Source organism: Barnesiella sp. WM24 (assembly GCF_004570975.1).
Taxonomy (GTDB): domain Bacteria; phylum Bacteroidota; class Bacteroidia; order Bacteroidales; family Muribaculaceae; genus Muribaculum.
In genome coordinates this window covers 1-115,343 of record NZ_SPPC01000001.1, presented here as the reverse complement: position 1 = coordinate 115,343, position 115,343 = coordinate 1, and the positions used below count along the sequence as shown (strand labels likewise).

General features: G+C 48.6%; 104 protein-coding genes and 1 pseudogene (1 of these 105 running past the window's edge). 46 read left to right on the top strand and 59 right to left on the bottom strand.

Annotated elements, in window-relative coordinates; all coding sequences use genetic code 11:
• From E4T81_RS00520 to E4T81_RS00475, 10 genes are all read right to left on the bottom strand, one after another.
• On the bottom strand, window positions 1-130 hold the 5' portion of the coding sequence (locus tag E4T81_RS00520; protein ID WP_135040487.1) for a DNA cytosine methyltransferase. It extends 959 nt beyond the left edge of the window; only the first 130 of its 1,089 coding nucleotides appear in the window; the start codon lies at window positions 128-130; its stop codon lies beyond the left edge, outside the window.
• Window positions 127-345, bottom strand: coding sequence for a helix-turn-helix transcriptional regulator (locus tag E4T81_RS00515; protein ID WP_209308137.1), 219 nt, complete (start codon window positions 343-345; stop codon window positions 127-129). Before E4T81_RS00515 ends, E4T81_RS00520 begins: the two co-directional genes overlap by 4 nt.
• A gap of 165 nt (window positions 346-510) precedes the next feature.
• On the bottom strand, window positions 511-1,014 hold the full coding sequence (locus E4T81_RS00510) for a hypothetical protein (RefSeq protein WP_135040485.1): 504 nt from the start codon (window positions 1,012-1,014) through the stop codon (window positions 511-513).
• Window positions 1,011-1,691 (bottom strand): hypothetical protein, encoded by a 681-nt coding sequence (locus tag E4T81_RS00505; protein ID WP_135040484.1) that lies wholly within the window; start codon window positions 1,689-1,691, stop codon window positions 1,011-1,013. The genes E4T81_RS00510 and E4T81_RS00505 overlap by 4 nt, the downstream gene beginning before the upstream one ends.
• Window positions 1,692-1,708: 17 nt before the next feature.
• Window positions 1,709-2,683: a relaxase/mobilization nuclease domain-containing protein gene (locus E4T81_RS00500; RefSeq protein WP_135040482.1), complete on the bottom strand. Its 975-nt coding sequence runs from the start codon at window positions 2,681-2,683 to the stop codon at window positions 1,709-1,711.
• On the bottom strand, window positions 2,664-3,029 hold the full coding sequence (gene mobC / locus E4T81_RS00495; protein ID WP_135040480.1) for a plasmid mobilization relaxosome protein MobC: 366 nt from the start codon (window positions 3,027-3,029) through the stop codon (window positions 2,664-2,666). The genes E4T81_RS00500 and mobC overlap by 20 nt, the downstream gene beginning before the upstream one ends.
• A gap of 185 nt (window positions 3,030-3,214) precedes the next feature.
• Window positions 3,215-3,625, bottom strand: a complete 411-nt coding sequence (locus E4T81_RS00490) for a DUF3408 domain-containing protein (RefSeq protein ID WP_135040478.1) — start codon at window positions 3,623-3,625, stop codon at window positions 3,215-3,217.
• 1 nt (window position 3,626) lies between these two features.
• The gene (locus E4T81_RS00485; RefSeq protein ID WP_135040476.1) at window positions 3,627-4,412 is read right to left on the bottom strand and encodes a DUF6371 domain-containing protein; all 786 of its coding nucleotides are present in this window, start codon (window positions 4,410-4,412) and stop codon (window positions 3,627-3,629) included.
• Window positions 4,399-5,838: a DUF3987 domain-containing protein gene (locus E4T81_RS00480; RefSeq protein ID WP_135040474.1), complete on the bottom strand. Its 1,440-nt coding sequence runs from the start codon at window positions 5,836-5,838 to the stop codon at window positions 4,399-4,401. The genes E4T81_RS00485 and E4T81_RS00480 overlap by 14 nt, the downstream gene beginning before the upstream one ends.
• A 4-nt stretch (window positions 5,839-5,842) precedes the next feature.
• On the bottom strand, window positions 5,843-6,229 hold the full coding sequence (locus E4T81_RS00475; protein WP_135040472.1) for an AlpA family transcriptional regulator: 387 nt from the start codon (window positions 6,227-6,229) through the stop codon (window positions 5,843-5,845).
• Between the two features lie 447 nt (window positions 6,230-6,676).
• Here E4T81_RS00475 and E4T81_RS00470 point away from each other — a divergent pair, with 447 nt between their 5' ends.
• On the top strand, window positions 6,677-7,267 hold the full coding sequence (locus tag E4T81_RS00470; protein ID WP_135040470.1) for a hypothetical protein: 591 nt from the start codon (window positions 6,677-6,679) through the stop codon (window positions 7,265-7,267).
• Between the two features lie 158 nt (window positions 7,268-7,425).
• Here E4T81_RS00470 and E4T81_RS00465 read toward each other — a convergent pair whose 3' ends face one another.
• The 14 genes from E4T81_RS00465 to bla all read right to left on the bottom strand — a co-directional run bounded on the left by E4T81_RS00465 (window position 7,426) and on the right by bla (window position 20,904).
• On the bottom strand, window positions 7,426-8,736 hold the full coding sequence (locus E4T81_RS00465; RefSeq protein ID WP_135040468.1) for a hypothetical protein: 1,311 nt from the start codon (window positions 8,734-8,736) through the stop codon (window positions 7,426-7,428).
• Between the two features lie 170 nt (window positions 8,737-8,906).
• Window positions 8,907-9,572, bottom strand: coding sequence for a CatB-related O-acetyltransferase (locus E4T81_RS00460; RefSeq protein ID WP_135040466.1), 666 nt, complete (start codon window positions 9,570-9,572; stop codon window positions 8,907-8,909).
• A gap of 165 nt (window positions 9,573-9,737) precedes the next feature.
• A complete protein-coding gene (locus E4T81_RS00455; protein ID WP_135040464.1) occupies window positions 9,738-10,049 on the bottom strand; it encodes a helix-turn-helix domain-containing protein in 312 nt (103 codons plus the stop codon).
• Window positions 10,042-10,386, bottom strand: a complete 345-nt coding sequence (locus E4T81_RS00450; RefSeq protein WP_135040462.1) for a type II toxin-antitoxin system RelE/ParE family toxin — start codon at window positions 10,384-10,386, stop codon at window positions 10,042-10,044. Before E4T81_RS00450 ends, E4T81_RS00455 begins: the two co-directional genes overlap by 8 nt.
• 215 nt (window positions 10,387-10,601) lie before the next feature.
• On the bottom strand, window positions 10,602-11,708 hold the full coding sequence (locus E4T81_RS00445) for a site-specific integrase (RefSeq protein ID WP_135040460.1): 1,107 nt from the start codon (window positions 11,706-11,708) through the stop codon (window positions 10,602-10,604).
• Window positions 11,709-11,776: 68 nt separating this feature from the next.
• Window positions 11,777-12,670 (bottom strand): helix-turn-helix domain-containing protein, encoded by an 894-nt coding sequence (locus E4T81_RS00440; protein ID WP_135040458.1) that lies wholly within the window; start codon window positions 12,668-12,670, stop codon window positions 11,777-11,779.
• 248 nt (window positions 12,671-12,918) lie between these two features.
• On the bottom strand, window positions 12,919-14,304 hold the full coding sequence (mnmE, locus tag E4T81_RS00435) for a tRNA uridine-5-carboxymethylaminomethyl(34) synthesis GTPase MnmE (protein ID WP_135040456.1): 1,386 nt from the start codon (window positions 14,302-14,304) through the stop codon (window positions 12,919-12,921).
• Window positions 14,305-14,424: 120 nt separating this feature from the next.
• Window positions 14,425-15,507, bottom strand: coding sequence for a hypothetical protein (locus tag E4T81_RS00430; protein WP_135040449.1), 1,083 nt, complete (start codon window positions 15,505-15,507; stop codon window positions 14,425-14,427).
• A 35-nt stretch (window positions 15,508-15,542) separates the two neighbouring features.
• Entirely contained in the window at window positions 15,543-15,872 is a 330-nt protein-coding gene (locus tag E4T81_RS00425) for a transcriptional regulator (protein ID WP_135040447.1), read from the bottom strand.
• Window positions 15,869-16,426, bottom strand: a complete 558-nt coding sequence (locus E4T81_RS00420; RefSeq protein WP_135040445.1) for a hypothetical protein — start codon at window positions 16,424-16,426, stop codon at window positions 15,869-15,871. The genes E4T81_RS00425 and E4T81_RS00420 overlap by 4 nt, the downstream gene beginning before the upstream one ends.
• Window positions 16,427-16,565: 139 nt before the next feature.
• Window positions 16,566-16,931, bottom strand: a complete 366-nt coding sequence (locus E4T81_RS00415) for a DUF2141 domain-containing protein (RefSeq protein WP_135040443.1) — start codon at window positions 16,929-16,931, stop codon at window positions 16,566-16,568.
• Window positions 16,928-19,012, bottom strand: a complete 2,085-nt coding sequence (locus tag E4T81_RS00410; RefSeq protein ID WP_135040441.1) for an outer membrane beta-barrel protein — start codon at window positions 19,010-19,012, stop codon at window positions 16,928-16,930. Before E4T81_RS00410 ends, E4T81_RS00415 begins: the two co-directional genes overlap by 4 nt.
• Window positions 19,013-19,390: 378 nt before the next feature.
• A complete protein-coding gene (purN, locus tag E4T81_RS00405) occupies window positions 19,391-19,957 on the bottom strand; it encodes a phosphoribosylglycinamide formyltransferase (RefSeq protein ID WP_135040439.1) in 567 nt (188 codons plus the stop codon).
• 53 nt (window positions 19,958-20,010) lie between these two features.
• Window positions 20,011-20,904 (bottom strand): class A beta-lactamase, encoded by an 894-nt coding sequence (bla, locus tag E4T81_RS00400; RefSeq protein ID WP_135040437.1) that lies wholly within the window; start codon window positions 20,902-20,904, stop codon window positions 20,011-20,013.
• A gap of 290 nt (window positions 20,905-21,194) precedes the next feature.
• Here bla and E4T81_RS00395 point away from each other — a divergent pair, with 290 nt between their 5' ends.
• From E4T81_RS00395 to E4T81_RS00370, 6 genes are all read left to right on the top strand, one after another.
• Window positions 21,195-21,776, top strand: a complete 582-nt coding sequence (locus E4T81_RS00395; protein ID WP_135040435.1) for a DUF177 domain-containing protein — start codon at window positions 21,195-21,197, stop codon at window positions 21,774-21,776.
• Window positions 21,777-21,792: 16 nt separating this feature from the next.
• A complete protein-coding gene (gene rpmF / locus E4T81_RS00390; RefSeq protein ID WP_135040433.1) occupies window positions 21,793-21,978 on the top strand; it encodes a 50S ribosomal protein L32 in 186 nt (61 codons plus the stop codon).
• Window positions 21,979-22,092: 114 nt separating this feature from the next.
• Window positions 22,093-23,076 (top strand): beta-ketoacyl-ACP synthase III, encoded by a 984-nt coding sequence (locus tag E4T81_RS00385; RefSeq protein WP_135040431.1) that lies wholly within the window; start codon window positions 22,093-22,095, stop codon window positions 23,074-23,076.
• 105 nt (window positions 23,077-23,181) lie between these two features.
• Entirely contained in the window at window positions 23,182-23,658 is a 477-nt protein-coding gene (cdd, locus tag E4T81_RS00380) for a cytidine deaminase (protein WP_135040429.1), read from the top strand.
• Between the two features lie 156 nt (window positions 23,659-23,814).
• Window positions 23,815-26,625 (top strand): TonB-dependent receptor, encoded by a 2,811-nt coding sequence (locus E4T81_RS00375; protein ID WP_135040427.1) that lies wholly within the window; start codon window positions 23,815-23,817, stop codon window positions 26,623-26,625.
• Between the two features lie 168 nt (window positions 26,626-26,793).
• On the top strand, window positions 26,794-27,915 hold the full coding sequence (locus tag E4T81_RS00370) for an AI-2E family transporter (RefSeq protein WP_135040425.1): 1,122 nt from the start codon (window positions 26,794-26,796) through the stop codon (window positions 27,913-27,915).
• Window positions 27,916-27,949: 34 nt separating this feature from the next.
• Here the strand turns inward: E4T81_RS00370 and aroB are convergent, their stop codons facing one another.
• From aroB to E4T81_RS00350, 4 genes are read right to left on the bottom strand one after another with little or no spacing between them, the layout of a single operon-like run.
• Window positions 27,950-29,014: a 3-dehydroquinate synthase gene (aroB, locus tag E4T81_RS00365; protein WP_135040423.1), complete on the bottom strand. Its 1,065-nt coding sequence runs from the start codon at window positions 29,012-29,014 to the stop codon at window positions 27,950-27,952.
• Between the two features lie 18 nt (window positions 29,015-29,032).
• Window positions 29,033-29,773, bottom strand: coding sequence for an HAD family phosphatase (locus E4T81_RS00360; RefSeq protein ID WP_135040421.1), 741 nt, complete (start codon window positions 29,771-29,773; stop codon window positions 29,033-29,035).
• Window positions 29,770-33,207 carry a hypothetical protein gene (locus E4T81_RS00355; RefSeq protein WP_135040419.1) on the bottom strand — a complete coding sequence of 1,146 codons (3,438 nt, stop codon included), beginning with the start codon at window positions 33,205-33,207 and terminating at the stop codon, window positions 29,770-29,772. Before E4T81_RS00355 ends, E4T81_RS00360 begins: the two co-directional genes overlap by 4 nt.
• Window positions 33,204-33,947: a DUF5715 family protein gene (locus tag E4T81_RS00350; RefSeq protein WP_135040417.1), complete on the bottom strand. Its 744-nt coding sequence runs from the start codon at window positions 33,945-33,947 to the stop codon at window positions 33,204-33,206. Before E4T81_RS00350 ends, E4T81_RS00355 begins: the two co-directional genes overlap by 4 nt.
• A 476-nt stretch (window positions 33,948-34,423) precedes the next feature.
• Between E4T81_RS00350 and E4T81_RS00345 the strand changes: the two are divergent.
• The 7 genes and pseudogenes from E4T81_RS00345 to E4T81_RS00315 all read left to right on the top strand — a co-directional run.
• Window positions 34,424-35,083: pseudogene (locus tag E4T81_RS00345) on the top strand (succinate dehydrogenase cytochrome b subunit); the annotation flags it as partial.
• A 329-nt stretch (window positions 35,084-35,412) separates the two neighbouring features.
• Window positions 35,413-37,392 carry a fumarate reductase/succinate dehydrogenase flavoprotein subunit gene (locus E4T81_RS00340; protein WP_135040857.1) on the top strand — a complete coding sequence of 660 codons (1,980 nt, stop codon included), beginning with the start codon at window positions 35,413-35,415 and terminating at the stop codon, window positions 37,390-37,392.
• A gap of 31 nt (window positions 37,393-37,423) precedes the next feature.
• Window positions 37,424-38,173, top strand: a complete 750-nt coding sequence (locus E4T81_RS00335; protein WP_135040413.1) for a succinate dehydrogenase/fumarate reductase iron-sulfur subunit — start codon at window positions 37,424-37,426, stop codon at window positions 38,171-38,173.
• A 224-nt stretch (window positions 38,174-38,397) separates the two neighbouring features.
• Window positions 38,398-39,348: a YitT family protein gene (locus E4T81_RS00330; RefSeq protein ID WP_135040411.1), complete on the top strand. Its 951-nt coding sequence runs from the start codon at window positions 38,398-38,400 to the stop codon at window positions 39,346-39,348.
• Between the two features lie 159 nt (window positions 39,349-39,507).
• Window positions 39,508-40,695, top strand: a complete 1,188-nt coding sequence (locus E4T81_RS00325; RefSeq protein ID WP_135040408.1) for a pyridoxal phosphate-dependent aminotransferase family protein — start codon at window positions 39,508-39,510, stop codon at window positions 40,693-40,695.
• A gap of 268 nt (window positions 40,696-40,963) precedes the next feature.
• Window positions 40,964-41,422: a Fur family transcriptional regulator gene (locus E4T81_RS00320; protein WP_135040405.1), complete on the top strand. Its 459-nt coding sequence runs from the start codon at window positions 40,964-40,966 to the stop codon at window positions 41,420-41,422.
• 34 nt (window positions 41,423-41,456) lie between these two features.
• Entirely contained in the window at window positions 41,457-42,008 is a 552-nt protein-coding gene (locus E4T81_RS00315; RefSeq protein ID WP_135040403.1) for an NADH peroxidase, read from the top strand.
• A 170-nt stretch (window positions 42,009-42,178) separates the two neighbouring features.
• On the opposite strand, the gene rpsO is transcribed toward E4T81_RS00315, so the two are convergent.
• The 3 genes from rpsO to E4T81_RS00300 all read right to left on the bottom strand — a co-directional run bounded on the left by rpsO (window position 42,179) and on the right by E4T81_RS00300 (window position 43,694).
• A complete protein-coding gene (gene rpsO / locus E4T81_RS00310; RefSeq protein WP_135040401.1) occupies window positions 42,179-42,454 on the bottom strand; it encodes a 30S ribosomal protein S15 in 276 nt (91 codons plus the stop codon).
• A gap of 85 nt (window positions 42,455-42,539) precedes the next feature.
• Entirely contained in the window at window positions 42,540-42,872 is a 333-nt protein-coding gene (locus E4T81_RS00305; RefSeq protein ID WP_135040399.1) for a DNA-directed RNA polymerase subunit omega, read from the bottom strand.
• Window positions 42,873-42,884: 12 nt separating this feature from the next.
• Window positions 42,885-43,694, bottom strand: coding sequence for an outer membrane protein assembly factor BamD (locus E4T81_RS00300; protein WP_135040397.1), 810 nt, complete (start codon window positions 43,692-43,694; stop codon window positions 42,885-42,887).
• A gap of 214 nt (window positions 43,695-43,908) precedes the next feature.
• Between E4T81_RS00300 and E4T81_RS00295 the strand changes: the two genes are divergently transcribed.
• The 6 genes from E4T81_RS00295 to E4T81_RS00270 all read left to right on the top strand — a co-directional run bounded on the left by E4T81_RS00295 (window position 43,909) and on the right by E4T81_RS00270 (window position 50,674).
• On the top strand, window positions 43,909-44,547 hold the full coding sequence (locus E4T81_RS00295) for a PASTA domain-containing protein (protein ID WP_135040395.1): 639 nt from the start codon (window positions 43,909-43,911) through the stop codon (window positions 44,545-44,547).
• A 32-nt stretch (window positions 44,548-44,579) separates the two neighbouring features.
• The gene (locus E4T81_RS00290) at window positions 44,580-45,653 is read left to right on the top strand and encodes an RluA family pseudouridine synthase (RefSeq protein ID WP_135040856.1); all 1,074 of its coding nucleotides are present in this window, start codon (window positions 44,580-44,582) and stop codon (window positions 45,651-45,653) included.
• 69 nt (window positions 45,654-45,722) lie between these two features.
• Window positions 45,723-46,901 (top strand): acyltransferase, encoded by a 1,179-nt coding sequence (locus E4T81_RS00285; RefSeq protein ID WP_135040393.1) that lies wholly within the window; start codon window positions 45,723-45,725, stop codon window positions 46,899-46,901.
• A gap of 59 nt (window positions 46,902-46,960) precedes the next feature.
• Window positions 46,961-48,133 carry a metallophosphoesterase gene (locus E4T81_RS00280; RefSeq protein WP_167761551.1) on the top strand — a complete coding sequence of 391 codons (1,173 nt, stop codon included), beginning with the start codon at window positions 46,961-46,963 and terminating at the stop codon, window positions 48,131-48,133.
• Between the two features lie 28 nt (window positions 48,134-48,161).
• Window positions 48,162-50,303, top strand: coding sequence for a Tex family protein (locus tag E4T81_RS00275; RefSeq protein ID WP_135040389.1), 2,142 nt, complete (start codon window positions 48,162-48,164; stop codon window positions 50,301-50,303).
• Entirely contained in the window at window positions 50,300-50,674 is a 375-nt protein-coding gene (locus tag E4T81_RS00270; protein ID WP_135040387.1) for a 2-amino-4-hydroxy-6-hydroxymethyldihydropteridine diphosphokinase, read from the top strand. Before E4T81_RS00275 ends, E4T81_RS00270 begins: the two co-directional genes overlap by 4 nt.
• 2 nt (window positions 50,675-50,676) lie before the next feature.
• Here E4T81_RS00270 and E4T81_RS00265 read toward each other — a convergent pair whose 3' ends face one another.
• The 4 genes from E4T81_RS00265 to tilS all read right to left on the bottom strand — a co-directional run bounded on the left by E4T81_RS00265 (window position 50,677) and on the right by tilS (window position 54,875).
• Window positions 50,677-51,165 carry a nucleoside deaminase gene (locus E4T81_RS00265; RefSeq protein WP_135040385.1) on the bottom strand — a complete coding sequence of 163 codons (489 nt, stop codon included), beginning with the start codon at window positions 51,163-51,165 and terminating at the stop codon, window positions 50,677-50,679.
• A gap of 29 nt (window positions 51,166-51,194) precedes the next feature.
• Complete coding sequence (locus E4T81_RS00260) at window positions 51,195-51,797, bottom strand: glucosaminidase domain-containing protein (RefSeq protein WP_135040383.1); 603 nt, start codon at window positions 51,795-51,797, stop codon at window positions 51,195-51,197.
• Complete coding sequence (locus E4T81_RS00255) at window positions 51,797-53,452, bottom strand: AMP-binding protein (protein ID WP_135040381.1); 1,656 nt, start codon at window positions 53,450-53,452, stop codon at window positions 51,797-51,799. Before E4T81_RS00255 ends, E4T81_RS00260 begins: the two co-directional genes overlap by 1 nt.
• An 88-nt stretch (window positions 53,453-53,540) precedes the next feature.
• Window positions 53,541-54,875 carry a tRNA lysidine(34) synthetase TilS gene (gene tilS, locus E4T81_RS00250; protein WP_167761549.1) on the bottom strand — a complete coding sequence of 445 codons (1,335 nt, stop codon included), beginning with the start codon at window positions 54,873-54,875 and terminating at the stop codon, window positions 53,541-53,543.
• Between the two features lie 70 nt (window positions 54,876-54,945).
• On the opposite strand from tilS, the gene pheS reads away from it, so the two are divergent.
• From pheS to E4T81_RS00230, 4 genes are read left to right on the top strand one after another with little or no spacing between them, the layout of a single operon-like run.
• Window positions 54,946-55,965, top strand: a complete 1,020-nt coding sequence (pheS, locus tag E4T81_RS00245; RefSeq protein ID WP_135040376.1) for a phenylalanine--tRNA ligase subunit alpha — start codon at window positions 54,946-54,948, stop codon at window positions 55,963-55,965.
• A gap of 3 nt (window positions 55,966-55,968) precedes the next feature.
• On the top strand, window positions 55,969-56,616 hold the full coding sequence (gene nth, locus E4T81_RS00240; RefSeq protein ID WP_135040374.1) for an endonuclease III: 648 nt from the start codon (window positions 55,969-55,971) through the stop codon (window positions 56,614-56,616).
• A 12-nt stretch (window positions 56,617-56,628) separates the two neighbouring features.
• The gene (locus E4T81_RS00235; RefSeq protein WP_135040372.1) at window positions 56,629-57,261 is read left to right on the top strand and encodes a trimeric intracellular cation channel family protein; all 633 of its coding nucleotides are present in this window, start codon (window positions 56,629-56,631) and stop codon (window positions 57,259-57,261) included.
• A gap of 12 nt (window positions 57,262-57,273) precedes the next feature.
• Window positions 57,274-57,711, top strand: coding sequence for a GtrA family protein (locus E4T81_RS00230; RefSeq protein ID WP_135040370.1), 438 nt, complete (start codon window positions 57,274-57,276; stop codon window positions 57,709-57,711).
• Here the strand turns inward: E4T81_RS00230 and E4T81_RS00225 are convergent.
• From E4T81_RS00225 to E4T81_RS00210, 4 genes are all read right to left on the bottom strand, one after another.
• Window positions 57,698-58,903 (bottom strand): dicarboxylate/amino acid:cation symporter, encoded by a 1,206-nt coding sequence (locus E4T81_RS00225; protein WP_135040368.1) that lies wholly within the window; start codon window positions 58,901-58,903, stop codon window positions 57,698-57,700. The two genes, E4T81_RS00230 and E4T81_RS00225, sit on opposite strands and share 14 nt — an antisense overlap.
• A 31-nt stretch (window positions 58,904-58,934) precedes the next feature.
• A complete protein-coding gene (gene gltA / locus E4T81_RS00220; protein WP_135040366.1) occupies window positions 58,935-60,416 on the bottom strand; it encodes an NADPH-dependent glutamate synthase in 1,482 nt (493 codons plus the stop codon).
• 27 nt (window positions 60,417-60,443) lie between these two features.
• A complete protein-coding gene (locus E4T81_RS00215) occupies window positions 60,444-61,226 on the bottom strand; it encodes a sulfide/dihydroorotate dehydrogenase-like FAD/NAD-binding protein (RefSeq protein ID WP_135040364.1) in 783 nt (260 codons plus the stop codon).
• Between the two features lie 156 nt (window positions 61,227-61,382).
• Window positions 61,383-61,973: a sigma-70 family RNA polymerase sigma factor gene (locus E4T81_RS00210; RefSeq protein ID WP_135040362.1), complete on the bottom strand. Its 591-nt coding sequence runs from the start codon at window positions 61,971-61,973 to the stop codon at window positions 61,383-61,385.
• A 298-nt stretch (window positions 61,974-62,271) separates the two neighbouring features.
• Here E4T81_RS00210 and E4T81_RS15535 point away from each other — a divergent pair, with 298 nt between their 5' ends.
• Window positions 62,272-62,442: a hypothetical protein gene (locus E4T81_RS15535; protein WP_167761541.1), complete on the top strand. Its 171-nt coding sequence runs from the start codon at window positions 62,272-62,274 to the stop codon at window positions 62,440-62,442.
• Window positions 62,443-62,454: 12 nt separating this feature from the next.
• Here E4T81_RS15535 and E4T81_RS00205 read toward each other — a convergent pair whose 3' ends face one another.
• On the bottom strand, window positions 62,455-63,438 hold the full coding sequence (locus E4T81_RS00205; protein ID WP_135040360.1) for a hypothetical protein: 984 nt from the start codon (window positions 63,436-63,438) through the stop codon (window positions 62,455-62,457).
• A gap of 168 nt (window positions 63,439-63,606) precedes the next feature.
• Between E4T81_RS00205 and E4T81_RS00200 the strand changes: the two genes are divergently transcribed.
• From E4T81_RS00200 to E4T81_RS00180, 5 genes are all read left to right on the top strand, one after another.
• Window positions 63,607-64,737, top strand: coding sequence for an N-acetylmuramoyl-L-alanine amidase (locus tag E4T81_RS00200; protein WP_135040358.1), 1,131 nt, complete (start codon window positions 63,607-63,609; stop codon window positions 64,735-64,737).
• 32 nt (window positions 64,738-64,769) lie between these two features.
• Entirely contained in the window at window positions 64,770-65,669 is a 900-nt protein-coding gene (locus E4T81_RS00195) for an MlaD family protein (RefSeq protein WP_135040356.1), read from the top strand.
• Window positions 65,670-66,018: 349 nt separating this feature from the next.
• Window positions 66,019-67,401 (top strand): chromosomal replication initiator protein DnaA, encoded by a 1,383-nt coding sequence (gene dnaA, locus E4T81_RS00190; protein ID WP_135040354.1) that lies wholly within the window; start codon window positions 66,019-66,021, stop codon window positions 67,399-67,401.
• A gap of 77 nt (window positions 67,402-67,478) precedes the next feature.
• Window positions 67,479-67,769: a hypothetical protein gene (locus E4T81_RS00185; protein ID WP_135040352.1), complete on the top strand. Its 291-nt coding sequence runs from the start codon at window positions 67,479-67,481 to the stop codon at window positions 67,767-67,769.
• Between the two features lie 127 nt (window positions 67,770-67,896).
• Complete coding sequence (locus tag E4T81_RS00180; RefSeq protein WP_135040350.1) at window positions 67,897-70,707, top strand: pitrilysin family protein; 2,811 nt, start codon at window positions 67,897-67,899, stop codon at window positions 70,705-70,707.
• An 82-nt stretch (window positions 70,708-70,789) separates the two neighbouring features.
• On the opposite strand, the gene E4T81_RS00175 is transcribed toward E4T81_RS00180, so the two are convergent.
• Complete coding sequence (locus E4T81_RS00175; protein ID WP_135040348.1) at window positions 70,790-71,545, bottom strand: nitroreductase family protein; 756 nt, start codon at window positions 71,543-71,545, stop codon at window positions 70,790-70,792.
• A 91-nt stretch (window positions 71,546-71,636) separates the two neighbouring features.
• Here E4T81_RS00175 and E4T81_RS00170 point away from each other — a divergent pair, with 91 nt between their 5' ends.
• The 6 genes from E4T81_RS00170 to E4T81_RS00145 all read left to right on the top strand — a co-directional run bounded on the left by E4T81_RS00170 (window position 71,637) and on the right by E4T81_RS00145 (window position 80,873).
• On the top strand, window positions 71,637-74,180 hold the full coding sequence (locus E4T81_RS00170; RefSeq protein WP_135040346.1) for an adenosylcobalamin-dependent ribonucleoside-diphosphate reductase: 2,544 nt from the start codon (window positions 71,637-71,639) through the stop codon (window positions 74,178-74,180).
• A gap of 228 nt (window positions 74,181-74,408) precedes the next feature.
• Complete coding sequence (locus tag E4T81_RS00165) at window positions 74,409-77,087, top strand: 4-alpha-glucanotransferase (RefSeq protein WP_135040344.1); 2,679 nt, start codon at window positions 74,409-74,411, stop codon at window positions 77,085-77,087.
• Between the two features lie 238 nt (window positions 77,088-77,325).
• Window positions 77,326-77,928, top strand: a complete 603-nt coding sequence (locus tag E4T81_RS00160; RefSeq protein WP_135040342.1) for a chromate transporter — start codon at window positions 77,326-77,328, stop codon at window positions 77,926-77,928.
• Entirely contained in the window at window positions 77,925-78,452 is a 528-nt protein-coding gene (locus E4T81_RS00155) for a chromate transporter (protein WP_135040340.1), read from the top strand. The genes E4T81_RS00160 and E4T81_RS00155 overlap by 4 nt, the downstream gene beginning before the upstream one ends.
• A gap of 1 nt (window position 78,453) precedes the next feature.
• On the top strand, window positions 78,454-79,737 hold the full coding sequence (locus tag E4T81_RS00150) for a folylpolyglutamate synthase/dihydrofolate synthase family protein (RefSeq protein ID WP_135040338.1): 1,284 nt from the start codon (window positions 78,454-78,456) through the stop codon (window positions 79,735-79,737).
• 74 nt (window positions 79,738-79,811) lie between these two features.
• Complete coding sequence (locus E4T81_RS00145; RefSeq protein WP_135040336.1) at window positions 79,812-80,873, top strand: glycosyltransferase family 9 protein; 1,062 nt, start codon at window positions 79,812-79,814, stop codon at window positions 80,871-80,873.
• Window positions 80,874-80,929: 56 nt separating this feature from the next.
• On the opposite strand, the gene E4T81_RS00140 is transcribed toward E4T81_RS00145, so the two are convergent.
• A complete protein-coding gene (locus E4T81_RS00140) occupies window positions 80,930-81,709 on the bottom strand; it encodes a DUF5672 family protein (protein ID WP_135040334.1) in 780 nt (259 codons plus the stop codon).
• Between the two features lie 897 nt (window positions 81,710-82,606).
• Window positions 82,607-83,671, bottom strand: coding sequence for a glycosyltransferase family 1 protein (locus E4T81_RS00135; RefSeq protein WP_135040332.1), 1,065 nt, complete (start codon window positions 83,669-83,671; stop codon window positions 82,607-82,609).
• Between the two features lie 1,081 nt (window positions 83,672-84,752).
• Between E4T81_RS00135 and uxuA the strand changes: the two genes are divergently transcribed.
• From uxuA to E4T81_RS00100, 7 genes are all read left to right on the top strand, one after another.
• Window positions 84,753-85,913, top strand: coding sequence for a mannonate dehydratase (gene uxuA, locus E4T81_RS00130; RefSeq protein WP_135040330.1), 1,161 nt, complete (start codon window positions 84,753-84,755; stop codon window positions 85,911-85,913).
• Between the two features lie 7 nt (window positions 85,914-85,920).
• Entirely contained in the window at window positions 85,921-86,733 is an 813-nt protein-coding gene (locus E4T81_RS00125; protein ID WP_135040328.1) for an SDR family oxidoreductase, read from the top strand.
• A gap of 70 nt (window positions 86,734-86,803) precedes the next feature.
• Window positions 86,804-87,001 (top strand): YtxH domain-containing protein, encoded by a 198-nt coding sequence (locus E4T81_RS00120; RefSeq protein WP_135040326.1) that lies wholly within the window; start codon window positions 86,804-86,806, stop codon window positions 86,999-87,001.
• A gap of 26 nt (window positions 87,002-87,027) precedes the next feature.
• On the top strand, window positions 87,028-87,228 hold the full coding sequence (locus E4T81_RS00115; RefSeq protein ID WP_135040324.1) for a YtxH domain-containing protein: 201 nt from the start codon (window positions 87,028-87,030) through the stop codon (window positions 87,226-87,228).
• A 111-nt stretch (window positions 87,229-87,339) separates the two neighbouring features.
• Window positions 87,340-87,720: a phage holin family protein gene (locus tag E4T81_RS00110; RefSeq protein WP_135040322.1), complete on the top strand. Its 381-nt coding sequence runs from the start codon at window positions 87,340-87,342 to the stop codon at window positions 87,718-87,720.
• Window positions 87,721-87,722: 2 nt separating this feature from the next.
• Window positions 87,723-88,010: a hypothetical protein gene (locus tag E4T81_RS00105; protein ID WP_135040320.1), complete on the top strand. Its 288-nt coding sequence runs from the start codon at window positions 87,723-87,725 to the stop codon at window positions 88,008-88,010.
• Window positions 88,011-88,057: 47 nt separating this feature from the next.
• On the top strand, window positions 88,058-89,134 hold the full coding sequence (locus E4T81_RS00100; RefSeq protein ID WP_135040318.1) for a hypothetical protein: 1,077 nt from the start codon (window positions 88,058-88,060) through the stop codon (window positions 89,132-89,134).
• Here the strand turns inward: E4T81_RS00100 and uvrA are convergent.
• On the bottom strand, window positions 89,129-91,915 hold the full coding sequence (uvrA, locus tag E4T81_RS00095) for an excinuclease ABC subunit UvrA (protein ID WP_135040316.1): 2,787 nt from the start codon (window positions 91,913-91,915) through the stop codon (window positions 89,129-89,131). The two genes, E4T81_RS00100 and uvrA, sit on opposite strands and share 6 nt — an antisense overlap.
• 155 nt (window positions 91,916-92,070) lie before the next feature.
• Here uvrA and E4T81_RS00090 point away from each other — a divergent pair, with 155 nt between their 5' ends.
• From E4T81_RS00090 to E4T81_RS00080, 3 genes are read left to right on the top strand one after another with little or no spacing between them, the layout of a single operon-like run.
• On the top strand, window positions 92,071-92,640 hold the full coding sequence (locus tag E4T81_RS00090; RefSeq protein ID WP_135040314.1) for an L-threonylcarbamoyladenylate synthase: 570 nt from the start codon (window positions 92,071-92,073) through the stop codon (window positions 92,638-92,640).
• Window positions 92,637-94,049, top strand: a complete 1,413-nt coding sequence (locus tag E4T81_RS00085; RefSeq protein WP_135040312.1) for a sugar transferase — start codon at window positions 92,637-92,639, stop codon at window positions 94,047-94,049. The genes E4T81_RS00090 and E4T81_RS00085 overlap by 4 nt, the downstream gene beginning before the upstream one ends.
• Window positions 94,049-95,848, top strand: coding sequence for a chloride channel protein (locus tag E4T81_RS00080; RefSeq protein ID WP_135040310.1), 1,800 nt, complete (start codon window positions 94,049-94,051; stop codon window positions 95,846-95,848). Before E4T81_RS00085 ends, E4T81_RS00080 begins: the two co-directional genes overlap by 1 nt.
• A gap of 15 nt (window positions 95,849-95,863) precedes the next feature.
• Here E4T81_RS00080 and E4T81_RS00075 read toward each other — a convergent pair whose 3' ends face one another.
• The 15 genes from E4T81_RS00075 to E4T81_RS00005 form a co-directional block, all read right to left on the bottom strand.
• Window positions 95,864-97,354 (bottom strand): hypothetical protein, encoded by a 1,491-nt coding sequence (locus tag E4T81_RS00075; RefSeq protein WP_135040308.1) that lies wholly within the window; start codon window positions 97,352-97,354, stop codon window positions 95,864-95,866.
• An 80-nt stretch (window positions 97,355-97,434) separates the two neighbouring features.
• Window positions 97,435-98,070 carry a hypothetical protein gene (locus E4T81_RS00070; RefSeq protein ID WP_135040306.1) on the bottom strand — a complete coding sequence of 212 codons (636 nt, stop codon included), beginning with the start codon at window positions 98,068-98,070 and terminating at the stop codon, window positions 97,435-97,437.
• Between the two features lie 33 nt (window positions 98,071-98,103).
• Window positions 98,104-98,973 carry a DUF4384 domain-containing protein gene (locus E4T81_RS00065; protein WP_135040304.1) on the bottom strand — a complete coding sequence of 290 codons (870 nt, stop codon included), beginning with the start codon at window positions 98,971-98,973 and terminating at the stop codon, window positions 98,104-98,106.
• A gap of 2 nt (window positions 98,974-98,975) precedes the next feature.
• A complete protein-coding gene (locus E4T81_RS00060; protein WP_135040302.1) occupies window positions 98,976-101,633 on the bottom strand; it encodes a caspase family protein in 2,658 nt (885 codons plus the stop codon).
• 42 nt (window positions 101,634-101,675) lie between these two features.
• Window positions 101,676-103,784 (bottom strand): YncE family protein, encoded by a 2,109-nt coding sequence (locus E4T81_RS00055; protein ID WP_135040300.1) that lies wholly within the window; start codon window positions 103,782-103,784, stop codon window positions 101,676-101,678.
• 40 nt (window positions 103,785-103,824) lie between these two features.
• Entirely contained in the window at window positions 103,825-104,667 is an 843-nt protein-coding gene (locus E4T81_RS00050) for a hypothetical protein (protein WP_135040298.1), read from the bottom strand.
• Complete coding sequence (locus tag E4T81_RS00045) at window positions 104,664-105,752, bottom strand: CHASE2 domain-containing protein (protein WP_135040297.1); 1,089 nt, start codon at window positions 105,750-105,752, stop codon at window positions 104,664-104,666. The genes E4T81_RS00050 and E4T81_RS00045 overlap by 4 nt, the downstream gene beginning before the upstream one ends.
• Before the next feature lie 227 nt (window positions 105,753-105,979).
• On the bottom strand, window positions 105,980-107,041 hold the full coding sequence (gene leuB / locus E4T81_RS00040; RefSeq protein ID WP_135040295.1) for a 3-isopropylmalate dehydrogenase: 1,062 nt from the start codon (window positions 107,039-107,041) through the stop codon (window positions 105,980-105,982).
• A gap of 12 nt (window positions 107,042-107,053) precedes the next feature.
• Window positions 107,054-107,650, bottom strand: a complete 597-nt coding sequence (leuD, locus tag E4T81_RS00035) for a 3-isopropylmalate dehydratase small subunit (RefSeq protein WP_135040293.1) — start codon at window positions 107,648-107,650, stop codon at window positions 107,054-107,056.
• A 3-nt stretch (window positions 107,651-107,653) separates the two neighbouring features.
• Window positions 107,654-109,051, bottom strand: a complete 1,398-nt coding sequence (leuC, locus tag E4T81_RS00030; protein WP_135040291.1) for a 3-isopropylmalate dehydratase large subunit — start codon at window positions 109,049-109,051, stop codon at window positions 107,654-107,656.
• Between the two features lie 27 nt (window positions 109,052-109,078).
• Complete coding sequence (locus E4T81_RS00025; protein WP_135040289.1) at window positions 109,079-110,575, bottom strand: 2-isopropylmalate synthase; 1,497 nt, start codon at window positions 110,573-110,575, stop codon at window positions 109,079-109,081.
• Window positions 110,576-110,726: 151 nt separating this feature from the next.
• Window positions 110,727-112,040 (bottom strand): ABC transporter permease, encoded by a 1,314-nt coding sequence (locus E4T81_RS00020; protein ID WP_135040287.1) that lies wholly within the window; start codon window positions 112,038-112,040, stop codon window positions 110,727-110,729.
• On the bottom strand, window positions 112,027-112,947 hold the full coding sequence (locus E4T81_RS00015; protein WP_135040284.1) for an ABC transporter ATP-binding protein: 921 nt from the start codon (window positions 112,945-112,947) through the stop codon (window positions 112,027-112,029). Before E4T81_RS00015 ends, E4T81_RS00020 begins: the two co-directional genes overlap by 14 nt.
• A 4-nt stretch (window positions 112,948-112,951) precedes the next feature.
• Complete coding sequence (gene prmA, locus E4T81_RS00010; protein ID WP_135040282.1) at window positions 112,952-113,794, bottom strand: 50S ribosomal protein L11 methyltransferase; 843 nt, start codon at window positions 113,792-113,794, stop codon at window positions 112,952-112,954.
• 120 nt (window positions 113,795-113,914) lie between these two features.
• Window positions 113,915-115,213 (bottom strand): hypothetical protein, encoded by a 1,299-nt coding sequence (locus tag E4T81_RS00005; RefSeq protein WP_135040280.1) that lies wholly within the window; start codon window positions 115,211-115,213, stop codon window positions 113,915-113,917.
• Window positions 115,214-115,343 lie beyond the last annotated feature (130 nt).

Sequence of the window (115,343 nt, the reverse complement as noted above, 5' to 3'; positions counted from 1 at the left end):
GATTTCTTTCATAGGTTCTAACAGCGCTCCGGTTTATTTCTATAGCATGTGAAATAGTTATTCCAGCCATCTCAGCTCCAAGACTAAGACCGCCAGCACCCGCAAAAATATCAATTCCTATTCTTTTCATTTTGTTGGGCATAATAATTCTCTCACATCAACATCTAAGAAGTGAGCTATTTCTTGAAGTTGATTAACGGAAGGCTGAACTTTGTTGTTACACCAACGAGAAACTGTTGTCTCGTTCTTTCCAACTGCTTCACAAAGCCGTTTAGCCGAAACCTGTTTCTCTGCTAAAACAGCCTTAATTCTATTTACTGGTATTGGTTTAACTTCGTTACTCATCTTGTTACAACTTCTTGTAATATGATGCAAAGTTAGTAATTTTTTTTCACATATACAATAGTTTATACTGAACACGTGCCTTCTTGATGATTAATAACCAGTTGTTTAATATGAATTGGCCCCGACAAGAGGAAAATTTCTTGTCGGGGCGAGGGGGGGTAGAGATTAGTAGAGGTGAACGCAGGTTATGTCGGCGGTTTTGACGTCATATGGTGTGTCATAGTGCTCTTTCGAGAAGGCAATGGCGAGGTGTTGGATGCGGTGTTTGATGCCGAGTCGCTTAAGGAAGATAATGAAGTTGCCAAGGTGTTCGATGAGGTAGTCATCTCCTTTGTCGGTTTTGACGTAACCCAATAGGATTACGTTGTCGGGGAGATTGTACGTGCCGTTAGCACGGGTCAGAATGACGACTGCTGTTGAGAATGTCGGGTCGTCAGAGGTGAGGCTGATACCGTTACTGTACTCCTGATAGGTCATCGCAGAGGGTTCTGTTCCGAAGTTGTCGGCGAGATATTTCTCTACTTCGGCGAGTGCAGCTTTCAGACGTTGGTCTGAAACTGATGGCTGCTGTGTTGTGGGTTCGGTCTGTTTTTCTTCGTGGAGTGCCTTGTGGCAGAAGAAGGTTTTCACACGAGAGAGGAGTTGGTTGAGGTTGTTGGATGCTTTCATTTTCTGTTGGATTTGGGGTTTGTTTGTGAATTGAGTTCGTTGATTTTTTCTTCGAGACGGTGTTTCTGTTCGAGTGCGCGGGCGGTCTCATGGACTCGCTCTTCGTAGGCTCGCACTTCCGATTCGATGATTTTCACTTTGTCGGGGTCGCGAAACCAACTTTCGATACTGTCCAGACCGGCCGAGTTGACACCGTTGTGCATCATGATGTAATGATACTTGATGTCGGAGATACGGGCCTTTTCGATGCGCGACTCCTGCCAGATAGTGGCAGCTCCGAAGAAGATGAAGGTGAATACCGAAATGAACATTGCGAGGTAGACTTGCCATGATTCCTTGGCGATACGGATTGTCTTTTCAATCTTCTGTACCGGTGGATTGACGGTGAAGTTGTCAAGCTTATTGGTGATTTCGGTCTTAAGGTCGTCAACTGAAGAAGTCAGATTGCTGCCGATTTCGCTGACCGTCTGCGTCTGGGTTTCGATGGATGTCTGCATCTTATCGACTTTCTCGATGACGGCTGACGTTATGGTGGTACCCATATTATTCAGGTCGTCGGCGGTGGCGCAGTTGAGTTGCGACTCCTTGATCTCGGTACAAGTACCGTTGATTGTGCTGAGGTCATCAGCGATGTTTTGGAGAATATTCTCCGAGAATTTTTCAGGATTTTCTTTCATGTTTTTCAGTTTTGAAATTACACACTTCTGCCTCTTTTTCTCTTTTGGCGGCGTTTCATCTCATTGATGAAAGCCTCCTCTTCCGGGTCATAGGCAGGTCCGACTTGGAAGAGACCACCGAGTGCATTGCCGAGTCCTTCGACAATATCGGCTCCGGCTTCGATGATTTTTGCAGCGGTACTCGATTCCTGTTTAGGCTGCTGCCGCATCGGTTTGGGCGAGGGCGATGCCGGCTGGGACTGGCGGGTTTTGTTCCGGTCAAGTGTCTTGCAGATGACATCGTAGGAGCATCTGCCGTTGCGGTCAACCTGTGATGCTTTGAATTTTTGCCCGTCCTTAAAGTAGGAAAGACCATCGACTTCGGTAGAGCCACGTCGGAATTTTTTCCTTACGGTGATACCTTTTTGTGCGAGTTCGCGCTGAAAAGTAGTCCAGTCCTTTGCCAATCTTTTGGCGGCTTGAACGGCGAGATAAATCTCCTGTCGGATTTTCGGCCGTCCTTTCAAACTTTGGGTTTTTACATTGTCTTTGTTCTCGCCGTAGGTCAGACCATACTTCCTTTTCATCTCGTCGCAGATCTCGTTGTTGCGATAATATTCGAAATTGTCGCTTACACATTTGCCGTCATTATCCACCCGATTATAGACGATGTGGCAGTGCGGATGTTCCTTGTCAAGATGCCGGACAATGATAAACTGGGTGTTTTTTATCCCCATTTTATCCATATATTCCAGCGCGAGTTTCACCATAAAATCATCGTCCATGCGTTCTGCATCTTTCGGAGAATAGGACAAAGAGATGTGTCCGCACCAGTGCTGAACCCTGCGGTTGAGATGTCGCTGACATTCAAAACCGTCGATAATATCTTTCGGCGTGTCGGTCAGCAGACCCTCGGAATAGAGCAGACGCGCCTCTTTGTTTTTCTCTTTCAGCGCGAGAGCATACTCCACGCAGCCGGAAAAACAGCTTCCTTTAGTTATGCCTCCAATCATAAGACAGTCTTGTATAAAGCGTTTTTATCTCCTTGCTCATACCTTTAAGAGACCACTCCACGAGTTTGAAACCCGCTTCGTTGGCTTTCTTTGCAAGCTGATTCAGATTATTTGCCATGCTCCCGATCTGACGCAGAATCGCCATATCATCGGGTGTGGCTACTGCTGTAACCTTGGCGTTGAGCAGAGCGTGGCGCCAGAAGTCAGACATCTTTCTGCCGGATTTTCGACAGTTTTCCTGCACGGTCTTATACTGTTCTTCATTGAGCCTGACACTGACAACGTATGACTTGCCAGACTTCTCGGTTGCTCCCGAAGGAGCTCTCTTTCTTCTTGTGAATGTCATTGTCTTGGGATTTTGAGATTCGACATTGTGACCATCGGGAACGGACTCCAGCCGCCCGGTAACGGAGGATGCAAGGTCGGAAATGTTTACATTGCCACTACCTTGCTATCCTCCTATTCCTTACAGAATATCCGGATACCGGCGTTGCCGATGGCTTCGCCATTTTCACTGCCTTGGGGCAGTGGTCAGAACGATTTACTGATTAAGGTGAACCAGCCTTCATAGTTGGCAGCGTTATTGTCGAGATGCTCATTGATGATGTGCTCGACAAAGTTGCTGACGCTGTAGCCGGGGCCGCCGAAGAATCGGGCAGTGCGTTCGACACGGTCAAACGTGTCGTTGCTGATTGCTACCTGATGCTTGTTGTCCTTGCCGAGTTTAATCGGGGCAAAGAAAGCGGTGCGGTAATCTTCGAGTTCGCTCTTGCGCTGCTTGGCAGTGGGGCGGTTTGACTTGGGCTGAGCGGCTTCGCTCTGTTCAGCGATGGGCTGAACTTCGGGGGTGGTAGGATTTTCCATAGTTTCAGAGAAAATTGAATTGTTAGACATACCAGTCATTTCGGATGACAGAGGATTGGAGATTTTTGATTGTGCCATTTCATTCAGATTTTAGTGAGCTTTCGTTCGATTTGTATTCTTCGATGCCTACGAGTTCCAGATGTAGCGCGTCAACGAGTTGTCGCAATGCCGGATTACGTTGCATCATTTGTTCAAGTATGCCGTGTGGAGTTTGCTCGGCGATTAAGAAGTCGGCAATGTCGAGACCTTGTTCACGCTGCTCATCTGTAGCCATCTGTTCAAGCGATTCAAACAGAGTTGCCTTTATTCCCGAATCATCGAATAGCGTCAGTTTCTTGCGCCAATCGTCAGTAGCGTTAAGGTCGGGCACCAGCATCACCTCTCTGCCTCGGAGTGCTTGGATGGCCTCGCGGTTGAGACAACTGCACTTGCCGCCTGTGGCGAACCACAGATATTGCGGAAGGTAATGAGTTGCGAGTATTGCCGTCTTCTCACTCTCCACAATGGCAACCGGCTTGTCGCGGATATATGGGAGCAGATGCTCACCGAAGAAACATTGGGTTAACTTAAAGTCGGGCAATCTCAACACCGAGTGTATCCAGTTGATGTGGGGGTACGGTTCCTGCACACGATGTCCGGTCAATCGGTCATACAGCATAATCTTACCACCACGGACATTGCCGTCAGCCGAGATTTGCCAGAACACCGTGGCACCTTGCCAATGCTTTGATGTGCCTACGCGATACATCTCCATCAATCGCCGTGCTTCATTACTTCCAATTATCGCCGCCACGAAAGCGAAGAGATTGTTGTGGTCGTAGCCACGCATGGTGGCCGCCACCATTGAATCATCAATCCTGCTCATCGGCAGTAACTTTGTTAGCGGAGTAACACGACAGCTTCTTATACCACCCTTGGCGTACGCGACGGAACAGGGTGTTGAGATTGCGAGTGAGGAACATATTGAAAGTATGGTCTTTCATCCCGAACCGCTCAGCTATACGGATGCCGTCGGCGGTCGAAAATTCCTCAGTGAGATGCTCATAGACTGTGCGGTGCAGTTCATTCAGTTTCTCCTCGCTGATACAGGTGAGTACGCTGAGTGCGTTACCTCGGAAGTATTCAGCCAATTCTATCGCTCCCGCCACGTCATCATCTTCGATGTCCGAGGGGCGCGGTTCTTCCTCGCTGACAGCCCAGCGAACCATCCGGAGTATCAGGCAGAACCGAAGCACATAGATTTCGAGCTTGCAAAAGAAACTGACCACATTGTCGCTCATCTCATTGTCGCATAGCGCGGCGTTCTCATGTTGCCACTCATAGAGTCTGCGTTTGGCATCCGCAGTGAACCGCATGACAGTGGGTATTGGCTCCTTCTCCTCGTTGACCACATACTCCACTGAAAGAAGACGGTTGAGTATGCGCTCCCATTCACGGTCGAGATCGTCGCGCACTTCATCTTCGTTCCATCTCGGTTTGCCGTTGCTCTTGGTCATCGCAAAGAGTATGCGGTCAATGAAACCGTTGGCTGCTCTCTCACCGTTGGCAAGTTCGGTGAGCAGTCGTTTCTGGATTGTTCCGACCACCGAAATGAACGGACGCTTGATGAAGATGGAGTTCTGACAATTCTTGCGGTCAGACATTGTAGTGCTGCCGTTGAAAGCCGAAAGCCAGAATTGTTCTTCCGAGCCGGTGTTGTAGCGGGTGAAGTTCTTGAACCATGCCGACAACTCATCAACCCAAAGGCATAAGCCACGGGGATTATGGGAGTGAATGGCACTCAGACCCTCCTGCGTCACGTCCGACACGAGGTATCGCAGACGCTTAGGCTCTTTCGGGAATTCATCCAGTCCGGCACTGATGCGTTCCTTACGACTCATAGCCACAGCCTGCTGATACTCGCAATGTTTTTTCTGAAACTCCTGATTGTTTTTCCAGTCGGCATTGACAAGCGGTCGCATCACGAATGTAAGCGGGTGCGAGTTCTTGCTTCGCAAGCGGCAAGCCGATAAGCAATCTCCGGGACGTCCGACAATCGCTATATACACGATTGCCGATTCCTGCCAGTTGCGTTTCACTTCGATTCGGTGGGTATTGCCGATTGCCACGGATATGGCGGTAATCATAGCCGATGCCGTGTAGTCAATCGGAAATCCGCAGGTGGTGTTGAGTTCGAGGATAATCCGTTGCATCTTGGCGGGGAACACCTGCACCGGGAAATCACTGTCGGATGTCTTGGCGTGATTCATCAACGCGCTGATCACAGAGTCCGGAGTAATATTCTTTTCCATAGGCTCAGAAATTATAGCCCCCGCGGGGACGGCGTTTCATACCGGCTGTGATAGCCGCTGCGGTTTCGGCAAGGGAAGGAGCGGCGGAGTGTTTACGGCCGCCCTCAATCCATGCGTATATTTCATCCTCATAAAAATAGAGGAGCTTGCCGCGCTTGTAGCTCGGAATGGGGTCATTCGGAGCCTTGACCGCGCGGTAGAGGGTAGAAAGTGACTTGCCTATTATCTGGCAAGCCTCTTTCGCATACACGAGTCTGCGTGAGGGCTTGGTCTGTTTTGAGTGGCTGGCGATGCCTGCCTTTTCAAGCAGGTCAAGCACTCGGTCAAGTTTCTCGGAGAGACCGCTTACCACATGTGGCAGCTGGTCGAAAGTTGGTGTTGATGTTTCCATACTTACTTTGGGTTTGGGGTTTCGTTTGAAATTCTAACGCAAAGTAAAAGAGTGAGTTGGGGGTTATCAACTTAACCAGTCTCACTACCTCAAAATAACCGTATAACAAGTGTTAACCCACTGAAAAACAGAATCAAAAAGATGGAATTATTTGTATGGTGAAAATGTGGGAAAAGGAGTGGTTCTCCGGTTATTTTTGGCTAATCACATAATGAGGAAGAAAGCCATACTTGATGATATAGATAAGGTGCCAAAAATGTCGGTACAACGTACTTCCTATTAAATTTTAGAAGAAAGCTATGCAGATTTCATAACTGTGTTCCCATTGAAATTGACACGAATTGACACGAAGTTAATCTCGCAATGTAGATTGTTTTCAAATAATAGTTTATGTTCCAAAGAAAAATCTTAATTTTGTAAACTAAAACAACCACAAAAAAATAGGCAATGAAAAAAGTATTACTGCTATTTATGCTGATTTTTTCAGTAACGTGCTCTTTTGCACAAACTGAGGAGGAAGTCTCAAAAAAGATTTCTTCTTATGAGCAGTTCACATCTAAAACTGGAACTTTAATTCGTTATACCGAATTTGACCTTCCAGATATCGTTAAGGGAAGTTGGAAATCGTATGCTATGACTGCCAATCTCCGAAAGGTTACTATTGGCGATAATGTCCGTTGGTATCTTCATATTGAAAAAGAGAGATATCAGCGGTCGAACATAAGCGTGTATATTCCTCAAAGTGATCTAGAGGAATTATTACGAGCTGTCGATCAATTGGAAGTTATCTATGGTGAACTTTCAAATATAGGGGAGGCAACATATGTAGAAGAAAAATTTGAAACCAATGATGATTTAAGAATTGGTTTCTATATTGATAGAAAAGTCAAGAAAAATGGAGAAGAAGAGATTACTAAGAAATGGTTCTTGAACTTAGACTATCGTTTGTATGGTGGTACAAAATTTTTCGATTCATCAGCTGAATTGAAAAATTGTTTCTCTACCGCTCTTGAAGCTATAAGTAATTATTCTAGATAAATATATCTTTTCGCAAACCTTACACAGGCCATAAACTCGCTGATAATTTCGGCAAATTATGGTTTTTGGGCGGATGCGGAGAAATAGAACTAATGATAAAAGCGAATAACTCCGGCAGTTGCCATTGTTATTCGCTTTTGCGTTGAGATTGAGCTTGTTTATGCTCTGTTGAGTATGTCGAGGTTGATGTTGCCGTAACGCTGGAAGTGCTTGAAAAGTTTATCCATCTGGTCGTTGGTATGGATGGGAATTCGTTCCTTGTTGGTTTTCCTTTCCCGAAGCTTCTGCTCGATAGTACGGATGTGGGTGTTCTCGAAGGGCTTTTCAAATACTTTCTTCACGAATCGGGCGATAACACCGCCTTGCAGACGAAGGAACTTGCCAACATTATATCCGAGATGTTTCAGATCCTCCTTAGTCAGATGGTTGCTCCTGAGATTGACGGGCGTGAATGGTGGCATTGCGTTGACCGTCCATATCTTTGCATTGTGGTGTAGTTTTTGCAACTCGTCCGCTTCGAGATAGGGTTGCATCATGAAGGTGATATAGGCGCAGATAAATTCTATCTGGGCGAGACTGAATTTCATATCTTCCTCTGCGAGTTCGGCATGTGCTGCGTTACACTGTTCATGTTGCAGTAGCAGTTGCTTCTGAATTTCAGAATGTTGCTTGTCTGATTTCAGAGCTTGAAGAGCGGCTTCAATCTGGTCGGAATAATAGACATCGCCATTCGCGTCGATGTACGCCTCTTCTTCCCATTCCTCTATACGGATTTTGCCATCGTCCTGCTTGATACAGTTCTCCTTTGCGGTCTTAGTAAAGCAACCGATTGAGTCATCGCTCTTTGGATATGCCCGGACACGATAGATGCCTAATTCGAGTTCTTTCTTGATATGCCTGGGCTGAAGACTAACCCATTCCTTGTATAGAGTGTCTGACTCCAACACTTCTTCAAGTCCATGACCGCCGATATAATCCTCAAAATAAGGATATTCGCCACGAGCTTCATTTCGTTCTTGAAGGCTGCTATACTCAGTGATATTGTCTTCAAGGTTATCGAAAACGACATCATCAATATCTATAGCACCGACTTTTATGCGAGTACCATCTTCGAGTGTCAGATATTCAGCATCCTCCTCGATTTCTTCATTGGAATCCGTTGGGAAAGTGACCTCAGGACAATTCTCAGCCACACCCCCCTGCACAGGAGCCGAATATTCCATCATAGCAGGCTCTGGTTCTTCTACAGAGGGTATTGCAATCTGTTCGCCAGTGGTAGTCTCGGCAATAGCCATGACTTCACGGCGGCGAAAAAGAGATTGAAGGCGGTTGAACATGTCTTCGATTACCGATTGAAAACCGCAATAAAGACCGATTGAGAGGAAAAAGAAAACGGCAAAGAGTACATTGCCGGTAAATTGGTCAGTGCCGAAACGGTGAATGGCAGCGTGGCGACCAAGTAAAGCCATGATGCCACATCCAGCAACAACGGCACTCCAGATAAAAATTTTGTCCCGGGTAGGGGAAGCATAGCTCCTCGTGCGCTGGGGCGTATTTCTCATATAAAACAGTGAATTAAATTTTACGTCTTTATAGACAATTTAACTCACTGTTTTGTTCACTCAGGTCAGGCTGCAATTTAATTGTTTTGAGCACGGAGATATTCTTCTATTTCAATTTTTGCCTGAGCGATATTAGGATTGGAGAGTATCGGAATCAATATATCAACCTCTTCAATGGGACGGTTCCACCATTGTAGACGCTCCAGCAAGTCTATCATTTCATCGTCAAATCTGCGGCGTATGACTTTTGCCGGATTGCCGACGGCTATCGAAAAAGGCGGAATGTCTGAGGCAACCGTGGCATTTGTGCCAATTATAGCTCCGTTGCCAATATGTACGCCGGGCATGATTGTCACATTCTGCCCGATCCATACATCATTGCCGATGACAGTGTCACCTTTGATGGGCAATTCATCCATTACAGGTGCAATCGCACCACCCCAATCTCCTCCCATTATGTAGAAAGGATAGGTGGTGGCGCAATCCATCCGATGGTTGGCACCGTTCATGACAAAGGTAACCCCCTTGGCAATTGCGCAGAAGTTCCCGATTATCAACCTGTCACCTATGAATTCATAGAAATGCGTGACGTGCTCCTCAAATCTGTCAGCTCCGTCGATATCATCGTAATATGTATAATCGCCGATAATGATTCTTGGATTCTTCACCACATTCTTTATGTAGCAAAGGCTCGGAATCGCAGGGTTAGGAAATGCCTTGTCTTTGTCAGGATATATTTTCATGGTTATTGAAGTCTTTATGAATTAAGAATAATTAGATTGTCAGCTGATTGACACCGAGAGCGTCTAAAATCTATGATCGAACAGTTGAGCTGTCATTTTCATAACTCAATAGTTTTATCGATCATACTATTCAGACTGTTTTACAATGATTAATATCATCCGATTTTACAGGATTGTCAGAGATACACGTCTTCCGAGACCCTCGAAGATTCGGAAGAGGGTATTGAGCTGAACATCGGCTTTGCCGTTTTCAAGACGGGAGATATAGGTTTTCTTTGTGCCGATACGCTCTGCAAGCTGTTCCTGCGTCAGTCCCGCTTTAAGACGTTCTGCTTTAAGCGTCTCAGCCAGACAAAAGGCGGCTGCATCGGCATCAAATTGTTCTCGCTCCGGGGATCCGGGGCTACCGTATTCTGCATCAAGAAGCTCGTCGAATGTACGCGCGTTCATGATGGCTTCTTTCTTTGCTTTATCCATTATCTTTATCGTTAAAGCATTCTTTCATTAATTTTTTAGCTCGTTCGATTTGCTGCTTGGGAGTCTTCTGCGTTTTCTTCTGAAAACCATTGAAAAGAATTACAAGAGAACCTTCGTCAAAGCAACAGAAGATGCGGAATATGTTATTCCCGACTTCAACACGGATTTCATATAACCCGTCGGCATCTTCCATATTCTTCAGAATGGTCTTTGGAACTCTATACACAGTCTTGACTACGTTGATGCAGTAGTTTATTTTGCGTCTTACCGCGTCATTCTGTGCCACGTAGAACACCTTGAAGTAGTCTTTGTATAGTTTTATGGTTCTATTCGCCATATCTTATTATGTAACCGCAAAGTTAACTAAAAAGTTTACTTTGGCAAAATTATTTATGAGTTTATTTCAGAGAGATTGAGTTGGCGGCATCACAGATTATGATGATTCTAAACAAATCGGTGTTTTTGGGGTGATTTATTTGGTGTTTTTGGGGCGATTTGTTTGGTGTTTTTGGGGCGATTCGCTTTTATTATTTGGGATATTTCACTTGGAAGTTATTTCAGAGAGATTGAATTGGCGGCATCGCGCTTCTTTTTGTTCACGACTTCGGCGTAGATCTGAGTGGTGGCAACGTTTTTATGCGTAAGCATTTTGCTGACAGTATAGATGTCGGTGCCGTTGGTAATCAGGAGCGTAGCGTATGTGTGGCGAAGACCGTGAAAGGTGATTTTCTTTTTGATGCCGGCATCTTTGAGCCATTTCTTGAACGGCTCCCGGGTGTGTGCTCGGCTCAGTCCTTTGAATACCATGCCCCGACCTTGTTCACCGCAGTAAGATAAGGCTTCATCGCTCAATGGCAATGTCGCCTGAGTCTTGGTCTTTTGGGTGCGGATGCGCATACAGTAGCCGCCATCTGGCGACAGTTCGATGTTCTCCCAACGGAGCTGGAGAATATCGCTGATGCGAAGTCCTGTCATACAGGCGAAGAGTGATGCACGTTTTAGTACATCGACTTTGCATGGCGTGGCAGCCAGTTTCTTAACCTCCTCGATTTCGAGATAGTTGATTTTCGGTTCTTCCCAGTCGATGCGATCCAGATAGTCATTGATATTTTCCCGAAGCCAGCCTTCCTTGTAAGCCAGTTTTAACAATGCTCGGAAGGTGGACCAGTATCCGGCTGCTGAGTTGCGCGAGATAATATTGCCGGTCTGCTTTACCCGAATTTTAAGAATGTATGTGCGGAAGTCGTTGCACAGGCCGATGGTCACGTCTTTCATCAAACATCTGCCATTGCAGAAGTCCTTGAAATGTTTATAAACGATTTCCCATTTCTGATATTTCTCCTTTGTCTTGCCCTCGAAGTATTCAAGGAAGTCCGCCTGCTTCTTGGTACGGTCGAGGAATCCAAACTCCTCATTGATGATTGCCAGTTCACGGGTGGCACGGATGCCACGAGCTTTGAGCATGATTTCCTCGTTGTAGTCAAGCTCGAACTTGTCTTTAGGATTACCGATGAGATACAGACCGAGAAACTCTCGGCGCGACATCTTTTTGATGTGCGGATTCCAGATGGGTGGGTAGTAGTCGAGATAGAGCGACAGTTTGCCGCTGCGCAGTTTTTCTTTTCGCAGGGTCACTTTGGTGATGGTTGCAGATTCCATATTTCTTTGTTTTAGATTTATAATGTGTAAGGGAAAGAGGTGGTTGCCCGGTGAGAAAAATCACCGGATTATAACTCAATCTTTGGGTTGAATAGTTCGTATAACTCCTTGGCGTTCAGTTTGACATACTTGCCGCAACGGAGCTTGGTTATCTTGTATGTTTTGACATAGTGATACAGTTGGTCACGGGTCAATGAGTATTTATCCATGGCATCAGCCACCGAAATAAACTCTACATCCTCGGCCGACTTGGCACCTTTAGCCACATCAAAGTGATATTTGGAGTAATAGACCTTCGGACCCTCCTTGCGCTTCGGAATACCGATTTTCGACACCAGCGTATATATCGCCGATAACGTCATTCCATACTTTGATTGAATATCCTCGACAGAATACCACTCCGTAATTACCGGATTCTCTTTTCTCACAGAGAAAAGCCGGTCGATATGACTTTTGCTGAAATATGCCTTACCGCGAAGGATTGTCTTAGGCACATTGTTTTCGGCAACGACCTTGTATATCCATGAATCCTTGACTCCGAACTTCTCACGAATTTCTGCGCGAGTATAGAACTCATTTATAGTTTTCTTTTCATTGGTTTCTCTTTTTGTATATGGAGAACCATCAAGCATTTTGTCTATACTCTCACGTTTGATAAGTGTCAGGCGAGAACTGAGTTTGGCTGCAACAAGATCGCCGCGATAAATCAGTTTATAAATACCCTGTCGAGTCATGCCTAAGACTTTCGCTGTTTCCGCGACTGTCAGATAATCTTTCTCCTTAATAGCAGATGTCGTCGCTGGCACAGTTGAGTTTGCCAGTTGAATCTTCTGCTGTCTCATTCGCTCCTTATAGGAGCGCTCCGCACATCGCTTCGAGCAGAAGCGAGTGACGGTAGTCTGAGCGGTGAATTGTTTGCCACACCACTCGCAAATTTTCTCAATTCTAATGTTGCTACTCATCTCATTTGTGGAGATTTCTCCGTTGTTTGTAAATGTTCGTAAACCATTGACAACCATTGTCAACTTTCTCCACCACCTTGCTGACGCTTGGGGTGAAATGAGTCGCTGTCGTACAAAATCCGTACAAAATAGTGCATAAAAACGCCTAACACTGACAGTTATCAGCATTAGGCGTTCTTGTAAGATTTAAGTTTTATCGTTCAGTAGCAGTCAATTGCCATCAATACAAGGCGTTGATAATCAACCAATTACTTTCCGATGCAGAAGCGGGAGAAGATGGTGGCGAGGATGTCGGTGGTTGTGACGGCGCCGGTGATGGTGCCGAGGTGATGGAGTGTTTCGCGTACGTCTTGAGCGATGAAGTCGCCTGAGATGCCGGCGTCAAGACCTTCTTTGATTCTTTTGATTGAGCCGAGTGCATTTGTGAGGGCTTCATAGTGACGGGAGTTTGTGACAAGGATTTCTCCTTGCCATGAGTTTACGCCTGAAGCTTCCACAAGGGTTTGAGTCAGTGAGTCTATTCCTTCTCCTGTTGCTGCCGAGATGTTAAGGATGACGATGTTGTCGCGTTGACATCCGATCGAGTCAAGGTCGACGCCCGGTGTTGATAAGTCACATTTATTGAGCGCTACGATGAGTTGTTGGCTTTCTGTGAGGCGAGAACTTATCCGTTGCCAGGTGTCTCGGAGTGTTTCTTGGTCGGTCGCAGGGTCTATGACCCATACTACGATGGCTGCGTTGCCAATTTGTTTCACGGTTCGGTCTATGCCAAGTGACTCCACCACATCGCTGGTGTCGCGAAGTCCTGCCGTGTCAATAAGTCTGAACAGTACGCCTTCGATTTCTATCCGGTCTTCGATTATGTCGCGGGTGGTTCCGTGTATATCGCTGACGATTGCCCTGTCATCGCCGAGCAGACGGTTGAGCAGTGTCGATTTTCCGGCATTTGTGGCGCCTACGATTGCTACCGGCACTCCGTCTTTGAGTGCCGCTCCGGTGGAAAATGAGGTTGCAAGGCGCGACACGACGTCGTGAATCTCGCAGGTAAGTGATTTTAATGTCTCTCGGGATGCAAATTCCACATCTTCTTCCGAGAAGTCAAGTTCAAGTTCAAGAAGTGACGCCAGGTCAATCAATTGTTGGCGCAGCGATTCAAGCTGTCGGGAGAAGTCGCCTCTCATCTGGCTTATTGCCATGCGGTGGGCCGCACGAGATGACGATGCTATCACATCGGCTACTGCCTCGGCTTCGGCGAGGTCAAGTTTGCCTGAGGCAAAGGCCCGACGGGTAAACTCTCCCGGCTCAGCAATGCGACAGCCCTGACGCACAAGCAGCTGCACTACTTCTCTCTGAATCCATGTCGAGCCATGTACCGAGAGCTCTACCACATCTTCGCCTGTGAATGAAGCAGGGGCACAGAATACCGTGGCTACAGCCTGGTCTATAGTCTCGCCATGCTCATCCACTATGGTGCCAAGATGGGCTGTGTGACCGGTGACATTTTCAAGCCTTTTCCCTTGCCACACGCGGTCAACAATCCGGCATGCCTGATTTCCGCTGACGCGTATTACGGCAATTCCGCCGATGCCCGGAGCGGTGGATACCGCACATATAGTGTCATCTATTAGTGTCATGTTATGCTATTGTTGTTTGTCAGGATGCAAAATTACGGAAAATCCCGTTCAAAAGATGGCTCCCGACAATAAATTAATTATCGGGATGCTGCGGTTTTGTTTTTCGGTTCAACGAGCTTTCTATTGGATTTTTGACATCAGTTGATTCATTGCGTTTTCATATTGTTGCCTGATGCTGCCGGTTTTTATTTTGCCCTGGTCAAATAATCTGATAATAAAGTCGTTTAGTGATTCAGTCGCTTTTTTATCGGGAAGGTTGACATAAATTATAGGAGCCAAAACAAGGCTTCCGTCGACATATTCCTTAAATTCATTATATACGCTTTGGTCATCTCGAAGTCTGATTTTGCGGGAGATAAATGCCTCTGACGCGACTACAAATGCTTCATTGCCTCCCTCATTATGTTGTCTGGCTATATTTTCATGTTCACGGTAAAATTCATCGGCTTCAATCTCCTCGAGTCTTTTCATTAATTCTTCTGAGATTGACAGCCTGTGAAGATTTTCGTGGATATAGACTTTTATAAAATCAAGCCGGAATTTTTTCTCCAGTTCAGGGTCGAGCAGATGTGGAGTGCAGCATAATGACTCGTCAGACAGGTTAAACGCATTGTCGATATTCATGACATAGGTGGAGGAATGGGTAGGAGGGAGAATCTCCGGTCCTGAAAACTCGGTCATTGCCTCATGAATGACATTAAGTGTCTCTTCCGACACGGGATAGGAATTTATATATCGGTCAAGCAGGGGTTTGACCTCTTTTTTCCAATAACTTGAGTAGCCGGCTTGGTTTAAGGCTGAAATACAATAAGCAAGTTCGTGCTGCAATCCCGCGATATTGTTTATCCACTTCTCGTCGGAATGGATGATGGAATCATTATCGGGTATATTCATGAAGAATGTGACACACGAATCCGTATTGTTTTTATCTCCATGAAATCTGGAATAGAAATTACACAGGTTGGACGCCCTCGCGTTTTCGTTTATTCTCATCAGCTGTTCGGTGAAAGCTGTGTCGGAGGCGAGGGCGGTGAATTGCGCTACATCCTTTATTTGGTCAAAATTTTGTAGCGACGCAATCATGTCAAGGCTCACGGATGTAGCAAAGAGGCTGATGTCATGCTTGTCCGCGTGCCCCTGTGCCGTTGATGTCAGAGAGCATGACGCTATCAACGGTGCTATTATCGAAAGAATGGTTTTCATCACTTATAGATAGTCAGTCCATCATGACATTATGGTCAACATGGCTGTAGTCCGGGTTGGGAATCGGCTGTTGTATTGTCCAGAGCCGGACGGATGTATTGGCTTAAAGCCGCCACATATTCATGAAACGCAGTTTTTCCGGTTTCAGTCATTCGACACACTGTTCGCGGGCGTTTACCTTGAAATGTCTTTTCTGTCATTATGTAGCCGGCTTCCTCAAGTTTTGTAATCTGCACACTCAGATTACCCATTGTCGCTTCGGTCTTTTGCTTCAGATACATAAAGTCGGCTTCGTCCATGCTCATCAGGATTGAGAGTATGGACAGTCGCAGTTGGGAGTGGATAATCGGATTTAGTTCTGTCATAAGCTTTTTAGGTCATGTCTCATTTTGAATCCCGGCACAATCATCATTACCGCGATTGCCGCCACAAAAGCAGGAATCTGGTCGGTTCCTGTGATAAAACACATTATCACGCAAGTGATGAATCCTGGCATCGAGCTGTATTTCAAAAAAGGGTAACCGATTACTGCTCCTGACACAAAAGAGCCAATGGAGAGCAGCAACAGTATAAAAAATAAAGTATTTATCTGAAAGAAAAATGAAGCGACCGAAAATGTGATAAGCAGCACTGACAGCATCCACCATATGCTTCGCAGCGAAGTCGAGATGCCTGTTTTGATAAGCTTGGAGCGCGGGCTGAACATCTTCGTCAGCGGGATGCCGATTACCGGTATAAGAAACCAGTAAAAATAGCAATTCTCATTTCCGGCTACTGTCTTCAGCAGATACACAAGTAAAGCTACTGCGACAGTCGTTGCGCCCCAGGTAAGGAAGGGGACATAAGATTGCTCAAGCACGCTCCGTCGCGTGTCGGAAATCATGCGTCCTATTATGTCAAGGCTTTCTTCCGGTTTCATTGTATTACGTTGATACATGCAAAGATAATGAAATAAGTTGAAAAAATAAATATGTTTAGCCGTGCCATGATGATTCTTAATCCATGGCACGGCTTGCATAAGACCCCGCCACGGCATTAACCGATCGTGGGGACGGCATCTAATATTCTGTCAGCTTAAATGAATGATTGGTAATGCCCTCCTTTGGCGTGAACTCTGTGCGCAACGCCGGTTCCGCAGGATAGCCGATGTCAGAAAAATCAAGCCTGCCGTTGCCGTTAAGGTCCTGGAACGCTTTTACCGACAGCTTCTTTCCTATGTAATCACTAAGGTCGATGTTGACTGTGATGTCGCCTTCATCGACAGCAAGGGCTTCTTTGAGAATATCTCTTTTACCTGAAGTAACCGATACATACAGCGTGCCCTCGGAGTAGGGGATGTCTTCAAATGCCAATGTGCAGTCGTGTTGCGCTTTGGATGTCAGTGCCGCCGAGGCAAGCGCGATTGAGATAACGAGTTTTTTCATTTTACCTGATTGTTTATTGTTTCATATGAGTTGATGTTTTCAAGCCGTTTCTTCCGGGAGAGATGCTTCTTGCCCTTATGCATGTTCAAGGTGACTCCGACCCAAAGGAGCTGATGTGACCCCAAGGCATTATATTGCCTTTCATAACCGGCTGTAGAGCTAAGACAGGTTGTGCGTATCGCTATATTGCCTATTGGATTTACTATCCCGGCAGAGAATGTGGCGTTGCGGCAGGTATAGCCTACGCCTATGTTGAACAGATTGTTGTCGGTTGATTCGATGGTTTCACCCCACAGGCGGTTGTAAGCGTTGTTGTATTTGAGCATTATCCACCATTTGCCTGTCATGAACATGAGCTGGGCATTGACAAACGGCTGTGAATACCTGTGCAGGTAATTGATGCCGCTGCTTACAGCCGAATGCCAGCCGCCCTCAAGTGACATGGAGAGATGATTGGTAAACAGGGGCATCCTTACCGCACCCTTGATTTCAAAATCATTGTTATATCCGTCGTTGAAATATGATTTTACGATACATCCGTCAATATGGCTTTTCGCTTCCATTGCCGGGTTATGGCAGTAGCGGTCACGTAAAGAAATGCTTGCTGCAATCTCGTTGAAGCGGGTGTGAAACTCAATCCGTGACTCATGGCGTTGAAACGGTCGAAGACTTAGGTTGCCCTCGGTCCATTGATATGTGTCAATCTGTTGCCTTGCGGGGTTGAGGCAGTTTATGGAGGGTGCCACTGTAAAGGTGTTGAGTGAGAGTGACAGGGTTCCCCATGAAAATGGTGAGACACTGAGGCTGAAACGCGGATTGACGAGCGCTTTTTTATATTTGACAGGCTGTCGTAATGAGTGTAAGGTCACTTCGGCGCCTGTTGTATATTGCACGTCGTTTATCGTCTGCGACCACTCGGCGAAAATGGAGTTTATGGATTCTGTTTCCCTGATTATAAAGGCGTAACCTGATTGTGTCGCTTTTATCCATCCGTTAAGGCTCCTGAATCCGGCTGACAATTGTCCGCATCCGGCATTACTCTCCCACGCACATTCCGCGAGCAGGTGTGTTCCGCTTGTCGATATGTCTGACGTAAGGCTTATCTCGGGAGATTCATATGTGCGGCGGTTTTTCCCGTTGATGACTGTCGGGACGATGTTGATAAAAATCTTATTGTTCCGGTTGATTCTGTAGTGGGCATATAGGTCGAGGTCTCCCTGATTGCTTTTGATGGGGGATGTCTCGCGCTCCCGGCATGTTGACGATGCCGAGCCGGTGACTGTCGTGATGTGTCCCGCGGAGACATATTTGTCATCGCGTAAGGATAGGCGTAACTGCATGTTCAGCATCATGCGGTCTCCATCAGCGTAGGAATATCGGAGTGAGGTGTGGTGGGTTGCCATGCGGTTGGGGCTTTTTATGCCCGTCTCGATGCGTGATACTGTGGAGCCGTCGGCAAGTTTTAACCACTCCTTGTTGTCGCGGTGGCAGTCCATATCCCACATCGGGTTGGAATTATAGTCGACAGCCCATTCGCTTCGCCCGATATTGTAATTGACTGCACATGCATAGTTGCCCCATCCGCGGTTGAGCGATTGGAGCAGGTTCAGCATAATGCCATAGCCTGATTGTTTGCGTCTGACGGTTATATCTATAACAGCATCGGCATTTCCATACCTTCGTCCCGGATTTGTGATATAATCTATTCTTATTATATCTTTTGACGCGATTGACGCGATGTCGGTGTTAGTCGCCGGTCTGCCGTTGATTCTCAGTGACAGTGTTTTCCCTCCGAGGAGAGCGATGTTGCCCGATGCCGGGTTGACGCTGAGTCCTGTCAGCTGTAATCCTGCAAGCAGCTGTATCCCGCCGGTCATTGTTGCTTTCATCTCCTTGGTCGGGAAAAATGAAGTCTTGTTGCCGTAATATTCTGTCTCGGGGGCAGTGACTACGATCTCTTGTAGATTTTTGACAGTAGTGAGTGAGTCGGCGGAGAGTTCCTGTGCCGACGTGCTCGTGCCGGTTGTAAGAATCGCTGCTGCCGCAGGAATGAATAAAAGCAGATTTGTCTCGAGGTTCATAAGTATGGATAAAACTAAACTTGTGCAAATATAATATATTTATTTTATAAACCAATTAAGGATTATAAACTTTTGCGGTTATGATGTTTTTTTGGGTGTTGAAGTGTCGAGGCAAGAAGCCTGAATCTGCTGATGTGGTGAAATTGCCTGTCTGCAATACGTGTGCTCTTTTATACAGATAGCCTATAAAAAGCAATTCCCCGCTTTGTCGGCGGGGAATTCTTTGGTTGGATAGTTAATGTGTTTATGCAAGGCTTGATTTTATGCAAATTTAAATGCTTTGATATTTCTATGCAAATATTTTCAAACAAAGATGTCGCTTATTAAACTTTTTGCAAATAAATGGATAAAAATTGTCAAGACTACCCGCTCTCCTGCCTATCGTAAGAGGGTCTCGGCTATTACCTTCGGATAATATAGGTATTCAAGGGCATGTACTTTTTCTGCTACTTCATCGGGTCCGTCATCGGGAGAAATTGCCGTTTTCGCCTGAAAGATGATCTCTCCCTCGTCATAATGCTCGGTTACGTAATGGATGGTTATGCCGGTTTCGGCTTCTCCTGCCGCCACTACCGCTTCATGGACATGCCTGCCATACATGCCTTTCCCGCCATATTTAGGGAGCAATGCCGGATGAATGTTTATGATGAGATTATTGTAGCGCTTTATCAAGAATGTGGGTATCGGGAGCAGAAATCCGGCAAGGATTACCGCGTTGATGTCATGTCGGTCCATCAGGTGACATAGTTTGTCTGGGTCGTTTATCTCATCGCGTGACAATACAGCTACAGGGACGTTGAGCTGCCCGGCGCGTTGCACGACCTTGGCCGATTGACGGTTTGACACGACAAGGGCCACCTCTCCATCGCAATCGCGTGAATTGAAATATTTGATTATGTTTTCGGCATTTGAGCCGTCGCCTGACGCGAAAATAGCAAGTTTCATCGGCTTGTAGTAATTTAAAGCGGGTTTTATGATGGTTTTACTGCTGTGATTTATTAAGGCAAGGATTTGTAGACCAGCTCTGAAATCTCGGCAATCATTTTTTCGGTCTCAGCCATGTCATACGCTGAATCTTTGATAAACACAGCGATAGAGTAGGTGTTGCCGTCAGGGAGATATACGACTCCGGCATCGTTGATTCCGATTATGCGCCCCAGGCTGTTGGTGTCACCTGTTCCTGTCTTGTGTCCGATTATGGCATCGGATGATTTTAGCGGTGCTGGGAGTCGGTTGGCTCCGGTGGTGCATGATGTCATAATCTCGCCTATAACCCTGTGGGTGTTTAACCCGTTTCTCTCTATTTCACGATAAAACCGGTCAAACAGCCGTGCCATCGCTATCGGAGTCGAGCTGTTAAGATAGCATAGGCTCAGGTCCTTGTGCATCTCGTCTTCTGTCGATATGATATGGATGTCATTATATCCCATGCTTTTCATCAGGCTGTCGGCTGCCTGAGTGCCACCGATTAGTCGGAACAGAATGTCACACGCATTGTTGTCGCTGAGCTGCAGCGTGTATTCAAGGAGCTCGTTGATGGTAACCGTCAGGTCGGAAATCCCATACTTGTCTCTTAGCGGACTCCATGTGTCAATCTTTAATTCCGTTGCCTTGACCGCTACCGTGTCGCCAAGACCTATGTCGTGACGTTTGCAATAATCGGCGACAGCAAGCGCCTGCGGGAATTTGTACACGCTTAACATCGGGAAATCTTTATCTCCATTGACTGCGACCGTATCGTTGCCGTTTATGATTACGGCAATCCCTATTGTGGCATCTTTTCCTGAGACATATTCCGACAGTCGGTGCTCCATGAGGGTTTTCTCCGACACGGCTGCTGCCGGAAAAGAATACATTAATATTATTGTCAATAAAAGAAGAAATCTATTCATAAGATTGACTAAATTCTTATTTGTGGATTGCAAAAATACCAAAACGGCATGAATTTTCACTAATTTCGCGACATATTATTTGAATTGGCGCGGATAGAGTAAGGATGTGCGCTTTCCGGAGCTTCAGATTGTGTTTGGCTGCGGAAGGGGTGAAATCGCCCTGTATAAAGCAGGGCAGATGCGTTGTAGGAGCAGGTTGCGGCATCAGAAGAATTAAATTTTTGGACAAAAGTTGCTTAATTCAAGGATAATGTATAACTTTGCGGCGGTTTTTCAACAAAAAATTCATCGTGGGAAAGTTTTCAGCATTTAAGCTCCCCTTAAAGACATTGCCTGTCGGAAGTCATGACTTTGACTATCATCTTGACAAGCAATTTTTCGTCGACATGGAAAGCGCCGATATACGCGACGCCAATCTCGACGTGCATGTCAACGTCATCTATAAGGATGACATGTATGAGCTTACGATCACGGTCAAGGGCGAAATCACCCTTATCTGTGACCGCTGTCTTGATGAGCTGCAATGGCCTGTCGACACATCCTATCATATATATGTGAAGTATGGTCCCGACTATTGCGATGACTCTGATGAACTTCTTGAGATTCCGGAGAGCGATCAGTATCTTAACATCGCGTACATGATTTATGACACTGTTGCTCTTACCATACCTATCAAGCATGTGCATCCGCTTGGAAAATGCAACCGCGCGATGAGCTCGCTGCTGAAGAAGCATCGTGCACCCGGCGCGATGAGCGAAGAGGATGAAGGCATGGTCGAGGATATGATGGAGGAAATCGATGAGGTCGATGACAGCGATGCACCTACCGATCCGCGGTGGGATGAATTGAAGAAACTGACAGATAACAATTAATAAAAACATAGTACAAATGGCACATCCTAAACGTAGACAATCGAAGACTCGTACTGCAAAGCGCAGAACTCACGACAAGGCAGTTGAACCCACATTGGCAATCTGCCCTCACTGTGGCTCATGGCATGTATACCATTGTGTATGCCCCGAGTGTGGCTACTACCGTGGTAAACTCGCTATCGAAAAGCCTGCTGCTGTCTAAGCATAGAAGGTCACTCTCTGCCTCTTATTCGATTAAGACTTCACTCCCCGGGCTATTCTGATATGCCCGGGAGATGATGTTTTTATTCATTTGCAACAAGAATAAGTAATAACTATGCTATACCCAAGAATTGCAGGTGTTGCAGCGTATGTCCCCGATGACATACTTGACAATGACATGTTGTCAAAGATGGTGGACACTAACGACGAGTGGATTACCACCCGTGTAGGTATAAAGCAACGTCGTATCCTTCATAAAGAAGGTGCCGGGTCATCTTATCTCGGCATAAAGGCGGTCAACAGCCTGCTTGAGTCAACCGGAACAAATCCGGAAGACGTGGACTTGCTGATATGCGCCACATCCAACCCTGATTATCGCTTCCCCTCGACGGGCTCTGTGATTGCTCATGAGTGTAACCTGACTCATGCCTATGCTTACGACATCCAGGCGGCTTGTGCCGGATTTCTCGTGGCTCTTCAGGACGCCTCTGCCTACATTCGCTCAGGCATGTATAAAAAAATCGTGGTCGTTGCCGCTGAGAAGATGTCGTCAATGACCAATTACAAGGACCGTGCTACCTGTCCGCTTTTTGGTGATGCAGCCGGTTGTATGCTGATTGAGCCGAGTGAAGAGAAGGTAGGTGTAATCGACGGTGTGTTCCACATTGACGGTACCGGTCTGCCTCACCTCGTGATGAAGGCCGGCGGCTCTGTAAAGCCTGCCACTCATGAGACAGTCGATGCTGACGAACATTATATCTATCAGGAGGGCAGGGCTGTCTATAAGCATGCAGTGACCGACATGCTCACATCATCGATTGATGTGGCTACCCGCAACGGACTGACAATGGAAGATGTGGACTGGCTTGTGCCTCATCAGGCCAACCTCCGTATAATCGAGGCTGTATCGGAACGCGCCGGTATCAGCCATGACAAGGTGCTTGTCAATATCGAGCATTACGGCAACACTTCCGCAGCTTCAATCCCGCTATGTATAAATGAATACAAGGATAAGCTGAAGAAAGGCGACAAGATGATTCTGACGGCATTTGGCGCCGGATTCACATGGGGCGCGCTCTATGTGATCTGGGATCTCTAATCAAGAAAATTCTTCTTAATAACTCTATAAAACCGGGAAATGTCATTTGACGTTTCCCGGTTTTATTTTATATTTGCAGTGACGATAACCATAAATTAAGATTCTATGAAGGAGCTGAATATTATAACCCCAGTATTGTCGGTAGGATATGACGAACTTTCCGAGAGCGACCGTCGCCTTGTCGATGCCGCCCGTGGCATGACCCGGAAGTCGTACGCGCCATATAGCCTTTTCAGCGTAGGCGCTGCTGTGCTTCTTGATAACGGGGAGATAGTGACCGGGTCCAATCAGGAAAATGCCGCTTATCCATCAGGTATATGTGCCGAGCGCACAGCTGCGTTCTATGCCAATGCCAATTATCCCGATGCAAGATTCACTGCGATTGCCATTGCCGCGCGTGACACTTCGGGAGAAGAGGTCGCCGAGCCTATATCTCCTTGCGGTGCTTGCCGCCAGGTGCTGGCAGAGTATGAGCAGCTTGCCTCTCGTGATGTAAAGGTGATTCTTGCCGGACGCGGTAACATCTATGTCCTTCCGTCGGTCAAGTCGCTGCTGCCCTTGGCTTTTACCTCGTTTGAGTGAGCGTCATGCCGCCTTGTCATGCCATGACGCTTGTGAAAGGCGGTTGAATTTTTTTTGAAAAAAAGATGAGTGTAAATTAAACCTTTATTTAGTTAGTAAGTCAAAGTGATTGTGAATTAATTATAACTGACGATCAAATAATAACTTACTACACCAATGGGTTTGAATCTCAAAAAGTGCCTGACGGCATTCTCTGCTGTAATTTTAGGTTGCGCCTCACTTGTTGCCGCAAATGTAAGGGGTACGGTGACCGATGAAAATGGCGACCCTCTTATAGAGGCGACAGTCAGGCTGCTTTCCGCAAGGGACAGTGCGTTTGTAAAGGGTACTACAACTGATGTTAATGGTAAATTTTCTCTAAGGGACATAAAGGCAGGCTCCTATATTGTACAGACAAGTTATATCGGTTATGATAATGCGACTGTCAACACAAAGGTCGCCGACAAAAACGTGACGGTTCCGGTGAAGATGAAGGAGTCGTCAATCATGTTGAAAGAGGCGGTTGTGACAGGAGTGAAGACTGAGATTGTGGCAAAGGAAGACACTCTCGAATATAATGCCGGCTCCTACAAGACACAGCCCAATGCCGTCATGGAGGACCTTCTGAAGAAGCTCCCCGGTGTTGAGGTCGACTCTGACGGTAAAATCAAGGCGGGAGGCAAGGAAGTGACAAAAATCCTTGTGGACGGCAAGGAGTTTTTCTCTGACGACCCTAAGGTGGCGTCTAAGAATCTTCCGGCAAATATGATTGACAAGCTGCAGGTCGTTGACCGCAAGAGCGACCTTGCGCGACTTACAGGCGTAGATGACGGAGAAGAGGAGACCGTGATTAACCTTACGGTGAAGAAAGGTATGAAAAACGGATGGTTTGGCGTTGTCAATGGCGGATATGGCACTGATGACCGTTATGCCGCTGATTTCAATGTCAACAGGTTCTGGAATGATAACCAGATTACATTTCTCGGTAATTTCAACAATATAAACCAGCTTGGCTTTACTGACAGTAACGGCAGCCGTTTCCGCCGGTTCGGTGGCAATAACGGTATCAACACCTCTCAGTCATTTGGTGTGAATTTCAATGTAGGCAAAGGCGACGAGTCGTTTCGTGTCGGCGGTGACCTGCTTTATAGCCACACCGACCAGGACACCCGCACATCGCAGGAACGCCAGTATCTGTTTACTGACTCCACCTCTTATCTGAGCAGCCGCTCCGGAAGCCGCGACAAGGGTCATAACATCCGCGGTGATTTCCGGGTGAAGTGGAAAATGGATACTCTTACCACACTTGAGTTTAGACCGCGATTCTCTTTGAATTATAATAAGTCGGTCAGCGCCGACTCTTCCCGCACATTTGCCGGCGACCTTGCCCGTTCACTGGTGACAAGGAGTATCAATACCGGCAGCTCTGACGGAAACTCTTATGAATTTGGTGGTGAACTATGGTTTAATCATAACTTCAAGTCTCATCCCGGAAGGTCATTCTCAATTGCTGTAGACTACAGCATGAGCAATGTCAAGGAGAAGGATTTCAGCTATTCCTACAACCGCTTTTATCTGCTCAAAAATATACTTGGCAATGACAGTCTTGATGTATATGACCAGTTTACCGACAATCATACATGGAGCAACCGTGTAGGCGGACGCCTTACCTGGACCGAGCCTATCGGTGATGTCAAAAACGGAAGGTTCATCGAGATAAGCTATCGCATGAGTTACCGCTGGAACAATGCCGACAAGATGGTCTATGACCATCCGGTGACTTTCCCCGACGGAGGTTATGACCCGGTTGTGGATTATCTGCAAAACGTGTTTAACGATGAGCTCAGCAACCGTTTCCGCAATGACTTCTTCACGCAGCGCATGCAGGTAGGATTCCGTCAGGTCAGGAGGGATTATACACTTAATGTCGGTATGGCGTTTGTCCCGTCCATGTCAAAGAGCAAGGACCTTATCAACAGTGCCCGTGACATTGCCACGCGCTGGGTGTTCAACGTGTCGCCTTATCTGCGCTTCCGCTATAAGTTTAACAAGACCCGCAATATGAATGTCGACTACCGCGGCAATGCGAGCGAACCGTCGATGACGCAGTTGCAGCCCGTCGCCGACATGAGCAATCCTCTTCGTATCGTGGTCGGTAATCCGGAATTGAAGCCTTCGTTCAATCACAATGTAAGGGTGCGTTTCAGCGACTTTAATGTGGACGCTCAGCGTTCGATTATGGCAATGGCAAATGTCGGCATCACTCAAAACAGCATTGTGTCAAATACTCAGTTTAACCGTGAGACGGGCGGTCAGCTGACTACATATGAAAATGTCAACGGCAACTGGAATGCCAATCTCTTCAGCATGATTTCATTCCCGCTGCGCAATAAAAACTGGCAGTTTAACGGAAACCTTTTTGCCCGCTATAGCCAGGCTATCGGTTTCAACAACGGAGAGCGTAACCGAAGCGGCTCTTTCAATATCGGTCCGTCGGTGTCGCTTGCGTTCCGTCCCGAGAACTGGGAATTTGAACTTCGTCCTTATTTCAACCTCCAGGAGACCCATAATTCGCTACAGACAGCGGCAAACCGCTCCGTGCAGACTTACGGCGGCATGTTCAATGCCGGATGGTATGCGCCTTTCGGACTTGTCATCAATACTGACCTGAGCTTCACCGGCACTAACGGTTACTCGGCAGGCTATGACCAGAACCAGTGGATGTGGAATGCGTCAATCGCCTATCAGTTCCTGAAAGGCAAGGAGGCTACAGTGGCGATTAAAGGCTATGACCTGCTGCAGCAGCGCAAGAGCATCATGCGTAATGTGACCGCCAACTATATCGACGATACAAGCTATAACTCGCTTACCCGCTACTTCATGATAACATTCTCTTATCGCTTCAATACATTCGGGGCCGGCAACCAGCCTACCGACCGCAATTCCCGTCGTGGACCGGGCGGACCCGGCGGTCGCCCTCCGAGGTGATAAAGCGGTGATCCTTCATCGGAAAAGATTGCACTATACTCATATATATTTTCTATTCCACACTTGAAAATTGAGCCACATGCCTGTGATTAGGTCTGTGGCTCAAAACTTTTTACCCCGTAATGTTATTATAATATAAATGATGTCAATTCATCAGGTATTAACATTATGCTGATATCCCGTCGCCCCTATACATTTGACCGGGTAGTGCGTTTGGTCATCTCGCTTGCCGTAATCGCCGGTTTTGTGTGGCTTGTCAACATCCTGAAGGATGTATTGCTGCCATTCTGTCTGGCGTGTCTGCTCGCCTATATGCTTGAGCCTGCTGTCGAGTTCAACCGTAAGCTGCTTCATTTTAAACGGCGCATAGTCCCGGTGTTCATCACCCTGTTGGAAGTGACGCTTCTTGTAGGGCTGCTGTGCTACTTCTTTGTGCCGTCGGTGCTTGACGAGATTCATCAGATGTCGGAGCTTATCAACAAGTATTCCGACAAGGATATTACCTCGCGGCTTATCCCGAAGGCGCTTCATGAGTATGTAAGCGTTCATTTCGACATCGATGACCTGACCCGTTACTTCGACGGGCAGCACATGATGACAATACTTGACCGGGGCACTTCGTTTATCTCGCGTTCTGTGGGAGTGCTGATGCATGCGGTCGAGTGGCTGCTGACATTCATTTATGTGATTTTTATCCTGATTGACTACCCGCAGCTGATGAGAGGATTCCGGCTGCTTGTGCCTCCGCGCTTCCGTCCGGTAGCCTATAAGGTGGGCGACGACATAAAAGACAGCATGAACAAGTATTTCCGCGGACAGGCGCTTATAGCCCTCTGCGCCGCGGTGTTCTACTGCATAGGTTTCTCGATAGTGGGCATCCCGCTCGCGATAGTGCTCGGTATCCTTGTCGGCATTCTTTACCTGATTCCTTACTTCCAGTATGTCACGCTTATACCCGTTGCGGCTGTATGCTTCATCGACTCGCTCGGTGGGGCTGTAGGCTTCTTTCCGGAGTTTGGGAAATGTCTGCTTGTGTATGTTGTCAGTCAGTGTATATGTGACTATATCCTTACACCGAGGATTATGGGAAAGGCACTGGGCCTTAACCCGGCTATAATCCTGCTGTCGCTTTCAGTGTGGGGTACGTTGCTCGGACTCATAGGCATGATAATCGCCCTCCCGCTGACAACACTCCTCATCTCCTACTATGAGCAATATGTCATCAACCGCGCCCCGGCTTCTGTTGAAGAAAAGAACGTCGGCGGCGACATGACCTTGAATAATAGCTGAGCCTGTCCTCAGTATCAGAATGTCGCCGGTCTCGCTATTGGTGGGTGAGGTCGCGGAATATGTCGAGAGCGGTTTTGATTTCGTCTTCCGACGCGGTGCAGTCGATGTGTATTTCGCCTATGCCGCCGAGAAGGGTGAAGTTAATGTCGGAGTCGACATTTTTTTTGTCGTGATGCATAAGCTCAAGCAGTTCGGGATAATCTTCGCAGGTTATCGGGAATGAGCCGTAATTTTCGTAGATATAAGCGGCAAATCGCTGTAGCTCTGCCGACGGGAATCCGGTTTTCATGTGGCTCAGCACGAGTTCTGTCACGCAACCCCATGCCACGGCAAAGCCGTGGGGGACGGGCGATTCACGGCGCATGGCGAGGCTTTCAAACGCGTGTCCTATTGTGTGCCCGAGATTTAGCGCCCTGCGTATGCCATGTTCATGCGGGTCTTCTTCGACAATACGGCGTTTTACCATGACCGACTCTTTCAGAAGGTCAAGAAGGCGCGCGGGGTCGGCGTCTTCTATGCGATAGCCGAGCAAACGGTCATAGTTGTCGCGATTGTCGATGAGGCCATGTTTCAGCATTTCAGCATATCCTGAGTGGAGTTCTTCTACCGGCAAGGTGGAGAGATAGCAGGTCGAGATGATTACGGCATCGGCCTCGTTGAACACTCCGATTTCATTTTTTAGTCCATTGAAATTTATGCCTGTCTTGCCGCCTACCGCAGCGTCGACGGCAGAGAGCAGGGTGGTGGGGATATTGATGAAGCGTATGCCACGCTTGAATGTCGAGGCGGCAAATCCGCCCATGTCGGTGACCATTCCGCCTCCGAGGTTTATCATCAGTGACTTGCGGTTGGCTCCGCCTTCCTGTAGTGCTGTCCAGATGTCGGCAAGCGAGGTGAGGTTCTTATTGACATCTCCGGGCTTGACCGTGATGATTTTTGCTCCCGAAAGGGTTGATGACTTGTCGAGAAGCAGCGGCAACACGTGGCGGCGTGTGTTCTCATCGACAATGATAAATGTGAGTGGATGCCCGGCATCGGTTATCAGTTTGTCAAGAGCTTCGGCTACTTCGTTGGTAAACAGTAAGTCCTGATGTTTCATAGCGTGAGTGTGGATTAGTTAGATTGACATATTGAACGGATTTATAAGTTTGCCGATGTTGTCGGCGAGTGCCTCCATAGAAGGGTAGACTATATCGGCTCCGGCATCAAGGAGAGCCTGTTCCGGAATGGGTCCGGTAGTCACTCCGATCGTAAATGCACCTGAGGCTGCTCCCGCCATGACGCCAAGCGGCGCGTTGTCAATGGCGATGCTGTTTTCGGCATTGACCCCTGCAAGTTGCATGCCTTTCAGAAATGGTTCGGGATGAGGCTTCCCCTTGGTGACATCATGCCCGGTCACACGCATCCCTTCAGGGAATGCACCCGGATAGTCTTTGTCAAGGCGGCTGAGGAGAGTGTTTTGTCCGGAGCCTGTCACGAGCACGGTGGTGAGCCTGCGGTCAAGCAGCTCCTTTACCATCCGTTGCGCTCCCGGCATAGGCGCTACAGGAGGCATTTCGCTAAACAATACGGTCTTGCGGCGGTAAAGCTCCTTTGCCTCTTCAGGCGATGCATCGTGACCATAGGCGCGGCGGAATATTATGTTGATGGTGTCGACACCGGTTCTTCCTTCATACATGAAAAATTCGTCATGGTCGCAGTCGATGCCGAGCTCGGAAATCATGCGATACCATGCGTCGGCATGGTGTCCCATCGAGTCATATAGAGTGCCGTCCATGTCAATGAGCGCGGCGGCAGGAGCGAAGCTCATAAGCCCGTTGCGCTCCATATAGTTTATTATAGCTTGCTGTTCAGTCATTTCTTCTTCTTTTTCTTGTCTTTATTCTCGTCGGTGGCTGCGGCCGGTTCCGGTTGTGGTGGTGCCGGAAGCAGTCCTTGATTGATAAACATTACCGAGTCTTCGTGAGAGATGGTGTCGCCCCTCTCGTCAAAGCTGACAGTCTCGGGCCGCTTTTCCGGCTTGATTGCACCAAGACGGGCGTTGCGTGCCCCGCGACGGAACACATTGTCAATCTCTTTGAGCAGGTTGATGCGCGTGGTGTCGACAATAGCTATTGTCTCGCCGGCTTTGTCGGGCTTATATTTGGACTTTCCAAGGTGCACTTTCATCTTGTCGGCATTGCCCGACAGGTTTATGCCGAATTTAAACGGTATCGGAGATTTCAGCACCGATACGTGATACTTGAAATTCATGGCGAGGTCGTTGGAGCCCATTACCGCAAGTCTGTAACGGTCGAAGTCAAATACAAACGGGAAAAGCTCAAGTCTTGAATCCTCGACAAGCATCTCGACATTCATGTGGGGTATGACGTTGGTCTTCTTGTCTTTGAACATCAGCCACTTTGAAATGGTGCGGAATGTCTCCGCGTCAAGCAGCACCAGGTCTTTGCCTTCAAGTTTCACTGCGGCATTGAGCGACGGCAGGTCGATGTCCATCATCGAGTCTATGCGAGCTGTCGCAGCAACGTCGGCGTTTATTCGCCCTTCAAATGATTGGAGCAGTGGCATCAGGGAGTCCACCGCCGGCATCATGCCGATAAATTCCTTTATATGGATGTCGTTCAGTTCAAGTCCAAATCCGAAGCGCATGTCTTTTTTAGTAGGCGCGGTGTAAAGGGCGGTGAATTTGGCGTCGCCGATACCCGACTTTGCCGACAGCTCGCGTAGATTCACCGCTCCGTCCTTGACAAAGAGTTCACCGGCAAAATCTGACATATACATGTCGGAGTATATGATATTGTTGGCGTTCATCTGTATTTCGGCATCGATATTTACAGGTACAAGCAGCGCAGCCGTCATCCCTTCGGCGGCAACAGAGTCGGCGAGGTTGTCAAGCTCCTTTTCCGAGTCGACAGCCGCAAGCTTGACAGAGCCGTCCTTGATTTTTTCTGCAAATGCCGCTCCGTTATATGAAGCCTGTACAAGTTCGTTTACATTAATGGTGTCGCTCTTGACGGTGAGGCTCACTTTTAACGGGCGTCCCGAGGTAAGTGCGCGTCTCATGTTGCGTATGTCGCCGTTAATGGTGAAGTCGGAACTGCCAGCCTGATATTTCAAGCCGTTCAGGACAACGCTGTCGGTCGAAAATTTCATGTCGACATTGCTCAGCCGGTTGCGCACGGGGAAGTAGGGCGTGAACATTCTGCCACGCTCCGCTGTGACCGAACCAGACACATCCCATTTGCGTAGCAGTCTTTTGGTGGCATTGTCGACGCCGAAGTCGACCACGTCATATTGCGACATGGCTTCCTGCGACCGTCGGGGCATCATCCCGCGCATAATTCCAATTACGGAGTCGGGTGAGGCTCCCGGATGAAGGGCGGCTATGGAGTCGTAGCGCTGTTTGAGCCTCCGGTTAATCGGCTTTACGGGTCGCATGTGGGCTGTGAGGTTGACATTGCCTTTCCTCAATATAAGGCGGTTCATCGAGTCGGCATAGGCGATGAATCCTATTCCGGCGCCGAGATTCATGAGCGGCAGTCTTGCCTGTTGCTCAAAGCGGCGTAATGACGAGGTGACATACAGGTCGCGTGCGTAGACGCGTGTCGAGTCGGGGTCGGAGTAGCGCAGACGGGCTATTCTTATTGTTCCGCCTATCGGGTTTATCGCTGTAGTATCGGCCGACGATGCTTTGTTGGAACATCCGATTCCTCCTTTCAGGTCGCGTAAGTTGACCTTGATGCCCTCGATGTCCATAGCAAGGGTGTCGATGCTGAGTGATGCGGTGAGCAGGGAGTCGACACGGATTTTGTCATTGACAAACCCCTCGTTTGTGCCAAGTTTGAAGCATCCTTTGCGCGTATAAAGCTCTACGCCAAGCTCTGCCGATGATAATCCGAAATCTGACAGGTCAAGGTCACCGTTGAGCTGTAGCTTGTGAAACTGCTTGGGAGTCAGATTGCTCAATCTAAATCTTGCGTCAGTGTCAAGTTGCAATTTACCTTTGACCGAACCCGGGATTATCGACAGCAGCGACTTTGGAAGCCGTGCAAAATTTACATCGGCATTGACATGCCCTTTTATCGCGGGGTCGCTCAGTAATGACGTCACGTCGCCTGTTGCCTTAACGTTAACGCCGTCGCCGCCGACCGATAGCTCTGATAGCTTGACGACAGACGCGTCAGGATTGTCGCCGTTGACAGCGGCTTCGGCAGTAAGCCTGATGTGATTAAATTCATATCCCTCGTAAGTCGCGCTGCACTGTGGCACGGTAACCGTCGCGTCAATCCACGGCAGTCCCTTGCTGTCAAGCGGATAGCTACGGGTGAGAGTCATGGCTATGTCGGCAGCCATGTCGGTGGATATACCGGGCATTGCCGGACGCCATTGCTCCGGCAGCATGCCGATTGTCTCCAGTATAGGCATCCGGTCAATGTTGACGTTCAATTCATCGACAGTGACCGCTGTCCCTAAAGAGATTGCTGCGTTTATGACCGCGTTGACCGGATTTATGGCTAAAGTGAAGTCTTTAAAAATAAATCTGTCGTTAGGGTGATGTTCCCACTCTATTTTTCCGTCGACAGCAAGACTCAGTGAGTCGATACTTACGTCGGGCGGTAGCAGCGCTGCAATCGAGCTGTTCAGTTGCAATCGGTAGGCAGGGTTTTCCGACGAAATAACATCTGACCGCAACAGGGTGACCCCTATATCGATGCTGTCGGCGACTGAAACATATCTTAACGGCAGGGAGTCGGTTATTGTAAACCTGTTGATGGATATGTCGGGAAACGCCGACGACTCTTTTTCCTCTTCTTTGCCCGGGGCTACGATATTATAGTTTGCCGTGGCGCTATCATAAGCCACTGCATTTACGCTTGAGCCGGAAAGCTCGACATCGTGCAGGCTTATTTTACCGCCAAGAAGGGCAAGTACATTGATGCCACCGCGGAAATGTCCTATATCGGCAAGCGTGTCGGCATATACGGGCAGCTTCTCCCGGCTTTCATGAGGCAATGACTTGAAAGCGTTGCTTTTCACTGTCAGGGAATCGAGGTCTATATATAATGTGGGAAATGTCTTCCAGAAGGTAAGCTCAGCACGTGACAGCGACACTTCCGCGTCAAGACTCTTGTTGGCTATGTCGGTCACGATGGGCGTGAGCCTCTGCGGCGTGAGTATCCACACCGCAATAGAGATGACAGCTATCAGGATTGCCGCAACTATGCCGATGGCATATGCCACACACCTGACTATTTTCAAGGGCATACTTTTTTGCTTTTTTTCTTCACTCATGATTGATGCTCTTTAGGCTTTCTTGCCGTTATGTGAAAGCAACCTTGCTTACGTTCATATTTTATAAAGCATTTTTCTTCGTCACGAATCTGCTTCAGCACTTCCCCAAGCAGATTTTTCAGGTCTTCCTGTGTGCGTGGCACAGTCACTGAGTCGCAGATAAACTTGGCATAGCTTATGTCAAAAGTGGTGCCATACCTGTGGGCTGACTCCTGTGTCGCGTTTATGTTGCGTCGACGCAGCTTTTTTACCGCGCCTTCCGTGCGTAACACACTTGTCACTTTCAGCCTGTAGTCGCCACCGCCTCTGGCTTCAAGGGAGTCGTTGAACCGCTTCCCGATCTCTTTTAGCAGGTCGGCGGCTTCCGGGATGAGATAAGGCACAGAGTGGGTGAGATTGTCTACATAATATTCCCGGCAGCTTTCTATGCGTTTTACATTGCGCTTTACTTTCCACGCTTTCGCCGCTCCGTCGATAGGGTCGATGCCGATAGCTTTTGCCTCGGCGAGATGGATGTGGTTACTGTCGTTGAACACACGTGCAAGCGATCCTCCGATAGGGTTGATTTTCATTTTTATGCAGCCACCGTCGGGCATCGAGTCAAAGTGAGAGAAGTAATCAGTGTTTTCTGCCGTTGCTGTCTCGATGGCTTCAGCCGCATCGGTGCGCGAGCAGCTGCATCCTTCGATTGACATAATCACGGGAGCTAAAACGAGCATGCAAGCAAAGATTGATTTCATCAATAAAAATGTGTAATATATAAATTAAGGTGTAAAATTAATGAATTGTCGGCTAACGGCAAAAAAACAGACGGCATTACTTATCTCAAGCTCTGCCGTCCTTCCATTCATGAGAAATCTATCTACTATTATATGATGGATTCTGTAGAATGTTCAGAATTTAATAAAGTGAGTTGTATCAACATTTGGTTTGTATAATTTCATGACGCAAGTATAGTGATTTTGATTTTATTTGCATAATAAAAAGCGGCGAAATTTCAAAAAGATGTTGTAAAACATATTTTTCTCGCGAGCGCCTTTGCGTGACTTTTGTCGGGTTGGGACCGTTACAGGCCTCTGAAAAAAAATCTAATATGCCGGTTATGGAAAAATTTCCTTAATCCTTGTGGCAGTAAGCAAAAAGTCTTAAATTTGCATGGTGAACAATAGCTACAATAAAATTCATTAATATATTAATTTCTAATTTCAAAACTACTATGTGGTTAACAAGCTCATCTATAGGGCGTAAATTGGTCATGGCCATCACAGGTGCATGCCTCGTCCTATTCGTTACTTTTCACTGCTTGATGAACGCGGTAGCAATCGTGTATCCGTCGGCTTACAACGTGATATGCGAGTTTCTCGGAGCCAACTGGTATGCGCTGGTTGCTTCTCTGGGTCTTGCCGCGCTTTTCATCGTGCACATTATCTATGCTGTTTGGCTGACTTTGCAGAACCGCAAGGCACGTGGTAACGACCGTTACAATGTGTCAAAGAAGCCCGCGACAGTAGAGTGGTCGTCTCAAAACATGCTCGTGCTCGGAATTGTGATTCTTGCATTCCTTGTCGTACACATGATTCAGTTCTGGGCAAAGATGCAGCTTCAGGAAATCCGTGGCGTAGAGAGCGTGCTTCCTCCCTCGATGGGTACCCTGTTCATTCAGGAGGCGTTCTCTTGTGTATGGACTCCGATTGTCTACATCATCGGTTTCATTGCTTTGTGGTTTCACATGAACCATGGCTTCTGGTCAATGTTCCAGTCAGCAGGATGGAATAACATCACCTGGCTTCCGCGCCTTAAATCCATCGCTTGCTGGTGGACTTCGATTGTGGTGTTGCTCTTCATCGCGCAGGCTATCGTGTTTACCGTAAACGCCAACAACGATTTCTACAAAAAGGACGCTACACTCCGCGACCAGTATAAGGAAGTGATGGGCGATGCAGTAGGTATTCCCGTTGACCGCTTCAAATATGACGAGTTCTCTTCTACCGTACGTGAGCACAACTCTCAGCTCAAGGCTCTCCTCGGCGAGCCTCAGCAGGCTATGCAGATGGGTGTCACCGAAGAGTGGCTTAACAACGAGATTGCACGCTTCGAGCCTGTAGTCAGCCTGCTTGACTATCTTGAAGGTACACCTGCGGAAACTAATGTTCAACCTGAAAATTAATTTGCGATATGGATTTAACTAAAGAAAACGTAAAAGTGATGAATCCGGCTGATTCCAAAATCCCGGAAGGTCCTATCGCTGAGAAATGGACCAACTACAAGGCTCACCAGAAGCTTGTAAACCCTGCCAACAAGCGTCGTCTTGACATTATTGTTGTAGGTACAGGTCTTGCAGGTGCGTCGGCTGCGTCATCTCTTGCCGAGATGGGTTTCAATGTACTTAACTTCTGCATTCAGGACTCTCCCCGTCGCGCTCACTCGATTGCAGCGCAGGGTGGTATTAACGCGGCAAAGAATTACCAGAATGACGGTGACTCTGTATATCGTTTGTTCTATGACACTGTTAAGGGTGGTGACTATCGTGCCCGCGAGGCAAATGTCTACCGTCTTGCCGAGGTGTCTAACAATATAATTGACCAGTGTGTGGCTCAGGGCGTTCCCTTCGCTCGCGAATACGGAGGTCTGCTTGCCAACCGTTCATTCGGTGGCGCACAGGTGTCTCGTACTTTCTATGCAAAGGGTCAGACCGGTCAGCAGCTCCTTCTCGGCGCTTACTCTTCTCTCAACCGCCAGATTAACCTCGGAAAGGTGAAGAGCTACAACCGCTATGAGATGCATGACGTGGTTATGATTGACGGAAGAGCACGCGGTATTATCGCCAAAAATCTTGTGACCGGTAAGTTTGAGCGCTTCGCCGCCCACGCTGTGGTTATCGCCACCGGTGGATATGGAAACGCTTACTTCCTGTCGACCAACGCTATGGGATGTAACTGTAGCGCGGCTATGGCTTGCTACCGCAAGGGCGCATATTTCGCTAATCCCGCTTACGTACAGATTCACCCCACCTGTATCCCCGTGCATGGCGACCAGCAGTCAAAGCTTACCCTCATGTCAGAGTCGCTTCGTAACGACGGTCGTATCTGGGTTCCCAAGAAGCTTGAGGATGCAAAGAAGCTTCAGTCGGGTGAAATCAAGGGCTCTGACATCCCCGAAGAAGACCGCGACTACTATCTTGAGCGTCGTTATCCGGCATTCGGTAATCTCGTGCCCCGTGACGTTGCTTCACGTGCTGCCAAGGAGCGTTGCGACAAGGGGTTTGGCGTGAACAACACCGGTCTTGCCGTGTTCCTTGACTTCAGCGATGCAATCAACCGTCTTGGAATCGACACAGTGCGTCAGCGCTATGGCAACCTCTTTGACATGTATGAAGAAATCACCGACGTCAACCCCGGAGAGGTGGGTCGTGAAATCAACGGCGAGGTTTATTACAACCCGATGATGATTTTCCCCGCTATCCACTACACTATGGGTGGTATCTGGGTAGACTACGAGCTTCAGACTTCACTGAAGGGTCTTTTCGCAATTGGTGAATGTAACTTCTCTGACCACGGTGCCAACCGTCTTGGTGCGTCTGCGCTCATGCAGGGTCTTGCCGACGGTTACTTCGTGCTTCCCTATACAATCCAGAACTATCTCTCTGACCAGATTACAGTGCCCCGTTTCTCTACCGACACTCCGGAATTTGACGAGGCTGAGAAGAAGTGTGTTGAGGCTCAGGAAAACTTCCTGAAGATTCAGGGTAAACGCTCTGTTGACTCAATCCACAAGGAACTCGGTCACATCATGTGGGAGTATGTAGGTATGGGTCGCACCAAGGAAGGTCTTACCACCGCACTTGAGAAGCTCAAAAACCTCCGCAAGGAATTCCAGACCAATCTTTATGTGCCCGGTACAGCCGACGGCATGAACATCGAGCTTGACAAGGCATTCCGTCTTAATGACTTTATCACTATGGGCGAGCTCGTTGCTTACGATGCTCTTAACCGTAACGAAAGCTGCGGCGGTCACTTCCGCGAAGAATATCAGACTGAGGAAGGCGAGGCTAAGCGCGATGACCAGAATTACTTCTACGTATCGTGCTGGGACTATCAGGGAAGCGACGACAAGGCTCCGGAACTTATCAAAGAGCCGCTTCACTATGAGGCTATCAAGGTTCAGACCCGTAACTATAAGTCGTAATTTTTCACATCACTAAGAAAAGTAAACTCAAATGGCAAATATAACTGTTCAACTTAAGGTGTGGCGTCAAGCCGGACCGAAGGAAAAAGGCGAGTTCAAGACTTATACGGTTGAGACTGATACCGATACCTCTTTCCTTGAAACTCTTGACATACTCAATGAGCAACTCGTGGCTAATCACGAGGAGCCGGTAGCCTTCGACCATGACTGTCGTGAGGGTATCTGCGGTATGTGTTCTCTTTACATCAACGGACATCCCCACGGTCCCGCTACCGGAGCCACTACATGTCAGCTCTACATGCGTCGCTTCCAGGATGGCGAGGTAATCACGGTTGAGCCTTGGCGTTCGGCTGCGTTCCCCGTAATCAAGGACCTTATGGTAGACCGCAACGCGTTTGACAAGATTCAGCAGGCAGGCGGTTACGTGTCGTTTAATTGTGGAGGCGCACAGGATGCCAACAGTCTTCCTATCTCTAAGATTAATGCTGACCTCGCGATGGATGCAGCTACCTGCATCGGCTGCGGTGCGTGTGTGGCAGCTTGTAAGAACGGCTCGGCAATGCTCTTTGTCTCTGCAAAGGTAAGCCAGTTTGCTCTCCTTCCCCAGGGTCAGGTAGAGCGTGCGCGTCGTGCCCGTGCTATGGTGAAGAAGATGGATGAACTCGGATTCGGTAACTGTACCAATACAGGTGCATGTGCGGCAGAATGTCCGAAAAACATCTCTCTGAGCAACATAGCCCGTCTTAACCGCGAGTTTATCAAGGCAAAGATTAAAGACTGATATCTATATCTATAGGATAATACAATGGCGTGTGGGCGATATGACCCGCACGCCATTGTCGTTTTTTGCCGGAAATGTGTGTTCCGGGGATTGTTCCGGGGATTCCCAGGGATTCCCGGGGATTGCGGCGCGATGTGTATTTTTTTGTTAATTTTATTTTGTGTATTATGGCGATTGACGTAATTTTGTACCAATAATAAATTAATATAAGCTATCATCAGGCAATGAAATTTTCACCTAACAGTATCTGGCTGTCTACCAGGGATTATGTCATAATCGTTTTGGGACTTCTTATATACGCGTTCGGCTTCTGTGCGTTTGTGCTCCCTGAAAAAGTGGTTATCGGCGGTCTTGTGGGTCTCGGCTCGATTGTTTACTTCCTTACCGGAATTCCTGTTGCTATAACCTCTTACGGATGTAACCTTGCCCTTCTTGCTATCGCCTATAAAGTTGTCGGCAAGCAGTTTGTCATACGTACTATATTCGGTGCTACGGTTATCAACCTTTTTATAGGTATCATGCAGCCTATGTTTCCGGAACCGCTCATTGCGCAGCAGACTTTCATGAACATAATCATTGGCGCTATGATGTGTGGTGTCGGCATCGGACTGGCATTTACCCATAACGGCTCTACCGGCGGCACAGACATTATCGCTGCGATGGTGTCGAAACACAGTAACGTGTCAATCGGGCGCATGATGATTTATTGTGACTTTATCATTATCTCGTCAAGCTTCCTGATATTCCACCAGATTGATAATGTGGTATATGGTCTTGTGGTTACTTTTCTTGCCTCTTTTATGGCTGACCAGATTATTAACACCACTCGCCAGGCTGTGCAGTTTACTATAATTTCATCTCATTGGGAAAAGATTGCCGATGCTATCAACAATGAGGCAAGGCGCGGATGTACTGTGCTTGAAGGCATGGGGTGGTATTCAAAACATCCTGTCAAGGTGCTTCTGGTCATGTGCCGTAAGATTGAATCAGTCACGATATTCCGTATCGTAAAGTCGATAGATAAGGATGCCTTTATCACGCAGGCCAATGTGAATGGTGTCTACGGGCAGGGATTTGACATGGTTAAACTGAAGATGAAAGACGGCAAACTTGCTGAAAATGGAGAAAAACTTGACCGTCCTTCACCGGCAGTGCCTCATGAAGGGAAGGAATAAGCCTCATTAAGACTTTTTATAGATTGTAACCCCATTAAAATTAAGGTTTTTTTGCGTTTATTGCCGGAGATTTGCTAACTTTGCAGCCTGCAATTTTAGAGGATCGGGAGTTGCCGATCATTACGAATAATCGCTAAAAGCTATACTATATAGATAATTATGAAGCTATTACAAGCTAAACTTGACAAGTATCAAGAGCCGCAGAAAGCCAAGGCTTTAGGCATTTATCCTTATTTCCGTGCAATATCAAGTGAACAGGATCCGGAAGTTATCATCAACGGCAGAAAGGTGTTGATGTTCGGGTCAAACTGCTATACCGGTCTCGTAAATCATCCTAAGGTAAAAGAGGCTGCTATCGAGGCTATTAAGAAATATGGTACCGGATGTGCCGGCTCTCCGTTTCTTAACGGTACACTTGACATCCATAAGGAGCTTGAGGCTCGTCTCGCGGCTTACGTCGGCAAGGAGGATGCAATGATATATTCTACCGGATTTGAAGTGAACCTCGGTGTCGTTTCGACTCTTACAGGCAGGGAAGACTATATCCTCTTTGACGAGCAGGATCATGCTTCGATTATTGACGGTCGCCGTCTCTCTTTCTCCCAGGCGTTGAAGTACAAGCACAACGACATGGAGTCGCTTGAGGCTCAGTTGAAGAAGTGTGACCCCGATAAGGTGAAACTGATTGTGACTGACGGCGTGTTCTCAATGGAGGGCGATGTCTGCAATCTTCCCGAGATTGTGCGCCTTGCAAAGCAGTATGACGCTACTGTCATGGTCGATGAGGCTCACGGTATAGGTGTGTTCGGCAAGGGTGGTCGCGGCGTGTGTGACCATTTTGGACTGACTGACGACGTTGACCTTATTATGGGTACATTCAGCAAGTCGTTTGCTTCGCTTGGCGGTTTCATTGCTACCGATAAGGAGATTACCAACTATCTGCGTCATCACTCTCGCTCTTATATCTTTACCGCATCAATCACTCCGGCATCGACTGCGGCTGTAATGGCGGCGCTTGACATCATGGAGAGTGAGCCTGAAATCCAGGATCACCTTTGGGAGCTGACCAACTTTGCTCTTGATGGATTCCGTGAGATGGGATGTGAGATCGGTAATACCTCGACTCCTATCATCCCTCTGTTTGTAAGGGATAATAACAAGACATTTGCCATTACTCACGACTTGCTTGAAGACGGCATATTTGTGAATCCTGTGGTTTCTCCGGCTGTGGCTCCTCACGATACCCTTATTCGTTTCAGCCTAATGTCTACTCACACCAAAGAGCAGGTTGAGACAGCTTTGGAGAAGATTCAGAAGGTATTTAAGAAATATGGCATATTGAATTAAGGAAAAAATATAATATTATTTTGCAGGAGCTGCGCCGGAAATTGGTGCGGCTCCTTTTCTTTTTAGGCATGTCGCCCGGCAGCGCTTTCTGTGGCAGTTGGCTTCTTTATATATTATAATATAGTATAGGAGGTGCTGTGAAAGTAGGGTAGATGGGGTGTTTTCTGAGGATTATATGCAAATTAATGAATTTTAGGGAAAATAATTTTGGTAGTTTCGATACTATTTCTAATTTTGTAATGATTATAAAATTAGAGAGATTCAATATATGGAAAAGATGAGACGCGCAACAGAATATCTGCAGATGCATGGCGTAAGGCCATCGGCTCAGCGTATAGCTGTGACACGTTTCATGATTGATAATCCTGTACACCCCTCGGCTGAAGTAATCTATGATGCGCTTGTAAAAGAGATGCCTACATTGTCGCTTGCCACGGTATATAATACGCTTCGCGTGCTTGTCGGCACAGGTGCGGTTACGATGTTGAATGTGGATTCGCGTAATGCGCGTTATGATCTGGCGCTTACCCCTCATGCCCATTTCTTCTGCCGCAAGTGTGGCTCGCTTTTCGATGTGCCTCTTCGCGATGAGATTGCCGTGTCGCTTAGCTCCGATGATTCGGGCTTCAGTGTTGAGGGAGTTGATTTGTGCTTTAAGGGATTGTGTGGCGACTGTAGCTCTTCCCGCAAAGAGATGAGTTTGACTGATATTAATGACCAAAATTAAATAAATTCGTATAACTATCTAAAATTTAAGAAAAATGGCAAAGAAATTTATTTGTACTGTATGTGGATATGTTCATGAAGGTAACGAAGCTCCTGAGAAGTGCCCCGTTTGTGGCGCTCCCGCAAGCAAGTTCAAAGAACTTGATGAGACTGCCGACCTTGTATTTGTGACCGAGCACGAAATCGGTTCTGCAAAGGGCTGCGACGAGGAGATGATTAAGGACCTTACCGCCCACTTCAACGGCGAATGTGGCGAAGTAGGAATGTATCTTGCCATGTCTCGTCAGGCTGACCGCGAAGGCTATCCCGAAATCGCTGAGGCTTTCAAGCGTTACGCATTTGAAGAGGCTGAGCATGCTGCCAAGTTTGCTGAACTGCTCGGCGAGGTTGTATGGGATACCAAGACTAACCTTGAAAAGCGCATGGCTGCTGAGGCAGGTGCCAACGAGGACAAGATGCGTATCGCACGTCGCGCAAAGGAGCTCGGACACGATGCAATCCACGATACGGTTCATGAAATGGCTAAGGACGAGGCTCGTCACGGACAGGGCTTCCAGGGTCTTTACAACCGTTTCTTCAAGAAATAATAATCATAATTCCATGATGCTTGACGGCATGCTCTTTGCAGGGTGTGCCGTCATTTTTTTTATATGGAGGTTAGCCCCGATGTGTATAGCAAGGGTGGGGATTTGGATATAAAAAAGGAGCTGTGCCTTATTTGACACAACTCCATTGTAATCTTTAAGTAAACTTGCGGTTACTTGCGGATACCAAGCTCCTTCTGAGCGATGATAGCGCGGTAGCGGTTGATGTCCTTCTTGATAAGGTAGTCAAGAAGGCGGCGACGCTTACCTACCAAAGCTTTAAGAGCACGCGCAGTAGTATAATCTTTGTGATTTGACTTGAGGTGTTCAGTCAAATGAGCAATACGAACCGAGAATAATGCTATCTGAGCTTCAGGTGAGCCAGTATCAGTCTTGCCCTTACCGTATTTCTCAAAGATGTTTACTTTTTCTTCAGAATTTAGGTGCATTCTTAATGAAATTAAAAAGTTAATAAATATACAATTGCTCTAAAGAGCGCACAAAGTTAGTGAATATCCTTGACATGGCAAAGCCTTAGTCAAGGTTTTTGTCTTTTGACGGATTGCGGAAATGGATTTTACCTTCGATATACTCCTGAGTTGCGATAAGAGTGGGCTTGGGGAGTTTTTCGTAGTAACGTGAAATCTCGATTTGCTCACGGTTTTCTGAAATTTCCTCAAGGTTGTCATTGAGAGAGGCAAACTCCTGGAGCTTTTTCTCAAGGTCATGTTTCATTTCTCCGGCAATCTGGTTGGCGCGCTTTGCGATAATGCAAACGGTTTCGTAGATATTACCGGTGTCCTGCGACATCTTGGTGAGGTCGCGGGTTGTGGTTGTGAGAGGTGCGTTGGATTTCTTGTAGTCCATTATATTAATAATTTATTCGTTTACGTATTTGCTGGCAATCTTCATGATGTTGTCGGCTTCCTTTCGGTTGTGGGTGTCGGGGTAGTTGTTGATGAATGAGTAGTATTCATCGACGACTTCGCGGAAGCGGTCGGCTTTCTTCTCTTCCACGCTCTGTGCCGCCTCCTGGTAGCGCGACTTGAGGATTAGCATTTCAAGCTCTTCCTTGTATTTTGAATATGGATATGCCTTTATGGCGTTACGGGCGACGATTACCGCCGACTCGTAGTTGTTGCCCATGTAGTTGCCAAGATTGTAATATAGCTGAGCGTTCTGCAGCTCTTTTAGTGTCAGCTTGTCCTGTAGCTCGAATATGGCATTTTGTGCCACTGGCACTTTGTCGCTCTTGGGGAAGTAGTCCAGAAAAGCCTGAAGCTCCTCGATGGCCTTTATTGTGCCGCTCTGGTCGAGCTGAGGCTCGGGAGAGTCAAGATACCATCCGTAGCCTGAATAAAAGCGTGCCATTTCTGCATATTTCCCTTTCGGATATCGTGTATAATAGGTGTGGAAATATGCCGATGAATTTATGTAATCCTTGTTTTCATACAGACTGAGGCCGAGCAGATACAGCGACTCCTCGGCGTTTCTGGTGCCTTTCATCGTCGCCACGATGTCCTGAAGCACGGTTGCCGCCTGGGTGTATTTCTTCTGGTCAAAAGCCTTGCGGGCGTAAGCAAGCTTCGCCTCGTTGTCATTGCTTTTCAAGATGCGGTTATACTCGCCACATGACGACATGACGGATAGCATCAGCAGTGAAAGTGATATATAAATGTATTTACGCATATATGCAGTCGAATATTCAAGCTGCAAAGTTAATAATAAATCGCGTGATATGATAAAAAACGGGCGATTTTTTGATTGAAATCCTGTTTTAACTCAATTTGACCTACAATTTTGTATGTTAGCAACCCTTATTTCGCCTTTTTTAATTAATTTTGCGCTTGATTGGTGGAGTGTTGCATAGCGTGACACATCCGATTAACTAAAATTTGATATAGTGGAAGAAACATCAAAACAAAATAAAAGGAACTTTATAAAAGATCATCCGATACTGTTTAATTTTCTGCTGATATTGCTTGCCGGCTGTGGCGTGATATGGATAACCCTTATATGGCTTGACATATGGACCGAGCACGGCAAATATGAAGTGGTCCCGAATATAAAAGGACTTTCGTATGAGCAGGCGGCTACAGCGCTGCGTACGGCAGGACTTGAACCGGAGCTTTCCGATTCGATATATGATGACAAGACGCGTCCCGGTACAGTCATTGAGCAGTCGCCGAGAGCCAATACCAAAGTGAAGCCTAACCGCACGGTGTATCTTACCGTTATCGCTTTTACGCCCAAGATGATTTCTGTGCCCGATCTTGCCGACATGTCGCTGCGACAGGCACGCTCGACTCTTGAGGGGCTTGGCGTGAAGAATATCAAGGAGCAATACGTGGCAAGCGAGTACCGCGATCTTGTCCTCGCCGTCAAGTTTAACGGCGTCACGTTGCGGCCCGGAGCGCGCATTCCCTCTTCTGCGACTGTGACTCTTGAGGTGGGGCAGGGCATTGCCAATGAAGATGACAGCATGAGTGTCGCTGAGGCTATCCTTGGCGATGAAGAGGCTGCCGAGCTTGACATCAACTAATGGACCGGCTTATCATGGAAAAGGATGTGAACATGTCAGAAAGCCTGTATGAAGGTTGTCCCGACGGTCTCGCGATCGACGGTGATGATGCTGAAGATGACGGCAACGGGCTTTACGAGCATTTCCGGTTTGTAGCCGACAAGGGACAGCAGCTTCTGCGCGTCGACAAGTTTCTGGTGGCACGCCTCGAAAAGTCGTCGCGCAACCGCGTCCAGCAGGCTGCCGTTGCCGGCTGTATACTTGTCAATGGCAAGCCGGTAAAGTCCAATTACAGGGTCAAGCCCCTTGATGTGGTGACTGTGGTGATGGACCGCCCTCGTTATGAACTTGAAATCATCGCTGAAGACATACCGCTTGATATCGTATATGAGGATGAGCACCTGCTTGTCGTCAATAAGCCTGCCGGGCTTGTGGTGCATCCGGGACACGGCAACTATCATGGCACACTTGTCAACGCTCTTGCATGGCATTTCAAAGATAATCCGGAATATGATGTCAACGACCCGCGCATGGGGCTTGTGCATCGAATAGATAAAGATACATCGGGACTGCTTGTCGTGGCGAAGACCCCCGACGCAAAGACTCATCTTGGGAAGCAGTTTTTTAACAAGACTACAAAGAGGGAATATGTCGCGGTCGTGTGGGGACGCCCCGACCCTGCCGACGGCAGGATTGAAGGCAATATCGGCAGAAGCCTGAAAGACAGGCTGCAGATGGCGGTCTTTCCCGACGGCGAGTATGGCAAACATGCCGTGACCCATTATTACACGATTGAGCCGCTTGGCTATGTGACGGTAGTGAAGTGTGTGCTTGAGACCGGTCGCACCCATCAGATACGTGTCCATATGAAACATATCGGACATCCCTTGTTTAATGACGCGCGTTATGGGGGTGACGAGGTGTTGCGCGGCACTACTTCGTCAAAATACAGGCAGTTTATCGCAAACAGTTTTGCCGTGTGTCCCCGTCAGGCGCTTCATGCGCGCACTCTCGGCTTTGTGCATCCGGCTACAGGTGAAGAGATGTTTTTCACCGCCCCCATTCCCGATGACATGACTTCGCTGATAGAGCGCTGGCGCAAATACAATGATAATGACAGACTCTGATATCTGGACCAAATAGATTTAACCGTTGAATTTAATTAAATTAGAAAAACAGAAATAATAAATATAGTTATGACACAGGATTCACGACCATTTGAAGACATAGCTCCTTATCCCGACAGTATGTTTCATGAAAAGATGCAGCATCTGGTAAAAGAGCCGGGATTTGAACATGCTGTAAAGTGGGTATTACCCAATGTTGACTATAAAGAAATGTGTGACGATCTCCTTCAGGTAAGAGACAAAGACACGTTCCAGCATAAGATAATGTGGCCATTCCTTGAGATGCTTGCCTCAAAGACCACTTCCGGGCTTACGATTGAAGGTATCGACCGCATAGACCCGTCAAAGGCTTACACGTTTATCACCAATCATCGTGATATCGTGCTTGACACCTCTTTCCTGAATCTGTGTTTCCTTCGTTCAGGGTATCCTACTACTCAGGTGGCTATCGGAAACAATCTGCTTATCTATGAGTGGATCAGCGATCTTGTAAGACTTAACAAAAGCTTTATTGTCAAGCGCGACCTGCCTAAGGTAAAGGCTCTGGAGGCAGCTAAAGAGTTGTCGTCATATATCCATTTTACTGTCGGTGAAGAAGGACAGTCGGTGTGGATTGCGGAGCGTCAGGGCAGAAGCAAAGACTCAAGCGACCTTGCCCAGGATTCTCTTATAAAGATGCTCGGGCTTGCCGGTGACGGTGATTTCCGCGACAACTTGAAGGAGATAAATCTTCTTCCGGTGTCAATCTCTTATGAATATGACCCCAACGATTATCTGAAGGCTCGTGAGTTTCTGCTGCGCCGTAACGACCCGGAGTTTAAAAAGACTCAGCGTGATGACCTTTTTGCTATGGAGACCGGTCTGCTCCAGCCTAAGGGAAGGGTGCATTTTAATGTAGGGACTCCGCTAAACCCGTTTATCGACCTCATTCCCGAGGATGCCGATAAGAGCCAGATTGCGCGTGATGTGTGTGATGCCGTTGACTGCCAGATACATTCCGGCTATATGATATTCCCTATCAATTACATCGCTTATGACAAGCTGCATGGCAGCTCGCAGTTTGCCGACAGATATACCTCGGAGGAGGAAGAGGCGTTTGAACGTTACATCAGGACACAGCTTGAAAAGGTGGACATTCCTGAACTAACTGACGAGGATAACGTTTTCTTATATGAGATGATGCTTACGATGTATGCTAATCCGTTAAAGAATAAGATTTCAGCCGAGACATGCAGCAGTGAAGCGTAAAGTCATGCGATTTGTCGGATTGCTGAATTTATGACACTATGAGATTGCCGTTATTGATAATGATTATACTTATGGTAGTCAACGTGTTTGTTGACTACTATATATGGCGGCGCATTACTGCTGTTGCGCGCCGAAGGTTCTGGGGCGTCGCCTATGCCTGGAGCTCGCTGTTATGCCTGTTGTTTCTGGTGGTGACAATCTGTCTTCCCCGGCGTAGTGGCAGTGACAGCATGCTTGTGTGTATAATGTGGATGCTCTATGCCTATTTTTCGGTATATATTCCAAAATACATATTTTGCCTTATCAGTTTTATCGGTTATCTGCCGCGCCTGTGGCGGCAAAAAAGCTGGAGACTTCCGGCTGTCATCGGTGCTGTCGCGGCCGTCGCCGTGTTTGGCGTAATGTGGTGGGCGGCGCTGATAAACCGCACGTCAGTCCAGATAAAACAGGTCGAGGTAATGGTTGACAATCTTCCCGAGCGGTTTGACGGTTACAAGATAGCCCAGTTTTCTGATTTCCATGTCGGGACATATGGAAACGATACTACCTTTGTAAGTGAGGTTGTCGATAAGCTTAACGGTCTTGATGTGGACGCCATAATGTTTACCGGAGATATTGTAAACCGTCGCACTGATGAGCTCTTGCCGTTTGTCGGAGTCTTGTCGCGACTTGACGCTCCCGACGGTGTATATTCGATTCTCGGCAATCATGATTATGGCGATTACTGCGAATGGCAGAGCGACGAGGCAAAGCGTGCCAACATGGCGCTTATGAATGACCTGCAGCGTAAAATGGGCTGGAGGCTGCTCAATAACGAGACCGAGTTTATATATCGCGGCGGTGACTCTATCGCTGTCGTCGGGGTTGAAAACTGGGGTGACCCGCCATTTACCGTATATGGTGACCTTGACAAGGCTTATCCATGTCAAAGCGACAGCACGTTTAAACTGCTGCTTACTCATAATCCCGCACATTGGGTAGAAAAAATCGCTGATAACGATACAATTAATATAGGGCTGTCCCTGTCGGGCCACACCCACGCCATGCAGATGGAGGTCGGCGGTGTGTCGCCTGCGGCATGGCGTTATCCTACATGGGGCGGCTTGTATAATGACAGCGACGGCAGCCATAAGCTTTATGTCAATATCGGGCTTGGCACAGTGGCTATACCGGCACGTATAGGAGCCACGCCGGAAATCACGGTGCTTACTCTAAAAAAGTCACATAATTAAAAATATATATATCTTCTTCCACACAACAATGAGCAGTGAGCTTTTTTCTATAATAGCCGGAGAGATGAACATACTCCGCAAACAGGTTTCAGCAACGGTAAAACTCCTTGATGACGGCGCTACAATACCGTTTATAAGCCGTTACCGAAAAGAAGCTACAGGTGGGCTTGACGAGGTGGCTGTACACAATATAAAACTCCGATATGAGGCGTTGACCGCTCTTGTCAAAAGAAAGGAAGCTATCCTGGCGACTATAAAGGAGCAGGGCAAGCTCACTGCCGAGCTCCAGAAAAAGATAGAAGAGACACTTGACCCGTCGGTGCTGGAGGATTTATATCTTCCATATAAGCCACACAGGCGCACAAGGGCGGTAATGGCTGCCGAAAAAGGGCTTGAGCCGCTTGCGCGGATGATTATGTCGCAGAATCTCGATAATGTTGGGAAGGCGGCAAAGAAGTTTGTCAAAGGTGATGTGGCTGATGAAAAAGATGCTGTTTCGGGAGCTCAGGACATAATTGCCGAATGGATGAGCGAGAGCGAGAAGGCTCGTTCGATTGTGCGTTCGCGCTATCAGCGAAACGCTGTGATAACGGCAAAGGCTGTCGCCGGTAAGGAAGAAGAAGGAAACAATTATAGAAACTATTTTGACTTCAGCAGTCCGCTACGATCAATAACGTCCCACAGACTGCTTGCCATATTGCGTGGAGAAGCCGACGGATTTCTGAAAATGAGCATCTCTATTGATGATGAAGAGATGATCGAGCGACTTGCCCGGCTTTTTGTAAAGCCCGGAGCCACTCCGGAGACTGCCTCGCTCATAAAGGCTACCGTTAAGGATAGCTACCGCCGTCTTATACGCCCGTCTATCGAGACGGAGGTCATGGCTATCGCGAAGTCGAAGGCCGATGACGGTGCGATAGCGATGTTTGCCGACAATGTAAGGCAGCTTCTTCTCGCTCCTCCTCTCGGTCATAAACGGGTGCTTGCCATTGACCCCGGATTCCGTACGGGATGTAAGGTTGTGTGTCTTGACGAGCAGGGCAACCTTCTTCACACAGAGGTCATTTATCCTAATCCGCCACAGAATGATTTTCACGGCTCCGCATTCAAGGTGAGCCGTCTTGTGGAGTCTTATCGGATTGATGCAATAGCTGTAGGTAACGGCACTGCGAGCCGCGAGACGGAGAAATTTCTCTCGTCTATACGTTATCCGAGAAAGATACAGGTGTTTGTCGTCAGTGAGAACGGTGCGTCGGTATATTCTGCTTCTAAGATAGCGCGTGACGAGTTCCCTGATTATGACGTTACGGTTAGAGGTGCCGTGTCAATCGGCAGACGTCTGATTGACCCCCTTGCCGAGTTGGTGAAGATTGAGCCTAAATCCATCGGGGTGGGGCAGTATCAGCACGATGTCGACCAGGGCAAACTGAAAGAGGCGCTTAACTATACAGTGGAGAGCTGTGTCAACTCAGTCGGGGTCAATGTCAACACTGCTTCTCGCGAGTTATTGTCTTATGTATCAGGCATAGGTCCGGCTCTTGCTTCAAATATAGTCACTTATCGTGCCGAGCATGGTGATTTCAGACGCCGTGAAGAGTTGCTCGATGTGCCGAGAATGGGTGAAAAGGCTTATCAGCAGTGTGCCGGCTTTTTAAGGATTCCTGACGGGGAAAATATACTTGATAATACAGCCGTTCACCCCGAGCGCTACGAGCTTATTGCCCGTATTGCCGCCGACAATCATTGCGGCGTCGAGACATTGATTAAGAATCCGAGACTGCTTAATGAGCTTGATCTTTCGCCCTATGTTGACAAGAGCGTAGGTCTTCCGACACTTACCGATATTGTGCTTGAACTTGAAAAGCCCGGGCGTGACCCGCGTGCCCGCGTCGAGGTTATGGAGTTTGACGACAAAGTGCGCGACATCAAGGATTTGTCTGTAGGTATGGAGCTTAACGGCATCGTCAATAATATAACTGCGTTTGGCTGTTTTGTCGACCTCGGTCTACATGAAAACGGTCTTGTGCATATCTCGCAGCTCTGTGACAGTTTTGTTTCCAATCCCGCCGAGGTGGTGTCGCTGCATCAGCATGTAAGGGTAAGGGTCATTGATATCGACTATGAACGCGGAAGGATTGCTCTCTCGATGAAAGGCATTGCGCAGGGATGAAAAAGGTTATCGTGAGCATAGGAAGTAATGCTCCTTCAAGGGATTACATGATGGACGCTGCTGTAAAGTGGTTGCATGAAGTGCTTTCAGAGTGTGCTACATCTGACATTTATGAGACCCCCGAATATAGCGGCAGGTATCCGGCTTATTTTAACTGCGTCGCTATCGGGTTTACTGCTCATGATTCAGCGACTCTCAATGGACTGCTGAAAGACTACGAGCGAAAGTCGGGACGGACTTCCGAGTCAAAAATCACCGGAATCGTACCGATTGACCTTGATATTGTTGAATATGACGGTAAGCTGCTTCGCCCTGTCGAGTTTGAGCGTGAATACTTTGCCATCGGTTACAGGCAGCTCTGCCGGCAGTAGCCTCAGTACACGATTTTGTCAGTGCTTTTCTCCCAGAGGTCAAAAGCTTTTATCGCTGTCGTGCCCTCGATGTGTATGCACGGAATCATCCGTTCCGCGGGTTTCTTGTCGATTTCCTTGTAAATGAAGCTGTCGCTGAAATTTATCCTGTCGGCATCTTCCTTCGTGTTGCCGTAGTAGATGCGCTTTACTCCCGCCCAGTATAGTGCGCTAAGACACATAGGGCACGGCTCGCATGAACTGTAGATGACACAATCACTGAGCTTGAACCTGTCCAAGGAGTGACACGCGCTTCTTATTGCATTCATTTCGGCGTGGGCGGTAGGGTCGTTGTCTCGGGTCACAGTGTTGACTCCTGTGGATATGATTTCCCCGTTCCTGACTATTATTGCGCCAAACGGTCCTCCGCCTGCATTGACATTTTCCTCGGCAAGTTTACATGCCAAGTCCATGAATTTTCGGTCGTCGGGAGTTATGTCGTGATAAGTCATAAATCTAAATGTTTTCAGTTGTAAGTCTTTTACCGGTCCGATTCCCAGTATTCATCCGGTATGTCTACTTCGATAGTCAGGACAGTGCGTTCCGACATTCGGTAGAACAAGGCTAATATACGGTCGGAATAGTGCTTGTTTGCCGCCCATCGTCCGTTAAGCTCTTCCCATGTCGAAGCCGAGCCCCGGCTTACATAGGAGAATCTCGGGTCGATTATTTCTTCGCCGTCAGGCAGGTTGTCGCTGCTGCCATAGGCAAAGAGGTGCTGTATCTGTGCCGTGACACCTGCCTCTATGCTGTCAAAGGCGTGACCGCGTTCTTTCTTGGCTGTCACGCCGAGTCCGCAGAAATTGTATTGGTCTGACGTGACTGCCGTATCATCGGAAAAGCGGAACCATCCGGTCTCAAGTATCGCCTGACACAGGGCAATGTCGCCCCTGACGCCATATTTCTTCCCGATGTGATAGTAAGCCTCGGCAATTTCGCGGGGAAAATTTTCATTGTGGGTCTTTACAAACTCATACATCCTGTCGATGCCGACTTCGACATCGCCACAGATAGGTGTCGCCGCGTTTATCGTAACGGCATAGTACGACACCAGAAATGTAATTGCAGCCACAATCAGTCTCATCACTTTGCCCGCTGGTATAGATAACGCTTGATGGAGCGTTTAGGTGTCTTTTCAAATTCCTGATAGTGGATTTTGACCTTGGATATCTGCGAGTAGGCAGGAAGTTCCTTGTTGAGGGTCTTTATATTCTCATCCATAATTTTCCCCATCTCGTCCATAGGCACTCCGTCTTTAGTCGCCTGGTCCATATCGGGATATACGAGGGCTATCAGCTTGCCGTCGCCGTCAATCACTATCGACTCGGCGACATAGGGCATGTTGTTAAGCTTCTGCTCGATTTCTTCAGGATATATGTTTTGTCCCGAAGGCCCGAGTATCATGTTTTTGTTTCTTCCGCGTATATAGATGAACCCGTCGTTGTCCATCGTGCATAGGTCGCCGGTATTCATCCATCCGTCCTTCATGACTGACTCTGTGGCTTCTTTGTTTTTGAAATATCCTTTCATCACGTTGTCGCCCTTCACCCAGAGTTCTCCGGGAATGTTCACCGGGTCGGTAGACTCGATGCGACATTCCATGCGGTCTACCGGTTTTCCGCATGAGCCGGTGCGCTGTATATTCCAGGGCGCATATGCGATAAGCGGCCCGCACTCTGTCATGCCATATCCTACCGTGTACGGGAATCCGATACGGCGCAGGAAAGTCTCAACCTCCTTGTTCAGTCCGGCTCCGCCGATTATTATCTCTTTTACATTGCCTCCAAATGCATCGGTAAGTCCTCTCTTGATTTTGTCAAGCAGTTTCTCATCGATAAACGGCACGTGCAGAAGCAGCTTCATCAACGGCTTGTCAAGCAGCGGGAATACCTTGGTTTTTACAATTTTCTCGATAATCAGCGGCACCGTGACGATAAGCTTGGGCTTTACAGTGGCAAAAGCGTCAAGGATTACTTTCGGCGATGGCACTCGGGTGAGGAAATAGATGTGACAGCCCTTGACAAAGGGGTGAATGAACTCTACGATAAGCCCGTACATGTGGGCGAGGGGCAACATACACACTATGCCGTCGCCGGCGTTGAGAAATGTAAGCCCGTCGATGCAGAACTGTATATTGCTCCAAAGATTCTTGTAAGTGAGCATGACTCCTTTGGAGAATCCGGTAGACCCTGAAGTGTAGTTTATTACAGCTACGTCACCTTCTTTTTCAGAGTGAAACTTCACATCTTCCGGAGTGAACCGTTCAGGATACTTTTTCCCGAATAGTTCGTTGAGGCGCTGACGTGCAGCTTTAAGCTTGTCGTTGCGCGACATCAACAGTGAAAAGTCAGTGAGATTTACAACCCCTTCAAGTTTGGTCATTGAATCGGGGTCGAGGTTTTCCCAGGTCGAGTCGTCGGTAAAAAATAATCTTGCATCACAATGTGATACAAGGTGATGTATATTGTCGGGCTTGAACTCGTGAAGAATCGGGACTGCGACGGCTCCATAGGTTACGGTAGCGAGAAATGCCACAGCCCACTGCGACGAGTTCTTGCCGCATAACGCGATTTTGTCGCCGCGTTTTATGCCGGCATGTTCATAAAGAAGATGCAGTTTCGCTATTTTACGCGCGATGTCGCGGTATTGATATGATACACCGTTGAAGTCGGTAAGAGCAAGATTCTCCCAATTATTGCGGATGGAATCTTGCATATATTGGATTAGGCTTTTATGCATAACTTTAATAATAATTGCACAAATATAATACTTTATGGAATTAAACACATCAGTTTCATCAAAAGTTTTCAGGAAGGTATCACCCTGTCTACTTGTGATAATGAAGTGCGATTATATCCGACGTTTCCGGCGTGACGGCAAAATGTCGCGATGCGCGCATTCCTGCAATCCACAGTATGGTGTCATCCCTGGTAAGGAGCCATGCGGCGTCTTTGTCTCTTAGCGAAAGCTTGGCATCGGAGAATATGTCGCTTACGAGCCTGCTCCCTTTCATCCCGAAGGGGGCTATGCGGTCACCGTCATGCCGGTGACGCAGGGTGAACACCGGGGACCCGTCGAGCACTGACGGGTCGAGATATATTGTATTTCCGGTGCGGTCGGGACGGAATTGACTGCGTCCTACTCTTTCGATTGTCAGCCATTCAGGAAGCGACAGCGGATTGTCGAGGTCGATGATATATTTTTCAGGGAGGCTTTTTTTACAAAGCTCTTCGACTATGAGGTTGCCACGGTTTATTATGATTGAGTGAGTGGGCGATAAGAATCTTTTGCCCGATGATGTCGGTGACTTGCAGGCTGTGATTATGTCGGCGGCATGGCTCGAATTGAATCCGTAAGCCTTGACTGTCTCATATAGTATTGTCACGGCGTTTTCGGGATTGTCGTCAATGATGGAGAGGCTTATCTCGCCGTCATTAAGATAGCGTGAGGTCGCGTCGTCAATAAGGGATGAGTATAGCGCGGCTGTATCGCGCATGTTGTGCAGTGTGGTTGTCAATCCCTTGTCGGCATCGGGAAACTCCTCGCGCAGCATCGGAATGACAATGTTGCGTAATTTATTGCGCTTGACGTCGCTGATGAGGTTGGTGCTGTCGGTCATGAAGTCGATATCCCTTTCTTTCAGGAACGCCTCCACCTCCGGTCTCCTGCAGTCAAGCATGGGACGGATAAATATGCCGTTGATATATTTTATTCCTGTGAGTCCGGTTATGCCTGTCCCGCGGAGAAGGTTAAGAAGCATGGTCTCGATATTGTCGTCATGATGGTGGGCTATCGCCACGGGTATGCCCCCATATTCGGCGGAAAGGTCACGAAACCACTTGTAGCGCAGGTCACGACACGCCATCTCTGTCGATACGCCATGCTCTTTTTTATAGGCTTCCACGTCAAAATGAATCTCTTTATAGCCTGACGCATATTCTGCCGCGATTTTAGCTGCATACATGCGGTCGCGTTCCGACTCTTCACCGCGAAGATGAAAGTCGCAGTGGGCGGCTATGCACTCATATCCCAGCTCATGCAGCGATACAAGCAGAGCTACCGAATCAGCGCCTCCGCTGAGGGCTACAATCACTTTCCCCCCCTGTTCCAGCATGCCATGGCGGGTAATGCTGTCATTTACTTTGCCTATAAAATCATTCATAATGACAAATGTAATGAAAAGTTCGCGGAATTTTTGTAATTTTGCCGATATAAAGAAACAGAACATTGCTATGTTAGAAAAAATAAATGCGCTCAAGGCTGAAATTGATCAGCTGGCTGCGTCCAATGCCGCCGATGTGGAGGCGCTGCGTATCAAATATCTCAGCAAAAAAGGTGCTGTGTCAGAGCTTATGAATGAGTTCCGCACTCTGTCGCCTGAAGAGAAACGTGAGCTTGGAGCTCCGCTGAACGAATTGAAGAATTACGCCACCGAACGTATAAATGCGCTTCGCGAGGCTCTTGCCAATAATGAAAGCGAGGTCAGTGACCTTGACATGAGCCGCACGGCTTCTCCCATAAAGCTTGGCACGCGCCACCCGCTATCGGTTGTACGTAATGAAATCGTGTCTATATTCTCACGTCTTGGATATTCGATTGCCGAGGGCCCCGAGATTGAGGATGACTGGCATGTGTTCTCGTCGCTTAACTTTGCCGCCGATCATCCGGCGCGCGATATGCAGGACACATTCTTTATACAGCGTAATCCTGACGTGTTGCTCCGCACCCACACATCCTCCGTGCAATCACGCGTCATGGAAAAGACCCAGCCCCCTGTAAGAATCATCTGCCCGGGACGTGTCTATCGTAACGAGGCGATTTCAGCGCGCGCCCATTGCTTCTTCCATCAGGTCGAGGCGCTGTATGTCGATGAGAATGTATCGTTTGCCGACCTTAAACAGACTCTCCTGTATTTTGCCCAGGAAATGTTTGGCCCTGAGACAAAGATACGTCTTCGCCCGAGCTATTTCCCCTTCACCGAGCCTTCGGCGGAGATGGACATATCATGTAATCTTTGCGGAGGCAAGGGCTGCTCATTCTGCAAGCATACCGGCTGGGTAGAGATTCTCGGTTGTGGAATGGTGGACCCGAACGTGCTTGACGCGTGTGGCATAGATTCAAAGAAATACACCGGTTTTGCTCTCGGTATGGGAGTGGAGCGCATCACCAACCTGAAATATCAGGTCAAGGATTTGCGCATGTTCTCTGAAAATGACACCCGCTTCCTTGAGGAATTTACCGCCGCTCACTGATAAATGACAATAAAAGACCGCTACAGGCTTGTGATTGAGTGGTTTGAGACCGCGATGCCGGTGGCTGAGACAGAGTTGCATTATTCCGACACGTTTCAGCTGCTTGTGGCGGTGATATTGTCGGCGCAATGTACCGACAAGCGTATCAACATGGTCACTCCGCCGCTTTTTGAGGCTTATCCTGACGCCCGCGCCATGGCCGCCGCTTCGCTTGATGACATTTATGGCTATATAAAGTCGGTGAGCTATCCCAACAACAAGGCAAAGTCGCTTCTCGGGATGGCGCGTAAGCTTGTCGATGACTTCGGCGGCGAGGTGCCGTCTGACATGGATGACCTTATGAGTCTGCCCGGTGTCGGTCGAAAAACCGCCAATGTCATTCTGTCGGTCGTATGGAATAAGGCGGCGATGGCGGTTGACACCCATGTGTTCAGAGTGAGCGAGCGCATCGGGCTTACTACCGGAAGCAAGTCGCCTCTACAGACTGAAAAGACGCTTTGCCGACATATTCCGGAGGCTCTTATCCCGAAGGCTCATCATTGGCTTATATTACACGGGAGATATGTGTGCAAGGCACGGCGCCCCGACTGCCTGAACTGCGGGCTTACCGGTGTGTGCCGCTATTACCGTCGCGAAAACCAAGAAAAATAGCATGCAACTGTTATGGATGTGGAATTGACATTTTTGTTTGTAATCGAAGTCATCGGCACGATTGCGTTTGCAATAAGCGGCATACGCATGGCTGCGGCAAAGCATTTTGACTGGTTTGGGGCATATACGGTAGGGCTTGTCACCGCTATCGGCGGAGGTACGCTCCGTGACATTCTTCTTGACATCCCTGTGTTCTGGATGCAGACCTGGTGGTATCTTGCAGTGACGGGCATTTCGCTGATACTCGTGATTTTATTCCGAAAGGTGCTTGTCAAGACGCAGATTCTCTTTGTGTTTGACACCATAGGTCTCGGATTGTTTGTCGTCATTGGCATTCAGAAGACCCTTGATGTGGACTACCCGATGTGGGTGGCTATTGTAATGGGTGTGGTGACGGGTGCTGTCGGCGGTGTCATACGCGACATCCTTGTCAACAATGAGCCTCTGCTGTTTCAGAAAGATATATATGCGACGGCATGTCTTGCCGGCGGATTGATATACTGGATTACTCTTCTTGCCGGCGCTTCGCCGATGGTTCAGGGGATTGCCTGTGCCGCCACGGTCATTATAATACGCCTTCTTGCTGTGCGCTATGGCTGGTCGCTGCCTGTATTGATGGAGGAAGTCAAGAATAATAAACCTTGAATATTGAGTGAAATGAATAGTAACATGACATTAAGCCGCAATACGATACTACAGTTTGCAAAGTATGCCTGTGTAGGGGTTCTTAATACGCTTGTCACGCTGTGCGTCATATATGTCTGCAAGGCTTTGCTGGGAGTCAATCCGCTTTTGTCAAACGCTATCGGCTATGTGTGTGGTGTCATAAATTCGTTTTTGTGGAATAAAAACTGGGTATTCAAGTCATCGGGACGCTACTACAAGGAGGCGATAAGATTTTTAGTAGGATTCTTTGTGTGTTACGGGCTGCAATTCCTTGTCGTGTGGCTTCTGAGCTATAAGACTCCGCTTAAAGATTTCCAGTACCAGATTGCTGCGTTCACCATGTCGGGCTACGGTATCGCCACTCTCATAGGCAATGTCGTCTACACGCTCATCAATTACATCTATAATAAGATAGTCACTTTCCGGTGATTACTTCGTCGGTTGCAGGCAGGTCTTTATTCCGCTTTCCGAAATATTTGTCAATAATAAGGGCGATAAATCCGTCGCCTGTCACGTTGCATGCCGTCCCGAAACTGTCCATCGCTATGTAAAGGGCTATCATCAGTGCCTGGTCTTTTTCAGAAAATCCAAGTAACGAGGCGAGAAGCCCGAGTGACGCCATTATCGCACCGCCGGGGACTCCTGGCGCGGCTATAATCGTGATGCCGAGCATGGCGATGAAGCCGGCAAACATAGGCAGGTCATAGGGCATGCCGTGCATAATCATCAGGGCAAGGGCGCAAGCCACAATTTTCAGCGTGCTTCCCGACATGTGTATGGTGGCGCACAACGGTATTACGAATCCGGCTATATCCTCGCTGACCCCCATCTTTATCGCCTGACGCAATGTCACAGGGATCGTCGCGGCTGACGACTGTGTGCCGAGAGCGGTAAAATAGGCGGGAAGCATCGTGTAAAGAAGCTTGAACGGATTGCGCTTTACAAATAGCGCCGCGATGCAATACTGGATAATAAGCAGTATGGCGGCAAGGGCAAAGATGATTACGATAATTTTTACAAACGCCGAGATGATTCCTCCCACTTCTCCCGCCAGTGTCATGTTGAGGAATATGCCGAATATGTAGACCGGAAGGAAGGGGATAATCACGGAGTGTATGGCGCGGGCCACAATGTCGCGAAATTCGGTCGCGGCATTGCGCAGCACGGTGCCGTTGCTGTAGGCTATGCCTATGCCAAGCATGAAAGCGAGCACAAGCGCGGTCATGACCCCGAACATAGGGGGTATCTCTATCGTGAAAAACGGGGTTATCTCGTGTCCGTTGCCGATTGCGGCGTCAAGCGATTTGGGTGTTATCATTCCCGGAAATGTCAACACTCCTGTAAAATAGGAAAGCATGCCTGAACAGAAAGTAGCAACGTAGGCTATCAATGCAGTGGCTATAAGCACTTTCCCTGCCTTGTTGCTGATGTCGGCGATGGCGGGAGTGACAAAGCCTACAATGATAAGCGGCACGAGAAACTGAAGAAACTGGCTGAATATGACATTGAATGTAGCAAATATCCGCGCCGCCTGTACAGGCATGACATATCCTGCCGCAATGCCAAGCGCAATTGCCAGCACTATCTGCAGCAGTAGTCCTATCTTGAATTTTCTTTTCATTGACTGTCGGAATGAGGGTAGGAGGGGGCTGTTATGATTTTGATGACAGGCTCTCGTGCATTGCCGCAGCCGCGTGTCGTCCGTCGCCCATCGCCAGGATTACTGTGGCTCCGCCTCTTACAATATCACCTCCGGCATAAATATCGTCAACCGTAGAGCGTAGAGTTGTCTCGTCAACCACAATCGTGCCGCGCTTCGTTACTTCCAGCTCCTTGATTGCATTAGGTATCAAAGGATTGGGCGATACACCCACGCTTACTATCACAAGGTCGACAGGTATTTCCTCTATCGCGCCCTCGATTTCTACCGGAGAGCGTCGCCCTGAGGCATCGGGCTCGCCAAGTTCCATGCGCTGCAGGCGCATGGCGCACACTCTGCCTTTGTCGTCGGCAAGATACTCTATCGGGTTATGCAGCGTCATGAACTCGACGCCCTCTTCTTTGGCATGCTTGACTTCCTCTACTCGCGCCGGCATCTCAGCCTCGCTTCGGCGGTAGACAATCATTGCCTTTTCAGCTCCCATACGTCGCGCGGTTCTTACCGAGTCCATAGCTGTGTTTCCTCCGCCTATTACCGCCACGCGGCTTCCTTTCAATACCGGGGTGTCATAGCCTTCTCTGCCTGCGCCCATCAGGTTGATGCGGGTGAGATACTCGTTGCTTGACATTACTCCGTTGAAGTTTTCACCCGGGATGCCCATAAATCTCGGCAGTCCCGCTCCTGACGCCACGAAGATGCCCTTGAACCCCATTTCGTGGAGGTCATCGTAGCTGAAAGTCTTTCCGATGATGCAGTCTTTTACAAATCTCACCCCCATCCGGGCAAGCGCTTCAATCTCTACATCAACTACCTCGTTGGGCAGCCTGAACTCGGGAATACCATATTTCAGCACTCCGCCTATCTCGTGGAGCGCTTCAAACACAGTGACCTCGTAGCCGCGTTTAGCCATGTCGCCGGCAAATGACAGTCCTGCGGGACCGGAGCCTACTACGGCTATCTTTACGCCATTTTTAGGCGCTGCTGAAGGTGTGTCACCATCTGTGCCGCCTGAGATGCGCGAGTAGTCGGCGGCAAATCGCTCAAGATATCCGATTGCCACGGGTTCTTTCTTCATCTTGTGGTATATGCACTTTGACTCGCATTGCTTTTCCTGCGGACACACCCTGCCACATACGGCAGGTAGCGCGCTGGTCTCTTTGAGCACTGATGCAGCCTTTGAAAATTCTTTTCTTTCGATATTCTTTATAAAGCCGGGAATGTTTATGCTTACCGGACATCCTGTCATGCACTGCGGGTCGGGGCAGTCCATGCACCGTTTTGCCTCAAGCACGGCATCTTCTTCCGACAGACCTTGGTTGACCTCTTCGTTGCATGTAACGCGGTAGCCGGGGTCAAGTTCCGGCATTTTCACTCTCGGTATGGCTGTGCGCTCCTTGACAGGGGTGGCTTTGCGTAACTCTTCGCGCCATTGGGCATCGCGCGGGGCTGATGTTGATATGTTGGTTGCTGACATTTTGCTGTGTAATATAGGATTGGAGTGTTAATTATATGTGCGCAGGCGCGTGAGCATCTCGTCAAAGTCGACCTTGTGGGCGTCAAATTCAGGCCCGTCGATACATACAAAGCGTGTCTTGCCGTCTACTGTGATGCGGCATGCGCCACACATGCCCGTGCCGTCGACCATTATGGTGTTGAGCGAGCACATTGTGGGTATGCCATACTCCTGAGTCAGCCGGGCTACGAATTTCATCATTATTGCCGGCCCGATTGTGACGACCTGGTCTACTTTTTCGCGTTTTATCACCTCTTCCAGACCGGCGGTAACCAATCCCTTGTTGCCGTAGCTGCCGTCGTCGGTCATGATTATGACTTCATCCGACCAGGGGGCTACCTGGTCTTCAAGTATGATTAAATCCTTTGTACGCGCGGCGAGAACGGTAATCACTCTGTTGCCGGCTTGCTTCATCGCCTTTATTATGGGGAGCATTGGCGCTACTCCTACACCTCCTCCGCAGCACACTACCGTGCCAACGTTTTCTATGTGGGTGGCCTGTCCGAGCGGTCCCACCACGTCGGTCAGGTATTCTCCCGGTTCAAGCGCACATATCTTGTGGGACGAAACACCTACATCCTGCACGACAAGCATTATTGTGCCACGGTCAGGGTCGGCGTCGGCTATTGTCAGTGGGATTCTCTCTCCATGCTCACATGCACGCACGATGACAAAATGACCGGGCTTGCGTGACATGGCAATTGCTGGCGCTTCAACGATAAGTTTGACAACTTTCTCGGAAAAGTGCTCCTTCTCAAGAATTTTGTTCATAATATTGGCTGATGTCTGGATAAATCATAACTATTGTTCGTCTGGCAAAGATAAATAAAATATCGTGACAATCGTAAATTCTTATAGTGAAAAATAACAAACAGACACCTTTGGCGGGGTGTCTGTCGGTTGCAATAGTGTATAATCGCTTGCCGGTTATGCCGACAGTACGATGTTGTTTTCTTCAGCTATACGCCTCATATTGAGGATTGCGTATCGCATTCGCCCGAGGGCGGTGTTGATGCTCACGCCTGTGGCATCGGCAATCTCCTTGAAACTCATGTCGCTGTAATAACGCATCATAAGCACCTCACGCTGGCTCTCGGGGAGAGCTTCGATGATACGGCGCACATCAGTGCGTATCTGGTCGTTGACCATGATGTCCTCTATGTTTTCATCGCAGAGGTCGCGTCGGTTGAGAAGGTTCACGTCATCATCATCGGTAGAGATGCTGTTTTCCGATTTTTCCTGACGGAAATGATCGATGATGAGATTGTGTGCGATTCTTGTCAACCATGCACCGAATTTACCTGACTCGGCATAGCGTCCCTGCTTCAAGGTCATGATGATCTTGACAAAAGTCTCTTGAAAAATGTCGTCGGCTATATCCCTGTTCTTTACAATTTTCAGAATGTAAGAAAATAGCTTTGATTGGTGACGACGTAACAATGTGTCAAATGCTGTATTGTTTCCGTCGACATAGGCCCTCACTAATTGTTCGTCGGTGAGATTGGTCAATTTTTGCATTACTGTGTTGATATTATTGTTTAGAGTAATGTCAAGCTATAGGCAGTAAGGTTTAGGTTATTAACAATAAATTTTTACATCCGCAAAGTTATCATATTGCGGTCATAAAAACAAGCAAATTATATATTTTTTGCGATTTTAATACAATAAATGCGCGAAAACGTAGTTAAGCGGTCAAAATTAGTGATTGTTTGCTTATTTTTCGGTTTGTTGTTATAATTGACGGATAAACCTATAATAAAAACAGGTGTCGGTGCGTTATACTTATACGAAATAAAAAAAGATAATCGGTTTGCCTATGGATAAAAAGTCTACACCATCTAAATGCACATTGCCGTCACGAGACAGTAAACCTGCCGACGAGGCTTCTCCAAGTCGTGTGACTCTTGCTATGATAAGGCAGTTTGCGCGGGTGTATCATTATGACAACCGCGTCGACAGCCGCCTCGGAGGGATGATTGTCAACTGATTTACAGTGGTCTTATTTGGGCGAGTAGCCCGCATCGACCAGAGTTGAGGTAGCGTTATAAAACTCAGGCGTCAAGAGTTGTTGTGTGCTGAAATCGGGATGATTGCGCATGTAGGAATCTACAATGCGATAGCCTATGTACCTGCACACTCGTCCGGGCGCGTCGGGGTGGATTGACGGGCTTGCCGGTGATGGACGGCACATGCGGTCGGCAAGACTCGAGTCGGTTGAGTAAAGGTAGCCTTGCTCAATAATGCGCCGCCAGGCATTCCCCTCATTTTCCGTAACCCATTTAAGTTCTTCGGGAGAGTATCCCAGCAATTCAGCTATGTCGGCACCGGGAATCGATGTCATGAGTATATAGGTGATTGCGCCGTCATAGAGCATGCGGTTGAGCAAAGACGCATTTTCATCACGTGTATATGGATATGACCCCACGATCATGGCTTCGGCTATGTCATAGGGGAGATGACTCTGGGTTTTGACGTCGCGCTGGTAAGGCTCAAAGTAGACATATGCCGGATAATCCTTGCCGAGGTAGTGGTTTAGCCCGACAAGCATTATGGTGTCGGTCATGAGTATTGATTGGTTGTAGGTCGACACTCCGCCATATATTATTTTCCATCTCATCCCCGGCAGCATGTCGGAGAGATTGTAGCTGATGTCGGTCAGGGTGTTTTCGATTGAGTCCTGAGCGGTGAATCGCTGCCTTATGTCAGGGACAAACATGGTGACTCCTTTTCCCTTGGCATAGGTCAGCACGGCTTCATCGGTTATGGAGTCGGGGCCTACCGTCATCATCAGCACGCCCGCATATCGGTCGCGGAATTTAGCTCTTTCAGTGCTGTCGCGCTGCGGATAGGCGGCTATGTCGCGGTCAAAACGTATAATCTCTACCTTTTGTGTCCCGTCGGGGGCTTGCCTGCCGTTGTTGTCTTTACAGGATGCCGCCCCAAGCAAAATGAATGAGGCGAGAGTCAACAATATATGTTTCATCAGTGTTTGCAATTTTGGTTTACAAAAATAACGCATTTTCATGATGAAAGTATCACTGTGGTTGTTCAAAACTACCTATTTTCTGTGCCTGCGGGATAAAAATGAAGGGTAAAATAGTATAAATACGTTGTAATTTCTTAATTTTGCAAAGATATTCTGTAATATTATATGTATCGACTTTTTCGGATTTTTGCAATCCTCGTTATCAGTCTGCTGTCGGTGTCGCAGCTTATGGCAAAGGACTTCGTCGTTGTTATCGATGCGGGACATGGCGGTCATGACTACGGCGCAATCGGCAACAAGACCAATGAAAAGAGCATCAATCTTGGTGTCGCCCTTAAACTGGGAAATCTCATCAAGAAGAATATGGACGACGTAAAGGTTGTCTATACTCGTGACGGTGATTATTTCAAGGAGCTGCAGGAGCGTGCCGAGATTGCCAACAAGGCTCACGGTGACCTGTTCATATCGATACATACCAACTCGGTAGATAAGAAAAACAAGCGGCGCACCACTATAAAGGGCACTGCCACATATACGCTGGGACTTCACCGAAGCGCTGAGAACCTTGCTGTGGCGAAGCGTGAAAACTCGGTAATGATGCTTGAAGATGATTTTTCCACGACCTATTGCGGCTTTGACCCTAATTCGACGGAGTCCTACATAATATTTGAGCTTAGCCAGAATCAGCATATGGAGCAGAGCATTGACTTTGCGAGCCGGGTACAGTCGGAGATGGTGACAACCGCCGGGCGTCAGAACAACGGGGTAAGACAGGCGGGATTCTGGGTGCTTGCCAAGACAGGCATGCCGGCTGTGCTTATCGAGCTTGAATTTATATGCAATCCTACATCGGAGGCTTTTCTCGCTTCTGAGTCGGGTCAAAACAAGTTTGCCAAGTCGATATTCAACGCATTTAAGTCTTATAAGACATCCTTTGACCGGAAGTCGGGCAAGATTCATGACAATCATAAGTCAGGGAAGTCGAGAGGAGATTCTAACGAGCTTGAAGATGAGCAAAATGAAGAAGAGGAAGTGACCGATACGGAGCAGGCTGAATCCGCCGGCGACTTGGTGTATAAGGTGCAGTTTTTATCTCATCCGTCAAAGTTGAAGAAAAACTCATCGGAATTCAGAGGCCTGAAAGGTGTGGACTGTTACCGCGACGGCGGTATGTGGAAATATACTGTCGGCAGCTATGACTCTCTTGACAAAGCCAAGACTGAGATGAATAAGGTCAGGAAAAAATTTTCTGACGCTTTTATAATAACTGTACGCGATGGAAAGCGCGTAAGATAAATTAGAAAATGAAATTAAAGAGATAACGCATTATGAAACGCTATTCAAAAGAGCTGATGATAGGGCTTTCAGTGCTGATTGCCGCCCTGGTGCTGTTTTTTGGCATTAATTATCTGAAAGGAGTCAACCTGTTTAAGGCTGCCAACTATTATTATGTGTCCTATACCAATGTCAACGGTCTTACTGTATCGGCTCCGGTGACAATAAACGGATTTAAGGTGGGGCAGGTAAGGGAGATTACATATGAGTATGACAATCCCGGACATGTGCTTGTAGAGATTTCTCTTGATAAGAAGTTGCGTGTGCCGGCGGGAAGCAAGGCGATTATCGAGACTGATCTTCTGGGTTCGCCTTCTGTTGTCCTTGAGTTTTCTACTTCATCTGACAGTCACAGCGTAGGCGACAGGCTGATAGGCGAGAATCAGCCGTCGATGTTTGACGGAATCGCTGAGGGGCTTATGCCTAAGGTAGAGGATGTATTTCCCAAGATAGACACTTTGCTTACTTCGGTAAACAGGCTTGTGAGCGATTCGGCGCTTTTGCTGTCGGTAAAGCGTCTTGATGCCATCACGGCAAATCTTCAGGCTACCACCACATATCTTAACCGCACGCTTGCCACCATGCCTGCTACCATGAAGACAGTCGACAATGTAGCCGGCAATCTCGACTCTATCACTGCCGATCTTGCAGTCGTGTCGGAAGAGTTGAAGAAGATACCGTTGCAGGAGACGATGGATAATGTGAACCAACTGACCGCAAATATCAATTCCATAACCGGAAAGATGAACGAGCCTGACAATTCAATAGGGCTCCTCCTTAATGACCGTCAGCTATATGACCATCTTAACGGTGTTGCCGGCGGCCTTGACTCTATATTGATTGATTTGAAGCAGAATCCCAAGCGCTACATCCCGCCGATTAAGGTGTTCTGACGGCAGAATGACGCTATTTGGAATGATTCTAAATAGTTGATAACTTTTTTGTGGTTATGTTCCACAATACGGGATGTGCTACAATAGCTATAATTAGGGGTTTCACGCGAAGCCCCTAAGTTGTATTAACTTCTTAACATGAGGTTAAACGGTTGATTTATAGTTATATGTCGGTTTGGTTTTTCTAAAATTAAGAATTTGTGTTAACCATTTTATAAGCAGCTGAAAAACAGCTATATTGTGGAATAGTTGTAAAATCCAAATTTTTTTTCAATTGTTTTTCAAAAAAAGTTGGGGGAAATTTGCATTGAAAAGTTAAGCCTACATAATAGCCTAAAATTACATTTTCATGAACGAAACTCACCAAAAAATGTGGGAAGATTGTCTGAAAATATTCAAGGATAATCTTTCTACCGAACAGTATGACGCCTGGTTCAAGCCCATAACTTCAAAAAGTTTTGACGGCAATGAGCTTCATCTTCGTGTGCCCACTCCATTCTTTGTGGAGCGCCTTGAAGAGCAATATGCAAAGATATTGCTTTATGCGTTGCGTCGTGTCTACGGCAAGGGGGTGAGACTGTTTTATGAATATAACCAGGTAGGTTCCGACCCCGACACATCGGTCTCGATTGAAAGTTCCAATCCGAGTCCCGCTGTGCGTGTCCGCACGGGTAATCCGTTTGACACAGAAGTTGTGGAGGATTTCGATTCAAGGCTTAACCCCAAAAACACCTTTGAAAATTATTGCGCGAGCCCATCTAACAAGATTGCGCGTGCGATAGGTGAGGCTATTGCGACTAATCCGGAGTGTAAGACATTTAACCCGCTTTTCATATTCGGTCCCACAGGTGTAGGCAAGACTCATCTTATCCAGGCTATAGGCATCCGTATAAAGGAGCGCGACCCAAAGGCAAGGGTCCTTTACCTTTCGGCACGACTTTTTGAAAGCCAGTATACAGCCGCGGCGACTGCGCGTCCGAGCAGGGTTAATGAGTTCATTAATTTTTATCAGTCGATTGATGTGCTTATCATAGACGATATACAGGACTTGATGCATAAGCCCGGTACCCAGGGTGCGTTCTTCCACATCTTCAATCATCTCCATCACAATCAGCGACAGATTATCATGTCAAGTGACTGTCCGCCTTCGATGATGAAAGATATGCACGAGCGTCTGTTGTCGCGCTTTAAATGCGGCATGACGGCAGAGCTTGAAAAGCCCGATGTCAACTTGCGCCGTGAGGTGCTTGCCCGCCGTGCTTCGCAGGACGGATTGAAGATTCCTGTAGAGGTGCTTGACTATATCGCCTCCAATGTCACTGACAGCATCCGTGAGCTTGAAGGCATAATTGTGTCGCTGATTGCCCACGCCACTATCCTTAACTGTGAGATTACGGTCGACCTTGCGCGCACAGTGCTTGGAAACGCCGTGAAGATTCACAAGAAGTCAATCAACTTTGAGATGATTGCCCAGAGCGTCAGCGATTACTACAATATCGATCAGGATGCACTCTTTGCAAAGAGCCGCAAGCGCGAGATTTCCGATGCGCGCCAGATGGTGATGTTCCTTGCACGCCGCGACGCCAAGATGCCTGCTACTGCGATAGGTACGCGTCTGTCACGCACTCATGCCACTGTGCTTCATGCCTGCCGCAATATTGAGGAGCGCCTGTCGATGGAGCCTGCATTGCGCGAGGATCTCGCGAAGATTGAGGCGATGTTCAAGTGCTGAGACAATCGCTCTGATTGTCAGAAAAATCAAGGTTTTAACTGATTTTTGCGATACTGTGCCGTAATGTTGCCCATGTGGTGAGCTACATTTGCCTTGTAATTTTAAGGCAGATACTCACAATGGGAACGATTAACAGCTCAGACATAATCTACGCCACGCTGTCACAACACGGCAGGCAGCTGGCTTCTTTGAAGTTGAGTGGCTTGACTTCATTTTCTGAAATTTTACGTCAGGTGCGACGTGTTGTCTCCGGAAGTTTCGGTCTGGTGACGCTGCGTCTGCGCAATTCAAGTCAGGGATGGACTCAGGACAGGTCTGTCATCATTACGCCTGTACCTGCGCCTCCCGTGCAGCTCTCTTTATTCTGAAGTTTTTTTAATGAAAGGCTATATAAAGGTTCTTATGAATAATACTATGAATTACACACTATTTTATTGCGATTCCGAATAATCTCTGTATCTTTGTGATAAAAATATAAGATTAAATGTATCAGCAATGAAAAAGTATTTTAGTCGGTTGCTATTGCTTCTTGCTGCGGCAATAGCTCCCGTTTTTGTAAGTGCTCAGGCAATGCCGGCTATACCGGTTGACCCTGAAGTGAGAATTGGAAAACTTGACAACGGATTGACCTATTATATCCGTCACAACGAGTACCCCAAAGGTCAGGCTGATTACTATATAGCCCAGAAAGTAGGGTCTATACAGGAAGAGGACAATCAGCGCGGTCTTGCACATTTCCTTGAACACATGTGTTTCAACGGCACAAAAAATTTCCCCGGCAATGAGGTCGTTTCATGGCTGGAGACTGTCGGCGTGAAATTCGGGCAGAATCTTAACGCTTATACTTCGGTTGACGAGACTGTTTATAATATATGTAATGTCCCGACAGCGCGTGAGAGTGTGCAGGATTCATGTCTTCTGATTCTTCATGACTGGGCCGACGGGCTTCTGCTTGAAGATGCCGAGATTGACAAGGAGCGTGGTGTCATTCATGAAGAGTGGCGTCGCAGCAATGTAGGTCAGATGCGCATATACGAAAAACTGCTTCCGGTCATCTATCCTGACAGCAAGTATGCCTATCGCCTGCCTATCGGCACAATGGAGATTGTTGACAATTTCCCCTATCAGGATTTGCGCGACTACTACGAGAAGTGGTATCGTCCCGACCTTCAGGGAATAGTTGTGGTAGGTGACATTGATGTCGACCGCATAGAGGCTAAGATAAAGGAGATATTTTCCGATATTAAGATGCCTGTTAATCCTGCTGAGCGCGTGTATTATCCCGTGCCCGACAATCAGAATACTATTTTTGCCGTCGGCAGTGACCCTGAGCAGCGTAACGCTGTTGTGCAGATAATGTTTAAGTCAGAGGCTACCCCCGATTCACTGAAGGGCACTCTTGACTATCTCGTGGGCAGATATGCCGTCGACATGCTCGATGCCATGCTTAATGCGCGTTTCCAGGAGCTTTCAAGCAAGCCCGATGCTGTATTTGCGCTTGCCGACGCTTCTTATGGCAACTTCATGCTTTCAAAGACGGCTGATGCCCTTACCGTGGCGGCTTTGCCAAAGGATGGCGATTTGATACCGGCGTTTGAGGCTGTTTATCGCGAGACACTGCGTGCCAAGAGAGGCGGATTCACCGCGACTGAGTATGACCGTGCCCGCAGCGAGTATCTCTCTCGTCTTGAAAAGGCATATAACAACCGCGCCAATACGACTTCCACCTCGCTTGTCAATGAATATGTAAGACACTTCCTTGACAATGAGCCTATACCCGGAATTGAGAATGAATTCACGATGATGAGCATGCTTGCCAATCAGATTCCGGTGGAGATGATCAACATGGCTCTTCCCGAGATAGTCGGCGATAAAAACATCGTTGTGCTCGCCATGCTTCCTGATGCTGAAGGATTTGCCGTGCCCACTGAAGCTCAGCTTGCCGAGGCCATGCAGCGTGTCGATGCCGAAGAGATAGAGGCTTTTGTCGATGACGTGAAGAGCGAGCCGCTGATTGAGTCGCTTCCCGCCCCCGGCAAGATTGTAGCGGTGACTGAAAATCCGTTGTATAACACTCAGGAGTGGACTCTCTCCAATGGCGTGAAAGTGGTCGTGAAAAAGACTGATTTCAAAGACAATGAAATACTCTTTACCGCTCTTGCCACAGGAGGTACATCGGTCTTTGGCGAAGACGATGCGTTGAATCTGCGTTATCTTCCCTATGCGCTTAGCCGTCACGGACTCGGTGGCTACAGCAGCTCTGACCTTGAGAAATACCTTGCCGGAAAGCAGGCAAGCTGTGAAGTGGATCTGTCGGCATACACGAGAGAGGTTTCCGGCTCGGCTGTGCCTAAGGATCTTCCTGTGTTGATGGAGCTTATCTATGCTACATTTACCGGATTTACCATAAGTCCCGATGACTTCTCTTCTACTCAGAATCTATATGTCGGAGCTCTTAAAAATCAGGAGGCTCTTCCGGCATATCAGTTCAATAAGCAGTTGCTTGAATATCTTTTCAAGTCAGGACGCTCTCACGCCGTTGACGTGAATACAATCGAAAACGCCGACCGCGGACGCATACTTGAGATTGTAGGCTCTCAGCTTGCCAACGCCGCCGATTATACTTTCTATTTTGTAGGAAATGTCGACATTAACGCTTTGAAGCCTCTTGTTGAGCAGTATATCGCCACTCTTCCGGCTGTAGCCGGAAAAACCGCTCCGGTCAAGCTCGCCGGACTCGGTATTGAACCCGGTGCTTCAACCGAGCAGATAAGGCAGAAGATGGACACCCCGACTACTTATGCAGCCATCATTGTCTCTGCCGACATGCCTTATACAGCAAAAAATCAGAAGCTCGCGTCTATCGCCGGTCAGATTCTTTCGGCGCGCCTGATTAAGACTGTACGTGAAGAAGAAGGCGCGGTATATTCAATCAGTGCCAACGGATCTCTTTCACGCATCAGCGACAACCCTGTAATGTTCCAGAGCTCTTTCCCGATGAAGCCTGAGATGAAAGACAAGGTGCTTGAGATTATCGCGGCGCAGTTTGACGACATGACCGCCAATATCACTGCCGAAGAGCTTGCCAAGGTAAAAGAGTATATGGTTAAGGAGGCTACACGCGGCATGACTGAAAATCAGGCATGGCTGTCGGGAATGACCGGCTATCAGTTGCTTCCTGTTGACACATTCCTGACTTCGGTCGACACCATTAATGCCATAACTGAAGATGACGTCAAGGCATTCATGGCTGAATTGATGAAGCAGAACAACTACAAGGTGTTTGTCATGGAGCCTGCTGAATGACGGGGTTTCTGACAAGATAAAAAACATCGAGGGGCGCGAAATATTTCGCGCCCCTCGTGATTTATGATAGTGTTCTGCGTGATTATTTCTGCCTGTTTAGATATGTGGCGTCAAGGTATTCCTGAAGGGTCTTGGAGAAAGCCTCGTTAGTGGCTCTCGGGTAGCGTACCTCGGCAAATACCTGCGCGAGCGTCGACTTGCCGTTTTCAGCTATAAATCGGCGGCTGTCGTCGCGGGCCTCCTGTGTGGCATAAATCTCTCTTATCTGCGAGCCGGTATACTGGCGGTATTCGCCCTCGTGGATGATTGCCTCGACAGGAAGACGGTCGGAGAGAGGTGATTCTCCGTCGGGGTATCCTACGGTAAGCGTGATGAGCGGCACCACTCCGTCAGGCAGTTTCAGTTCCTCTGCAATCCGGGGGGCATTGTAGGCGGTTGTGCCAAGATAGCAGCATCCGAGTCCGTTCATCTCTGCTATAGTGTTAAACTGTTGTGCGAAGATGGATGCATCGATGGCTCCGGCAAGAAACATCTGGAGATTGTCAAAGGCGGCATCGGCTTCACCCTCCTTACACCAAAGATTGAACCTGTTTACGTCAATGCAGAATGTCAGCAGGACGCTGCATCCGGTCACTGACGGCTGGTTGAAGTGTAGCGGCGCGAGTCGCTTCTTGCCCTCTTCCGAGCGTGTCACAATCACTGAGTAAAGCTGCATGTTGCCTGTGTTAGGCGCATGGGCGGCCTCGTCCAACATCCTGGTCAGCAATGCCGGCTCGACTTCCTTCGACGTGTAGCGGCGCACTGTGCGCCGGCTTGAAAAATACTGGTCTATATCCATTGTCTATGACTGTTTGTAGATTTGTAATTATTTTGCGAATTTACGATTTTAAAAGCGTATCTTTGCATTGGAATATAAAAATTATCACCTCGTGGAAAATATCACATATACTTATGATGAGGCTTATGATGCCTCGGTTAGATACTTTGACGGAGACGAGCTTGCGGCTCGTGTATGGGTTACAAAATATGCACTGAAGGATTCATTCGGAAACCTGTTTGAAAAGACTCCCGACGACATGCACCGCCGTCTTGCGCGTGAGGTCGCCCGCATAGAGAGCAATTATCCTAATCCTATGAGTGAGGATGAGGTCTTTGACCTTATGAAGGATTTCCGGTATATAGTGCCGCAGGGCAGCCCCATGACAGGAATCGGCAATCATCTTCAGGTAGGGTCGTTGAGCAACTGCTTTGTAGTCGGGCTTGACGGCGGCCCCGATTCTTACGGTGGCATAATGAAGATTGACGAGGAGCAGGTGCAGCTCATGAAGCGCCGCGGCGGTGTAGGGCATGACCTCAGCCACATACGCCCTAAAGGCACTCCTGTGAAAAACTCCGCTCTTACCTCTACAGGACTCGTGCCGTTCATGGAGCGGTATTCCAACTCTACCCGCGAGGTGGCGCAGGATGGCAGACGCGGCGCGTTGATGATGACGGTCAGCATCAAGCATCCCGACAGCGAGGCGTTTATCGATGCCAAGATGACCGAGGGTAAGGTGACCGGCGCCAATGTGTCGGTCCGCATTGACGATGAGTTCATGCAGGCGGCTGTCGACGGCAAGCCTTATATGCAGACTTATCCCGTCGACGGCAGCTCGGAGCCGATTGTGACAAAGGAGGTCGACGCTGCGGCTATATGGGGAAAGATTGTGCATAATGCATGGAAGTCGGCTGAGCCGGGGGTGCTGTTCTGGGACACTATCACCCGTGAATCTGTGCCCGATTGCTATGCCGACCTCGGATTCAGGACAATTTCTACCAATCCTTGTGGCGAAATCCCTCTCTGCCCTTACGACAGTTGCCGACTGCTCGCGGTCAACCTTTACAGCTATGTCAACAACCCGTTTACGGAAGACGCCGAGTTTGACTTCGGGCTTTTCCGCAGTCACATCGCCAAGGCGCAGCGTATAATGGACGATATAATCGACCTGGAGATGGAGAAGATTGACACCATACTCGCAAAGATTGACTCCGACCCCGAATCGGCTGAAGTGAAGCAGACCGAGCGTCATCTCTGGGAAAAAATACGCGCGAAGACACTCAAGGGACGACGCACCGGAGTTGGTACTACCGCGGAAGGCGACATGATAGCCGCTCTCGGGCTGCGTTACGGCACTCCGGAAGCTACCGCTTTCTCTGAGCAGGTTCATCGTGAGCTTGCCCTCGCGGCATATCGCTCATCGGTGGTCATGGCTTCAGAGCGAGGAGCGTTTGAGGTGTTTGATGCATCGCGCGAAAAAGATAATCCGTTTATTGCCCGCATGAGGGATGCCGATCCCTCTCTTTATGAAGAGATGGTAAAAAATGGACGACGCAACATCGCCTGCCTGACAATTGCCCCGACCGGTACTACGAGCCTTATGACACGCACTACTTCAGGCATCGAACCGGTGTTTATGCCTGTCTATAAGCGTCGCCGCAAGGTTAATCCCAATGACCCCGATGTGCGCATCGATTATGTCGACGAGTCGGGCGACGCCTTTGAGGAGTTTATCGTGTATCATCCTAAATTCCTCACATGGATGGATGTAAACGGCATCACGCGCAAGGACTCCTATACACAGGAAGAGCTTGACGCTCTCGTGGCTCAGTCGCCCTATAACAAGGCTACTTCAGCCGATGTAGACTGGCTGGAGAAGGTAAAGATGCAGGGTAGGGTTCAGAAGTGGGTCGACCACTCGATTTCCGTTACAATCAACCTTCCCTCCGATGTCACCGAGGAGCTTGTCAACCGTCTTTATGTCGAGGCTTGGCGCTCCGGATGCAAGGGCTGTACGGTGTATCGTGACGGTTCGCGCTCGGGAGTGCTTGTGTCGGTAGAGAAGAAGTCTGACAAGCCTGCCGAAAAGATAAAGATTGACGACGCGCATGTTGTCAAGCGTCCGGTCGAGCTGGAGGCTGATGTAGTGCGCTTCCAGAACAACAAGGAGAAGTGGATTGCGTTCGTGGGTCTTGTCGACGGTCAGCCCTATGAGATATTTACCGGTCTTGCCGATGATGAGGATGGCATATTCTGCCCCAAAAGCGTGACCCACGGCAAGATAATAAAGGCGGTCGATGAGCGCGGCAACAAGCGCTACGACTTCCAGTTTATCAACAAGCGCGGCTACAAGACCACGATAGAGGGTCTTTCCGACAAGTTCAATCCTGAATACTGGAACTACGCGAAGCTCATATCGGGTGTGTTGCGCTATGGCATGCCTATTCCGCAGGTACTCAAGCTTGTAAGTAGTCTTGAGCTTGACAGCCAGTCGATTAATACGTGGAAGATGGGTGTCGAGCGTGCCCTTAAAAAATATCTTCCCAACGGGACCAAGGCAAGCGGTCAGTGCTGCCCCAACTGTGGCAACGAGACCCTGATATATCAGGAAGGGTGTCTTATATGCACTTCCTGCGGCACATCAAAATGCGGATAACAATGAATAACCGATAAGACAATAGAAGAGCTTAAAGGGTTTATGACCCTTTAGGCTCTTTTTTACTTGGCGGGTTGACGCGTTTCGATTGTTCACGGCTGAATACGGCTGAATAATTGGCGCATCTACAAAAAAAGTAGAGAAAAAGGAGCTGTAATTGTGAAAAACTCAGTAACTTTACAGCACTGTGATAAAATTATATAGCGATAAACAAAATACCGATAAAACATGAAACTGAATTTCAACATTGATTACCGCACCAACTGGGGTGAGTCGCTTTATATATGCGGCACTGTGCCCGGTCTCGGCGGTGGTGATGAATCGCGTGCCGTAAAGCTTCAGCAGTCGGGCCTGTCTAAATGGACTCTTGACGTGGAAATCCCCGATGATGCCGGCGAGTTTGACTACTACTATATCGTGCGTCATGAAAATGGCGGCGAACGCCATGAGTGGGGCGCTCCTCACCGGTTTGTGCCCGGTTCCGGAGCGGGCGGTTATGAGATTTATGACCTATGGCAGGATCAACCGATTGACAAGCCATATTATTCTTCGGTGTTTATCGACTGTATCAACCGTCGCGATGACCGCGCAGCCGCCGATGTGACCTTTGGCGGTTCGATCTCGATTTCTGTTGCCGCGCCTATGGTAGGCAGCGACGAGGTGCTTGCCATATGTGGCGACGACGAGTCACTCGGCGCGTGGAATCCCGAAAACGCGATTGTGATGAGCGACGCTTCGTTTCCGGTGTGGAACGTGGTGTTGCCATTGAACGATGTCCACCTGCCTTTCAGCTACAAGTTTGTCATCCTTGACCGTCTCACCCGTAAGGTGCTTGCCTGGGAAGGCGGTGACAACAGGGTGATGAATATAATTCCTGAACATAAGAACTCGGCGCTGCTGATTAACGGGTTGCGCTTTGTCAACTCGCGCCCGGCATGGCATTGTGCAGGTGTGGCTATACCTGTATTCTCGGTAAGAAGCGAGGATGACTTCGGTGTCGGCGACTTCTTTGACCTGAAGAAGATGGTCGACTGGGCGGCTTTGACCGGACAGAAGTTTCTGCAGATACTTCCCATCAATGACACGACCATGACCCACACATGGACTGACTCTTATCCCTATAACGCCAACTCCACTTTTGCTCTCCACCCGATGTATCTGAGACTCAGCGAGCTCGGACGGCTGAAGGATGAGGCCCGCCAGAAGTATTTCGACGACCTCAGGGTAGAGCTTAATTCCTTGCCTCAGGTCGACTATGAGCGTGTCAACAACGCAAAAAATGAGTTCACCCGCGAGATATTCCGTCAGGAAGGCGGCAAGACTCTGGAGTCGGCCGACTTCAGGGAATTTGTCGCTAACAATGCCTCGTGGCTTACTCCCTATGCTGCATTCTGTGTGTTGCGTGACCTTAACGGCACTCCGGAATTTGGCAAGTGGGGCGAATATGCTGTCTACGATGCCGGCAAGGTTGCCGCCTTTGTCAATGAGCATCATGACGATATAAACTACGTGTACTACATTCAGTATCATCTTGACAAGCAGATGCGTGAGGTCCACCGCTATGCCGGCGAGCATGGTGTGGCGTTCAAGGGCGATATACCTATCGGCATCTCGCGCGATTCGGCCGACGCCTGGATTGACCCGCGCCTGTTCAATATGGACTGTCAGGCGGGTGCGCCGCCCGATGACTTCTCTGTGCTCGGACAGAACTGGGGCTTCCCCACCTACAACTGGGAAGAGATGAGCAAAGACGGATTTGCATGGTGGAAGTCACGTTTCCGCAAGATGTCGGAGTATTTTGACGCCTACCGCATCGACCATGTGCTTGGATTTTTCCGCATATGGCAGATACCGATGAATGCCCTTCACGGACTTCTCGGCATCTTCAATCCGGCGTTGCCGTTCACTCCCGACGAGCTGCGCAACAATTATGACTTCTGGCTTGACGTCGACCTGCAGACAACGCCGTTTATCATGGATTACTTCCTTTACGATTTCTTCGGCGAATACACTGACGAGGCAAAACGTCGCTTCCTCATCAATGTCGGCTATGGCAGATACAAGCTGCGTGACGAGTTTGACACCCAGCGCAAGATTGCCGACTATTTCGCTCAGGAAGAAAAATCGGAGAAAAATGACAAGCTCAGCAATGCGCTCATGGGACTTGTCGACGAGGTGCTCTTCATTGAAGATCCCTATGAGAAAGGCAAGTATCATCCGCGCATCTCCGCTCAGTACACCTATATCTACCGCTCGCTTACCGATTATGAGCGCTGGTGTTTCAACAGGCTGTATAATGACTTCTATTACCACCGTCACAACGATTTCTGGTATGGCAAGGCTATGTGGAAGCTCCCCCCGCTTATCGGGTCGACCTCGATGCTCACTTGTGCCGAGGATCTCGGCATGATTCCCGACTGTGTGCCCGCCGTGATGTCGCAGCTTCAGATGCTGTCGCTTGAGATACAGCGCATGCCAAAAGACCCGGCGGCTGAGTTTGGCAATACATGGACTTATCCCTACCTCTCTGTCTGCACCACTTCGACCCATGACATGGGCGGTATTCGCCAGTGGTGGGAAGAAAACCGTGATGTCACCCAGCACTATTACAACAATATGCTCCACGAGCAGGGAGCGGCGCCTCAGTATGCCGAGCCCTGGATATGCGACAAGATTATAACCCTTAACCTGCAGTCGCCCTCTATGCTGGCGATATTCCCGCTTCAGGACTGGCTGTCAATCAATGGTTCGCTTCGCCGTGAGGATCCGCGCGAGGAGTTGATTAATATTCCGGCAAATCCGCGCCATTACTGGCGCTACCGCATGCACCTCACCGTTGAAGAGCTTCTTGACGCCTCGGAGTTCAACGACTATCTGCGCGATAAGATAAAGTCGACAGGTCGCTGACACAGGTTTTGATTTAAGATTATAGGTTTCCGGAGCAGTCGCCATTGACAGCGGCAGCTCCGGAAACTTTTCATTTCACGCGGTTCACCGCAATATATCCCCCTTGTGGCTATGATTCCACGGCTAAACATGGATTATCCGGGCATGGCTTGTGATTGTGAAAAAATGTGTAACTTTGCGGTCGGAATAAACATGAAGCCGGTGTCTCGTGTCTTATTTCAAAACACTATATTGCATTATGGATAAGATTTATCTGCAACTCTTCACGACATTTCTCAAAATCGGAGCTTTTACATTTGGCGGCGGATGGGCTATGATTTCCATCATCGAGCGTGAGATTGTCGACAAGCATCACTGGATTTCGCGGGAGGAATTTCTCGACTTGCTTGCCATCTCGCAGTCACTGCCCGGCATACTTGCCGTCAACATATCGGTCTCCATCGGCGACAAGTTGCGCGGCTTCAAGGGAAGCGCTGTCGCGGCTCTCGGCACGATACTGCCATCGTTTCTCATCATCCTTGCCATCGCCATCTTCCTGACTCCCGACATCATAAAAAACAATTCCGTGGTGTCAAGGATATTCATGGGCATCCGTCCCTGCGTGGTGGCCCTCATCATTGCCCCTGTGATAACATCGGCAAAGGCAGCCGGCATATCGTGGAAGACTGTGTGGATACCCGTTATTGTGGCGGCGCTTATTTACTTCGGATGGAACCCCATCGTGTTTATCGTGCTGGGCGGTCTGTGTGGCTACCTGTGGCTGTCGCGTCAGCAGAAGCTGCTTGAAAAGGGCAAGGCGGCCGCCGGTGAAAAGAATGAAGGAAAGGAGGATGAACAATGAGCGTATATCTTAAACTCATATGGGCATACCTGAAAATCGGTCTTTTCGGCTTTGGCGGCGGTTACGCTATGCTTGCCCTGATAGAGCGCGAAGTCGTGACGCCCGGGTGGATTACCGAGCAGATGTTTACCGACATCGTGGCAATCTCGCAGATGACCCCGGGCCCGATAGGCATAAACAGCGCCACTTACATAGGCTATGTCGTCACCGGCAGTGTGTGGGGCTCTATTGTCGCCACCGTGACCGTGATGCTGCCTTCGTTTCTGCTGGTGCTTTATGCGAGCCATTTCATACGCCGCCACAAAGACTCCGTTGCGATAAAAGGCATATTTGCCGGTCTGCGCCCTGTCGTGATAGGGCTTATCGCCTCGGCGGCACTGCTGCTGATGAACCGTCAGAACTTTCCCGACAATTCGATAAGCATAATCATCTGTGCAGCATCGTTCTGTCTTGTATATTTCACCAGAATTCACCCCATATTTATAATCTGCCTTGCCGGTGTGGCGGGGCTTATACTCTATTGACATGACCTACGACCAGGCTATTGACTTCCTGTACACTCAGCTGCCTATGTTTCAGCGTGTAGGCGCACCTGCCTATAAGCCGGGGCTTGACACATCGATCGCGCTTGCCGCGACATTCGGCAACCCGCAGGACTTATATAAGACAATCCATGTAGGCGGCACTAACGGCAAAGGCTCTACCGCCCACACCTTGGCGGCGATACTACAGGCGGCAGGCTACAGGACCGGACTTTACACATCGCCCCATCTTGTCGATTTCCGCGAGCGCATCCGTGTCGACGGCAAGATGATTCCGCGCGAGGAGGTGACCGGATTTGTGGAGCGCTACATGAAGCTTGGATTTGACAAGTCGCCATCGTTTTTCGAGCTCACGATGGTCATGGCGTTTGAATACTTTGCAAAGGCAAAGGTCGATGTGGCGGTGATAGAGGTGGGGCTCGGCGGCAGGCTTGACAGCACCAATATCATCAGTCCCTGCCTATCGGTGATTACAAATATCTCGAAGGACCACACCCAGTTTCTCGGTGACACGCTCCCGGCTATAGCGTCGGAAAAGGCAGGCATAATAAAGCCGGGTGTCCCGGTGGTGATAGGGGAGTCGGAGGGCGATGTAAGAGAGGTGTTTGCGGTAAAGGCTGAATCGGTAGGTGCGCCTGTGCGCTATGCCGACGACGAGACGCTTTACTCCGCGGCTGTGGCTGTGGATGGCGACATTCTCTATCGCGATACTCCATTCGGCGACATTACCGGCGCGCTTTCCGGCGAGTGTCAGCCCAAAAATGCTGCCACTATAATGGTGGCTGTCGATGAACTGCGTAAAGCCGGATGGCACATCGATGACCGCGACGTAAGGAAAGGTTTTGCAGAGGTGTGCTCAATGACCGGACTGATGGGGCGCTGGATGCGCATCAGTGAAGCCCCGTTTACCGTATGTGACACAGGTCATAATACCGGCGGATGGCAATATCTTGCACGACAGCTTGATGCGTCGCCCGGCGTGAAACATGTAGTGATAGGATTTGTCAACGACAAAGACGTGACCTCCATATTGAAAATGCTCCCTGCCGACGCGCGCTATTACTTTACACGCGCATCGATAGCCCGCGCCCTCGATGAAAAGGTGCTGGCGGAAAATGCCGGTGCGCTGGGATTGAAAGGGGCTGCTTACCCGACAGTAGGCGAGGCTTATGCCGCCGCCCGTTCCGCCGCCTCTCCATCCGACACCATATTCATCGGCGGCAGCACCTTCGTAGTCGCCGACCTCCTCACCATGCTCAACACATGACTTAAAGGACAGATAGAGTTTCCCCAAGACATATATTAATAGTGCTATAGATTATACCGGTTTCAGAGTTGACAATGAATAAAAATGATATAAAGAAAATATTGGTAATACGCTTCCGTCAGGTTGGTGATTCGATTCTTGCTACTGCATTGTGTTCCACCCTGAAGCGAAATTTTCCCGGTGCAGAAATTCATTTTGTATTAAACAAAGGTATTGCCCCGCTTTATGAGGGACATCCTGATATTGACCGGATTATTACGTTTGATAAGAGCGAGCTAAAACCGTTCACCACATATGCGGCAAAAGTGTGGCGCATTGTCCACGACTGTCATTATGACGTGATTATAGATATGAGGTCGACTCTCAACACATTGTTGTTTTCGGCATTTTCACTGTCTACGCCTTTCCGCATAGGTGTGAAGAAAGGTTATACGCGCTTCTTGCTCACCGATGAGGTTCGCAATAATGATCACTCTGCTGACATTGACATGGTGGAGCGCAATCTGATGCTTGCCGGTCCGCTTAACCGCATAGGAGATATAGTGCCGGTCAGTGATTTCAGTATACATATCACGGAAAAGGAGCGTAACGACTTCCGTAATTATATGGAGCGTGAGGGTATCGACTTTTCACGACCTGTGATACTTGTAGGAGTCACGACAAAGATTTTGAAAAAGCGCTGGAACATGGATTTTATGGCTGAGACACTGCGGCGTATAATCGCGCGGCATCCTGATTTTCAGATGGTGTTCAACTATGCTCCAGGTCAGGAGGAGAAAGATGCCCGTGACATGTTCAAGCGTCTTGGCGAGCCGTCATGTGTAAAGATAAATCTACAGGCACGTTCATTGCGTGAACTTGCCGCTTTGTGTGCCAACTGTGATTTTTATTATGGAAACGAGGGCGGTACACGCCATCTTGTACAGGCTCTTGGCATTCCTTCGTTTGCCATATTCTCGCCTTCTGCTTCTCCTAAGGTGTGGATGCCGCAGAATCGCACCACTGCCTGCGGCATATCGGTCGATGATATAGTCGCAGCTGATGCACGGATGTCTATGACGCATGAAGAACTCTTTGATTCAATTACGCCTGATGAACTGATGCTTCGCCTCAATCCGCTCCTTGACAAGCTATAGCAACTCCCGATAGATGTCAAGATAGGCTTTGATATGGTTCTCGTAAGAGAAAGAACCTACTTGATTGGAATATGTTTCTCCCAATATTTTCTGCGTCTTTTATGTGCGTAACCATGGCAACCCATTGGAAGCTGACCTTTGGTTAGATATAGACACATATCCGGTCTGATATCTGCACCCCAGAAGACCGCTTCCTGTGTATCAGGATAATTGAACTCTTTAGGTTCTAAAGCGAAAAAAACATCTTCGTAGTAGAAAGGTTTGCTCTTTGAAAGTTGAATATATTCATTTATTTTTTTGCTGTATTTTTGACAAGCCATTAAGCAAGAGGCTACTTTTCTCAAAGATAGTCCGCCATTGCCGATATGGTCATATACAATCTCTCGACAATGGACCTCACCCCTCCTTTTTTTTATTTTAGATGAAAGAATCTGTTTGAATGGGAAAAAGTAGAATCGTTTTGATTTAGGCCAAGGCGGAGCAACAATATCATAGCCTCTATCACACCAATAATTCACTTCATCACGGAATATCCATGAATCAATATGGCATATGAAAATATATTCATAATCTTTGAAAATCCGGTAAAATTCTTCCGACATCATCATCCGGTTATATCCATCTATGCCATTTTTAGTACCTAACCATTCGTCAGACACTTGTATGATTTCTACTTTTGGATATTTAGCACTAATTTCTGAAATATCAAGATTTTCCGGTATTATAAAAGCTATAGGGTGTTCCGATAACTTGTTGATGTTGTTATCAAGAGCCATTATCTCGTTTTGATTTAGCTCTGTTCGATAAATGGGAATTACGATTTTAATTTTGTTCATAAGATAATGTCAATTACACCAGGCAGATATGCGTTAGAGCACATTCTTATAATAATGATTACAAAGATAGGTAAAAAATCTTAGATGGTGATACGGCATTTGGGTCCTTGCAGATTATGACGGGAGATGCGATTCAACGTTGAAGTCGTTCTATCCCTTTTGCTGTTTTGGGTTGATGTAGCGCGGGCGAGCTTCCACTCGCCCCTACATTGCGTGTTGTAAATCAATGAAATATGGCACGGTTACACCGCGTAGCTGTAGGGGCGACTGGGAGGTCGCCCGCCGTATGTGCATGGCGCGCCATGTCATCCACGCGCAATTTATCCCCACAAGGGGGATGCAACCGTGCTGCGTCCCATCTCTGTTTTTGGGTTGATGCAGCGCGGGCGAGCTTCCACTCGCCCCTACATTGCGTGTTGTAAATCAATGGAATATGGTGCGGCTACATCGCGTAGCTGTAGGGGCGACCGGGAGGTCGCCCGCCGTATGTTCATGGTGCGCCATGTCATCCGCGCGCAATTTATCCCTATAAGGGGATGCAACCGTGCTGCGTCCCGTCGCTGTTTTGGGGTTGATGTAGCGCGGGCGAGCTTCCACTCGCCCCTACATTGCGTGTTGTAAATCAATGAAATATGGCACGGTTGCATCGCGTAGCTGTAGGGGCGAGTGGAAGCTCGCCCGCTATATATGCATGGTGCGCCATGTCATCCACGCGCAATTTTTCCCCGCCGGGGATAATCTATGTTTAGCCGTGGGTTGAGCGCAGCGATACCCACGGTAGCCGTAACCCCAATGATAATGTTTCCGTAGGAATCATCTAAATGTATGCCATGAGGATTCCTGACGGAAACCACGCCCGATGAAGTGATGCTTCGTCTCGATTCGCTCCTTGACAGGCTATAGCAACTCCCGATATAAGTCAAGATAGGCTTTGATATGGCTCTCGTAAGAGAAAGAAAAGGCATATTGCTTAATCTTCTCTATGCGAGCCTTGTCGTCATAAAATCCCGGCAGATTCTTCCTTATGCTGTCGACCATTTCTTCGGTAGTCAGTTTCTCCCACAAAAAGCCGTAGCCTCCGCATATTTCCGGCAATGATGTGCGGGCTGCAGCAAACACTGCTTTGCCAAATTGCATAGCTTCAATCGGGGGGATGCCGAAGCCCTCTCCCTGACTCGGGAACAGCAGAGCTTCGCAGTTGCGGTAGAGCCACGTCTTTTCTTCCTGGCTTATTGTGCCTGTCAGGTAAACGTTTGTGAGTCCTTTTTCTGCAATTTCGCTGCGTATCTTATTGGAATATACTTCACGTCCGCAATTTGTATCGCCACATATATAGAGGTCATATTCAGGAAATTCCTTCATGACATCAATTAAAAGATGGAAATTCTTTTTCTCGCGGATTTGACCGATTGTGAAAAAGAATGGTCTGCCGGTTGCAAATCGTGGCTGCTTGCCAGGTTGCATGTCAATTCGCTCGACTCCATTATAGATAACTCTTATTTCTTTACCTTTAAGGTCGATGTTTTTTTTTGCGATGTCGGCTGTGTACTGAGATATTGCTGTGATTACTGATGCTTGATCGCACCTTTTTTGCATGCGTTTCAGATATCGCGCCGCTTTCGCCGGTTTTTTCTCGACAAGAAAGTTGAGATCGTGAATAGTATATATAAGTTTGCCATTATCGTGGGCAGGATAGATTTTGCGTTGTTGATTTACTGCATGCCATACATCTATCTTAGGCAATAAAAAGGGAATATACCTGTAAATTCCTTTTTTTTCAAGAACTTCAACATTGCCGCCGACAAAGCCTTTTGGCATCATGTAAATCAGTTGAAAATCATCGTGGTCGCTTTCTGCAAACAGTTTTGCATAGTTTTCTGCGATCTGTCCGAAACCCATTGTGATATTTCCATAGTCGGTAAGGTCGATAAGGACTTTTTTCTTGTGATTGGTCGATGTCATTTCTGTCGATTATTTTGTCTTGATTTGATTTTTTATAATAAGGAACGCAAAGATAGGTAAAAAATCTGAGATGGTGATGCCGGCATTTGGTTTCTTGCAGATTGTATTTGCGGATTATGTGTATTTGCGGATTATGACGGGAGATGCGATTAAACGTTGAAGTCGTTATATCGCTTGTCTCTGTTTTTGATGTTGATGCAGCGCGGGCGAGCTTCCACTCGCCCCTACATTGCATGTTGTAAATTAAGGATATACAACGGGGTTACATCGCGTAGCTGTAGGGGCGACTGGGAGGTCGCCCGCCGTATATGCATTGCGTGCCACGTCATCCACGCGCAATTTATCCCCACAAGGGGATGCAACCGTGCTGCATTACGTCGCTGTTTTTGGGTTGATGTAGCGCGGGCGAGCTTCCACTCGCCCCTACATTGCATGTTGTAAATTAAGGATATACAACGGGGTTACATCGCGTAGCTGTAGGGGCGACTGGGAGGTCGCCCGCCGTATGTGCATGGCGCGCCATGTCATCCATGCGCAATTTATCCCCACAAGGGGATGCAACCGTGCTGCGTCCCGTCGCTGTTTTGGGGTTGATGCAGCGCGGGCGAGCTTCCACTCGCCCCTACATTGCATGTTGTGAATCAATGGAATAGGGTGCGGTTACACCGCGTAGCTGTAGGGGCGACCGGGAGGTCGCCCGCCGTATATGCATGGCGTGCCATGTCATCCATGCGCAATTTATCCCCAGGAGGGGATGCAGCCGTGCTGTGTCCCGTCGCTGTTTTGGGTTGATGCAGCGCGGGCGAGCTTCCACTCGCCCCTACATTGCGTGTTGTGAATCAATGTAATATGGCATGGTTACACCGCGTAGCTGTAGGGGCGACCTCCCGGTCGCCCGCCGTATGTGCATGGCGCGCCATGTCATCCACGCGCAATTTATCCCCAGGAGGGGATGCAACCGTGCTGCATTACGTCGCGACATGTCATGTGGCGGCACTTGTGTAATCTTTCTTGTGTGCGCAGCGCGGAAATCGGGCTTTTTTATATATCTTTGTGAAGAACTTACTAACCTGATTTATCAATGGAAAAGACATGGCGTTGGTTTGGACCCAATGACAAGATTACGCTTGACATGCTCAGGCAGATTGGTGTGGAGGGTATTGTGACCTCTTTGCATCATATCCCTAACGGGGAAGTGTGGAGCTATGAGGAAATCATGAAGATGAAAAATCTCATAGAGTCCCACGGCATGCGCTGGTCGGTGGTAGAGAGCCTTCCGGTCAGCGAGTCGATAAAATATGGCGGTGCTGACAGGCCGCAGCTTATCGAAAACTACAAGGAGAGTCTTGCCAATCTCGGCAAGGCAGGCGTGAAGACTATATGCTACAACTTCATGCCTGTGCTTGACTGGGCGCGCACCGACCTTGAGTATCCTAACGGCGACGGTACATCCAACCTTTACTTCAACAAAGCGGAGTTTGCTTACTTTGACTGCTGTATTCTGAAGCGCGAGGGCGCCGAGAAGGATTATGACGCGGCTACCCTTGCGCGTCTTGAGGAGCTGAAGAAGTCCATGACTCCGGAGGGTGAGCGCCGTCTTGTCGACAATATCATCGTGAAGACACAGGGCTTTGTCAACGGTAATATCTCGGAAGATGACACTACGCCGGTCGACACGTTCCGCGAGCTGCTCAAGCTATATGACGGCATTGACCGCGACAAGCTGAGAGCCAACATGAAGTATTTTCTTGAGGCTATCATGCCGGTGTGTCGCGAGTATGACATCAACATGTGTGTACACCCCGATGATCCCCCCTTGCAGATACTCGGGCTGCCGCGTATCGTCACCTGTGACGAGGATATAGAGTGGTTTCTCAACGCTGTGCCCGATAGCCACAACGGACTGACCTTCTGCGCCGGGTCGCTGAGTGCGGGAGCCCATAACGATGTGCCTGCACTGGCAAAGAAATATGCCGACCGCACCCACTTCGTGCATGCCCGTATCTGCAACGTGTTGCCCGACGGTGACTTCAAGGAGTCGACCCACCTTGACCCCAGGCTGATTGACGTGATAAATACATTTGAGACACGCCGTCCGGGAGTGCCGATGCGTGTCGACCACGCTCCGTTGATGCTCGGTGACGACAAGATGGGGTATAATGCGGGTTATTCATTTCATGGCAGGATGCTTGCCCTCGGAATGGTGTCGGGCATCATGGCTGCTGTAAATAATTTAAAATAGTAGGCTTATGAACGAATTGTTTTCAGTAAAAGATAAGGTGGTGGTAATCACCGGCGGCACCGGGGTGCTCGGTGCATGTATAGGAGAATATCTCGCGCTTGAGGGTGCGAAGGTAGTGTTGATGGGGCGCCGACGTGACGAAGGCGACAGGCTTGTCGAGCAGATTAAGGCTAAGGGCGGCGAGGCGATGTTTCTTGTGACCGACGTGATGGATATAGAGGTGGTGCGTGAAAACTGCAATGAAATCATGGCTGCCTATGGACGCGTCGACGCTCTCCTTAACGCGGCCGGTGGTAACATGCCCGGCGCCACCATCGCTCCTTCCGGCACATTCTTCGACGTGAAAGTCAATGAGTTTGAGCGAGTGCTCAATCTGAACCTGACAGGCACGGTGATTCCTACCCAGGTGTTTCTGAAGCCTATGGTTGACGCTGGGCGCGGCTCGATTGTCAACTTCTCGTCGATGGCTGCGTTCCGCCCGATGACTCGAGTGCTCGGTTATGCAGCCGCAAAGGCGGGTATAAGCAACTTCACCGCGTTTCTTGCCAACGAGGTTGCCACCAAGTTCACCTCGTCGATACGTGTCAACGCGATTGCCCCCGGATTTTTCCTTACCAATCAGAACCGTGCGTTGCTCACCAATCCCGACGGCTCGCTCACGGAGCGTGGCGCCGACGTAATCCGTCAGACTCCCTTCAAGCGCTTCGGCAAGCCCGAGGAGCTCTGTGGTACGATTCAGTATCTTATAAGCGACGCATCGACATTTGTCACCGGAACAGTGGCTGTGGTCGACGGCGGTTTCAATGCGTTTGCGATGTAAACAATGAGAGAAAAAATGTGTTATACCTATAAAGTGACATATATTATTCAATAATAAAACAATTGACGAAATGAAACCGTTACACATTATTCTATCAGTAGTCGGCGGCGCTATTGCCGGTGCCGCAATCGGACTCCTTCTTGCTCCTGAAAAGGGCGAGGATACACGCAACCAGATTGTGCGCTTTCTTAAAGACAAGGGCATCAGCTTGAAAAAGAACCAGATGGAAGAGCTTGCCGATGAGATAGCCGAGGAATTAAAGAAGTAAAAACCATCAAAGAGTTACGTTAAATCATGAATAATAGTTTAGGAATTATTTCGGCATTTCTTGGCGGTGCGATAGTAGGCGCCGGTGCCGCTCTTCTTTTTGCCCCTGAAAAGGGTGAGGATCTGCGTAAACGCATCTGCGACCTTCTCCGCAAGCGTGGCATAATATGCACCGAAAGCGATGTCGACGCTCTTGTAGAGCAGCTTACACAGAGTCTTGACGATTGACTTTTAGCAGTCGTCAGGGCTTATTGACATCATATCCGGGACGCGCGATCGGCATAACGACTGTTTTCGCGTCCCGGCTTTTCGATTACGTTTTTAACTATTTAGCAAGTCATGAGTGAACAAAACGATGAACTGCGCAGGACTCTTGCCAATGCGAAGGAGTGGGGTAAGCTGTATCTGGAAAATCTGAAATTACTTTCAATAGAAAAGACCACCGTGCTACTTTCCCACGGTGCAATGGCGGCGTTGCTGCTCCTTTTAGGTGTGTGCGCGTTTTTCTTTATCTCGATAGCGCTTGTGCTGCTTCTTGCCCAGGTGCTCCCCGAGATGTGGTGCTTCCTTATCATGGGAGGCGTGTATCTGCTTATAGCTGCGATTGCGATGATATTCCGCAGGTCATTGTTTATAGACCCTATCGCACGGTTTCTGTCAAGACTGTTTCTTGACCCGCTCCCTCATCAAAACAATAACAATAACAAAAAAGCCGAATAGTTATGGAAAGCAAGGTGCCATCACAATTGCCTGTTGACGGATTGAAAAAATGGTCGGGCTACACGCTTGACGATCTCCGCTATCAGCGTGCGGTCAATCATGTGAAAATGGAGGTCAAGCGCGAAAAGCTTACTTCAGCCGCACATCAGATTATGACACGCCAGCAGTCGGGCTTCGCCGGAGGGATGATGAAAAAGGTGTTTACCGGATTTACCATCGTCGACTATGCTCTTCTTGCATTTCAGGCGACTAAACAGATACGTAAGATTTACCGCGTGTTCAAGCGATAGGCGGTAGGTCTTGACGTAAGGAAAAAGTAAACAGTTGATTTATAGGAATGAGACTTATTAGAACAGCCGCTGTATGGGCGGCATTTTTGCTATGTATGTGTGCCGTCGGCAATGCTCAGGAAGTGACCTGGAGTGTTGACTTCAGTTCTGTGTTTGACAACCGTGAGGGCGACCGTAAGATTACCGACCCCAAGACTTACTTTTTTACTGTGCTCGCCCCGGAAGTGGGCGTGAGGCTTACCAAACATGACCGCATAGCCGGTGGAGTGGTGTGGACACAGCATCTTACCAATGACTGGGACGACGGACGCCTGAATCCTACAATCTATTATCGTCATGAAAGCAGGCGGTGGAGCTTTTCAATGGGACTGTTTCCGCGCTGGCAGTTGCGCCGTGAGCTTCCGGGCTTTCTCTGGAGTGACTCGTTGAGCTATTTCCAGCACAATATACGCGGAGCGCTTGTACAGTATAATCTTCGCCACGGATGGCTTGAGGCCTACATTGACTGGAGAGGCATGCAGAGCGATGTGCGCAGAGAGGCGTTTAACATCGTGTTTCATGGCGAGGGCGCTCCCGGAGGAGGGCTGCTGCTTGTGGGCGGTAACGCGATGATGAATCACTACGCGCTTCAGAAAAACGCCCCTGCCGATCAGCATATCGTCGATAATTTCCTGCTCAATCCTTATGTAGGGCTTGATCTCTGTCGCGTCACTCCGCTTGACAGGCTTGAGCTGCGTGTCGGTGGATTGCTCACGGTAGAGCGTAACCGGGCAAATGATGACGGGTGGAAAACACCTGGCGGCGGATGGTTTGAGCTGCTCGGCGAGTGGCGCTGGCTTGGCTTGAAAAACTCGTTTTACATGGGCGACAGGCTGTTGCCGTCATATGCGGAATTTGGCGCGGGGCTATATCCCGGCGAACCGTTTTATCAGACCTCGTTTTATAACCGCACCGACGTTTATGCGCGGTTGCTCCACAACAGATATGTCGACCTGCAGGCTTCGCTTGACTTCAATTTAGCCAAAGGCAGCTTTATATTTTATCAGCGCCTGCAGCTGCGGGTCTACTTTGACTCGTTCAATACCCGTTTCGGCAAGAAGTCAAAGAAGAAGATAAGGCTATAGCTTTTCGGCAAGATACCTGCCGGTGTAGCTTTCTGCTACAGCAGCTACCTGCTCGGGAGTGCCTTCGGCCACGATGTTGCCTCCCTCGGCGCCTCCTTCGGGACCTATGTCGATTATGTGGTCGGCACATTTTATCACGTCCATGTTGTGCTCGATGATTATCACCGTGTGACCGAGGGATATGAGCCTGTTGAAGGAGTCCATCAGAGTGTTGATGTCGTGAAAATGCAGTCCGGTGGTCGGCTCGTCAAATATGAACATTGTAGGCTCCGGCTTTTCAAGCGAAAGGAAGTAGGCGAGCTTGACGCGCTGGTTTTCTCCGCCGGAAAGGGTTGACGACGACTGTCCGAGTTTGATATAGCCGAGTCCTACATCCTGCAGCGGCTTCAGGCGCCTCACAATCTTTTTCGGCAGCGACTCGCCGCTCTCGCCAAAAAATTCGATAGCCTGGTTGACGGTCATGTTGAGCACGTCGTTGATATTTTTGTCGCGGTACTTGATTTCAAGCACCTCTTTTTTGTATCGTTCTCCATGACATGCCTCGCAGGGAATCACTATGTCAGCCATAAACTGCATCTCTATTGTTATCGTGCCTTCTCCCTTGCACTCTTCACAGCGTCCTCCCTCGGAGTTGAAGGAGAAATAGCCGGGGGCAAATCCCATCTGCTTTGCCGACTGCTGCTCGGCAAAGAGGCGGCGTATCTCGTCAAATGCCTTCAGATAGGTCGCGGCGTTGCTTCGCGACGACTTGCCGATAGGATTCTGGTCGACAAATTCGATTGCCGATATGCGCTGCAGGTCGCCTCGCAGGGCTTTGTGAAGACCGGGGGAGTCGCCGGGATTTCCAAGATGACGCACCATCGCACGATACAGGATGTCGCGCACGAGAGTGGATTTTCCTGAGCCGCTCACTCCCGTCACCACAGTCATCACGCCGAGCGGAAACTTTACATCGATGTCTTTCAGATTGTGTTGGCGCGCGCCGACCACCTCGATGTAATCGCGCCACTGCCTGCGGCGTTTCGGCAACGGTATTGACATCTCGCCGTTGAGATATTTTACCGTGTAGGAGTCAGTCGCTTTTTGGAGATTTGCCACGTCGCCCTGATAGATTATCTCGCCGCCGTGGCGTCCGGCTTCGGGACCCACGTCTATTATATAGTCGGAGGCGCGCATTATCTCTTCGTCGTGTTCCACGACCACGACGGTATTGCCGATTTTCTGGAGCTTTCTCAAAACTCCTATCAGGCGGTCGGTGTCGCGTGAATGAAGTCCTATGCTCGGCTCGTCAAGTATGTAAAGCGAGCCGACGAGGCTGCTTCCGAGCGATGTGGCAAGATTGATGCGCTGGCTTTCACCTCCTGAAAGAGTCGATGACAGGCGGTCGAGGGTAAGATACCCGAGCCCTACATCACAGAGAAATCCGATGCGGTTGTTGATTTCGACAAGCAGCCTTGACGCGATTTTGGTGTCGGAGTCACCGAGTTCAAGTCGCTTGAACCATTCCCTCAGGTCGCTGACGGGCATCCTTACAAGATCGGATATGGTCTTGCCGGCGATTTTTACGTAAGAAGCGTCGCGGTTGAGGCGTGAGCCGTGGCACACGGGACACACAGTCTTGCCACGGTAGCGGGCAAGCATCACGCGATACTGTATCTTGTACTGGTTTTCCTCCACCATCTTGAAAAAGCCGTCAATGCCGCGAAACCTTCCGTTGCCGTGCCAGAGCAGGTCAAGCTCGCTTTGCGTGAGGTCGCAGTAGGGGCGGTGGATAGGAAATCCTGTGTGGGGGGCGATATGGATAAGCTCGCGTTTCCATTCGCTCATCTTTTCTCCACGCCAGCACACTATGGCATCCTCATATACCGACAGCGACTTGTCGGGCACTATCAGGTCGGGGTCAAGACCTATTACCTTGCCGAAGCCTTCACATTCGGGACATGCACCGTAAGGATTGTTGAAGTTGAACATCAGTTCGCTCGGCTCGCGGAATGTTATGCCGTCGGCTTCAAACCGTTTTGAGAAGTCATGGCGGTGAAGCCCCGACTCGCTCCATGCGAGCAGGCTCATTGTGTCGTGACCTTCAAAAAATGCAGTCTCTATGGAGTCGGCAAGCCTGCTCGCCTCGTCGCCCGAAGTCTCTACGGCAAGTCGGTCGATAAGCAGGTCATAGCCTTCGGCGTCGTCAGGGGTGTCGGGCGCCGACATCAGGTCCTCTATCAAGGTGAACTCTCCGTCTTTTACCACTCGCGAGTAGCCTTCTTTGAGATATATCTCAAGCTGCTGGCGGAAAGTGCGGTTTTCCGGCAGTGAAACCGGAGAGATTACGGCTATGCGCGTGCCTTCGGGATAAGATTGAGCTGTTGCTATCACATCCTCGATTGTATGTTTTTTTACCTGCAGTCCTGACACCGGCGAATAGGTTTTGCCGATACGTCCGAAGAGGAGTCGCATGTAATCGTAGATTTCGGTCGATGTGCCGACGGTGGAGCGCGGGTTGCGGGTGTTTACTTTCTGTTCAATGGCGATTGCCGGCGGAAGTCCTTTGATGAAATCGGCTTCCGGTTTAGCCATTTTCCCGAGAAACTGGCGGGCATAGGCCGACAGACTTTCCACATATCTGCGCTGACCTTCGGCATACAGGGTGTCAAAGGCAAGCGATGATTTTCCCGAGCCTGACAGCCCGGTTATGACCACAAGCTTGTTGCGGGGTATTTCTACTGTAACGTTTTTTAAATTGTTGACGCGTGCGCCTTTGACAAGTATATTGCGTTCTGCCATTTTGGTCGATTGTATTTAACTCGCAAAGTTACTAATTAAATGGCGAAATGCCATAGATTGCGGGTGCTGTTGCTGATGAAAAATATTTAAGCGGGCTTAAATTTCGTTTTTTCGAAGTCAAGAGCTATCTTTGTATGTTGGATAATGTGTCAGTTATGGATTGGAATGACGATTTACAATGTGCCTCCGGTGCAGTGAGAGGCGGTAAGGTGATACTTTATCCCACCGATACCGTGTGGGGAATAGGATGTGACGCCACTGACAGTGACGCCGTAAGGCGGGTATATGCCATAAAACGTCGTTCCGACAGCAAGGCGATGCTGCTTCTTGTGGATTCGGTAGACACTGTGAGACGTTATTTCCCCGGGCTTACCGATGTTGCGGAGAGGCTGTTGCTTGACGGCGAGCGTCCTACTACCGTGATTCTCTCGGGAGCGACAGGCATAGCGGGAGAGCTTATGGCTGCAGACGGCTCAGTAGGAGTGAGAGTGACACGCGACAGGTATTCATGTGAGCTGTGCCGGAGTGCCGGAGTGCCTTTGGTGTCTACTTCCGCAAATATAAGCGGAGAGCCGGCGGCTCGATACTTTGATGAGATTTCAACTGAAGTGAAAGAGGCTGTCGACTATATATGCGAGGCGCGACGCGATGACAAGAATCCCGGCACGCCTTCACGCATAGTCAAGCTTAATCCCGATAACTCGATAACTGTGATTCGCCCTTGACACTACATTCACGACATAGAATTTTATATGTTGCCTCCGACTATCTGGCTACCAATGTCGCAGTGGTGGTGTTTAATCTTTTAAGATTTCACATTGACGCGATGACAAGGCAATTCGGGTCGATAGAGGCTTTCATGACCAATACGCCCGTTGTCGTGGAGCAGATTGTGTTTCCCTTGGTGATGCTTGGCGTCTATTGGCTTTCGGGCTATTATAATCATGTGTTTATGAAATCGCGCCTTCAGGAGCTTAGTGTCACGCTGGGCAATGCGCTTTCAGGTGCAATATTGTTTTTCTTCGTAGCGATGATTAACGACCTGCAGCCCGACCGCGGACACACGTATCTGCTTATACTGCTTGTGTTTGGCGTGCTTTTTACTTGTCTTTATACGGTGAGGTACTGTATCACATCTTCGGCTAAGCGCAAGATTGAGTCGGGATTGTGGGCGCTCAATGCTCTTATCGTCGGGACAGGTGACGATGCCGAGGCTTTGCTTTGCCGCCTTCGCCGGCTGCAGCCTGTAATGGGGCTTAACGTAATCGGCTTTGTCTCTGCGGGCGGCAGGCCGGCGGGTAAAATGTCGTTGCCTGTATATGAAATGGATGAGATCGAGCAGGTAAGCGATGCCTTGTCAATCAGTAAATATGTGATTATGCCTCAGCCCGGCGGAGAGACCGAGACGAGGGATGTCATAAACCGCCTGCTGCCTACCGACAGGGGGGTGCTGATGTCGCCCGACCTTTACCAGATACTTACGACAAGAGTGCGCACGGCAAATATAGCCGGGGAACCTCTTGTCGATGTGGCTCATGCTCCGATAAGCGATTTTACAATCAACATGAAGCGAGTGATTGATGTGGCGGTGTCGGTAGTGGGGCTGATTGTTTCCGTCCCGGTGATGTGTGTGCTTGGCATCCTGATAAAGATGGATTCCAAAGGTCCTGTGATATATAGTCAGACACGTATCGGACGGCATAAGAAGCCGTTCAGGATATATAAGCTGCGCACAATGTATACCGATGCCGAGTCGGGCGGTCCGGCATTGTCGGCTCCCGATGATTCACGCATCACGAAGATAGGGCATGTTTTGAGGAAGTACCGTCTCGACGAGCTTCCGCAATTCTGGAATATTCTGCGCGGGCAGATGTCGCTTGTAGGGCCGCGGCCTGAACGCGAATATTATATAAATAAGCTGATGGAGCGCGCTCCTTATTACGCGCTTGTCCAGCAGGTGCGTCCCGGTCTTACATCGTGGGGTATGGTGAAATATGGCTATGCTTCCGATGTCGACGGGATGGTAGAAAGGCTCCGCTACGAGCTTCTTTATCTTGAAAACCTCTCTATTAGAGTTGATATAAAGATTATAATATATACATTCAAGATTGTATTTACCGGAAAGGGAATCTGATGGCTGTAATTCAAAATATAGGACATACTACAAGTAACTGGTTTTTCGCGTTGCTGCAATGGCGCGAAAAGCATATCAAGGAGAAGAATTTTGTACTGATTCTTGCTTTTATAACAGGAATAGTGTGTGGTTTCGCAGCTCTTGTGTTCAAGTGGCTCATACACTTCATATCCAGTTCGCTGTTGCTTAATATCGACATAACGGGTGGTAACTACCTGTATCTGTTGTATCCGCTTGTCGGAATCATTATAGTGAGCTGCTATGTGAGGTATGTTGTAAAAGACAACATCTCCCACGGTGTCACAAGGGTGCTTTATGCGATATCTCAGAATAAGAGCCGCCTGAAAGGGCATAACTGTTACACCGCCGTGGTCGCGGCTTCGATTACCATAGGTTTCGGCGGTTCTGTCGGTTCCGAGGGACCTATTGTGTCGACGGGCGCAGCTATCGGCTCCAATCTCGGTCAAGCGTTCAGACTTTCACCGCGATTGCTGATGATTCTGGTCGGCTGTGGTGCCGCCGCCGGTGTGGCGGGTATATTCAAGGCGCCGATTTCCGGTGCGCTGTTTACCCTTGAGGTGTTGATGATTGACCTTACAACGGTTTCAGTCATGCCTCTCCTTATTTCTTCTATCACCGCCGCTACCGTGGCTTATGTTTTCACGGGTTATGATGTCGAGTTTTTCTTTGCGCAGAGCGAGAATTTTCTTACGGTAAGGATTCCTTATGTAATCCTTCTCGGAGTGCTTTGCGGATTTGCCTCATTGTATTTTATCCGTGTGATAAACATGATGGAAGGTTTCTACTCGCGCGTCAAGAATCCCTGGACAAAGGCGGCTATAGGCGGCACTATTCTGGCAGTGCTTATCTTCTTTTTCCCTCCGCTTTATGGCGAAGGCTATAATGTGATTACGAGTATGCTTAACGGTGATGCCGGATCGGTGGTTGACGGCTCAATATTTTATAATGACCGAAATACACCGTGGTTCATTGTGCTTTATGTCGGGGGACTGTGTCTGTCCAAGGCGTTTGCCACCTCTTCGACCAATGGCGCCGGAGGTGTGGGCGGTACATTTGCCCCGTCGCTTTATATGGGCTGTATGACAGGATTTTTCTTCTCATATCTGCTGAACACTATGCTCGGGCTTGATCTTTCGGTGAAAAATTTTGCACTTATCGGCATGGCGGGTGTGATGTCGGGAGTCATGCACGCTCCGCTTATGGCAATCTTCCTTACCGCCGAGCTTACAGGAGGTTATGACTTGTTTCTCCCGTTGCTGATTGTCTCGACAATATCTTATGGCACAATAAAGATGTTTGAGCCTTACAGCATATATGCCATCCGCCTTGCCAAGCGCGGCGAGTTGCTGACCCATCATAAGGATAAGTCAGTATTGCGTCTGCTCAAGATTAACAGCGTGATAGAGAATGATTTCAAGCCGGTGACTCCTGACATGAATCTGAAGCAGATGGTTGATGTAATCTCGCAGTCCAACCGTAATCTGTTTCCGGTGCTTGACGCTAATGAGAATCTTATAGGGGTGGTGCTGCTTGACGATATACGCAATATCATGTTCCGCCCTGATCTTTACAAGAAGATGTATGTCAGCAAATTCATGAGTATGCCGCCTGCTAAAATTGAGATCGGCGACACGATGGAAAATGTCATGAAGACATTTGACACTACCGGAGCATGGAATCTGCCAGTCGTGGAAAATGGCAGATATGTGGGCTTTGTGTCAAAATCCAAGATTTTCAATTCCTATCGCAGGGTGCTACGCCACTATTCGGAAGATTGACGCGATAACTTCCGTCTATCTCTTTTTGTAAGTGTAGTCTACACCGGGGTTTTCGCGGGAATAGGTAGGCATGCACATGCCTGTCACTGACCCTATGTAAGTGGGGTCGGAGATATAATAGGTGGTGCCGTCATGTTTGTATGCATCTCCCTTGATAGGCTGCGACAGCCTTACTGACGCGCTTTCATGACCGGGGAAATTTATAAGCTGGTTTTCAAGCCCGAGCACATTCCACAGAAGATAAGTGTAGAAGATGGCGCGGTCCTCGCAGTCGCATTTCGGATAGTAAAGTATCTCTTCAAAAAAGTAGGGCTTTTCGAAGCCGTGGAATGCCTCGTCGGTAGCATATTCAAAAGCTCCCTGTACAAACTGAAGCAGAGAGTTTACAGCTTCAAGCTCTTCTTTGCCGTCAAGCTGCGACTTGAACTGTCTTACAATGTCGTCGCGTACATCGGCAAGCACTGTCGAGCGGGCGAAGTCGGCTGTAGGCATCTGCGGATAATTATACAGGATAGGGAATATGTTGGCGTTAACCTCGCCTGAGAGCGAGAGGTCTTTGAATTTGAGGTCATATCTATGGGGCTTGTAAGGCAGATTCAGCCCTGCGATGCGCAGGTCCATCGGATTGCCGGTATCTGCGTTTTTAGGCAGCTCGCATGTGGATATGCGCATGCTCAGGATTGCTTTTGGATCGAGTGACTTGTCGGTGAAGATATAGAATTTCTGTCCGTCGACCATCATGTAGGTGCGGGCATACACTGTCTGTTTGAAAGGGATGAGCAGCACGGCGTTGCTGCCTGACAGACCGATACGCACGTTATATCCCATCCCGACGAGCAGGAAATGTTTCAACGCCATGCGCGATGTTGCCGGAGATGAAGCGTATTTGCTGTCTACGTAGGAGGTGACAAGCTCATAACGGAGATAGTCGTTTAGAGTCATTTTGTCGGCGGCTGAAGTAAGCTCTGTGATAAGCCTGCGGGCATTGTCGTTGCCTGCAAATTCACGCCACTGTGTTCCGAAATCCCTCGGTGATGACAGGCGGTTGGTGACATGCACGTCGATTGCCGGCATGCTGACGGGGAGTCCGTAGAAAGAGAAGTCGTAGTTGACATCGGGCGTGACAGTGCTTGGCTTTGACTGCCGGGGCTCGGGTTGAGGGGCGGGCGTCGCCACAGGCTTCGGTGACGGCTTGGGTTCCGGCGCTTTTGCCGCGGGAGGCGTGACATCGGGCTTTTCCGGCTTGACTTCAGGGACATCGCCTACTGAAGGCACGCGCTCCGGCTTAGGCACCGAACTGCTCTCTTCACCTTTGAACTGTTCAAAATCAGTCCATACTCCGTCAAGAAACTGGTCGTAACGCTCAAGCACGCCGTTTCGATACGCATTATAACCTTCAAGCAATCCTTTTCTGAAGTCGGCGAAAGAGCCTCCTGTTGATTGAGCCATAGCTATCGTTGTACTTGCCAGGGCTGTGATTACGGTAGAGAATATACGATTTTTCATTGACGGAAAATTAGTAGGTTAATTAAGATAGCAAGGTAGCCGTTAAGCCTTGCTCGGGATAACGGCTACCGGATAAAAGTTTATTCCTGGGCGAAACCTTCCTGAACGAAAGACGAAATCTTCTCGGCGTGACGCTGAGCCGCCTCGCTTTCCTTCATGGCGTTTTCAAGAGCGCGGAGTCGCGCTTTAGAAGCGGCATTTTCGCTGACGATAAAGAATGTCTGAAGTTCAAATGTGCCGTCGCCATTGTCGCGGATGATAGAATAACTCTCTTCCATCTCACCCTTGATTTCTTTTTCGACAAGGCGCTCGTAGGCTCCATAGAAGTGGTCAAATTCATCAGTAGCCTCTGTGCCGTCGCCTGCCATGTCGCTGACTACACGACCCTTCAGCGAGCTTCCTGCCTGCTGTGCATAGGTAGTGCAGGCGTTGTTGGTAGCCATCTGCTTTCCGATGTTTTTTGACTTGAACTTTGAAGCGACACCTACGACTTCCCTGCCGTCTTCACCGAGGGTGTTGAGCTTGTCGTAGTGCTTTAGAAGAGCCACTTCAAGAGTGCGTGAGCTTGCAAACAGCTTCCAGCCCTCTTTCTTGTATTCTTTCATCTTTTCTTTCTTTTCCTTGTTGAGGGCCTTCTCCAATTGTTTGTTGTTGTCGGCCGAAGCCATCGGGGCCATGAGGCAGATGGCGAGGAGTAGCATCATTAACTTTTTCATCTTAGTAAAAATTAAAGGTTAGTAATTGAGTTATTATTTCTTGATTTCAAGATTCATGATTCTCACGCCCATCCTGGAGTCAAATTTTCGACATTTGACAAGCCATTTGTTGAATGAGTCGTAAGAGAGCATACGCGGCAATCCGTCACCGGCATAATTGTCCACGACTTTTGAGAATGGCTGCGGTGAAAACACGACATACAGCCGGTTGTGTTCGACATCTTCCTCCGCAGTCATGACAAGCTCATCGACCTCTCCATGTTCGGGCTCGCCTGATGCGGCATGGAAAAACACGTATTCCTTGTTGTGTTTTACCTTTATCTCCCCTGAAATGTTGTTGGAGTAGGGCAGAAGGCTGTAGACATTATTTTTGTCATCGACAAGAAACGCCGCCACATAGCCGTCGACAGGACTCTTCAGGTAGAGATACATGTCGTCGCCGGAGCGGAACCGTGTATCTGCATTGACCGTGCGGGTGCCGTTGCGCAATACGCTTGCCGCAAAGTCAACGGCATCATTGGAGATTTCTTTGGCTTTTCCCGCCACTTTGCATGTTACAATGTAAAAGCCGTCGGAATCAAGCTCGTAGCTGTACTCCGGGTCTTTGATGTCGGCAATCCACTCGCCTTTGAGCGCCGACTCGTTAAGCATCGAAAAGTAGGTCGATTCGCCACGGTCCGACACCACGTCGTGCTGGTAGGTGTCCTGGGTGACGACCGTGCCGAATTTTTCGGCAAGGGCTTTTGCTCTCGCCCCGTTGAGCGCGGCGCGTTCACAGTCGGCACGCGACTCGGTCTTGCTGCCATAATAGGTGTATTCACCTTTGACAGTTTCGATGTCAGCCGCGATTCCGCTTAGTGTCATGGCAAGCGAGGCTAATGTGGTCAACACTCTTTTCTTCATGATTAGTTGTGCATTTTACGTTTTGTCCATTCTTCCGCCATTTTTCCGGAGGTCGACACCTGCGGGGTCTGTGGCTTCTGGTTCACTATTGTCGACTGTCGGCGCACGTTGTCAATCACATATTCGCTAAGGTCTTTCAGGGTCACGTTACCTTTTGTTTCCTGTAGTTTTTTAAGCACATAATATGTGAATAGTCCGTGATTTTTCTCCTTGTAGGGCATTGCGGTCTCATTGCCTGACGCCGCTGTCAGTGTAAACATGTTGCCTTTGGGCGCTGTCTCTTTGGGCTTTATCGCCACACCGCGGGCGGCGGTCAGCATGCCTCCTGAACGGTTGCCACCGGAGAAGCAGGCGTCAAGAAACACCATAACCGAACGCGCTCCCATGTCAGCGAGGTCATTATAAAGCCTTGCAAGCGAAATGCAGCTTTCCGATACGGTAGCGTCGCCGTCGACAGGAAGAAGGAAGGCGTCTTTAGTGCCTTCATCGGGCATGCCGTGACCTGCATAGTAGAACACGACATCGGCATTGCCGTCGACCGACTTCACGACATTGCGTATGTCAGCGATTGCACGCAGCATTTTTCCAAGTGTGGCATCTTTGTAGACCCTTATGTTTTCTTTCGGTATGCCGAGAGTGAGATTGCAGTATTTGCTGAATGTCTCGCCATCGTTGAGCGCCGCTTCCACACGGGGCACATTGGTGTAAGACTCGTTGGCAATGATTACTGCAAATGTAGAGTTGGCGGGCTTGTTGTTGTAAGGTATGTTCTCGTCGACATCCGATAGTTTTCCGGAAGTTGACGGGGCTGCCGCGATACCTGTCGAGCCTGACTTGGAAGGCGTGATGCTTATTCCTGCAAGATCTACGGGCGGGATGTAGTATTCAATGCCGTCGGTCTTGTTGTAGGAATATTCTTTTCCGTGGGGAGTTACAAACGTGATACCCGAAATTTTGACTTCGTTGTTTTCGATGTAATATTTCGGATTTTTGAAGTGTACTCCTTTCCAGCTTGACTTGAATGTCTCAGCCTCGCTGTTTTCGGCAGGGACGTTAAGGATTATGGGGCCGTAGGTCGACTTTATGAGATAGGTCTCATTGTCGGCGTCGTAGGGCTCGAGCGTAAAGTCAGTGAGACGCAGTTTTTTGCCGTAGGCAGTCAGGTATTCATCCTGTGCCTTGCGGGACAGCCGTTCATATTCCTGTCGCAAGGTAAGCTCGTTGACTCGCTTCGTATAGTCGTCGTTTTTCTCAAACTCACCTCTTTTCGCCCATTCATTGAGATGTTTTTCCACATAACTTTTGGCAAAGTCGGAGTAGAGCGGGGCGTTGCGCTTAATCATGTCGGCGGCACCTTTGCCTGACCCGGTGAAGTTAGGCACATCACCGGCATTGGCTGTGATAAGCCCGGGCATGCTCTTTTCCGCTACAGGAGAGTCGCCAAGCGCGCGTATGCGGTTGTTTACCGTCTCAAATTTCTCTTTGTTGCCGATACAGCCATAGCTTACCGCGAGAGCTTTCAGATACTTGAGCGATGTAGGGTCGTTGGCTACCACCTCTTCAAGCTTCATCGCCGCGGCATCGAAATATGTGTCAGACTGGCGGCTGTTTTTCTTTGCCGTCTTTTCATCTTCCTCATAAATCGCCTTATTGTAGAAATCTACACCGAGATTGTAGTAGCACAACGCGATGTGTCTTGCTACGCCGAGATTGTCGGGGCGCTGCTCTTCAAGCTTGCGGTAGACATCGAGTGCCTTCTGATAAGCCTGCTGGTCCTCGTAAAGCTTACCCTGGATGTTGAGTAGCTGCTCGTCAAACGGCTTCTGGAAAAGAGCCTTGTCAAGAAACGGCTGAAGGAGTTCCGAGTGTCCGCCGTCGATGCATCCCTGGATTGCGATAAGCATCATGTTATAATTGTCGGGATACAAGGCAAGTCCTTCGCCCATTGATTTTACGGCTTGTTCATACTTGCCGGTGTTTATGCAGGCCTGTCCCAGAAAGAGATAAATCTGCTCGCGCGATTTCTCATCGCCGGTCGACAAGTATCGGTCAAAGTAATCGATAGCCTTGTTGTAATCTTTTGCATTGTAGGCTCCCGAGGCTGCGATGTAGACAATGGCTGGGTAGGCGCTGTTGCGGGGGAACTCCTCGCCTTTGAACGCGTCCATCATATGGGTGTCGACAAATGCCTGGGCAAATTGAGTAAGCATGTTCTGGTCGCCTACTCCGGAGTAAAAGAATGCTCCTGCCTCAAGGTCTTTGTTGATGTCACGAAGCATGCTTTTACATTGTTCCCACTGTTGTGAACCCTTTGCCGAGAGCTTCATGGCGTCAAGACAAGTGCTGTAGCAGTCAAATGCCGTCGCAAAGATTTCTTTTTCGGGTTGATTCTCATATTTCTGCCATTTAAGATGCTTGTACAGGTCGGTAGCTTTCTGTACGGTATTGTCGATAGCCGCCTGTTTAAGGCTGTCGCCGTCAACGAGCGACACGCCTTGCATCATGGATTCGTCGGGGATAAGATTCCCGAGATTCATCATGCCGGGGGCGCCGCCAAGTGAAGGAGTCATAGGCGCGTCGTCGTTGACAGCGAGGAGCGAGGTAGCCGCTCCCGCCGTCAATAACGCCGCAAGATTAAATTTAATCCAGTTTACGTTCATTTTCAATTAGTAGAGTATAAAGATTTATCTATGTCAATATAATCAGAAGGCATCGATAAATGTAAATTCGGTGGTTATGCGACGGAACTCACCGCCTTTGCCTTCCGACACGGTTATGTAGTAGTTATAATCTGACTTCATGTTTTTCAGATTCTCAACATTCTTTTCAAGGTAATCTTTCACGCCTACGGCACGGATGAATGCGAGCTGCTCGTTCTGCTTTATGCCGTTTTTGGTGTTGACGCTTATACCTGACAATTGTCCGTTTTGATATACAGGCTCGTTTTCAAAGTCGCCATAGGCACCGTCATAAGCGATTCCGCGCACGATAGGCGAACCGTCGGCTGTTCCTGAGATTTTTACGTTCAGCTTTTTGCCATCTTTCATATACTGCGCAAGGTCATTTTCAAACGCCTGTTTTACGATGGCAAGCATGGATTTTGCAGCACCTGATTCGTCGACATGATATTTGCCGGGGGCGAAGTCTTCCTGGACGGAGAAGTCGGGCTCAACCTCATAAGAGAACTTGACCACGTAATTCAGTATTTTCTCTCCGTTGGCGTCAAAGTCTGACACGACGCGCGAGTCTACGGTGATATTGGTGTGGTCGGAAATCACATTCTGCATCTTTGCCTCGTCGATGACCTTCTGCTTGATTTCCTGAAGTCTCATTTCTTCCATCTGCTGCTGCTGGATAATCTCGATTGACACTACATTGTCGTCACCGTCAATAAATGAAAGCGGCTTCCTGTCGAGATTGTCGTAGATGTAGGTCTCGCCGTCGTTGCGGTTGTAGATTTTTGCATATATAATCTCGAAGTTGTCATCTTCCATGACACCATATTTCACATCCTTGAACTCAAGGGCGTCGGCTGAGGTGAAAGTGGTCACCTTTTCTTCAGGCACCGGTATATATATCGTAGGCATGTTGGTGAATCCTACGGCAAGGATGCTGTTGCTGCGGTCATATTTTCCGAGGCTCACCTCTGCCATTGACAGCGGGTCGCCTGCAAGATTGGTGGAGATTTCTTCTTCAAAGAGCTTGCGCTGTTTTGCACGTGATTCATCGGTGACACGGGCGCGATACTCTTCCATTGTTTCACCGGGCATCATCTTCAACCACTCTTCCATGCGCAGATTCACTTCGTCAGATATAAGCTTTGCATAATAAGGCTCAAGCTTCGACATGCGCTTTGCATTGATGGCTTTCGACGAGTTGTATGACAGCAGGGTGTTTTTGCGGCTGTCGGGTATAAACAGTATTTTCGACATTTCTCCGTCAGGAACTTCTACAAAGTCACGGTCGGTCTCGTCAAGAAGATTTATTATGGTGATGATGTTGGGCGAGGTGGCAACGGCTATATATTTGCCGTCAAAGTTATAGGCACATGACAGTGCGTTGCCGAGCTCGTCGATAGTCTTTTTGATAAGGAAATTGCGGGTGTCATAAATGTTAAGTACACCGTCGTCAGTGACAACTGCAAACTCAGTGTTGTCATCGTTAAACGCCATGCCGTTTACGCTGACGCCGAAATCCCAGTCTTTGCGTAGTTTCTTCTCCTCGAAGTTGTAGACCGCCACTTTGGTTCCGTCGGTTACGGCAAGATAATATCCGTTGTTGCTCATCAGCATCTCTTTTACGGTAAACGGAGTCGGGAATGATGCTATTTCCTGAAATTTCTTACCTTCAAAAATGTGTACACCTGTCTCTGTGGCAATAATAAGCGACCTTGCGTCGGGAGTGTATAATATTGCCGTGGGATCGCCGATTTTCTTATTCTTAAACTGGAAAATCTCGGTGTCGGTGTTGTTGAGGTCGTAGATTACAGCCTGCGGTTTGAGATTCTTCTTGCTTAACACAATGAAGTTTATACCGGCAGGGTTGATTACTACATCATCGATAATATTTTTCTTATGCAATGATACGATAGGGCTTTTGCGACAAGTGAACATGCTGTTGTCGTCAAAACCATAGATTGCAAGCGAATACTTTGCAAGACCTTTGGGCGTGTTTACCTGCGGGAACTTGTACTCACTGCGCGGGGCAACTTTCTGTTCTGACGCATTGTCATCGGCATAAGCAAACATAGGGGCACCAAGCAGGAGCGATAGCGCAATTGCTTTGGTTAGTGTTTTCTTTCCTGATAGCATAGCAAAAAATATGATAGAATTGGTTAATGAATTATAAGGATTAGAGTGATTTTAAGTAAACCGGTAGATGTGTGTCGGATGCTACTGTCGCTTCTTCTCGCATGAGTGTCTCGACATTTTCAATCAACTCGTCTATATCGAAGTAGCAGTGGGTCATTATCAGTATGTGCTTGCCTCCCGTCTTTAATCCTTTCGACTGGCTTCTTACTATTGACTGGTCGCTCAGCACAACGTAGTTGCCGGTAGGCTGTCCAAGTTCTGATATTTCGACTTTCTTTTCTTCCGGTATGATGCGCAATACATTGAAATATACCGGGAAAGACAGGGTGTTTTCCAACATGAATTTAAGTCCCGAGTTATTGACCGGGGCATGCAGAAGATTGACCGGAAAAGTCGCGTTACGAAGCGCGTCGGTGTCTTTAAGCGCGTTATAGACACTCGCGCTCAGTTTCTTGATGTCAACCTGAAGATTCTCGGCCTCCGGGTCGTAGGTCTCCATCGAGCGCCTTACAAGCCCTTTTTCGACATATACACGGTCATCTCCATTGGTCGACGATTTTCCAAAGCGGATTTTGTCATGTATAGCCGCCCGATTGTCGGTCGCCTGGTCTTTGGCATCAATCATTATGCGGGTTGTCGTGAAGTTGCCTTTTGATAAAGACTTGAATATCTGTGAATTCATTGAGTTAAGAATCTCTACGCCGCTGTTATCTCCTATATTGAACTGGTCGGTGGCGTTTAGCTTCATGCCTCTTTCGATGACGATTTCTTTGCCTCCGCGCAGTAGTTTCACGTCGCCGAAATAGTCATATAGTGAATACTGTGCGGTCGCGTGCATCGTCATTAAAGTCAGCAGCAATAATAGTGTGGCAATCTTTTTCATCGTATGTAAATATTATTGGCGGTTGATTTGTCTGATTTTGAGAATAGACCTGCAATCCACTTGAAAATAGTGGTCATGCCTATCCAGATGTCACATGCGAACAGCCCGAAAGTGAGCATGAGCAGGGTGTAGGAGAAGTTGATTACGACATCATGCTCTATGAAGAAGTAATATCCTACTCTTATGGCGGTATATAGCAGCGCTACCTGGAGTATGCGCAACAGCAAGCCTTTGATGCCCAGGTGCAGTGACAGACTTAGAAACACTACCAAGAAACAGCTTGTGAAGGCTATCGCCCAGTTGGCATACTTGTGAAGCTGGTAGAAATAGCTCCCCGACAGGATTGTGGCTGTAGAGTGAGCGTGGATAAGGATGCCCGGCATGGAGTTTGTGACCGGGGTGGCATGGATGTCGGCAGGGTCGCCGAGCGCGCCTATCAGCACAATCTTGTCGCTTAATTCTTCTGCGTGTTCAATCAGGTTGTCGGGCGTGAAAGTCTTGAAGATGCGTGAATAATACCTGATTATCTCATGCTCGTTGCCACGCTCGCGGAAAATGTCGGAATTATGGTGGTCGGGAGAGTTCATTTCACTGAGAGCAAGGGCGAATGACGGGATTTCAGTACCGTCAATGCTCTTATAATCAGGACGAAACTCGCGTATCGTGCGGTTGGTGTGCTGTGTGGGGAAATTGATGGCCCCGACAGATGTGATGCCCAGGCTGTCGGTAAAGTATGATTGCTCGTCAATCGCAAACCTGTCGGTCAGCGAGTCGTTTTTGACCGACACCGCCATTACTATGTTGGGACAGTGACCTACCGCTTCAATAATACGCTCGTCGCCCTCCCTGCGGTCGGAAAATACGACGTCAAGCCCTACAGCGCGTGGACCGCAAAGCGCCACTGTCTCCAGTATGTCGGCTATTCCGTCACGGTCGCTGTCGGCAATGTCGATGATTACTATGTCGCTGTCAAGGGTGCTTACAAGTCGGTTATCGGCTACTTTGTTGTAAAAGTCGTTGATAGTAAAGTCATTGCCATCTGACGACGACAACAAAGACGCAGCCGAAAACGAAAACGGTTGCATCAGTATGAAAGATAGGGCAAAGGCAAGGAGTGTTATGCCGAGCGTTTTCAACAACCTAATCTTCCAATTGCATTTGTTGTCAAAAATTTTAGGTATTAGTAGCACTATATTTGGATATTACCTGTGTGTGATATATTTTGCAAATATAACAATAATTTCCAAATATAGTGATTTTTTAAGCATAAAAGTAAGACTTGGCAACCGGAATGAGCCGATTTGCTTTGCAATCAATAGGTGCGGATAAATTCAACAATCCATGCTCCGACGTCGTTTGTGCCGTATTTTTTACCGTTTGTTCCCTTAATATCGGGTGTTGATACACCGGCGTCAAGAGAGGCATTGACGGCTTCGCGTATGATTTCTCCTTCTTTTTTGCAGTTGAAATATTCAAAAAGCATCGCCACCGAAAGTATCTGAGCGAGCGGATTTGCTATGTTCAGCCCCTTTGCCTGCGGCCAAGAACCGTGAATAGGCTCAAATACGGGAGTGCTCTCTCCCGTAGATGCTGACGGGAGCAGCCCCATCGAGCCGGAGATTACCGAGCCTTCGTCGGTCAATATGTCGCCAAAGGTATTTTCAGTCACCATGACATCAAAGAAGCGCGGGTCCTGAATCATTCTCATGGAGGCATTGTCGACAAACATGTAGTCGGTCGTGACCTCGGGATATTCCTTTTCAAGTTCCTGCGCCACTTTGCGCCATAATCTTGACGACGCAAGCACATTTGCCTTATCGACCACTGTCAGGTGGCGGCGACGTCGCATGGCGTAGTCAAAAGCTACGCGGAGTATCCGCTCCACTTCTTTGCGGGTATAGTGGTTGGTGTCATAGGCGCGGTCGTTATCTTCATATTTCTCTCCGAAATACATACCGCCTGTAAGCTCGCGGATGCAGACAAAGTCAACGCCATCGACGATTTCCGCTTTCAGCGGAGACTTGTCGATGAGACACTTGAATGTTTCTACAGGTCGTACGTTGGCAAATAGACCCAGTTTTTTGCGCATTGCGAGAAGTCCCTGTTCCGGACGCACTTTGGCATCAGGGTCGTTGTCATATTTCGGGTCGCCTACTGCCGAAAACAATACTGCATCGCTCTCTTTACACAGCTTGAGCGTCTCGGGAGGAAACGGGTCACCGACACGGTCAATGGCATCGGCTCCGACAATGCCGTAATTGAAGGTCACTGTATGTCCGAATTTGTCACACACTGCCTGCATGACATCCACTCCTTGTACTGAAATCTCGGGACCTATTCCGTCGCCCGGTAAAACGGCTATATTGAAGTTCATGTTGTTCAAAGATTAATAAGTTTCTCGATTGCTTTCCCAGTCTTCGATGTCCTGTCTTTTGGACAGTAGATATTCAATGTCATCAAGTCCGTTGAGAAGGCAATGTTTTTTATAAGGGTTAATGTCAAAATCCTCGCTACTGCCTGTGGCGAGGTTGGTGATGGTCTGTGCCTGCAGGTCGACTTTGAATTCTGATGCGGGATTGTCGCGGATTGTGTCAAACATCTCTGCAAGAAACTCCTCGCTGACAACCACGGGAAGCACGAAATTATTCAGTTCATTGTTTTTATGGATGTCGGCGAAGAAGCTTGACACTACGACACGGAATCCGTAGTCGTATATCGCCCATGCCGCGTGTTCACGACTTGAGCCGCAGCCAAAGTTTTTTCCGGCAACCAGGATAGAGCCTGAATAGGTGGGGTCATTAAGTACAAAATCCTTTATGGGATGTCCCTCCGAATCAAATCGCCAGTCGCGGAAGAGGTTGTCGCCAAATCCTTCGCGTGATGTCGCCTTGAGAAATCGCGCGGGGATAATCTGGTCGGTATCTATGTTTTCCATCGGCAGAGGCACCGCCGACGATGTAATAACTGTAATCTTTTTGTCCATAGCTTATCGGTTTTTGCGTGGATCTGTGATTTTGCCGGTGACGGAGGCTGCGGCGGCAACAAGTGGCCCGGCAAGAATCGTGCGCGCTCCGGGACCTTGTCTGCCCTCGAAATTACGGTTGGAAGTAGAGATGCAGAGCTTTCCGGCAGGCACCTTGTCGTCATTCATGGCGAGGCATGCAGAGCATCCGGGCTGGCGCAATTCAAATCCTGCATCGGCGAGTATGCGGTCAATGCCTTCTTCTTTAATCTGTCGAAGCACTGACCATGAACCCGGCACGAGCCAAGCCGTTACATCGGGCGATTTGTGCTTGCCTTTGACATAGGATGCAAATGCCTTGAAGTCTTCAAACCTGCCGTTGGTGCAGCTGCCGAGGAACACATAGTCGACCGGCGTGCCTTCAAGCTTTTCTCCAGGCTTGAATCCCATGTATTCAAGCGATTTCATGTAGGAGGCGCGACCTGTCTCGTCATCACCGTCATAAGAGGGGATGGCTTCGGTCACGCTTATGCCCATGCCCGGGTTGGTGCCAAATGTTATGCGCGGCTCGATGTCGGCTGCGTCAAATGTCACTTCTTTGTCAAATACCGCATCGTCGTCGCTTGCAAGCGAGCGCCAGTAAGCGACGGCATTTTCCCAGGCGTCGCCTTTCGGAGCGTATTCGCGTCCCTTGATGTAGTCAAATGTCACCCCATCGGGTGCAATCATGCCTCCTCTCGCGCCCATCTCGATAGACAGGTTGCATACGGTCATGCGCTCCTCCATCGACATATCGCGTATGGCCTCGCCTGCATATTCGACAAAGTATCCTGTGGCACCGCCTGTTGTCATCTTTGAGATGATATACAGCGCCACGTCTTTTGCCGTCACTCCGTCGCGGAGCTTACCGTTGACACTGATACGCATGGTTTTGGGCTTTGGCTGAAGGATGCACTGCGAAGCAAGCACCATCTCCACTTCCGATGTGCCGATACCGAATGCCACGGCGCCAAATGCTCCGTGGGTCGATGTGTGGCTGTCGCCACACACGATTGTGTAGCCCGGGAGTGTCAGTCCGGTCTCCGGTCCGATGACATGGATTATGCCGTTTTTCGGATGTCCGAGTCCAAATAATTCAAGCCCGAACTCCGATGCGTTTCGCGTCAGTGTCTCGACCTGGTTGCGTGATACCGGGTCGGTGATAGGCTTGTCCTGGTTGAGGGTGGGGATATTATGGTCGGGGGAGCAGATTGTGCGCTCCGGGCGGAACACTTTCAGTCCCCGTCGGCGCAGTCCGTCAAAAGCCTGGGGACTTGTCACCTCATGGCAATAATGACGGTCGATATATAGCTGTGTCGGACCTCCGTCGATAGTGTTTATCGCGTGGGAATCCCATATTTTGTCAAAAAGGGTGCGAGCCATAGCTTGGATCGGTTTATGAAGTTATTGTTAATTGACAAATTTGTTGATGGCGTCAATGAACGCCTCGGCGCTTGCCGCCACGATGTCGGTGTTTGCTGAAAATCCGTAGTAGGTGTTTCCTTCATATTCGACAGTCATGTGTACTTTGCCTATGTCGTTGCTTCCCTTGCTGATTGCCTGTATAAGGAATTCTTTTACAAGCATGCGGCGGTGGATAATCTGCTTGATGGCTGTTATCGCCGCGTCAACAGGTCCGTTGCCTGACGCGCAAGCCTCGAATTTTTCACCTGCGATGTCAAGCCCGATTGACGCTACCGACTTGACTCCTACTCCCGATGTCACCTGAAGGAAGTCAAGTTTCAGCCTGCGTGTAGCCTTGTGGTGCTCGCCGGCAAGAAGAAGCACGTCGTCATCGTTAATCTCTTTTTTCTTGTCGGCGAGACGCAGAAATCCTTCATATGCCTTGTCGAGGGCTTCTTTGTCAAGCTCGATTCCGAGCACGTGCAGCCTGTGTTTAAGCGCGGCACGTCCGGAGCGGGCGGTAAGCACGATTGAGTTTTCATCAACACCTACATCTTTCGGGTCGATGATTTCATAGCTCTCGCGGTTTTTCAGTACGCCGTCCTGATGGATGCCTGAACTATGGGCAAAGGCGTTTCTGCCCACGATAGCCTTGTTGGGTTGTACGGGCATGTTCATCAGGCTTGACACCATGCGGCTGATTCCATACAGCTTGGTGGTGTTTAGGTTGGTGTCAATGCCGAGTTCCTTGTGGGAGCGGCATATCATCGCCACTTCTTCAAGAGAGGTGTTGCCGGCTCGTTCGCCTATGCCGTTGATGGTCACTTCAGCCTGGCGCGCGCCGAGCATGACTCCTGACATGGTGTTGGCTGTCGCCATGCCGAGGTCGTTGTGGCAGTGGGTGGCGATAGTCACTTTGTGGATGCCGTCGACATGCTCCATCAGGTATTGTATCTTTTCTCCAAACTGTGATGGCAGGCAATAGCCGGTGGTGTCGGGGATGTTGACCACTGTGGCGCCTGCCTTGATTACAGCCTCGACCACTCGCGCAAGATACTCATTGTCGGTTCTGCCGGCGTCCTCAGCGTAAAACTGGACATCCTCGACAAAGCGTTTTGCGTATTTTACACATGCGATGGCTCTCTCAAGTATGTCATCGCGATTGGAGTTGAACTTATACTTGATATGATAGTCCGATGTGCCGATACCGGTGTGTATTCTCTTGTGTTTTGCATACTGCAGGGCATCAGCCGCAACACGTATGTCATTTTCCACAGCTCTTGTCAGGGCGCATATCGTGGGCCATGTCACCGCTTTGGATATTTCAACGACTGAATTGAAGTCGCCTGGACTTGATACCGGAAATCCGGCTTCAATCACGTCTACGCCCAATTCCTCAAGTGCTTTGGCCACTTCGATTTTCTCAACAGTATTTAATTGACATCCGGGCACCTGTTCCCCGTCGCGCAGGGTAGTATCGAATATGAATAAACGATCGCTCATTAATGATGAATTATAAAAATAATTTATGAATAATTGCAAAATTAGTACCAATTGCCGACATAATCAAGAAATTTGACGATTATTTACGCAATTGGTACTTAAATCGCAATTATAAAACGCGTTTTGCTTACTATTTGTTTGGATTTGCAGGTTATTTCACCCAGCGGAGTATTTCACTGAACGATATTTTCCTGCCATACATGAGGATTCCGGTGCGGTAGATGCGTGCTGCAAGCCATGTGAACAGAATGGCGGTCGCATAAAGGAGCGCGATACTTGTGATGATTTCCCATGCAGGGACATTGTAGGGAAGGCGTATCATCATCACGATTGGCGACGTGAACGGGATAAGTGAGCAGATGACTCCAAGTGTGCCGTCGGGATTTTCCATACATGCCTGACCGATGAGCAACGCTATAATGATAATCATCATTACGGGCATGGTAAACTGGTTGGCGTCACTCTGCTGGTCGACAGCCGACCCGAAGGCGGCAAAAAGTGACGCGTATAGCAGGTATCCGCCGATGAAGTACAGTACAAAGATGCCCAACAGGCGTAGCCAGTTTACGCCCAGTATGGCCTGGATTATTTCCGGCATCTCTCCGGCCGCCATTTCGGGCATCTGTGTGCCTCCGGCCACCATTGTCGCTGCAACGTCGGGAGAGGAGGTGAATATACCGGTGACGCTGAGTATGAACATGCCGATACTGAGCAGTACGCTCCATATCGCAATCTGCGTAAGCCCTACAAGCGCGATGCTGACTATCTTGCCGAGCATCAGCTCCATCGGCCGGCAACTGCTTATGATGACTTCAACTATGCGGTTGGTCTTGTCTTCTACTACCGAGCTCATGATCATTGCGCCATACATCAATACAAACATGTAGGTCAGGAAGGCAAGGAAGAGTCCGGTGACGGTGGCAAGCTCGCTTGAGGAGAGTGATTCGCCCGACTCGTCCCATGTGTGGCTCTTGACCTCGACCGATATATTGCTTTCTGCGATGATTTTTTTCAGCTCGGGGATGTCGTAGGAGTTGATTTTTGCTTCCGAGAGGCTTCTGCCGAGTATATCGGAGATCTCTCTTGACAGCGACATCTTTACCGGCTTTTCGGAATAGATGTTGACAGTATGGGATTGGTCGATGTCTTTCGGTATCACAAGTATGGCGTATATGTCGCCGTCGGCTTCCATGAAGCGCTCTTTCATGTCGGATGATGACATGTCGGGTAACACCGAATATTTGAAATCGTCGGAGTCGACAAACTTGTCGGCATATCTGCCGCTTTGGTCGATTACCGTGACTACCTGCGCGTCACTGCGGTTAAACTCCATCAGCAGGACAGGCACGGCAATCAGCGCTATCATGATAATCGGAGAGAGCAGGGTGGTGAGTATGAATGACTTTTTTGCCACTATAGAGTAGTACTCGCGTTGCAGCACTAACAGAAATCTACGCTTGTCCATTGCTTTCGGTTACTGTTTCAATAAAAATTTCGTGCATGGTGGGAAGCACCTCCTCAAAGCCGAGGAGAGTGTACGCACGGTTGATTTTTTCGATGGTTTCTTTAATTGTCACGCCTTTGGAGAGACGTATTATCGCCTCTGAGCCTCCGAGCGGGTGGGGAGTTATGCTCTCGATTGTGAACAGTGAGTCGTCGGGGGCGAGAACCGGCTCGGCGATGTGGAGGGTAAACAGATTTTTTTTGAACTGTTGCCTGATGTCGAGCACATTGCCTTGCAACACGACTCGCGATTTGTTGATCAGCGAAAGTTCCTCACACACTTCCTCCACCGATGCCATGTTGTGGGTCGAGAAGAGTATTGTCGCTCCCTCTTCGTTAAGACGCAGTATCTCCTTCTTCAGCTGCTCGGTGTTTACTGGGTCAAATCCGGAGAATGGCTCGTCAAATATCAGCAGTCTCGGACGGTGGACGACCGTGGATATGAACTGGACTTTTTGTGCCATGCCCTTTGAGAGTGCCTCGATTTTTTTGTCGGCCCACTCTTCGAGCCCCATGCGCTCAAGCCACATCCTGCCCTCGCGGTAGGCGTCGGACTTGGTCATGCCTTTAAGCCTGCCGAGATATACGATGTGACTCAGCACTTTCATTTTTTTGTATAGGCCGCGTTCCTCGGGGAGATAGCCTATCTTCATTACATCTTCAGAGGCAAGCGGTCTGCCGTCCAGAAATATCTCTCCGCTGTCGGGCCGTGTTATCTGATTTAGCAGTCGTATCAGTGAGGTTTTGCCGGCACCGTTCGGGCCGAGCAGCCCGTAGACCGTGCCCTCCTTCACTTTGAGGCTCACATGGTCAAGGGCTCTGTGTCCGGAATAGTCCTTGACTACGTCGTTTACTTCGATAAATTCCATGTCGTTATTTTTTGAGCATTACCGATACCCAGCGGTCGCGAGTGTTGTGGTCGATATATTCGAGACCATGTTTTTTAGCCTCGGCGGTGATGACAGGGATGTCTTCTTCATAAAATCCGCTGAGTATCATCGTGCCGCCGTCTTTCAGTGCCGCGGCATATGCGTGCATGTCACCGGTGATTATATTGCGGTTTATATTGGCGATGAATATGTCGGCGGGATTGAGTCCGGCAAGCGCCCCGGCGTCTCCGAGAATTACGTTGATTTCGGGATGATTGTTGACTTTTACGTTCTCAACCGCATTGACGTAGGCAAACTCGTCTATTTCAATAGCATCGACAGGCGAGGCTCCGCGCATGGCTGACAGTATCGCGAGTATGCCGGTGCCGGTACCCATGTCTATGACCGATTTGTTGTCCAGCGGCATGTCGAGCAGACGCCTGATGATAAGGGAGGTCGTCTGGTGATGACCTGTGCCGAATGCCATTTTGGGGTCTATTACTATGTCGTAGGGTAGAGCGGGGATGTCTTTGTGAAATGAGCTGTGGATGACACACTTGTCGTCCACGATAATCGGTTGAAAGTAGTTTTTCTCCCATTCCGCATTCCAGTCTTGCCCCTCTACCGTGTCCCATTTTACATCAATGGTGGCATCAAAGGGGAAATCATTGATTATCTGACGGAATATTGACGAGTCAAACAGTTCTTTCTTTATGTATGCAGTAAGCCCTGTCGCGTCAGGGACAAAACTCTCATAATCATGTTCACATAGCAGGGCGGCAAGAATGTCGGTGTGATTTTCGTCACAGGGGGTGACTTCTAACCTTGCTTCGACGTAATCGTTCATCGTGTCTGGTTTAAAAATACATTAAAATTAATGTACAAAAATAACCATTTTTATTGGATTACGCCAATAAAATGTCAGATAAGCATTTCTTCACGTGTCACGCGGCAAAATCTGTTTTTGTTATTTAACTGCGATTTTATATGTCTTCCCATTTAGGGACAGCAGGTATACTCCGGCAACTGGAACATAAATGGATACATCTTCTACGGAGGCTTTTGCGTTATAAACCAATTTTCCATCAAGAGAAATTAGTCTTATATCACTTCCCTCAACAACTTGACTTATTTTTACAATTCCATTATAGACGGTTATAGGGGATTCTGCATTTTTAATCTCCACAATGCCACTGCTATTCCCGACTGACATAACATTGCGCTGGTTGACAATTACATCTCCGTCCTTGGAGACAAGTGTTCCTTCGGGTATGATTATGGAATATCCCTCCTCTGAGACAAGGGGGGTGTTCTCAAAATCCGCGATTAACACCCATTTCCCATTTTCCTCGGAAATAGTCGGTACCACTTCCTTGATTATGAGGTTCTCTTCTTCAATATAAAGTTGGACGGTCGGATTGGCAGAAAGAGCAACCGGGAGGTCATAGAAGAATTTTACTTCGCCAAGCACATCTGCGAGATGGTGGTCATAGAGACTGCACCAGATGTATTGGATAGGTTTCACCGGTTCCGTGTAGCCACCTATAAAATTGACCTCGGCCTCCTCGTTGACAATATCCGGACGGTGCAAGGCACTCGTGCTGCCCGCAGGCAATTGAATGGAATATCTTATCCCGTTCTCGAAATTTATTTTTTCTCCAAAATCTACCCCGGCATAACCAAGATTCCAATCCCAACTGACATCACAGCCATATTCCCTGACAGGGACACCTTCTCGGAGCAGCACAACTTTTCTGTTCTCGACCGGAGCTGTTTCAACACCGAAATAGAATCCTATTCGATCGGTACTCTTTACAATCGAGCCATTCTCGATAGAGGGGCTGGCGGGACCTATGGTGGAGGGGACACAGAATTCAACACTGAGTTCCTCGATGGAGATGTCAGGATTTCCCTCTCTGAAAATCACACCTTCCGGCGCCACGAGCCGATATGATTTCCCTTTCGGTAGGATTAAGGGTGATTCAAATGTGATTACCGCGGTACCTTGTGTTCTCTTTCTCCCCGTGTAGTTCGAGCATGACAGCACACCGGTTTCCAAAGGCTGTCCATCTGAATACACCGTTGCCGTAGAATTTTCAACAATGTCGATAGCTCCATCGAATGTAAAACCGATATCCACTATTGGATAACAAACCGGGCGGTCTCCAATGGTACATTGCTCTGGAACCAGACCGGAAGCCAATCCTTTCAATGCAGGCGCTATGACCAGTATTAAAATCAGTCCTATAAGTTTACGTTTATTCATAATTAACGTGAGTTCGATATAATAATTCTGCTGTCCAACAATAAAACAATCAGCCATTTAGTATAAAACTAAGTGGCTGATTTTCTTGGTATTATCGCGAAAAATTCGTAAATTTATAGTGTCCAATTAT

Coding starts and splice junctions, on each gene's coding strand:
- E4T81_RS00515 (WP_209308137.1), bottom strand. CDS start 345: ATGAGTAACGAAGTTAAACCAATACCAGTAAATAGAATTAAGGCTGTT.
- E4T81_RS00510 (WP_135040485.1), bottom strand. CDS start 1,014: ATGAAAGCATCCAACAACCTCAACCAACTCCTCTCTCGTGTGAAAACC.
- E4T81_RS00505 (WP_135040484.1), bottom strand. CDS start 1,691: ATGAAAGAAAATCCTGAAAAATTCTCGGAGAATATTCTCCAAAACATC.
- E4T81_RS00500 (WP_135040482.1), bottom strand. CDS start 2,683: ATGATTGGAGGCATAACTAAAGGAAGCTGTTTTTCCGGCTGCGTGGAG.
- mobC (WP_135040480.1), bottom strand. CDS start 3,029: ATGACATTCACAAGAAGAAAGAGAGCTCCTTCGGGAGCAACCGAGAAG.
- E4T81_RS00490 (WP_135040478.1), bottom strand. CDS start 3,625: ATGGCACAATCAAAAATCTCCAATCCTCTGTCATCCGAAATGACTGGT.
- E4T81_RS00485 (WP_135040476.1), bottom strand. CDS start 4,412: ATGAGCAGGATTGATGATTCAATGGTGGCGGCCACCATGCGTGGCTAC.
- E4T81_RS00480 (WP_135040474.1), bottom strand. CDS start 5,838: ATGGAAAAGAATATTACTCCGGACTCTGTGATCAGCGCGTTGATGAAT.
- E4T81_RS00475 (WP_135040472.1), bottom strand. CDS start 6,229: ATGGAAACATCAACACCAACTTTCGACCAGCTGCCACATGTGGTAAGC.
- E4T81_RS00470 (WP_135040470.1), top strand. CDS start 6,677: ATGAAAAAAGTATTACTGCTATTTATGCTGATTTTTTCAGTAACGTGC.
- E4T81_RS00465 (WP_135040468.1), bottom strand. CDS start 8,736: ATGGCTTTACTTGGTCGCCACGCTGCCATTCACCGTTTCGGCACTGAC.
- E4T81_RS00460 (WP_135040466.1), bottom strand. CDS start 9,572: ATGAAAATATATCCTGACAAAGACAAGGCATTTCCTAACCCTGCGATT.
- E4T81_RS00455 (WP_135040464.1), bottom strand. CDS start 10,049: ATGGATAAAGCAAAGAAAGAAGCCATCATGAACGCGCGTACATTCGAC.
- E4T81_RS00450 (WP_135040462.1), bottom strand. CDS start 10,386: ATGGCGAATAGAACCATAAAACTATACAAAGACTACTTCAAGGTGTTC.
- E4T81_RS00445 (WP_135040460.1), bottom strand. CDS start 11,708: ATGGAATCTGCAACCATCACCAAAGTGACCCTGCGAAAAGAAAAACTG.
- E4T81_RS00440 (WP_135040458.1), bottom strand. CDS start 12,670: ATGAGTAGCAACATTAGAATTGAGAAAATTTGCGAGTGGTGTGGCAAA.
- mnmE (WP_135040456.1), bottom strand. CDS start 14,304: ATGACACTAATAGATGACACTATATGTGCGGTATCCACCGCTCCGGGC.
- E4T81_RS00430 (WP_135040449.1), bottom strand. CDS start 15,507: ATGAAAACCATTCTTTCGATAATAGCACCGTTGATAGCGTCATGCTCT.
- E4T81_RS00425 (WP_135040447.1), bottom strand. CDS start 15,872: ATGACAGAACTAAATCCGATTATCCACTCCCAACTGCGACTGTCCATA.
- E4T81_RS00420 (WP_135040445.1), bottom strand. CDS start 16,426: ATGAAACCGGAAGAAAGCCTTGACATAATAGGACGCATGATTTCCGAC.
- E4T81_RS00415 (WP_135040443.1), bottom strand. CDS start 16,931: ATGAAAAAACTCGTTATCTCAATCGCGCTTGCCTCGGCGGCACTGACA.
- E4T81_RS00410 (WP_135040441.1), bottom strand. CDS start 19,012: ATGAACCTCGAGACAAATCTGCTTTTATTCATTCCTGCGGCAGCAGCG.
- purN (WP_135040439.1), bottom strand. CDS start 19,957: ATGAAACTTGCTATTTTCGCGTCAGGCGACGGCTCAAATGCCGAAAAC.
- bla (WP_135040437.1), bottom strand. CDS start 20,904: ATGAATAGATTTCTTCTTTTATTGACAATAATATTAATGTATTCTTTT.
- rpmF (WP_135040433.1), top strand. CDS start 21,793: ATGGCACATCCTAAACGTAGACAATCGAAGACTCGTACTGCAAAGCGC.
- E4T81_RS00385 (WP_135040431.1), top strand. CDS start 22,093: ATGCTATACCCAAGAATTGCAGGTGTTGCAGCGTATGTCCCCGATGAC.
- cdd (WP_135040429.1), top strand. CDS start 23,182: ATGAAGGAGCTGAATATTATAACCCCAGTATTGTCGGTAGGATATGAC.
- E4T81_RS00375 (WP_135040427.1), top strand. CDS start 23,815: ATGGGTTTGAATCTCAAAAAGTGCCTGACGGCATTCTCTGCTGTAATT.
- E4T81_RS00370 (WP_135040425.1), top strand. CDS start 26,794: ATGCTGATATCCCGTCGCCCCTATACATTTGACCGGGTAGTGCGTTTG.
- aroB (WP_135040423.1), bottom strand. CDS start 29,014: ATGAAACATCAGGACTTACTGTTTACCAACGAAGTAGCCGAAGCTCTT.
- E4T81_RS00360 (WP_135040421.1), bottom strand. CDS start 29,773: ATGACTGAACAGCAAGCTATAATAAACTATATGGAGCGCAACGGGCTT.
- E4T81_RS00355 (WP_135040419.1), bottom strand. CDS start 33,207: ATGAGTGAAGAAAAAAAGCAAAAAAGTATGCCCTTGAAAATAGTCAGG.
- E4T81_RS00350 (WP_135040417.1), bottom strand. CDS start 33,947: ATGAAATCAATCTTTGCTTGCATGCTCGTTTTAGCTCCCGTGATTATG.
- E4T81_RS00340 (WP_135040857.1), top strand. CDS start 35,413: ATGAATCCGGCTGATTCCAAAATCCCGGAAGGTCCTATCGCTGAGAAA.
- E4T81_RS00335 (WP_135040413.1), top strand. CDS start 37,424: ATGGCAAATATAACTGTTCAACTTAAGGTGTGGCGTCAAGCCGGACCG.
- E4T81_RS00330 (WP_135040411.1), top strand. CDS start 38,398: ATGAAATTTTCACCTAACAGTATCTGGCTGTCTACCAGGGATTATGTC.
- E4T81_RS00325 (WP_135040408.1), top strand. CDS start 39,508: ATGAAGCTATTACAAGCTAAACTTGACAAGTATCAAGAGCCGCAGAAA.
- E4T81_RS00320 (WP_135040405.1), top strand. CDS start 40,964: ATGGAAAAGATGAGACGCGCAACAGAATATCTGCAGATGCATGGCGTA.
- E4T81_RS00315 (WP_135040403.1), top strand. CDS start 41,457: ATGGCAAAGAAATTTATTTGTACTGTATGTGGATATGTTCATGAAGGT.
- rpsO (WP_135040401.1), bottom strand. CDS start 42,454: ATGCACCTAAATTCTGAAGAAAAAGTAAACATCTTTGAGAAATACGGT.
- E4T81_RS00305 (WP_135040399.1), bottom strand. CDS start 42,872: ATGGACTACAAGAAATCCAACGCACCTCTCACAACCACAACCCGCGAC.
- E4T81_RS00300 (WP_135040397.1), bottom strand. CDS start 43,694: ATGCGTAAATACATTTATATATCACTTTCACTGCTGATGCTATCCGTC.
- E4T81_RS00290 (WP_135040856.1), top strand. CDS start 44,580: ATGTCAGAAAGCCTGTATGAAGGTTGTCCCGACGGTCTCGCGATCGAC.
- E4T81_RS00285 (WP_135040393.1), top strand. CDS start 45,723: ATGACACAGGATTCACGACCATTTGAAGACATAGCTCCTTATCCCGAC.
- E4T81_RS00280 (WP_167761551.1), top strand. CDS start 46,961: ATGATTATACTTATGGTAGTCAACGTGTTTGTTGACTACTATATATGG.
- E4T81_RS00275 (WP_135040389.1), top strand. CDS start 48,162: ATGAGCAGTGAGCTTTTTTCTATAATAGCCGGAGAGATGAACATACTC.
- E4T81_RS00270 (WP_135040387.1), top strand. CDS start 50,300: ATGAAAAAGGTTATCGTGAGCATAGGAAGTAATGCTCCTTCAAGGGAT.
- E4T81_RS00265 (WP_135040385.1), bottom strand. CDS start 51,165: ATGACTTATCACGACATAACTCCCGACGACCGAAAATTCATGGACTTG.
- E4T81_RS00260 (WP_135040383.1), bottom strand. CDS start 51,797: ATGAGACTGATTGTGGCTGCAATTACATTTCTGGTGTCGTACTATGCC.
- E4T81_RS00255 (WP_135040381.1), bottom strand. CDS start 53,452: ATGCATAAAAGCCTAATCCAATATATGCAAGATTCCATCCGCAATAAT.
- tilS (WP_167761549.1), bottom strand. CDS start 54,875: ATGAATGATTTTATAGGCAAAGTAAATGACAGCATTACCCGCCATGGC.
- pheS (WP_135040376.1), top strand. CDS start 54,946: ATGTTAGAAAAAATAAATGCGCTCAAGGCTGAAATTGATCAGCTGGCT.
- nth (WP_135040374.1), top strand. CDS start 55,969: ATGACAATAAAAGACCGCTACAGGCTTGTGATTGAGTGGTTTGAGACC.
- E4T81_RS00235 (WP_135040372.1), top strand. CDS start 56,629: ATGGATGTGGAATTGACATTTTTGTTTGTAATCGAAGTCATCGGCACG.
- E4T81_RS00230 (WP_135040370.1), top strand. CDS start 57,274: ATGAATAGTAACATGACATTAAGCCGCAATACGATACTACAGTTTGCA.
- E4T81_RS00225 (WP_135040368.1), bottom strand. CDS start 58,903: ATGAAAAGAAAATTCAAGATAGGACTACTGCTGCAGATAGTGCTGGCA.
- gltA (WP_135040366.1), bottom strand. CDS start 60,416: ATGTCAGCAACCAACATATCAACATCAGCCCCGCGCGATGCCCAATGG.
- E4T81_RS00215 (WP_135040364.1), bottom strand. CDS start 61,226: ATGAACAAAATTCTTGAGAAGGAGCACTTTTCCGAGAAAGTTGTCAAA.
- E4T81_RS00210 (WP_135040362.1), bottom strand. CDS start 61,973: ATGCAAAAATTGACCAATCTCACCGACGAACAATTAGTGAGGGCCTAT.
- E4T81_RS15535 (WP_167761541.1), top strand. CDS start 62,272: ATGGATAAAAAGTCTACACCATCTAAATGCACATTGCCGTCACGAGAC.
- E4T81_RS00205 (WP_135040360.1), bottom strand. CDS start 63,438: ATGAAACATATATTGTTGACTCTCGCCTCATTCATTTTGCTTGGGGCG.
- E4T81_RS00200 (WP_135040358.1), top strand. CDS start 63,607: ATGTATCGACTTTTTCGGATTTTTGCAATCCTCGTTATCAGTCTGCTG.
- E4T81_RS00195 (WP_135040356.1), top strand. CDS start 64,770: ATGAAACGCTATTCAAAAGAGCTGATGATAGGGCTTTCAGTGCTGATT.
- dnaA (WP_135040354.1), top strand. CDS start 66,019: ATGAACGAAACTCACCAAAAAATGTGGGAAGATTGTCTGAAAATATTC.
- E4T81_RS00180 (WP_135040350.1), top strand. CDS start 67,897: ATGAAAAAGTATTTTAGTCGGTTGCTATTGCTTCTTGCTGCGGCAATA.
- E4T81_RS00175 (WP_135040348.1), bottom strand. CDS start 71,545: ATGGATATAGACCAGTATTTTTCAAGCCGGCGCACAGTGCGCCGCTAC.
- E4T81_RS00165 (WP_135040344.1), top strand. CDS start 74,409: ATGAAACTGAATTTCAACATTGATTACCGCACCAACTGGGGTGAGTCG.
- E4T81_RS00160 (WP_135040342.1), top strand. CDS start 77,326: ATGGATAAGATTTATCTGCAACTCTTCACGACATTTCTCAAAATCGGA.
- E4T81_RS00155 (WP_135040340.1), top strand. CDS start 77,925: ATGAGCGTATATCTTAAACTCATATGGGCATACCTGAAAATCGGTCTT.
- E4T81_RS00150 (WP_135040338.1), top strand. CDS start 78,454: ATGACCTACGACCAGGCTATTGACTTCCTGTACACTCAGCTGCCTATG.
- E4T81_RS00145 (WP_135040336.1), top strand. CDS start 79,812: ATGAATAAAAATGATATAAAGAAAATATTGGTAATACGCTTCCGTCAG.
- E4T81_RS00140 (WP_135040334.1), bottom strand. CDS start 81,709: ATGAACAAAATTAAAATCGTAATTCCCATTTATCGAACAGAGCTAAAT.
- E4T81_RS00135 (WP_135040332.1), bottom strand. CDS start 83,671: ATGACATCGACCAATCACAAGAAAAAAGTCCTTATCGACCTTACCGAC.
- uxuA (WP_135040330.1), top strand. CDS start 84,753: ATGGAAAAGACATGGCGTTGGTTTGGACCCAATGACAAGATTACGCTT.
- E4T81_RS00125 (WP_135040328.1), top strand. CDS start 85,921: ATGAACGAATTGTTTTCAGTAAAAGATAAGGTGGTGGTAATCACCGGC.
- E4T81_RS00120 (WP_135040326.1), top strand. CDS start 86,804: ATGAAACCGTTACACATTATTCTATCAGTAGTCGGCGGCGCTATTGCC.
- E4T81_RS00115 (WP_135040324.1), top strand. CDS start 87,028: ATGAATAATAGTTTAGGAATTATTTCGGCATTTCTTGGCGGTGCGATA.
- E4T81_RS00110 (WP_135040322.1), top strand. CDS start 87,340: ATGAGTGAACAAAACGATGAACTGCGCAGGACTCTTGCCAATGCGAAG.
- E4T81_RS00105 (WP_135040320.1), top strand. CDS start 87,723: ATGGAAAGCAAGGTGCCATCACAATTGCCTGTTGACGGATTGAAAAAA.
- E4T81_RS00100 (WP_135040318.1), top strand. CDS start 88,058: ATGAGACTTATTAGAACAGCCGCTGTATGGGCGGCATTTTTGCTATGT.
- uvrA (WP_135040316.1), bottom strand. CDS start 91,915: ATGGCAGAACGCAATATACTTGTCAAAGGCGCACGCGTCAACAATTTA.
- E4T81_RS00090 (WP_135040314.1), top strand. CDS start 92,071: ATGGATTGGAATGACGATTTACAATGTGCCTCCGGTGCAGTGAGAGGC.
- E4T81_RS00080 (WP_135040310.1), top strand. CDS start 94,049: ATGGCTGTAATTCAAAATATAGGACATACTACAAGTAACTGGTTTTTC.
- E4T81_RS00075 (WP_135040308.1), bottom strand. CDS start 97,354: ATGAAAAATCGTATATTCTCTACCGTAATCACAGCCCTGGCAAGTACA.
- E4T81_RS00070 (WP_135040306.1), bottom strand. CDS start 98,070: ATGAAAAAGTTAATGATGCTACTCCTCGCCATCTGCCTCATGGCCCCG.
- E4T81_RS00065 (WP_135040304.1), bottom strand. CDS start 98,973: ATGAAGAAAAGAGTGTTGACCACATTAGCCTCGCTTGCCATGACACTA.
- E4T81_RS00060 (WP_135040302.1), bottom strand. CDS start 101,633: ATGAACGTAAACTGGATTAAATTTAATCTTGCGGCGTTATTGACGGCG.
- E4T81_RS00055 (WP_135040300.1), bottom strand. CDS start 103,784: ATGCTATCAGGAAAGAAAACACTAACCAAAGCAATTGCGCTATCGCTC.
- E4T81_RS00050 (WP_135040298.1), bottom strand. CDS start 104,667: ATGAAAAAGATTGCCACACTATTATTGCTGCTGACTTTAATGACGATG.
- E4T81_RS00045 (WP_135040297.1), bottom strand. CDS start 105,752: ATGCAACCGTTTTCGTTTTCGGCTGCGTCTTTGTTGTCGTCGTCAGAT.
- leuB (WP_135040295.1), bottom strand. CDS start 107,041: ATGAACTTCAATATAGCCGTTTTACCGGGCGACGGAATAGGTCCCGAG.
- leuD (WP_135040293.1), bottom strand. CDS start 107,650: ATGGACAAAAAGATTACAGTTATTACATCGTCGGCGGTGCCTCTGCCG.
- leuC (WP_135040291.1), bottom strand. CDS start 109,051: ATGGCTCGCACCCTTTTTGACAAAATATGGGATTCCCACGCGATAAAC.
- E4T81_RS00025 (WP_135040289.1), bottom strand. CDS start 110,575: ATGAGCGATCGTTTATTCATATTCGATACTACCCTGCGCGACGGGGAA.
- E4T81_RS00020 (WP_135040287.1), bottom strand. CDS start 112,040: ATGGACAAGCGTAGATTTCTGTTAGTGCTGCAACGCGAGTACTACTCT.
- E4T81_RS00015 (WP_135040284.1), bottom strand. CDS start 112,947: ATGGAATTTATCGAAGTAAACGACGTAGTCAAGGACTATTCCGGACAC.
- prmA (WP_135040282.1), bottom strand. CDS start 113,794: ATGAACGATTACGTCGAAGCAAGGTTAGAAGTCACCCCCTGTGACGAA.
- E4T81_RS00005 (WP_135040280.1), bottom strand. CDS start 115,213: ATGAATAAACGTAAACTTATAGGACTGATTTTAATACTGGTCATAGCG.